Genomic DNA, 114,072 nt, shown 5'->3' with positions numbered 1-114,072 from the left:
GCCATGCTGGCCAGCATCAATGCCGAGCTGGTTGGTGCGTAACAGGCTCACTCAGTGATACACGGTGCAGGCCGAGCAACAGGCCTGCACCGGCCCCGATAAGATGAGAGCCGATGTGTACCCTGGCATTGATCAGGGTGGATATCGGGCTCTCTCCTGCGTTGTAGAAGTCCATCACCAGCTTGAGCCCCATCCCCGCTAGCAGCAGCCAGCCCGACGTGCGGCGTCCGTGGCGGATATCCTGCATTGCCCCCCAGACAAACAGGCCATGCAGCGAGCCGGATAGCCCCATGTACCACTGGGTCTGCGGGCACCACCACCAGATCCCCAAGCCCACTGCCAACCAGAGCAGCAACATCAGCAGCGGCAGGCGAGCCCCACCCAGATAGTCGCGAAACAGGCTATAGAGGATGGCGAGCCCACCCAGATTGAGCAGCAGGTGCCACAGATTGGTATGAGCCAGATTGCCTGTTATGATCCGCCACCCTTCGCCCCCGGCGATCAAGGGCCGATCGAAGGAGAGCTGAAGGTTGGGAACGGTAAAGAAGAGTAGCAAGCTGGTGAGAGAGAGCGTGATAACCCAGAGCAATCCAGATTTGTCTGACAACATGAAACAGTCCAACGACAAGAACAGTCGATACTGTACACGTTGCACCCGAGCCCTCAAAGCCTGCCTGTGCGATTATATTGTGCCTGTTGACAATCACACGCCCCTCTACATCTTGCAGCACCCCAACGAGGTGGCACATCCCAAGGGGACTGCGGCGCTGCTGGCGGCCTCTTTGCAACAGTGCGAGATCCATGTGGGGGAGGACTTTTCCCGCGATGAGTGGCTCAATGGGTTGCTTGCAGATCCTTCCCGTCGCTGCTATCTACTCTGGCCGGATGAGGATGCCATTTCGCTGACCGATCTTCGCCAACAGCGGGAGAGTGAATCCTCTGGCAAAACGTCCATCGCCTTTATCTTGCTCGACGGCACCTGGCGCAAAGCCTATCGCATGTTGCAGAGCAACCCGGCACTGGCCCGCTTGCCCCGCATCGGCGTTGGTGCCATTGCCGGTCAATATGCCATTCGCAAGAAACCCTTTCCCGATGCCCTCTCTACTATAGAGGCGGGCTATCACCTCTTGTCCCGGTGGGAGGGGAGGCCGGAGCACTATGCGCCCTTGCTGACCCTGTTTAACCGGTTGAATACCCAGTGGCAGGACTTTGCCGAAGGCCGCCGCGCGTGACATTTGAAGGAGTTATCAAGATGAAAAAAGCAGTCGTGGTTTTCAGTGGCGGTCAGGACAGCACCACTTGTCTGGTACAGGCATTGGCTCAGTATGATGAAGTGCACGCCATCACCTTCGACTATGGCCAGCGCCATCGGGAAGAGATCGACACCGCGCGTCGTCTGGGCAGTGCTCTGGGGATCGCCGCCCACAAGGTGATGGATGTGACGCTGCTCAATGAGCTGGCGGTCTCTGCCCTGACCCGTGACGACATCCCGGTCAGCTGCGAGCTGCAGGATAATGGCCTGCCCAACACCTTCGTGCCGGGTCGCAATATCCTGTTCCTGACCCTGGCTTCCATCTATGCCTATCAGGTGGGCGCCGAAGCGGTGATCACCGGTGTCTGCGAGACCGACTTCTCCGGCTATCCCGATTGCCGTGACGAGTTCGTCAAGGCCCTCAATCAGGCGGTGTCGCTCGGGCTGGATCGCGGCATCCGTTTTGAAACTCCCCTGATGTGGCTCGACAAGGCCGAGACCTGGGCACTGGCGGATCACTATGGTCACCTCGACACGGTGCGCCAGCAGACCCTGACCTGCTACAACGGCATTGCCGGTGACGGTTGCGGCACGTGTCCTGCGTGTGAACTGCGCAGTCGCGGCCTAAACAACTATCTGGCCGACAAGGCGGGCATCATGGCCAGACTGTTTGAGAAAACCGGGCTGGGCGAGAAAAGCGCAGAGTGAGCCTGCGTCTTGCCGTGGCTTGGGGTATAATCCGCGACTTTTGCAACAAGCCGTGATCGAGATGCACTACCCAATCAACGAGATTTTCCAGACCATCCAGGGGGAGGGCATCTTTACCGGCCTGCCCGCCATCTTTGTTCGCCTGCAGGGTTGCCCGGTGGGCTGCCCCTGGTGCGATACCCGTCATACCTGGGTTGTTGATCCGGCTCGTGAAGTGGGTAAGACGGCGGTACTGGATCGTTCCAACGAATCCGATTGCTGGAGCCAACTCAGCACCGCGCAGATTATCAAGAGCTTTACCGATCTGGGTTATCAGGCGCGCCATGTGGTGATCACCGGTGGCGAGCCCTGCCTCTACGATCTGCACGAACTCTCGTCAGCCCTGCTGGCGGCGGGTTATCAGGTGCAAATTGAAACCAGTGGCACCAGCGAGATCAAGACCCATGAGCAGACCTGGGTAACAGTCTCCCCCAAGATCGGTATGAAAGGGGGGCTGCCTGTGCTGGTCTCGGCGCTGGAGCGGGCCAACGAGATCAAGCATCCGGTGGCCACCGAGCACCATATTGAAGAGCTGGATGCGCTACTCGCTACCGCTACCCTGCGCCCGGACGTGGTCATTGCCTTGCAGCCGATCAGCCAGAAACCACGGGCCACCCAATTGGCGATGGATACCTGTATCGCGCGTAACTGGCGACTCTCAATCCAGACTCATAAATATCTGGATATTGATTAATATGGATTGGCTATCCGACGAACAGGTGCTGCTGACTCTGACCAACAAGATGCCTTACGGTAAATATCAGGGGCGGCGTATCATCGATATTCCCGAGCCCTATCTGGTGTGGATGGCGCGCAGCGGTTTTCCGGCGGGTAAATTGGGCCAGACGCTGGCGTTGGCTTACGAAATCAAACTCAATGGACTCGAATCCATGATTATTCCCATTATTAACAGGATGTCGGTATGAGAATATATACGAGGCAGGGCGACAAGGGCATGACCCGGCTGGCCGATGGTATCCCATTGCCAAAGGATCATTTGCGGGTCGAGACCTACGGTTATATCGATGAGCTCAACTCCCATATTGGCTTGCTGATTTGTGACGTGCCGTCGCAAGAGCTCTGCTTATTGGCTGATTTACAGCTGTTGCAACAGGAGTTGTTTGATCTGGGGGGGGAGTTGGCATTCTCCAGCGACGCCCAGAATGAATCAATTTGGCAAGTTAATGCCGCCTGGACCACTCGCCTTGAACAGCAGATAGATCGTTATAGTGAGCCATTGCCGCCGCTGCGCCAATTTATATTGCCCGGTGGTTCCCGTGTCGCGGCGCAAGCACATGTGGTGCGTACTCTGGTGCGTCATTGCGAGCGCTTGCTGCTGACATTGAGCCGGGAAGAGCGGGTCAATCCCGAGGTGCTGCCCTATCTGAACCGGATGAGTGACTGGTTCTTTACCGTTGCCCGCTATCTCATCTGCGTGGCAGGGGATCGTGAAGTGCTGTGGGTCAAGGCAGCAGAGCGCCCGCAATCGGCTATCTGATATGTCACATTTAAGCGGCAATAAAAAACCTCGCCTTGGCGAGGTTTTTTATTAGCAACGAGATTGAGATCAGATAGCAAAGTCTTCCAGTGATTTGCCTGTTGCCACTGCGCTGGCAATAGCCGAAGGCATACGGCCCTGGCCGGTCCAGGTTTTCTCTACGCCATTATCCTGATAGCGATATTTGGCAGGACGTGGCGCCCGCTTGGCTTTTTCTGATTTGCCGGGGTTGGTAGCGACAGCGCTTACCAATTCTGCCGGGTCAATACCGGCGGCTTTCAGCATTTCGCTATATTCGTTAATTTTCCGCAGATGCTCTTCACGGGCCTGACGCTCGGCAGCTTCATCCTGCTGACGCTCAGCAACGATCGCGGAGAGTTTTTCCAGTGCCTCTTCCAGTTGTTCCAGAGAAAGTTCGCGGCAGGTCGCACGCAGACTGCGGATATTAAGCAGTACCTTTAAAAATTCATTCATAGGAGTTACCACGTCGAGTCAGAGAAAAATATTATGTTCCAGCTGATTCTTGCTTGGCGATTTAAATAAGTCAAGCCGGGTTAAATATAATATCCGTGGGGAACATCAATACAGATATTTAATATGGCCTGCAATAGGCTTGGAGATTGGATGCCAATGAAACCGCAGTAGGTGAAAATAGCGTCAAAGCTGGCGTTGTTGCATCATTTGACTACCATTTTTCGACCTTGATATGTTTATCGTGACTATTTAATCAAAAAACTTGCTATAAGCTGCCATCTCGATAAAATGTGCGGCGAATACCTTTAAGTAGAGGCGCGCTGCCTATGAGTATTTGTGCGGAGGGTGATGCCTGTGATGCACAAGGAAAGGAGTCAGCGCCGAAGTGGCCAGGCCATCATACCGGGCTGCTGGTTCTGCATCTAATAGGTGCAGGACTGCCATAGTCATCCACTATGGAGCGCTACCTGAAGGGGCTGAGGAGTATGACCTCCCCATAGGTTTTGTTTCTTTAGATCCTCTCGGTAGATCTCCACCTGTAATCTTTAGGTGCAAAGAGATCATGGACATTAGTCATTTCGCCGACTCCGGTTGGTCCGTTCTTCCCCCCCTGTTGGCTGTCGCGCTGGCGATCATGACCCGCCGCGTGCTGCTGTCCCTTGGTGTGGGCATCGTCACCGGCAGTTTGCTGCTCAATCAGTTTTCACCCCTCGAATCCCTGCATTACATGTTGAATACCGTGCTCAAGATCTTCTGGGTCGATGGCGCGCTCAATCGTGACAATGTCAACATGATCCTGTTTATGCTGCTGCTGGGTGGCCTCATCAGCCTGATGAGCGTCTCCGGGGCGACCCGTGCCTTTGCCGAGTGGGCCGAGCGTCGAGCCAAGACCCGCAAGGGCGCCAAAGCCCTGACTGGCATGATGGTGTTTGCCTTCTTTATCGATGACTTCTTCCACAGCCTGTCGGTGGGGGCCATCTGCCGTCCGGTGACCGACCGCTTCCAGATCTCCCGTGCCAAATTGGCCTATCTGCTGGACTCCACCGCGGCGCCGGTCTGCGTGCTGATGCCCATCTCCTCCTGGGGGGCTTATATCATCGCCCTGGTTGGCGGCATCATGGCGGCCCACGGTCTGACCGAGCAGAGCCCCATCGCTGCGTTTGTCGAGATGATCCCGATGAACCTCTACGCCGTCTTCACCCTGATCATGGTGCTGGTGGTGATTGCATTCCAACTCGACATCGGCCCGATGCGTCAACACGAAGCGTGGGCGCTGGAAGGCAAGCTGTGGGATGAGTCCAAGGGCCGCCCCATCGGTCTGGATATGGAGAGCCCGGAGGATAGCAACGGCGGCATGATCGACATGGTACTGCCGATCCTGACCCTGACCGCTGCCACCATCTATTTCATGATTGATTCCGGTGCTGCGGTGCTGAGCGAGAAAGGGCTGCCCTTCAGCGTGCTCGGCTCGTTCGAAAATACCAACGTCGGCTCTTCGCTGGTCTACGGTGCACTGTGCAGTCTGGTGGTCTCCATCGGTCTGGCCATGCGCCTGAAGCTGGGTGCCAAAAACTGGATCAAGGCCGCGCCGCAAGGTGTCATGGCCATGCTGCCGGCCATCAACATCCTGCTGTTTGCCTGGACCATCGGTGCCGTGGTGCGCGACGTGGAGACCGGTAAGTACCTGGCTTCGCTGGCTAACGGCAACCTGCCGATCGAAGTGCTACCTGCCGTGGTCTTTATCCTCTCCTGTGCCATGGCGTTTGCCACCGGCACCAGCTGGGGTACCTTCGGCATCATGCTGCCGCTGGCCGGTGACATGGCCGCCGCCAGCGACATCAGCCTGATGCTGCCGATGCTGGCTGCGGTACTGGCTGGCTCGGTGTTCGGGGATCACAGCTCACCTATCTCCAGCACCAGCATCCTCTCTGCTACCGGTGCCGGTTGCCATCACATCGATCACGTGATGACCCAGCTGCCCTATGCACTGGCCATCGCCTTCGGCGCGGCCATCGGTTACCTGGCGATGGGCTTGATGCACTCCAGCCTGGCCGGTTTCAGTGTCAGTGCCCTCTGGTTCGTGCTCTTTACCGGCTATCACCTGAAAAAGGCCAAAGCGCGGCCAGTGTTGGCCACCGCGTAACATTTATAGAGCAAGGGGCCCGCGGGCCCCTTGGTTTTGTCAGGGGCTTTGGTTAGCATGCGCCCCATAAATTCAGTTTCGGAACAGTATCATGGCTTCACTGCACTACAAATTTGCCACCATGAATTCAGGCAAATCCACCCAGCTCATTCAGGCGCACTTCAACTATCTGGAGCGGGGCATGCATCCTCTGGCGATGACGCCAGCCATCGATGACCGTTTCGGGGTCGGGGTGATCAGTGCCCGAGTAGGCCTTGAACTGAAGGTGGACGTGTTCAGCGACAGCTGTGATCTGTTTGAAATGGTGAAAGCGCGCCATGCGAAGAAACCTATCGATGTTTTCATCGTGGACGAGGCCCAGTTCCTGACCCGTGAGCAGGTCTACCAGTTAGCCCGCATCGTCGATGAGCAGGATATTCCGGTGATGGCCTATGGCCTCAAGACCGATTTTCGCGGCGAGCTGTTCCCGGGCTCCTACCATCTGCTCTGTCTGGCCGACAAGTTTGAAGAGCTGAAGAGCATCTGCTGGTGTGGCAACAAGGCTCACATGAACTCCCGGGTCAATGAAGCGGGGCAGGTGATGCGTGATGGCGAACAGGTGGAGATCGGTGGCAACGATCGCTATGTGTCGCTCTGTCGCAAACACTATCTCGAAGGTCGGGCCTACAAGTAATTCGGCTGCGATATTTGAATCGTCGAGCAGGGCGCCAATCTGGCGCCCTTTTTATTTTCCCCAACTTGTATCGCTGTGGTTCAGTCGATCTCGATATCCACCGGCGCAATGATGGGGTCGGCCACCGGCAGGCGTTGAAACAGCTGGCGAAAATGGTGCTGTACCCGGCCGATATCGATCAGTGACATGCCGGAGGCAAAACCAAACCAGACATAGAGGCCGGTGAGATCGCGAAACATCGGCGGCAAATAGCGGGGAGCGGAAATCAGTCCCTCCAGATAGTGCTGATAGAGCACCGGAATGTCATCCAGTGTCACCTTGCCGACAAACAGCATCGGCAGGATCTCGGGTACCCCTTCCAGCACGGCGCTGCGGATAAAGTTGACCGTCTCCACATAGCCACGCACGTAGGAGAGATCCTTGGTAAAGCAGGCGCCGCCGTCCACCATGCCGCCACGAAAGACCCGCTGGGTGATCTTGTAGGCGTCGTGCTCGCTGGTGCCCTGCTGCACGAAGTGCTGAAACACCTCGATAAAATCGGCGCCGCGCTCGGCCATGTCGATGGCCATCACCCGATCGGAGATGCGCTTGGCCCGATCCGGAAAGGAGCTGAAAGTGAGGGTCTCTATCAGGACAGCCAGCCCCTCCTGACAGGCGGTGATCCGCGGTGAACCGGCGCTCAGCCAGGTGGCATAGGGCTGCTTGCGACCGTTGAGGGTGGTGCCGACATGGACCCACCCCTCGTGTACCTCCAGCACCTGCAAGTCCAGCTCGGAGAAACGGGCGTGGGAGTTGAGCTTGATGTAGTCGCCACCGGCAGCGGCATCGGAGACAATCCCATCGCTCAGCTTCACCTGCACAGTGCCGTCACTGAAGTAGCTCGACAGCTTGCCCTGCAGTTTGGCGACCGCGGCCTCTCCTTCGAACTCCTTGGGGTAGGGGCGCACCAGATGGCGGGCGCCGGGCAGGGAGAAGATATCGCACAGGCGGGCGCCCAGCTCCTTGAGAGTCTTGCGATCCCCGCGCAGGTGATCGCTGGCAGAGCCATAAAGCAGCTGGCTGTAACGCTGAAAATCGGGTTGGCCGCGCTGGCGCAGCATCTCGATCACCACCATGTACTGATCGACCGTCTCTTGCAGGATCCGGCCAAGATCGTCCTGTGGCCCCAGTTTTCTGCGGATCCGGTCCCGCAGCTCCTTGAGCTCCAGATACTTGTTGCGCGGATCGAAGCCGAGGGGGAGGGCATCATAGAAGTGCCTGTCGATAGCGGGCAGCTCCCTGCCACCGCTTGCCAGAAAGCGATCCTGCAGATGGCGTGGCCATTTGATGGCATCCAGAATGCGGATGGGTTTTTGCAGGGTGAGCAGCTCATCCGAGAGTGATTTCAGATGAAGGCGATACTTTTCTTGGATAGTCATGGGGCCCCCTGTGGGGCAAGCGTCATCGTGGATTTGGCTGAGTATATGCATAGCGCTTGCCAAAAAGAAGCGAGCCGCAGGGTTATCGGGTTGGCATGCTTTTTGTTGATAGCAAATTGGTTTAGACTGCGCCCCTTGATCCCAATCTTGTCGTGGAAATGATGAATATCCCCAGCTCCGAAATGATAATGCGTTGGTTGCAACAAGCTCGTATCGAGCACTATGTCTGCGACCAGTGTCACGGTATCCACATTGTCTCTTTGCAGTCGGTCGATGGTATTCAGGAGAGCCGGATCTTCGTGGAAGAGGAAGGCCTGCTGTTCTCCTCCGAGCTGGAAGTGCGCCCCTCCGCAATGCTGCCGCTGGTTGCCGAACTGGGCCGACTCAATATGCAGTACCCCTCCCTCAAGGTGTTCCTCGATATCATCGATGACAACCTGCCGCGGCTGGTGGTCGGGCACACCGTCTTTACCAAGGCCGGACTCAGCGTCGAGCAGTTCCTGCTGTTCGTGCAAAGCACCATCGCTGCCACCCACGAACTGGTTGCCGAATGCGAACGTTCCGGCTTCCTCAACCTGCCGGAAATCCAGGTCGCACCGGAATCTGTGCATTAAGTGTTCGAACGGTTCGCCAGGTGAAAAAAGCCGTTGACGCGGGCGGGGCTTTCCCCTAAATTACGCCCCGTTCCAGCGCAACAGCGCAGTGAACGCCGTGTTGGCTGAACACGTTAAACCACAGACCAAAATTTGGTGAGGTGTCCGAGTGGCTGAAGGAGCACGCCTGGAAAGTGTGTATACGGCAACGTATCGAGGGTTCGAATCCCTCCCTCACCGCCAAATTGCAAAGCCCTGATGGAAACATCAGGGCTTTTTGCTTTCTGGCGCAATCCCCGCGTGGTTGCTGGCATAGGAATGCGAATCTTCGTTCTTGATAGCGCATCTGGCTGAACTGTTTGGGCAATCGCAGTGAAATGCCTCGGTGACCTTGACGCCACGGCCAGCCCATTGGTCGCTCCTTTTAAAGTTTCCGCCCGATTCAGTACAAGGGCCTCTCGTAAGAGAGGCCCTTTTCATTGCTCGCTGATTTGCCCTGCTCGGTACTTAAAAGGCATTCCGTGGTGATACGGGTTAATGTTCCACAGTCAGCGGATCCGGGAGCAGGTTCAGATGCTTGGTGATGGCCTGATAGAGCTGGGGGTAGTTATCGTCAAAATGATGTCCTCCCGGCAGGGTGATGCTGGTGACGTTGGGTTGGTTGAGACGGGGGCAGAGGCGGTCGCCGTCATCGTCATCGGCGCCTTGCAGGCAGAGCATCGGCAGATCGCGGATGGTCTTCACCTGCGGCTCGGTCGGGTAGCTACGTGTCTTGTGGGTCAGCATGTCGCTGACGTGGATCTCGAAATCCGAGCTGGTGGAGGGGGAGAGCATCACGGCCCCGACCAGCCCCTGACGATAGTGCTCCGGCAACCGGTTGATGACGAAGGGGACAATCTCGGCACCAAACGAGAAGCCGACCAGCAGCCAGCGGGGACGCTGCCAACGAGTCTGGTAATCATCGAGGATCCGCTCCAGATCGGCGGTCACCTGCTCCGGGGTTTTCTTCTTCCAGTAGTAGGTGAGGGAGCTCCAGCCCACGACCGGCATGCCGTGCAGCTGAAACTGGGCGCTCAACCCCTTGTCGAGGGCCGCCCATCCGCCATCGCCGCTGAGAAACACCACCATGGGGGCGTCGGATGGCTGCTTGACCGGCAGCTCAATCAGGCTCAGGTCATCCTTGACCGGGGCGGCGTGCGCCGCAAAAGACGAAACGGGCAGTACGAGACTGAGTAACAGCAAAATCAAGGCTCTCATTGGCCATGCTCCTATTTCTTGATCAGCCCCAGCGGGCCGCGGCTAATCAGGGTGATCAGGTGAGTCAGGGTTCTGGGCAGTACCAGCTTGCTGCTGCAGAGCAGGTAGCGGGGTTCCCAGCGGGGCGAAAATTTCTCCTTGTAGCGTCTGAGCCCTTGGAAGTTGTAAAAGCGGCTGCCACGGACGAACAGGGTATTGCCAAGGCGGGCCCAGTAGCTGTTGAGCGGGTGATCGTTGAAGCCGGACATGGGGGCCATCCCCAGATTGAAGCTGGCGTACCCCTGCGCTTTGCCCCACAGCAGCAGTTCGACAAAGAGAAAATCCATGATGGGGGCAGTACCGGTATCCAGGCTGTAGCGCATCAGATCGATGGAGAGCATCTCCTTGTTATCGCTCACCCAGAGGTTGGCAAAGCCGACGATCTGCCCCTCGTGCCACACCAGCGCAGCCGGGCTCAAGGTCAGGTAGTCAGGCTCGAAACGGCCGACCGAGAAGCCCTTCTCCTTGCCCATCTTGCTCTGCAGCCAGGTATCTGAGACGGTCTGCAATCTGGGCAGCAGGGGGGCCACGGCGCTCGCCTCGACCACCTCGAAGGTCAACCCTTCCCGCTTGCCCTTGGCGTGGCTCTGACGCAGGTTGCGCAGCCGGCTGCCCGCCAGATCGAAGGTAGCCAGATCGACTATCGCCTCTTCACCAAGCTTGAAGGGGATCAGCCCCAACTCCAGATAGAGCGGCAGATAACGGGCCGAGACCTGATAAAAGACCGGATTGGCGTCGTGTTCGTCGCACCGCTCGCGAAATTGCCAGAGCAGCTCTTCGATCTGCTCGGGGCGACCGACCGGATCCCCCATCACAATCCAGCTGTTGCCCTCAATGCCATACATCAGGAAGGCGTCGCCGGCGGGGTGGAACAGCAGGGACTTGTCCTGCAGCTGGGCCAGATAACCGTGGATCCCCCCTTCACGCACCACCAGTTCGTGGGCGTGAGCAAGCGCCTCCTTGTCCGGCTTTTCACCGACTACCCGCAGCGGTGCAAGCAGCTGGGCAACCCCGGCAACGGCCAGTACGGCCACCACGCTCCCCATGGCGCGCAGGCCGCGGGCAGCCCCGCCGTGGGGCGAGAAGTGGAACCAGAGGGCGTGGTCATACTCCACCTGACGGTAGGAGAAGAGCAGCAGCCACAGCGCCCCCAGCAGCACGGCGCCGACCGAGATGAGCCAGCCCGGGGTGTACTGGGGATAGAGCAGCGACCCCTTGCGATAGAAGAGGGAGCGGCAGGGGGTCATGATGAGGAGGAAGCTGCCGAGCAGCAGGGCTGACTCCCAGTCCCCCCCTTTGAGCAGGGAGAAGGCGATGCCCAGTGCCAGCAGCAGCTGGGTGATGCGAAACGCGGCGTCATGACGGCGATAGAGGCTGCGCGCCAGCAGGATCAGGAGAATACCGCTCACGCTGCCGAGCACGTGGGAGAGCTCGAGCAAGTGGAGCGGCAGCACCTGCAGCCACACCTCGATGTGGCTGCGCATGGTCGGGATCATGCCCGAGCAGAGCAGCAGACTACCGGCGGCGAAGGTGCCGACGCTGATAAGGGCGGGCAGAAACTCCTGAATGGCGCTCATGATCCCCTGCAACCGCTGCCAGCGAGCCTTCTGCTGCAACATCTCCTGACTGGTAAAGAGCAGCAGGGCGCAGAGGAAAGGCAGCACGTAATAGATGCAGCGGTAGAGCAGCAGCGAGGCGAGCAGCTTGTCGGCCGGCAGGTAGTGGGCCAGCAGCAGACTCATGCTCGCTTCGAACACCCCGATCCCACCCGGCACGTGGGCCAGTACCCCGAGGAAGCTGGCCAGCACGAAGGCACTGAGCAGCACAGGGTAGGGGACGCTATCTGCAGGCAACAGCACAAACAGCACTGCGGCGGCGGCCATCCAGTCGGCCAGCGCGACCAACAGTTGCAACAGACGTATCCGAAAGCCCGGCAGGGTCAGGGTGTGTTTCCGCCAGGAGAGACGGTGTGTAGGCCAGCAGAGGTAGCTGGCCACCAACAGCAGAGCCATGACGCCCGCCAGCCTGAGCAGGGTATCTGCCCACTGCGGCCAGTCAGGCAGCAGCTGTGACACATCGCAGGTCAGTAGGGCGCCACCTCCCCACGCCAGCAGGCCGAGGAAGAAGGCGATGGAGCAGAACAGCACCACCCGTGCTACCTCACCGGTCGCCAGACCGAGAGCTGAGTAGAGCCGATAGCGTACCGAGGTGCCGGTCAGTAGGGCAAATCCCAGGGTGTTGGAGAAGGTGTAGGCGATAAAGGAGGTGATGCAGACCTGTTGCCAGGGAAGGCGCTTGCCCAGCGCATGGAGCGCCAGCATGTCATAGCTGCAGAGACAACCATAACTGAGCAGGGTCAGCAACAGGGCGCCCGCCAGTCGCGGCAGGGGTTGGGACCAGATGGCCACACGAATATCGTGCCAGTGCCATGTCTGGGTCAGGTGATACAGCACGGTCAGTGCGGTGCCGAGCAGCAGCAAGCTGCACACGGGGCCGAGCCATTTAAGCAGATGACGCCACATGCCATGTTCCTGTGGTCATTGACCGTTCCCGCAAAGGGGGAGCCGGGTCGTGGATCCGGTTTGGACGAGGGAGGCGCTCGTCAGGAAAATTTCGGGAAGAGATGGAAAGGGAGGCGTCAGCCTCCCTTGGTGCTATCAAGTGACCAGTTGGATCACTTGGTTTTCGGCGCGACTTTGACGGCAGGGGTCTTGGCGTGGGTGGCTTTATGGTGTTTTTTCACCACTTTGGTCTGGGTCGCCTGCGGTGTGGCTGTCTTGGTCGGGGTGGCCGCCATGGTGAAACCGGAGGTGAGGGCGAAGACGGCTGCCAGGGTCAGGGGAATGATCTTTTTCATGTTCAATTTCCTTATTCGGGTTGATGTTATGGAGCGTTCTCCATGACAGTCATCCTATGACGGTTGCAGCGGCCCTTCAGTGAGCGGTTGGTGACGGTTTGTATCCAAATGTACAGGCAGGGTGAGGCAGACGCGGGCGCCGTGGTCACTGGCCAGCAACGCCACATCCCCCCCGTGATGACGGGCAATGCTGCGCACGATGGCCAGTCCCAACCCGGTGCCGCCGGTGCGACGATCCCGGCTCTGATCAAGGCGCACGAACGGTTCGAAGATCTGGGGCGCCAGCGCCGGATCGATCCCCGGCCCATCGTCGCTCACCTCCAGCAGATAGTTCTCCTGTAGCCGCGAGATGGAGAGGGTGACCTCGCTCTCGGCGTAGCGCAGAGCATTGCCGATCAGGTTCTCCACCGCGCGCGTCAGCAGACGCTGATCGCCGCACCAGGACATGTGACGTGGCGGCAGATCGAGGGTGAGCCTCTTCTCGGGGGCCAGCGCTTGCCAGTCGCCAAGATGCGCTTGTGCCCAGTGGCTGAGTTCAAGCTCGTCGCGCTGCAACGGCAGCTCGGGTCTATCCAGCTTAGCGTAGGTGAGCATCTCTTCGATCAGGGCGTCCAGCGCTCCCAGATCTCGCTCCAGCGCCTGCTGCTCCTGCTCGGCAGGGGCAGGATCGAGCATGGCAAGCCGATAGCGCAACCGGACCAGCGGGGTGCGCAACTCGTGGGCGATGGCATCGGTCAGTTGCTTGCGGCTGGCAATCATGGCCTGCAATTGGGTCGCCATTTGATCGAAGGTGCGTCCCACCCGGGCCAGACTGCTGCCCGGTGGCAGATTGGTTCGGCAGGAGAGATCCCCATCGCCTACGCGACGTGCGGTTTGCTCCAACTGTTGCAAGCCGCGCCAGTGGGGACGCAACCACAGAAGGATGGGCAGGCCAAGGGATAGGCCGATCACCAGCAGCAGCCCCACATCGACCCAGTGCAGCTCGTGCAGGTAGGAGAGGTAGGGTACAGGGCCGACAATCAGCACCCGGTCGGTATCGGGGATGCGCTGCAGGAAGGTGTCATCCTCCTCGACGATGACAATATTGCCAGCGGCCAGAAAGGCTTGATCCTCGCTGGTCAGGGGCTGGCGCACCAGCTCGCCGATCTTGAGGGGGAGGGTAAACTGACTGCTCTGCTCGGCCAGTCGATCGGGCCAGCGCTCTGGCGGGGTTCTTGCCAACTCGCCGGTCAACAGGCCAAGAGAGCCCTGCATCATGCGTTCGAGATAGCGATCACCCGCCCGTTCGGCGGTGACCTGATAGACCACGCCAACCAGCAGGATGGCCAGGGTGAAGCAGCCGATCAGCAACAGATAGAATTGGATAAAGAGACGGCGCATGGCGGTGCTCCCGAAAGAGGGTTATTCCCAGGCGTGGGGGACGAAGAGGTAGCCTTTCTGGCGCACCGTCTTGATCCGGGTCGGGTTGTCGGGGTTATCACCCAGTTTGCGGCGCAGGCGGGAGATGGCCACATCCATGCTGCGATCCTGACCGTCGTACTCCCGGCCGCGCAAGCTGCGAAAGAGGGCTTCCCGACTCAAGATTTGGCCCGCGTGGCAGGCGAGCTCCCACAGCAGATCAAAGTCGGCGGTCGAGAGAGCAATGCTCTCGCCATCGAGTCGCACATCTCGCCCCGGGCCATCCACCCGCAGCCGACCAAATTGCAGTTGCTGGGGAACGCTGCTGGTGGCTGCCGGTTGGGTTGATGCTTGCTGGTGCTGGCGAAATTGCACCCTCAGTCTGGCCAGTAGCACCGGTGGTGGTGTCGTTTTGAGGATGTAGTCGTTGGCGCCCAGCTCCAGACTAAGGATCTGGTTCATGTCGCTATCCAGCGAGGTGAGCATTACGATGGGGCCGTCGAAGCGCGGCCGCAGATCCCGACAGAGGGACATGCCATCCTGCCCCGGCAACATGATATCGAGCAGCACCAGATCGGGCTGTTCGGCCTCGACCCGGGCCAGCGCCATATCCCCTCTGGGCTCGAGGATCACGTCCATATCGTGGCGACCGAGCCAACTGCTGATGAGCTGGCCAATCTCGGGATCATCTTCGACAAAAAGAATGCGTTGCATAGAAAAGCTCCAACGGAAAGCAGGAGAAAAGAAGAGCGATCAGCATATCAATGGCGCTTGGGAAATACAGAAAAAGAACCGGGCAGGCTGATGTGTGGGGGAGTGTGGCTGTGTGTATCGATGGGGAGGCGCGAATCGTGACAAATGGGCGGAGCCGCGTTTATCGATCTGGAGGATGATGGCCTTGCAGACAAGGCAAGGCGCTGTCGGGCGTAAAAACAAAAAAACCGGCCAATGCCGGTTTTTCGCGGAGCAGACCAGAAGTCACTGCACCAAGTCGATGGACATCACCTTGCGGCGATTATCGACAGAATAATGGGGTGGCTGATGGGGCTCGAACCCACGACAACCGGAATCACAATCCGGGACTCTACCAACTGAGCTACAGCCACCACTGAAATCTTCATCAACGCTCACCAATCCAGAAGGATTGGGGAACATCAATGGCGCGCCCTGCAGGATTCGAACCTGCGACCCACGGCTTAGAAGGCCGTTGCTCTATCCAACTGAGCTAAGGGCGCTTTGTATCAACACGTCTTAAGGACGAGTCGATGAACATGGTCGGTGATAAAGGATTCGAACCTTTGACCCTCTGGTCCCAAACCAGATGCGCTACCGGACTGCGCTAATCACCGAAAATCCCTGACCAGCATATCGACATGAGTCGTACTGGGCAACGGGCGGGCATCATAGCCAAGCGTAAGGGGCAGCGTCAACGACTTTTTCCCCCAGTAAATTCAAGTGCCTACTTATTACCCGCTACAGGTATGGCGTGCGTCTGCCGCTAACATCCCGGCTAAAAAAATGCGACAATGCGCGGCAGTTGAACACATGGTGAGTGGAGAACGATGTCTGCCAAAATCATAGATGGAAAACAGGTTGCGCAAACGATTCGCAGCCAGGTCGCGGCGCAAGTCCAACAGCGGTTGGCGGCAGGGAAACGGGCTCCAGGGCTGGCAGTCATTCTGGTGGGGGCGGATCCCGCCTCTCAGGTCTATGTCGGCAGCAAACGCCGGGCATGTGAGGAGGTGGGGTTTCTCTCCCGCTCCTATGATCTGAGTGCAACCGCCAGTCAGGAAGAGCTGCTGGCGCTGATCGACCAGTTGAATGCGGATAGCCACGTAGATGGCATTCTGGTTCAGTTGCCGTTGCCGGATCACTTTGATACCACTCAGGTGCTGGAGCGGATCCAGCCTGACAAGGATGTAGATGGATTCCACCCGTATAACGTCGGCCGTCTGGCCCAACGTATTCCGGCGCTGCGCCCCTGCACTCCGAAAGGGATCATGACGCTGATCGAGACCACCGGCGTGAAGACGCACGGTCTGCATGCTGTCGTGGTGGGAGCGTCCAACATAGTGGGGCGTCCCATGACCCTCGAATTGTTGCTGGCGGGCTGCACAACTACGACCTGTCACCGCTTTACCCGGGATCTGGAAGAGCAGGTTCGCCGTGCCGATCTGCTGGTTGTCGCAGTCGGCAAGCCCAACTTCATCCCAGGGGAGTGGATCAAACCGGGGGCACTGGTGATCGATGTGGGCATCAACCGTCTGGCTGATGGCTCGCTGGTCGGGGATGTAGAGTTTGAGACGGCGCGCAGCCATGCCTCCTTCATTACCCCGGTACCCGGTGGCGTGGGCCCGATGACGGTCGCCAGCCTGATGGAAAATACCCTGATCGCCTGCAGTGAATATCACGACTGATCATGGCTGGTGATAACCCTGTGATCCTGTGAGGAGGCAGGATTCGCCAGAAATCTGACAATAAAAAACCGGTTGCTCAGAGAGGAACCGGTTTTTTATTTATCCAACGGGTGTTATTTACATATTTTGTGCTTCGTTTGGCACAATCACAGAGGCGTGATTTCCTTTTGGCCCCTGTTGCAGTTCAAAATTGACAGCCTGACCCGCTTTCAGGGTCTTGTAGCCCTCCATTTGAATCGTGGAGTAGTGAGCGAATATATCCTCACCGCCCCCTTCCGGACAGATAAACCCAAATCCTTTTGCGTTGTTAAACCACTTAACTGTGCCGGTTGCCATACTTCTACATCCTTTTATTGATTACCCAGAAGTCGTTGAGTAACCTGCGCCAGCCCTTTATAACTAGGGACATGGGCCCATAGCAGACGGGCACAGATTAGCAAGTAACCAATCTAGTCTAACTTTTGAGCGAGTCAAGAAGTTGTTAACAGCTGATGTGATCTGGTTAACAAGTCTATTGACAACCTTGTGTTAGACGGTAGTAATCTAGAGGTACCAAAGCGCGATTATGAGCAAGCAGAAAGAACTCTTTGCTAATGAAGAGATTGCAGAAGCAGAGAAAACAAAGCTGCAGCCGCCACCCATGTATAAAGTTGTGTTGAACAACGATGACTACACCCCGATGGAGTTCGTGGTGGAGGTGCTGCAAAAGTTCTTTGGTATGGATTTGGACAAGGCGACTCAGGTCATGCTGAGTGTGCATTATAGTGGTAAGGGTGTCTGCGGCATGTTTACCGCAGAGATCGCCGAAACCAAGGTTGTCCAGGTCAACACCTATGCACGTAACAACGAACATCCACTGCTCTGTACTATGGAAAAGGCTTGAATCTGATGACTTGATGGCGAGTGTGACACCACATTGTAGCTGTACTAGGGGAGGTGCCTATGTTGAATAAAGATCTAGAAAAGACGCTGAACGAGGCTTTCAAACTGGCCCGTGACGAGCGCCACGAATTCATGACCGTCGAGCACCTGTTGTTAGCCCTTCTGGATAACAGTTCAGCCCATGAGGCGCTGAGCTCCTGTGGTGCCGATGTCGAGCAGATGCGCAAGGAGATCCGCGCATTTATCACCCAAACTACTCCGCTCATACCGCGCGACGATGAAGATCGTGAAACCCAGCCGACACTGGGCTTCCAGCGCGTGTTGCAGCGTGCCGTCTTCCATGTGCAATCCTCCGGCAATACCGAAGTCAGCGGCGCCAACGTGCTGGTCGCTATCTTCAGTGAGCAGGAGTCACAAGCTGCCTATTTCCTGAAAAAAGCCGAGATCAGCCGTCTCGACGTCGTCAATTTCCTCTCCCACGGTGTGCGCAAGGACAGCAAGCCGGATCTCGGCAGCAATAACAATCCCGAGTCTGATGATGATGTATCGGCCGCACAGATCGAGAGCTTTGCCACCAACCTGAACCAGCTGGTGCTGGAAGGGCGCATCGATCCGCTGATTGGCCGTGATCAGGAGCTCAACCGTACCATTCAGGTGCTCTGCCGTCGTCGCAAGAACAACCCGCTGCTGGTGGGTGAAGCGGGTGTGGGGAAAACCGCCATTGCTGAAGGGTTGGCCTATCGCATCGTCAAGGGGGATGTCCCCGAGGTGATTGCGGGCAGTACCATCTATTCGCTGGATATGGGTTCTCTGCTGGCGGGCACCAAATACCGTGGTGATTTCGAGAAGCGCCTCAAGGTACTGCTCAAGCAGATTGAGCGTCAGGAAGGGGCTATTCTCTTTATCGACGAGATCCATACCATCATTGGTGCCGGTGCGGCATCCGGTGGTCAGCTGGATGCGGCCAACCTGATCAAGCCGCTGCTCTCCAATGGTTTGCTCCGCTGTGTGGGATCCACCACTTATCAGGAGTACGCCCAGATCTTCGAGAAAGACCGTGCGCTGGCCCGTCGCTTCCAGAAGATCGATATTGTCGAGCCGACTATCGATGACACCACTCGCATCCTGATGGGGCTCAAGAGTCGCTACGAAGCCCACCACGGTGTACGCTATACCGCCAAGGCGATCCGTGCAGCTGCCGAGCTCTCCGCCAAGTACATCAATGATCGTCACCTACCCGACAAGGCGATCGATGTGATCGACGAGGCGGGTGCCGGTCAACGGTTACTGCCGGCGAGCAAGCGCAAGAAAGTGATCAATGTGCAGGAAATTGAGTCCATCGTAGCCAAGATCGCCCGCATTCCGGAAAAATCAGTCTCCTCTTCAGATAAAGAAGTACTGAAGAACTTGGAACGCAATCTGAAGATGGTGGTCTTTGGTCAGGATAAAGCCATCGAGGTGCTGACCGATGCGATTCGCCTCTCTCGTTCAGGTTTGGGTAACGAGCGTCGCCCGGTTGGTTGCTTCCTCTTTGCCGGTCCTACCGGTGTTGGTAAAACAGAGGTGACCCAGCAGTTGGGCAAGGCATTGGGTGTCGAGATGCTGCGCTTTGATATGTCCGAGTACATGGAGCGTCACACCGTCTCACGTCTGATTGGTGCGCCTCCCGGCTATGTTGGTTTTGAGCAGGGTGGTCTGCTGACTGATGCGGTGATCAAGCATCCTCATTCCGTTGTGTTGCTTGACGAAATTGAGAAAGCTCACCCGGACGTATTCAATCTGCTGTTGCAGGTGATGGACAACGGCACCCTGACCGACAACAACGGGCGCAAGGCGGATTTCCGCAACGTGATTTTGGTCATGACTACCAACGCCGGTGTGCAGGAGACCCAACGCAAATCGATTGGCTTCCAGCAACAGGATTTGAGCCACGATGCCATGGCGGTGATCAACAAGACCTTCAGTCCGGAGTTCCGTAACCGGCTTGATCACACCATCTGGTTCAACCATCTCGATATGACGGTGATCCATCAGGTGGTCGACAAGTTCATTGTCGAATTGCAGGTTCAACTGGATGCGAAGGGAGTTTCTCTCGAGGTGTCCGAGCGTGCCCGCCACTGGTTGGCAGAGAAGGGATATGACAGAGCCATGGGCGCCAGACCGATGGGGCGGGTAATCCAGGAGCACCTCAAGAAACCCCTGGCCAACGAGATCCTGTTCGGTTCACTGGTTGACGGGGGAATTGTGAAGGTTGAGTTGGTAAATGACAGCCTCAGCTTTGATTTTCAGGTCAATGTTGAAGCTGTTTCCCACTAAGCGTCAGTGATCAGAAAACGACAAAAAACCCCAACCGAAAGGTTGGGGTTTTTTGCTGAATTCCTGGCTTAGCGAGAGCGGAAAACAATACGTCCCTTGGAGAGATCGTAGGGAGTCAGTGCTACCGTTACTTTGTCTCCAGTCAGGATACGAATGTAGTTTTTGCGCATCTTGCCTGAAATATGAGCGATAACCACGTGACCATTCTCCAGTTCCACACGGAACATGGTATTGGGCAGGGTTTCGAGAATAGTGCCCTGCATCTCAATACTGTCTTCTTTAGCCATTGAATCCTCTTGATAAGCCACAACAAAAAACCGCTGGATCATGCCGGATTTAAGGCTATGTGTAAAGTTTACTCGGGCTTGGTGTCGATATTTTTCCATTCCCCCTGAATTAACAGCTCATGAGGGAGGTAATTGCGTTTGTAATTCATCTTGCGACACGCCTCTACCAGATAGCCAAGATAGAGCCAGCTTCGCCCTGTTCGCTTGGCCAGATCGAGCTGGCAGAGGATGGCAAAGGTGCCCAGGGAGCGATCGGCATAATCCGGATCGAAGAAGGTGTACATAGCGCTCAAGGAGTGGGGTAGCAGGTCTGTGGTGGCCACGCCGATAAGACGGCCCTCCTTGCGCATTTCCAAATAGAGTGGCGGCATCCAGTCACAATGGAGAAACCCGCGATACTGGCTGCGGTTGGGGGGATACATGCTGCCATCGTGATGGCGTTCGCGGATATAGCGTTCGTAGAGCAGGTAATACTCGGGTTTGTCATCATAGCTCAGGACGATCTCGATATCCCTGTTGAGCTGGCGGATCCGCTTCTGGCCGCGGCTGGGACGAAAGCGTTCGCTGTGAATACGAAGGGACTGGCAGGCATGGCACGCCGGGCAGTGGGGGCGATAGATGTCGTTGCCACTGCGGCGAAAACCGGCAGTCAACAATCTCTCGTAGCCGTTGGCGTTGAGCAGATTGTGATCCATCAGCACCAGCAGCTGCTCCTGTTCATGGTCCAGATAACTGCAGGGATGCTTGGGAGTCAGCCCTACTTTTAGGATCACTTCTTCAGTCATAGGCTGATCTCCCCCTCTTGCCAGCAGGAAGCCAATAGTGGTTGATGGCCAAGGCGTGCCAGTTCGGCCAGAAAACGGGCCCTTGGCCACTCCTCGATACCCAGGGTCGCCAGAAACGGGTTTTGCATCTGGCAATCGATGAGAGCGCCGCGATGGCGGGCGAAGTGGCGACAGAGTGCCACCATGGCAAGTTTGGCGCCGTTATCAATCCGGCTGAACATGGATTCACCGCAAAACAGTCGGCCGATAGAGAGGCCATACAGTCCCGCTTGCAGCTCTCCCTCTTGCCAGATCTCGATAGAGTGGGCATGACCCAGCCGGTGCAACTGCTGGTAGGCCTCGATCATGGGTTGGCTGATCCAGGTGCCATCGGCAGTGCGACGAGGGGCGGCGCAGGCGGTAATGACTTCATTAAAGGCGCGATTGACGGAAATATCGAATGGGGTACGGCGGATAATCTTCTGCAGTGTCCGTCCCACATGGAGTTGGTCTGGGCGGATCACTCCGCGGGGATCCGGTGACCACCACAGGGTCGGTTGGTGGGGTTCATTCCACGGGAAGATCCCCTTGTGGTAAGCTGCCAGCAATCTGGCAGGGGAGAGATCCCCGCCGATCGCCAGCAAGCCGTTGGGCTCTTCCAGCGCATGGCTGGGGTCGGGAAACCAGCAAAGCTCATCATCCAGTTGGGTAAGATAGCGAGACATAAGGCAACGAGGTTCATAGATGAAGGCCATTATCCTGATAGTATCCAGCTTGCTCTGCTTTGTCACGGCGCCCGCCGGGGCGGAGGTCTACCAGCGCAATACCGCGCGGCCGGTCAATCAGGTGGTGTTTGGTCAGGTCGAAACGGTGCGCAATATTACCCAGCGCCAGATCCTGGAGTCCGAGCACTCTGGCTGGAAGACGCTGGGTGGTGCCGTGTTGGGCGGTCTGCTGGGCAACCAGTTTGGTGGCGGTCATGGTCGTGAAATCGCCACCGCCGTCGGGGCGCTGGCGGGAGCTGCGGCTGCGCAGCAATACCAGTCCGGGGGAACCGTGGTGGAAAACAAGCTGGTGGAGCTGCTGATCCGCAACGAGCAAAATGCCCTTATCAACGTGATCCAGGATTATGATCCCGCCATGGTCTTTGCCAATGGAGACAAGGTGCGCATTCTCTACTTCGATGATGGGGTGCGGGTCGACAAGACTTACTGACTTTCGATAGTCATGGTGATGGGGAGACTGTGGCAGGAAAGGAACCCGCAGACTCTCCTGTCGGAAAGTCTGTCGGGCGGTAATACACGGGACTGATGCCCTGAGGATTCAGATAGTTATCTCTTGAGAGACTATCTTGTCGCGACCGGTGTTCTTTGCCTGATAGAGCAGCCGATCCGCTACGCTCAGCGCCTCGTCCATGGATATCCGCCCGACGCTGATCACGCCGTAACTGGCGCGAACAAAGAGCGGGGTTTCCGGTGACAGGGGTTGCTGGCGCAGCTGCTGACGCAGCCCTTCAAGACGCTTGATCAACACAGGGACGGTACAGTGAGGCACCATCATGGCAAACTCCTCTCCGCCAAACCGGGCGATCATGGCATCGGGGAAGAACTGGGTCAGTAGCCGGGTCAGATGGCAGAGCAGTTGATCGCCGATGGCATGGCCCCAGTGATCGTTGACCTGCTTGAAGTGATCCACATCGAGCACACAGAGTGCAAGAGGTGTCTGCTGGCGCTGATGCTCTTCAAACCATTTTTGCCCTTCGTTGAACCAGTAACGTCGGTTGTAGAGACCGGTCAGGTAATCACGATTGGCTGACTCCTGAATGCTGTTGAACTGCTCGAGGGCCTCCAGATTGTGGCTGACCCGACACTGCAGCTCTTCCGGCTCGAACGGCTGGTTGAGAAAGTCGTTGGCGCCTTGCTTGAGGTAGCGAGCAGAGAGACCGCGTTTGTCCGAGACCGAGATCCCGATAATCGCGAGCTGCTGCTTGCTGTATCGCTCTCTCAGCATCCGCACCAGACTGATGCCATCGATATCCGGCATATAGTAGTCGACCAGTGCCAGCCGGATGTCCGGGTGTTGCTCCAGCATCGCCATCGCTTCACGGGCATGACTGGCCTCATGCACCTGCAACAACTGCTTGCGCAACTGGGCCATGGTGCGGTGACGGGAGGTGCGTGAGTCGTCGACCACCAGCACTTCGATGGACTGGTTGAGATAGAGGCGGTGCACCAGACTAACGGCATATTGCAGCGAGTGGCGCGAATCCTTCATCACATAGTCCAGCACGCCGGTTTCCAGCCAGGCGGCACGTTTATCCTCGCTGATGTCGGCAGTGAGGATCACCACCGGCAAACCTCGAGCCAGCAGCTCGTTGACCGCTTCGCCACGGGGCGCATCCGGCAAGGTCAAGTCCACCAGCGCGACCACATACTCCTCTCCCCGACAGTGACGGGCGCCTTCTAGGGTATCGAAGGCGTCAATCTCGAGGCCAGTTTGCTGGGCAATGGCCTGAGTCAGCATACGGCGGATGGTCAGGCTATCTTCGACAATCAATATCTTCTGTTTCATTAGACTCCTTTAAATAAAAAAGGCATACCGACTGGTATGCCTTATATCACATCTGCGCTTGTTTATTGCGCGTCGAGGTAGCGTTCGGCATCGAGGGCTGCCATGCAGCCGGTACCGGCAGAGGTGATCGCCTGACGGTAGTTGTGGTCGGCCACATCGCCGGCAGCGAAGACACCTTCAATGCTGGTCTGGGTGGCAAAACCGTCGAGGCCGCCGCGTACCTTCAGATAGCCGTTTTGCATCTCCAGCTGGCCATCGAAGATCTGGGTATTGGGCTGATGGCCGATGGCGATGAAGACCCCCATCAGCGGCAGCTCGCTGGTGCTGTTGTCCTGAGTGTTGCGCAGGCGCACACCGGTGACCCCCATCTGATCCCCCAGCACTTCGTCCAGAGTATGGTGGGTGTGCAGCACGATATTGCCGCTCGCGACCTTGTCGTGCAGACGCTTGATCAGGATCTTCTCGGCACGGAACTCGTCGCGGCGGTGGATCAGGTGCACCTTCTTGGCGATGTTGGCCAGATACAAGGCTTCTTCAACAGCGGTGTTGCCGCCGCCAATCACGGCCACTTCCTGATTGCGGTAGAAGAAACCGTCACAGGTGGCACAGGCAGAGACGCCGCGCCCCTTGAAGGCTTCTTCGGAGGGCAAACCCAGATACTTGGCGGAGGCGCCGGTCGCGATGATCAGGGCATCGCAGGTGTACTCGCCGTTGTCCCCTTTGAGGCGGAACGGGCGCTGAGTCAGTTCGACACTGTTGATATGATCAAACAGGATGCGGGTATCGAACTTCTCTGCATGCTCTTTCATGCGCTCCATCAGGGCAGGGCCGGTCAGGCCTTCCGGATCACCTGGCCAGTTTTCCACTTCGGTGGTGGTGGTCAGCTGACCCCCTTGCTGCATGCCGGTGATGAGCAGGGGATTGAGGTTGGCGCGGGCGGCGTAGACGGCCGCGGTGTAACCGGCCGGGCCTGACCCTAAGATCAGCAATTTGCTGTGAGTGACTTGGCTCATGATGTCATTTCCGGGATGTGATGAGTTTGCGCGATTGTAGGTAATTCGTGATCCGGGGTCAAAGGCTGGTGAGTCGATTGCACTAATCGTGTTCACAAGGGGTGACATGCAAAATAAAGGAATAAAAAAACCGCCCATCGCGGGCGGATTTTCACTCATCTCCAACTGGCGCAGGCCAGCGCAGATCAGTTCAGCAGGGTCAGGGGATCCGTGTAGGCAAGACCATGTGCCACGGCCACTTCCTTGCAGGTGAGCTTGCCCTCCATCACGTTGAGCCCGTGCAACAGGTTGGGGTCGCTCAGCAGTGCCTGACGATACCCCTGCTGGGCCAGCTTAATAATAAAGGGGAGGGTGGCATTGTTGAGCGCCACGGTTGAGGTGCGGGCCACCGCCCCCGGCATGTTGGCGACACAGTAGTGCACCACCTCATCGACAATATAGGTCGGATCCTGGTGGGTGGTGGCGTGGGAGGTTTCCACACAGCCGCCCTGATCGATGGCCACATCGACGATAGCAGAACCCGGCTTCATGCGCGCAATGTGGTCACGGCGGACAAGTTTTGGCGCAGTGGCACCCGGCACCAGCACGCCGCCGATGACCAGATCGGCCGCCAGCAGATGACGCTCCAGCGTCTCGCTGTTGGAGTAAACCACCTTGGCCGCTCCCTGGAACTCGTTATCGAGACGACGCAGGGTATCGACGTTGTTGTCGAGGATGGTCACATCTGCGCGCAGGCCAATGGCCATGCGGGCTGCATTGGAGCCGACCACGCCGCCGCCGATGATCACCACCTTGGCCGGTTCGACACCGGGTACGCCGCCGAGCAGCACACCGCTACCACCGCGCGATTTTTCCAGCGCCTGGGCACCCGCCTGAATAGACATGCGTCCGGCCACTTCTGACATGGGGGCCAGCAGGGGCAGGCCGCCACGGCCGTCGGTGACGGTTTCATAGGCGATACAGATGGCACCGCTTTTCAGCAGGGCTTCGGTCTGGGGCAAGTCTGGCGCCAGATGCAGATAGGTGAACAGGGTCTGACCCGGACGCAGCATGGCACATTCGACAGGCTGAGGTTCCTTGACCTTGACGATCATCTCGGCTTTGGCGAAAACCTCTGCTGCAGAGGCCAAAATTTCGGCTCCAACAGCGATATAATCTGCATCGCTGAAGCCAATGCCGTTTCCGGCACCGCTTTGGACGAAAACAGTATGGTTTCGTGCTGTCAGTTCACGTACACTGGCCGGAACCATGCCTACGCGGTATTCATGGTTTTTTATCTCTTTAGGTACACCGATAATCATGCTATCCCTCGTCTATAGATTGGTGTTTCATGTTGCCAAAATGTTAACCAACATTTGCGCCTAGTATATTCAGGTATTGACAGGATTTGTGACCATAATTATAAAATGACTGGTGATTCTTACCAAAAAATAGCCAAAGGATGGAATAAAATGATGGAAGCTAAGAGTCGGCTAAAGGATTTGGACAGGATTGACCGCAACATTCTGAATGAACTGCAAAAGGATGGCAGGATTTCGAATGTTGAGTTGTCCAAGCGAGTTGGCCTGAGTCCTACACCGTGTCTGGAACGGGTTCGTCGCCTCGAGCGACAAGGTTATATCGAAGGATATGCCGCTATTCTGAACCCTCATTATCTGGACGCATCTCTGCTGGTGTTTGTAGAGATAACCCTCAATCGCGGGGCGCCTGATGTGTTTGAACAGTTCAACAAGGCTGTTCAGGTACTCGAAGAGATCCAGGAGTGTCATCTGGTTTCCGGTGACTTCGACTATCTGCTCAAGACCCGAGTCAGCGACATGTCGGCTTACCGCCGTCTGTTGGGGGAAACCCTGCTGCGTCTGCCCGGTGTCAATGACACCCGCACCTATGTGGTGATGGAAGAGGTCAAGCAGAGCAGTCGTCTGGTGATCAGCACCCGATAAAGCAGGTTATGCCGTGGTATCTTTTCCATATGAGACACCATGACAGTCAGAAACGAGCGGCCGGTCCGCTCGTTTCTTCTTGTAAAGATAATTGCAAATATGGCCCCGTCCCATCAGGCTCTGGCTGACAATCGATGGGCTTTTCGGGGATACTAGGCCCCCTTATTTCCTGCATTACATGTTTTCAGAAAGGAGCCGGAGTTTGGCCGATAAAAAGCTGTTTACTCCTTTATCAGGTACACAACGGATCTTCGAAGCCGTCTTGATCGCCATCACCCTGATGGCTGCTTATCTTCTGCTTGCCCTGTTGTCCTATCATCCCGCTGATCCCGGCTGGTCCCAGACCTCCTGGCAAGGGGAGGTGAAGAACCTCGCCGGTAGTGCCGGTGCCTGGCTCGCCGATATCACCATGTTTACCTTTGGTGCCTTCTCCTATCTGGTGCCGCCGCTGGTGGTGCTGCTGGGCTGGAGTCTGTTCTGGCGGCCGAGCCGTCTGCTCGATGTGGATTACCTCACCCTGGGGGTGCGGATTATCGGCTTTATCCTGACCGTGCTCGGCATGTCGGCCATTGCCAGCATGAACTTCAACGACATGCAGAACTTCTCCGCCGGTGGTCTGGTGGGGGATGTGATCGCTTCTGCCGTGGTGCCGCTGTTTGGCGGCGTCGGGGCCAACCTGATGCTGCTCTGCTTCGTGGCAACCGGCATCACCCTGTTTACCGGCTGGTCCTGGCTCACCATCGTCGAGCAGATCGGCGCGGCCTGTACCGGTTCGGTCAGCGCTGTTTACCACTTCCCGACCACCCTCGGCCGCTGGCTGACCGGTGGCTGGCGTCAACCCCGCAACGAGTGGCCGGATCCCTTGCTGGAAGGCGGGGTAGGGGCCATCGCGTTTGATGATGAGGAAGATGAGCCGCACACCAGCTGGACTCGCAAGCCCAAGGCCAAGAACCAGAAGGCTGCCGCCGAAGAGTGGCTGCCGGAACTCGACGACGATACCTTCGAGTTCGATCCCCAATTTGATGATGAAGAGGACGAGCCGGCTCCGGCTGCCAAGCCTAAACGTGCGGTGGCGGCTGCCAATGGTCGCCGCCAGCCGGTACTGGCTGTGGCCGATGACGATGATGAGGACGATCTGGATCTGCCGTGGGCCGAAGGGAACGACGAGGTTGCCGCGCCGGTAGCCGTCGCACCAACCAAGCCCAAGCGTCGTCCGCAGTCAACAATGCCGCCGTTGCCGAGTATCGAGCTGCTCGACCGTCCACCCGCCAAGACCCAGATGATGAGCAAGGATGAGCTGGATCGCATGGGGCGTCTGGTGGAGGCCAAGCTTGCCGACTACAACGTGCAGGCCAAGGTGGTGGGTGTCTATCCGGGCCCGGTCATTACCCGTTTCGAGCTGGATCTGGCGCCGGGCATGAAGGCGAGCAAGATCACCAACCTCTCGCGCGATCTGGCCCGTTCCCTCTCTGCCAGCAGCGTGCGGGTGGTTGAGGTGATCCCGGGTAAGACCTATGTCGGTATCGAGCTGCCCAACCGGGTGCGTCAGACCGTTTACCTGCGCGAAACCCTCGACTGCGATGCCTTCCGCGATAGCCGCAACCCGCTCACCATGGGCCTGGGTCAGGACATCGCAGGGGAGCCGGTGGTGGTGAACCTGGCCAAGATGCCGCACCTCCTGGTGGCCGGTACCACAGGTTCCGGTAAGTCGGTGGGGGTCAACACCATGATCATCTCGATGCTCTACAAGTCATCCCCCGATGATCTGCGCTTTATCATGATCGACCCCAAGATGCTGGAACTCTCGGTCTACGAAGGGATCCCGCATCTGCTGACCGAGGTGGTGACCGACATGAAGGACGCCGCCAACGCCCTGCGCTGGTGTGTGGGCGAGATGGAACGCCGTTACAAGCTGATGTCGGCAGTCGGGGTGCGCAACCTCAAGGGCTACAACGACAAGGTGCTGGCCGCCATCGAGGAGGGGGAACCCCTGCTGGATCCGTTGTGGCGCCCGGGTGACTCCATGGATCAGATGCCGCCGGAGCTGGAGAAACTGCCCCACATCGTCGTGGTGGTGGACGAGTTTGCCGACATGATGATGATCGTCGGCAAGAAGGTGGAAGAGCTGATCGCCCGGATCGCCCAGAAGGCGAGGGCCGCCGGTATTCACCTTATTCTGGCGACCCAGCGTCCGTCGGTGGATGTCATTACCGGTCTTATCAAGGCCAACATCCCGACCCGTATTTCGTTCCAGGTGTCGAGCAAGATCGACTCGCGCACCATCATCGATCAGGGGGGCGCCGAATCTCTGCTCGGTATGGGCGACATGCTCTACATGCCGGCCGGCACCTCCAACCCGACCCGGGTACACGGTGCGTTTGTCGATGACCATGAAGTGCACAAGGTGGTGGCAGACTGGAAACTGCGCGGCGAGCCGAACTACATCGAGGAGATCCTCTCCGGTGAGTCGGGTGGCGAAGGTGGCAGCGGCGAATATGGCGGTGGTGGCGATGAAGAGCTGGACCCCCTGTTCGACGAAGCGGTCGCTTTTGTGGTGGAGTCCCGCCGTGGCTCGACCTCCAGCGTCCAGCGCAAGTTCAAGATTGGTTACAACCGGGCAGCCCGTCTCATCGAGCAGATGGAGAATCAGGGCATCGTCAGCTCACCGGGTGGCAATGGTCAGCGCGACGTGCTGGCACCGCCGCCGGTGCGGGACTAAGCCTCACCGTTTCATACTATCCCTGGCCATGCCCTCCGCGGGCGTGGCCTTTTATCGAGAGCGTCTTTATGAAGAGCGTGATGAAAAAACAACTGTTGATGGGTACCGTGCTGCTGATGGCCAGCAGCCAGGTGTGGGCCGATGCGGCCAGCGATCTCAAACAGAAGCTGGCGGGTGTCAGCCTCTTCTCCGCCAAATTTGCCCAGACCGTCTATGACAGCAAGGGCAAGGAGCTGCAAAAGGCCAGCGGCGATCTGCTGGTGCAGCGGCCAAACCGTTTCAACTGGCACACCACCTCGCCGGACGAGAGCCTGATCGTGGCCGATGGTCAGGATGTCTGGGTCTATGATCCCTTCGTCGAGCAGGTGACCGCCCTCAAGCTGAAAGATGCGGTGCTCAACACCCCCTTTATTCTGATCGCTGGCAATGACGACAAGTTCTGGAAGAATTATGACGTGACCCAGCAGGGGGATGTCTACACCGTCACCAGCCGTAACAAGGATGAGCTGATTGCATCCTTCCGTGTCACCTTCGACAGACAAGACAACATCAGTCGTTTCGATGTGAAAGAGGCGCAAGGGCAGTGGAGTGAATTCACCCTGAGCAGCTTCAACCGCAAGCCGGTGCTCAAGGGCAACGAATTTGTTTTCAAGATCCCGAAGGGGGTCGAGCTGGACGATCAGCGCTAATGAGCAAGCTGTCGTTGGATTGCTCGCCACTGCGCCAGTCAAAGGCGAGTGGCGTGACGTTGGGTGGTCAATACAGATGAGCAACTTGTCGCTGGATTTCTCATCGGACTTTCGTCCGCTGGCGGCCCGGATGCGGCCGCAAAACCTCGACCAGTATATCGGTCAGCAACATATCCTGGGGGCTGACAAGCCCCTGCGCAAAGCGATCCTGGCGGGTCACTGTCACTCGATGATCCTGTGGGGGCCGCCCGGTACCGGCAAGACCACGCTGGCGGAGTTGATGGCTCACTACTGCCAGGCGGAAGTGGAGCGACTCTCTGCGGTCACCTCCGGTATCAAGGAGATCCGCGCCGCCATCGACAAGGCGAAGGAGAACAGCTGGCGCGGGGTGCGTACCATCCTCTTCGTAGATGAAGTGCACCGCTTCAACAAGAGCCAGCAGGATGTGTTCCTGCCTCACATCGAAGATGGCACCATCACCTTTATCGGTGCCACCACCGAAAACCCCTCGTTCGAACTCAACAACGCACTGCTCTCCCGGGCCCGGGTCTATCTGCTCAAGCGACTGGAGGAGAGCGATATTCTCGCCATGCTCGATCAGGCGATGACCGATCCCCGTGGTCTCAATGATCCGGCACTCACCTTCGCCCCCGGCGTCAAAGAAGCGCTGGCCAAGGCGGTGGATGGGGACGGCCGCAAGTCCCTCAACTATCTGGAGCTGTTGGCCGACATGGCCGAAACCGACAGCACAGGGGCGCGGGTGATCGACAGTGCCCTGCTCGCTGCCGTGGTGGGGGAGCACGTGGCCCGCTTCGACAAGGGGGGCGATCACTTCTACGACCTCATCTCGGCGGTGCACAAATCCATTCGCGGCTCGGCGCCGGATGCGGCGCTCTACTGGTATGCCCGTATGGTGAGCGCCGGTTGCGATCCCCTCTATATCGCCCGCCGCTTGCTGGCGATTGCCTCGGAAGATGTGGGCAATGCGGATCCCCGTGCCATGCAGGTCGCCCTGTCGGCCTGGGATTGTTTCCATCGGATCGGGCCGGCGGAAGGGGAGCGGGCTATCGCCCAAGCGATCGTCTATCTCGCCTGCGCCCCGAAAAGCAATGCGGTCTATACCGCCTGGAAGGCGGCGCTTCATGATGCCAAAAATCTCCCTGACTTCGAGGTGCCGGTACACCTGCGCAATGCGCCGACCAAATTGATGAGCGATCTGGGCTATGGCGCCGAGTATCGCTACGCCCATGACGAGCCGGGCGCCTATGCTGCGGGCGAGCAGTATTTCCCGCCCGAGCTGGCGGGCAAGCAGTACTACCAGCCCACCGATCGCGGCCTTGAAAAGCAGATTGGCCAGAAGCTCGATTACCTCCATGAACTGGACAGGCAAAGTCCGCAGCAACGGGGCAAATAGCCCCTTTGTTACCTCGCATGGCTGAAAATTGGTCAGGCGTTTGAATATGCAGGACGGTTTGCGTGCCAAAGTCGGTAAAAACGACACAAATAGTCCCTGTTCGGGCGGGGGGGCGGTCTGCTACACTGCCCGTCTGACCCCGCTTGTCTTGGCCTTGCGCCATCTTCTTGATCTCGAAGGCCTGATAGTTAAGGCCCGATTCTGAAGACGATTGGGGTGCGCCAACCGATGTTAACTTCCGGATCTGTTTCCCAGCCCGTCATGACGACTCAGGCCCAGATCCCATTTTAAAAAAGTAGGTAAACCATGCTGGATCCCAAATATCTGCGCAGCGATATCGAAGAGGCTGCCGCTCGTCTGGCGACACGTGGCTACGTTCTGGACGTAGCGGCTGTCAACGCTCTGGAAGAGAAACGCAAGGATCTGCAGTCCCGTACCCAGGAGCTGCAGGCCGAGCGCAACGCCCGCTCCAAATCCATCGGTGAAGCTGCCCGTCGTGGTGAAGATGTTGCCCCGCTCAAGGCCGAAGTGACCAAGATCAACGACGAGCTGGAAACCAGCAAGGTCGAGCTGGATGCCCTGCTGGCCCAGCTGAAAGCCATTGCCGACGCCATCCCCAACCTGCCAAGCGAGACCACGCCGGTGGGCCGTGACGAGAACGACAACGTGGAAGTGCGCCGCTGGGGTACCCCGCGCGAGTTCAGCTTCCCGGTACGCGATCACATCGATCTGGGCGAAGCGGCCAAGGGCGTTGATTTCAAGAACGGCGTCAAACTCTCCGGTACCCGTTTCGTGGTGATGAAGGGTCAGATTGCCCGTCTGCACCGTGCCCTGGCTCAGTTCATGCTGGATCTGCACACCCAGCAGCACGGTTACACCGAGTGCTACGTGCCCTATCTGGTGAACCCGGACAGCCTCTATGGCACCGGTCAGTTGCCGAAATTTGCTCAGGACCTGTTCAACACCGGTATCGAAGGTGAAGGAGAAGAAGAAGGCAAGCTGCGCAAGTTCTCTCTGATCCCGACCTCCGAAGTGCCGCTCACCAACATGGCCCGTGACGAGATCTTTGACGCCCAAGAGCTGCCAATCAAGATGACCGCCCACAGCCCCTGCTTCCGCTCTGAAGCCGGTTCCTACGGTCGTGATACCCGTGGCCTCATTCGTATGCACCAGTTCGACAAAGTCGAAATGGTTCAGCTGGTTCACCCGGAGAAATCCTGGGATGCGCTGGAGGAGATGGTGGGTCACGCCGAGAAGGTGCTGCAACTTCTGGAGCTGCCGTATCGCGTGATGGCGCTCTCTACCGGTGACATGGGCTTCTGCGCTTCCAAGACCTACGATCTGGAAGTGTGGCTGCCGGCCCAGAATACTTACCGCGAGATCTCCTCTGTCTCCAACTGCACCGACTTCCAGGCGCGCCGCATGCAGGCTCGCGTGCGTATCGACGGCAAGCCGCAGCTGCTGCACACCCTGAACGGCTCCGGTCTGGCGGTGGGTCGTACCCTGGTTGCCGTGATGGAGAACTACCAGCAGGAAGATGGCCGCATCGCCATCCCGGCTGCGCTGCAATCCTACATGGGTGGCCTGACCCACATCGGGTAAGCTCACACCGCAGACCACAACGCCATGGCATTGCCATGGCGTTGTGCATTCTGGCGCCGATCAACCGTTTTAGTGCTGAAAAAATGCGGCTTTTCAGCGTCGCTTTGAACAGTTAACACATTTTTATCAAGCAATGCGCAATCGTTTTTGTTAGACTGCGCCGCAATTTCGCAGGACATCTTTTTTTATGGTCTGGATTGATTACGCCATCATCGGCATCGTCGGTTTCTCTGCTCTCATCAGTCTGGTGCGCGGCTTCGTCAAGGAGGCCATGTCTCTTGTCACCTGGTTCGTCGCCTTCTTTATTGCCAGCCATTTCTATCCCGATCTCGCCGTCTATTTCACCTCCTTCTCCGACGCGCTGGTTCGCAACGGTCTGGCCATCGCGGCGCTGTTTGTGGCGACCCTGATCCTCGGCAGCGTGGTCAACTATGTGGTGGGCCTGTTGGTGGACAAGACGGGTCTATCCGGTACCGATCGGGTGCTGGGGGTCTGCTTCGGTGCAATTCGCGGGGTGCTGATCGTCAGTGCCCTGCTTTTTTTCATGGATACCTTCACCAGCCTCTCCCAGAGCGACTGGTGGGTGGCGTCCAAGCTGGTGCCGGAGTTCAAGCCGGTGATCCAGTGGTTTTTCGGGTTCATGTTGAACTCATCCAGTTTTCTTAAACAGGTATAGTGACTTCGAGGTAGCAAAGACATGTGTGGTATTGTCGGTATAGTTGGCACCACCCCCGTCAATCAGGCCCTCTACGACGCCTTGACGGTGTTGCAGCACAGGGGACAGGATGCCGCCGGGATTGTGACCATTGATAGTGGAAACTTCCGGCAACGCAAGGCCAATGGCTTGGTGAAGGACGTGTTTGAAGTGCGCCACATGCAGCGTCTGCAAGGGAACATCGGCATAGGTCATGTCAGATACCCCACCGCAGGCAGCTCAAGTGCCGCTGAAGCCCAACCTTTTTATGTGAACTCGCCCTACGGCATGGTGCTGGCCCATAACGGCAACCTCACCAACGCCAAGGAGCTCAAGGAGCAGCAGTTCAAGGTCGCCCGCCGCCACATCAACACCACCTCCGACTCGGAAGTGTTGCTGAACGTGCTGGCCCACGAGCTGGATCGCTGTGACAAGATGGCCCTGCGCCCCGAAGATATCTTCGCCGCGGTGCGCAGAACCCATCAGCAGATCCGCGGTGCTTATGCGGTGGTCTCGCTGGTGATTGGCCATGGTCTCATCGGTTTTCGTGATCCCAACGGCATTCGCCCACTGATCCTCGGTCGTCGTCAGGACGAGCAGGGCCAGGTGGAGTACATGCTCGCCTCCGAGAGCGTGGCACTCGACGCCATCGGTTTCGAGACGGTGCGGGATATTGCGCCGGGTGAAGCCATCTACATCACCGAGCAGGGTCAACTCTTCTCCGAGCAGTGTGCGGAGAACCCGCAGATGAGCTCCTGCATCTTCGAATACGTCTACTTCGCTCGTCCCGATTCGTGCATCGACAAGGTCTCGGTCTACGCCGCCCGCCTCAACATGGGTCGCAAGCTGGGTCAGAAGATTGCCCGCGAGTGGGAAGATCTCGATGTCGATGTGGTTATCCCCATCCCCGAGACCTCCTGTGACGTGGCGCTGGAGATCGCTCATACCCTCGACCTGCCATACCGTCAGGGCTTCGTGAAGAACCGCTACATCGGCCGTACCTTCATCATGCCGGGCCAGACCCAGCGCAAGAAGTCGGTGCGCCGCAAACTCAACGCCATCAGCTCCGAATTCAAGGGCAAGAAGGTGTTGCTGGTGGACGATTCCATCGTGCGTGGTACCACGTCCGAGCAGATCATCCAGATGGCCCGTGAAGCGGGGGCAGCCAAGGTCTACTTCGCCTCGGCGGCGCCGGAAATTCGCTTCCCCAACGTCTATGGCATCGACATGCCCACCGCCAACGAGCTGATTGCCCACGGCCGTGAAGTGGAAGAGGTGTGCAAGCTGATTGGCGCTGACGGTCTGATTTTCCAGGATTTGGAAGATCTGGAAGCCGCCGTACGGGAGATCAACCCGGATCTGCGTCACTTCGAGACCTCGGTCTTCAATGGCCACTACGTCACCTCCGACGTGGACCAGTCCTATCTGGATCACCTCAATGCCCTGCGCAACGATGACACCAAAGCGGTGCGTGAATGGCAGGAAGGCACCAGCAATCTGGAAATTTTTAACGAAGGCAGTTAAACGTTTGCGGTTTTGCCGGATGGGATAGCGAGATGGGGGCCAGTGGCCCCCATTGTCGTTTTTGCCTCGCACCAGCAGAAGGGGTAGGGGGTATCTGTTTGAAAAACATCCGTTTATCTTGCCGGATATGGGCATGGCCAGCGGGATCCGCTAGCATAGGCGGCAACATATATGATCGATACGCTTTTAAGAGACGAGAGTTCAGATGGATGATCTGCTAGCCCCAGTGCGCCAGTTTTTGCAGTGCGAGACCCCGGATGAGTGGGTGGAGATGGCGCGGGATCCGGCCCGTTTACCGACCCTGCTCATCGATCACGCCAACTGCGAGACCAAGGCCGCACTCACTGCCCACAGTCTGGTGCGCCGCTACTGCCTGCCTAAGGGCAAGCGCCATCTGCTGCCCAAGCTGGAGTTCTATCGCGAGCTGGATGCCATTCCGGAGAAGGCCGAGATCCTGGGCAAACGCAGCATGGGGGAGTCTGATCGCACCGTCTTTGCCGAGCTGGAGCGCAATCCACTGCTGTTTCCCATGGTACGGCTCATTCAGGAGGAGCTGCATCACTTCGAGCAGGTGCTGGAGATCATGCAGGCCCGCGGCATCGAATACGGGCCGGTGACGGCCTCCCGCTATGCCCGCCAGTTGATGCAGCATGTGCGCACCCATGAGCCTGCCACCATAGTCGACAAGATGATCATCGGCGCCTATATCGAGGCCCGCTCCTGCGAGCGCTTTGCCAAGCTGGCGCCCCATCTGGACGAAGAGCTGAGCCGCTTCTATGTCTCTTTGCTGCGCTCCGAAGCGCGCCACTATCAGGATTACCTGAGCCTGGCCGAACAGTACGCAGGGGAGGATATCAGCGAACGGGTGGCCTTCTTTGGCAAGCTGGAAGCCGAGCTAATCTGCTCGCCGGATCCGCAGTTCCGGTTCCATAGCGGCCTGCCTGTCACATCTGACAGTTGTTGACGCACAGGGGGCAAACTACTATTGCCCTGTTCCTACTACGAGCGACAAGTAGTTACTTTTGAGCGCAATTCCCGGCCCTGAGCCGGGATCTTTTTTTCTGTCGTACCTCCTTCCTGCTTTTGGCGCTCTATGCTGAATCCCTGGCTCTTTTTGCGTCTTCCCCTTGCGATGAAATCCTGTTCGATCAGCCGGTTATTGTGGTGATAAAGTGCTCATTCAAGTGGCTCACCCTTGTAGAAACGGGCGAAACCGTGTACTTTTTTGCCTTCGCAAGATTTGAATAACCAATCAATAGGAGCGTGTATGCGCATTGTTCTGTTGGGGGCTCCGGGCGCCGGCAAAGGTACCCAGGCTCAGTTCATCATGGAAAAACACGGTATTCCCCAGATCTCCACCGGCGACATGCTGCGTGCGGCGATCAAAGCGGGCACCGAGCTCGGTCTGAAAGCCAAAGCTGTGATGGACGCAGGTCAGCTGGTCTCTGACGACATCATCATCGGTCTGGTCAAAGAGCGCATCGCTCAGCCGGACTGCGCCAAAGGCTTCCTGTTGGACGGTTTCCCGCGCACCATTCCCCAGGCGCAAGCCATGAAGGACGCCGGTGTCGTGGTTGATTTCGTGCTGGAGTTCGATGTGCCGGACGAAGAGATCGTCAAGCGCATGAGCGGCCGTCGCGTTCACTCCGGCTCCGGCCGTACCTACCACGTGGTGTTCAACCCGCCGAAAGTGGAAGGCAAGGATGACGTGACCGGTGAAGATCTGGTGATCCGCGCCGACGACGAAGAGACCACAGTACGCAAGCGTCTGGATGTATATCATCAGCAGACCGCGCCGTTGATCGGTTTCTACGGCAAAGAGGCGGAAGCGGGCCACACCCGTTACGTCAAGATCGACGGCACTCAGCCGGTTGATCTGGTCAGCAAGCAGCTTGCCACCATTTTGGGCTGATCTTTGCTGCCGGCACAGTTTCCCGTGCCATCAGATAAATAAAGAGAAGGGCCCTGTCGGGCCCTTTTTGCATAATGACAGATAGACAGGAAGCCAACGTGACCACGAAAACCGGAATATTGCTGGTCAATCTGGGTACCCCAGCCGCACCGACCACCGCTGCCGTCAAAGCGTTCCTCAGCCAGTTCCTGCACGATCCCCGTGTGGTGGACCTGCCCCGTTACCTCTGGTGTCCGCTGCTCCACTTCATCATCTTGCCGACGCGCTCGCCCAAAGTGGCCAAGCTCTATCAGCAGGTCTGGACCGAGCAGGGCTCGCCGCTGATGGTGATAAGCAAGCAGCAGCGCGCTGCGCTGGAGCAGGAGCTCAAGCGGGAGGGCGTCGATGTGCCGGTGGAGCTGGCGATGACCTATGGTTCCCCGTCAGTGAATGATGGCTGGCAGGCGCTCAAGGCCAAAGGGGTCAACCGGGTGATCCTGTTGCCGCTCTATCCGCAATATTCGGTCAGTACCACCGCCTCGGTCTTTGATGCCTGGGGCAAGGCGATGAAGAGAGAGCGCAATCTGCCGGTGGTACGGCTCATTCGTGATTATCACGCCCATCCCGAATACATTCAGGCGCTGGCCATGAGCGTTCGCCGTCACTGGGAGCAGCACGGTCAGGGTGATCACCTGCTGATGTCGTTCCACGGTATTCCCGAGCGCTACGAGAACGAAGGGGACCCCTATGGTCACCAGTGTCGCCATACCGCCAGCTTGCTGGCCGAGGCGCTCGGGCTGGAGGCAGGACAGTGGACAGCCAGCTTCCAGTCCCGCTTTGGCAAGGAGGAGTGGCTCAAGCCCTACACCGACGTGACCATCGCTGGCATGCCGGCAGCGGGCATCAAGCGGCTCGATGTGATTTGTCCTGCCTTTGCGGCCGACTGCCTCGAAACCCTCGAGGAAATTCAGGTACAGAATCGGGAGATCTTCATGGAGGCCGGTGGCGAGCGGTTTGAATATATTCCGGCCCTCAACAGCGATCAGGCCCACATCAGGATGATGGTCTCGCTCATCTGCCGCGAATTGGCATGAGTGACCGGCAGTCAGTCAAACAAGGAGTTGAGTCATGGTACATATCACGCTGATATACGCAGGCCTGCTTGGGCTGCTGTTTCTGGGGCTCTCCTTCTGGGTGGTCAAACGCCGCGCCCAGTTCGGGGTGATGATAGGGCAGGGGGAGGCCCCCGAGCTGCTGGCGGCGATCCGGGCCCACGGTAATTTTGCCGAGTATGTGCCGCTGACCCTGCTGCTGATGGCGCTGTGCGAGCTCTCCGGTGCCGGTGCGCTCTGGCTGCATGCCGGTGGCGCCATGCTACTGGTTGGCCGCATCCTGCATGCCATCGGCATCCAGATCCCCAAAGCCCCCAATGTGCCCCGTTTTCTGGGCACCTTGCTGTTCTGGCTCGCCCTCGGCCTCTTCTCGGTGCTGGCTCTGTTGCAGGGCATGGCGGCCGCCTGAAAACAGGCGCTTTGTATGCTATTGAACCACCTCGGGCGGGGTGGTTTTTTTATGGTGAAAAGGCAAACGTTTTTCCTTGCGGGCCTTGTCTATACTGACTCCATTATTTAAACAGGGCGACTTTTCGGGGCGGCGGATTGTGTTAAAATCCCGCCCCTCTTTCCCCCAGAGCACAGAACATTGCCATGAAATTTCCCGGTCAGCGCAAGTCCAAACACTACTTCCCTGTCGACAGACGCGATCCCCTGGTTCCGCAAAATCCCCTGTTAACCGAGCTGGGCAAAGCCTACGTGGTCGGGATTGATCAGACCCTGGTTGATATCGAAGCCCATGTGGATGAAGACTTTCTGACCCGTTATGGTCTGAGCAAGGGGCACTCCGTCGTTATCAATGACGATGTAGCCGAACGGATTTATGACGAGCTCAAGGCCAACAACATGGTGGTGAGCGAGTTTGCCGGTGGCACCATTGGCAACACGGTACACAACTACTCGGTGCTGGCCGATTCCCACTCCATCCTGCTGGGTGTGATGAGTCAGGACATTCGCATCGGCTGCTACGCCTACCGTTATCTGTGCAACACCTCTTCCCGCGTCAATCTGGACTACCTGCAGCCGGTTGATGGCCCCATCGGCCGTTGCTTCACTTTCATTACCGAGTGCGGCGAGCGCAGCTTCGGCATCAACGCCGGCAAGATGAATCAGCTGGATGTGCAGCACATTCCGGAGGATGTGATCAAAGGGGCGTCAGCCCTGGTGATCACCGCCTATCTGGTGCGTGGTGACGATGGTGATCCGATGAAAGAGGCGGCCATGACCGCGGTGCGTTATGCCCGCGAGGCCGGTATTCCCGTGGTGCTGACCCTGGGCACCCGTTTCGTCATCGACGAAAACCCCCAGTGGTGGCGCGACTTCATTGCCGAGAACGTGACTGTGCTGGCGATGAACGAAGACGAAGGTGAAGCCCTGACCGGTATCGCTGATCCGCTCGGTGCTGCCGACAAGGCACTCGACTGGGCCGACATGGTGCTCTGTACTGCTGGCCCCATCGGCCTTTACATGGCGAGCTACACCGATGAGGACTACAAGCGCGAGACCACTCATACCCTGCTGCCCGGCGTTATCCCCGAGTTCAACATGTATGAGTTCAGCCGCCCGATGGCCCGTGCCAAGTGCCGTAAACCGGCCCGCATCTACTCCCACATCTCCCCGTATATGGGTGGCCCGGAGAAGATCAAGAACACCAACGGGGCAGGGGATGGCGCCCTTTCCGCCGTGCTGCACGACATGGTAGCCAACTCCTATCACCGGATGAATGTGCCCAACTCCGCCAAGCACATCTCCGAGTTCCTGACCTACTCCTCACTGGCCCAGGTGTGCAAATACGCCAACCGCGTCAGCTACGAGGTGTTGGCCCAGAGCAGTCCCCGTCTCTCCCGCGGTTTGCCGGAGAAAGAGGACAGCCTGGAAGAGGTTTACTGGGAGCGTTGATCTCCTGAATCTGCAAGGCGCCTCCACTGGGAGGCGTTTTTGCAGGCAAATGGGAGTTATCCCGGCTTTTTTCCCGGAATAACCCCAATATGCTTGAGTCCATGTCACTTTTACGACACCATTTGGCCATCGTATTGTCGCCCGACAATGCCGCAGCACCCGAAAGAAAGAGAGAATCCCATGAGCATGCTTAACGACAACCTTGACGCCAATTTCCAACTGTTTATCGAACAAGTCCGCGAGTCGGGTCAGGTGTGGGGTCTGCGCTATGGGGAAGACTGGGTCGTCTGCCGCTCCGCCGAATTTGAAGATGCCGACGTGATGCCGCTCTGGTCTGCCGAAGAGGACGCCCGTCTGCACTGTGTTGACGAGTGGGCCGATTACGAGCCGGAAGTGATCGATCTGGAAGAGTTTCTCGATATCTGGATCAACGATCTGGATGAAGACGATGTACTGGTCGGCCCGAACTGGAACGCCGATCTGGAAGGCCAGGAGCTCGAACCCATCGAGCTGGCCAAGGCTCTGGTTGAACTGGACGCCTGAAAGCGCCTCCATTGATGGCCTGAACGCACAGGCCATCGGGACAAAGACCGGCATCCGTGAGGGTGTCGGTTTTTTTATGGTCGAATGGTCCGATTGATGAGTTAAAAGCCGATTTGCCTTTGCACCTGTCAGGGGGATGGTCCATCATCAACCTTTTGCCAAGGGAGGAGCACCATGTTTGTATTTGACGTAACGGGAGCTGCGGGTGAGAAGGCCAGCATTCGGGTGCAGGCGCTGGATTGGGCGCAAGCCGGACCAGTGACCTTCCAGTGCGATGATGATCAGCTGGCGGTCGTACTCCTGAGTGGTTGTCGTTGCGATGCGGTGGGCTTTTTCAACCTGTTGGCGGGGTGTAAACCGCTCTATATCGAGCAGTGGCTCAGCTATCTGCAAGAGAGCGGTCGCATTGGCAAGTGGAGTCACCAGACCGAGAGTCCCGCCGATGGGGACTATCTGGCCAGAGCAGGTCTGGAGCACGATGAACTCAATACCCTGCTTGGCCAGGTCTATCAGGTGGCGGGGTTCAATCGCCTGCAAATCAACCGTTACCTCAAGAACCGCCACAACCCCACCACGCTGGCGACCCGTTACGATCAAAAAGAGCTGGAGCGCTATCGCCAGCTCAATGACATCATTCTGACCCTTTTGAAGCTGAAGCATCCTCAGTAAAGAGCCCCAGCTGGCTGATATCCGGTCGCAACGGTTGCGGCCGGGCGATCAGATAGCCCTGCAAGCCATCCACGTACATCCCCTGCAGCAGCTGTTTCTGGCCAAGCTGTTCCACCCCCTCTGCAATCACCTGACATCCCATCCGATGTGATACATCGACGATCATCCGCACAAACTGCTGGTTGGTCTGATCCTGCTCCAGCCCGGTGATCAGGGCAGGATCGAGCTTGATGTAGTCGGGCTTGAGCTCGCGAAACAGGGTAAAGGAGCCGATCCCCTTGCCGAAATTGGCGATGGCCGATCGACTGCCGTTGCGACGCAGCAGTTCAAACACCCGCTTGGCGCCTGTCAGGTTGCGCTCCAGATGCTCTTCATCCAGTTCGAACACCAGATTGGCGCTGGTATTGGGATCTTTGAGTAGTTGGCGGTCAAGCCAGATCAGGAAGGCGCTGTTTTGCAGCAAGTTGGGAGAGAGATTGATCCCCCAGCGACTCTGGTTGGCACCAAAGGCCCGGTACTGGCGCATGATGTGGGTAATGACCAGCTGCTCCAGCCGCATCACCATATCCAGGCGCTGTGCCATGGCAAACAGGGTGTCGGTGGGCAGGGCGGTGCCGTCATTGCCGCTGAAGCGGGTGTAGATCTCGTTGTAGGCCAGCATGCTACGGTGCAGGGGCTGGATCGGCTGGTAGGTAAAGCTGAGGCGCTCCTGCGCCAGCACTTCGGTCAGCACGTCGCGCCAGTGGTGTTGCCCCTGTAGCTCGGAGGCGCTGTCATCCTGCTGGATGGCCCAGCCGTTGATGGTTTCAGTCTGGGCGCGAGCCAGCGCCAGATCCGCTCTGGCCAGCACAGCTTCGATTTTCTGGCCGCTGCTGAGCTTGGTCAGCCCCGAGTAACCGGTGCTCTCCAGCTCGTGCTGATCCTGATAGTGATCGAAGGCCACCTTCAAATCCTGCCCCAGCAGATGGGGGGGAATATTGGCCACCGGTTGCACCAGCACGGCAAAATCGGCCCCCGAGATGCGGTAGACCTGATTGCCCGGGAAGCGGCTTACCACCCGCTTGATGAGAGCTGCCATGTCCTTGATGTAGGCATCACCAGACTGGAAGCCGCGCTGGGCGTTGATCTTGCCAAGCTCGGTGGCACGGATCAGCACCAAGGTCGCGGTCTGGGTGTCCTGATCCCGCTGTAGCAACTCGGTCATGTCGCGGCGAAACGCGTGGCGGTTGAGTAGCTGGGTCAGCTCGTCTGTGGTGGCCAGGTTGCTGAGCTCGGTCAGCTGGCGATGGGCGCTCTGCTCGGCGCTTTCGAACTGTTCCAGCAGCTGTTGCAGCACCTCCTGGGAGGCGGGCTCATCGAGTTGTGAGGGATCCCTCCCCCTGATCGCCTTGACCCAGGTGAGCTCCTGATGCTGGAGCATGCCATCCATGGTGCGGATGGCCAGCATCAACAGCAGGATCATGCCAAGCAGTGTGGTGGCCAGAATAATGGCCAATGTGAGCGGTGTGCTCTGAAGGGCCAACCAAACTGCTTGCAGGAGCAGCAGGGGTATGGTCACTATGGTGGCGATCAGAAAGAGGGTACGTCCGAGCTTGTGAACCATCTTGTCATCCTTGAAGTGGCTGCTTTGTGGGGGAATTTTAACCAAGCTGGCGGAGCAAAGCATGCTATTCCTCGCAACTCGGTGAAAAGGGTCAATTGAGATCGGTTAAATGTGAGTGAAACCACTTTCACAGGTGCCGAAACAGGCGAAGATGAGTTGAAAATAGATCAAACAAGGCAGAGGTAAATCATGTTGTTAGAGCCCGAAAATAGTGCCAAAGCACGACAATTATTGAACCAGAGTATGGCACTGGTGCTGGCGGGTGGACGTGGTAGTCGCCTGAAGCAGTTGACTGACAACCGCGCCAAGCCTGCCGTCCATTTCGGTGGCAAATTCCGGATCATTGATTTTGTGCTCTCCAACTGTATCAACTCGGGGATCCGCCGCGTTGGTGTAGTCACCCAATACAAATCTCACAGCCTGCTGCGTCACCTGCAATCGGGCTGGTCCTTCCTGCGTTACCAGATGAACGAATTCATCGACCTGCTCCCTGCCCAGCAACGGGTGGACGAGGTGCACTGGTATCGCGGTACCGCCGATGCCATCTATCAGAACGTCGATATCATCCGTGACTACGGCCCCAAATACCTGGTGGTGCTGGCGGGGGATCACATCTACAAGATGGATTACGCCGCCATGCTGCTCGACCATGTGCGCCTTGGCGCCAAGGTGACGGTCGCTTGTATCGAGGTGCCGCGGGCCGAGGCATCGGCCTTCGGGATCATGGATATCGACGAGCAGCGCAAGATCCGCGCCTTCGTCGAAAAACCGGCCAATCCGCCCGCCATGCCGGGTTGTGAAGATCGCTCGCTGGCCTCCATGGGGATCTATATCTTCGAGGCGGAGTACCTCTACCAACTGCTGGAGGAGGACATTCTCAATCAGGACTCCAAACACGACTTCGGGATGGATGTGATCCCCCGCATCGTGGAGGAGGGGATGGCATTTGCTCACCCCTTCAACATGTCCTGTGTCGGGGCACGCGAGGGGCAAAAGCCCTACTGGCGTGACGTGGGTACGCTGGACTCCTTCTGGGAAGCGAACATGGATCTCGCCTCCGTGCTGCCCGAGCTCGATATCTACGATCAGAACTGGCCCATCTGGACCAGCCAGACCCTGACGCCACCGGCCAAGTTTGTGCAGGACCGCAACGGTCAGCATGGCATGACCATCAACTCCATGTTCTCGGGCGGTACCATCGTCAGCGGGTCATTTGTGCTCAACTCGGTGCTCTTTACCAATGTGCGGGTGCACTCCTTCTGCACCCTAGATCAGGCCATCATCTTCCCCGGGGTAGAGATTGGTGCCGGTTGCCGTCTGCGCCGGGTGGTGGTGGACAAGGGATGTGTGCTGCCCGATGGGCTGGTGGTGGGCGAGAATGCCGATGAGGATAGCCGCCGCTTCTACCGCTCCGAGCAGGGGATTGTGTTGGTGACCAAGGAGATGCTGGACAAGCTGGTTTGAGGAAGGCCCTTGAAACTGTGTCAGACGCTGTAATGCAAAGGGAGCCAATTTGGCTCCCTTTTTCATGCTGGTGAATGGCGAGGATTACTCGCTAACCACTGCTTTAGCGGCCATCACCATGGCGGTGCCGTGCTTGCCACCGGCGGCGGTCACTTGCGGTACGCCATCTTCATCGGTGTCGCTGCCGGCACCTTCGATGATGTTCTCGCCGGAGTCACCGATCCACTCGGCCATCTGCATGCCACCGTTGACGGTGCCACGGAACCAGCTGACGTACTGACCGGTCAGCTTGGCCAGCTCCAGCTCGGGCGCCTTCTCGGCCCCTTCGTTGCGCAGGTTCAGCATGGCAGAGCGCAGGGCGCCGGAGATGGCAGCCTGGGTCCAGGGGGTGTATTCACCCTGTTTACCCGCCAGCCAGGTGCCCGCTTTGGCATTGAAGTAGGCCTTGTCGGCAGCGATAAACAGCTCGCGGGCGGCAGTGCGGTACTTGGCATCGGAGGTAGCGAGGAACGCGGCGGTCAGGCCGCGGATGGCGGCAAACTGCGCGTCGATGGAGTGGCCGGCATCGAGCTTGCCACCCAGGGTGATGCCGTCATGCACCAGCCCATTTTTGCCCTTGAGATTGGCAAGGATGAAATCGGCCTGTTTGCGGATCAAGTCGAGCGCCTCTTGACCCTGCTTGGTCTTGAGGTTCAGCTCGCCATTGTCACCGGCGGCGTAACCGACCGGCAGCGCGTCCTGAGCGCGCTGGAAGATCTGCAGGGCGACCAGTGCGTAAGCGGCGTCAAAGGTGGTGACGTGCTTGCCCTGTTTGCCTACCTGCCAGCTGTCGACCAGGGTGCCAGCCTTGGTATCAAAGTGCAGGGCTGCCAGGTTCTTGAAGGTGAGGTTGGAGAGATTTATCGCCAGCGAGAAGGCATCGCTGCCCGCGACCGCTTTGCCCAGGTCATTGGTCTTGTTGGCAGCCGGTGCGGCGGCAAACGGCGCACCGTCAAACACGGCGTGGAAGGCCGGGTTCTGGTTGGTGTTGGCGCTGCGCTGATCGCTGAAGGCATAGAACTCGGAGAGCGGCCACAGCATCATCCAGGCATCGCGCAGCTGGGCGGAGCTATCCATCACCTCCAGCTTGCCGATGGCACCGGCATCGTTGCTGCTGGTTTCGGTCACTTTCACCTGATGGGGGAAGTAAATCACGCCCTTGGCCGGATCGTACTGCGGGGTAATCTTGGCACCCAGTTGCTTGCCATCGAAGCCAAGCTGGTTCTGCATGATGGCCAGCTTGTCGATGGATTGCTCGGTCAGCATCATGCCGTTGAAGCCATCGGCGGCAGAGACGCCCAGCTTGTGCTTGCCATCCTGATCCATGGTGGCGGAGGCGGCTTCTACCTCTTCATCGGTCTCGGCCACGTGCATGCCGCCGAGGAAGTCTTGCGACCACATCACCTCTTTGAGCAGGATGCCGCCCACCGCTGCGGGCACCAGCAGGTTGTCGCTGCCGCTCCAGCGCAGGGTGCTGTAGTCGCGGAAGTAGGCTGGCACCTGGGTCTTGACGGTTTTCTCGGTCCCTTTGGCGGTCTTGATGGTGATCTGGTCGCCATTGACCGGGGTGGCGTTGACGGCCTGGGCAAACTCCGGATTGGCGGAGGCGTAGGGCAGGGAGAGGGGATACATGCCCTGCGGCACTTCATCAGCCGGGAAGCCAACGGCATCGGCCATGGCCAATACCCGTTGCCCCAGAGAGGCCATGGTGCCGCCTCGGGCAAGGTTTTGCGGCCCGTTCACCAGATGCGGGCCCATGCCGGATTGGTAGTTGAGGGCGTACATCGCCTCTTCGGAGTATTCGTAGGATTCGATGCCGGCAGCGAAGTCGAACGGGGTCGGCTCATCGGCACGGTTGGCATCCAGCACATCCAGATCCAGCCCCAGCGCTTCGGCAAGCGGCTCACCGGAGAGCTCGAATTCGGTATAGGCCAGCATGTTGGCGGCGGTATTGAATGTCTTGTCTTCGACTTTGACGGCTGCGTGTGCGGCGCCGCTGATCAGTGCGCAGGCGATCGCCTGAACCAGTACGGTTTTTCTCATGTCCCTTCTCACCATTGGTTTTATTATTGACGCTTCTCATAACGAATCTAAATGAGAATGGTCTGCATTATGCTGTGTTGACGGGGACTTGAGAAGTAAAAAACCGTCCCATTCGGCTGCACGTTAAACCGGGTGTGTGCTGTCGAAGAGGGCGGTTATCTGTTTATTGCGATGAAAGTGCCAGTGCGGCGGCGATCAGAGCAGCTTGAACGGGATGACCAGACGGCCAGGCTCTACCTTGAGGGCTTCGACCTCATCCTTGATCCTAGCTTCGTTCTTGCGGCTGCTGTCGAGGCGGTAGACCGGTGTCTGCGACAGGAACAGGGAGAGCGACTGATTGAAGGTGGGCAGCAGCGGGGTGAGGGCAGCCCCAATATCGGCCGGCTCGGTCTTGACCGAGACCAGTTCAAGGTCGCGCAGATAGATGGCGCCCTGATCGGCCACATAGTCCGGGCGTGCGCTCAGGGCAAAGCGGATCTTCATCTGCTGGCTGCCAAGGGGGCTGCTCACTTGCAGGTCGCCAGCGGCGTCCAGCTCGATGCGATCTGCTTGTTTGCGGCCTATACGGCTCTGCATCTCATCCAGACGGATCTTGCTCGACATGATGCCGGGGATCCCCAGCTGTTTTTCAAAAGAGACCTGATCTTTGAGGTACTGGTTGATTTCGGCCTCGCTGACATTGTACTGGGTCAGGGAGCAGGCCCCCAGCAGCAGGGCGAGAGGGAGTAACAACAGCTGTTTCAACATGATGGATTCCGCTTGGGCAACTATGATGGCGCTATCTTACGCGATAACGGGCGTGGAATGAGAGCCTCATACCGTGGGAAATCACGGAGTTGCTGCATTCCCGATTGTTTTTTGGCAACCGCCGGGTTCATCATCGACGAGTGAGCGGAATAGGGCTGGGCTGTTGGCTGCGGGCGTAGGTTTACGCCTTAAGCAGAGAGAAGAGAACAGAGAGCGAGAAGAGCACAGAGAACGAGGAGAGCGTAATGGTTCGGATGGGCAAGGTTGGCTGCAGGGCGCTGCTGTGGCTTGGCTGCATGATGGGCCTCTGGAGCCCGTCGCTGTGGGCCGAGGTGAAAGTGATCCCGGTCTTCGAGGCGCAGGCGGCGGTGCAGACCCTCAAGGAGATCTATCCCCAGCTTGGGGTGAGTGCCATGGGGAATCAGCTGGTGCTGAGCGGGACGCCAGCCCAGCTGCAGGAGGCCGAAGCCATGCTGGCGCAGATCAACCAGCCACCGCAAAGCCTGCTTATCGAGTGGCGGGTCGATGGTGCCGCCAGCGGTCAGCAACTGGGGGGCTCAATCAGTCGCGACGAGGCCAAGCGGCAGTGGCTGGTCGATGGCAACGCCCAGCAGTACCAGCGCAGCCAAAACGACAGCTGGCAGGTGCGCGGGCTGTCGGGCCGTCCCGTGCTGCTGCAGATGGGCTCCTATCAGCCGGTCACCTTCTATCAGTGGAACGGGGGCGCCGTGGTGGGGATGATGCCGCTGGTGAACGGCCTCTATGCCACGGCCACCTTGATTGGCGATCGGGTGCAGATTGCGCTGAGCAGCGAACAGGCGCGGCTGGATCAGGGCACCATCAATCGTGGCCAGAGTGCCACCGAGGTGAGCGGGGCCCCAGGCCAGTGGCTGACGGTGGGGGAGCTCTCGACCAGCTCGGCGGATCAGGGGAGTAGCCTCGGCACCCAGCTACAGGGGGGGCGAGGCAGCCAGAGCGAGCGCCAGACCCTGCAGATCCGGGTCACTCGTCAATAGGTGTCAGCCCCGTTAATGGGGCTGATCTGCGGCATATTCCCGTAGCTGGCGACTGCGCAGCAGATACCAGAGTGACCAGAGGCTGGCGACCAGCACCAGTGCGGTGGGCCAGCTGAATGACCACTTCTGCAGATTGAGGCTGTGCAACTGCATCAGCAGACCGCTGACGGCAGAGCAGAGCAGCAGCAGCGGGCTGTGGCGCCGGAGTCTGGCGCGAATACTCTGGGTCTGCTGATAGGTGCCCCCGCAGGCGAGCAACGCCAGCATGGCGGGGACGTCGGTCAGCAGGCTGATGTAGAGGGTGATCTTGTCCGGATAAAAGAGGGTAAGGATCTCGCTGCCGCTCTCGCGGGTCACTCCCGCCATCAGAAAGAGCCAGACCGAGCGGGTCAGCAACAGGGCGATGGGCCAGAACCAGAGAGGCGGGCGCAACTGGCCGTGATCGTCATATCGGTGTTCGGGGTAGAGGGTCATGGTTGCCCGTTATCCACTTGAATTGGGTGATGGAGGGGATATGGGGCGACGAAGCGCCCTTTGCAAGGCGTTGGGGATGGCGCAAATTAATCGGGGGGCCATGCCCCCCAATCTGTTTCTTCAGATATCGCAGCGCGCGTCGGCGGCGTTACAGCCAGCCTTTGCGCTTGAAGAAGAGGCCGGTGCCGAGCGATGACATCACCATCAGCACCAGTGACATGGGATAACCATACTCCCAGGCGAGCTCCGGCATGCGGCCGAAGTTCATGCCGTAGATACTGGCGATCAGGGTCGGCGGCAGGAAGATCACGGCGGCTACCGAGAAGATCTTGATCACCTTGTTTTGCTCCAGATTGGTCACCCCCATGGAGGCCTCCAGCTGGAAGTTGATCTTGTCGAACAGGAACTGGGTGTGGGGCAAGAGAGACTCCACGTCATGCAGCATCTCGTCGATCCACTTGTTCTGCTCAAGGCTCATGCGCTGGCGCAGGCTGCGTTTGAGGAAACGCAGGGCGCGGCGGGTATCGTGCAGAGAGAGACGGATCTGGCCGTTGGCCTCTTCCTGTGCCATCAACTCTTTCAGCATGGGGTTGATCTGATCCGGCTCGAAGATCTGATCGGCGGTGTTTTCCAAGGTCTTGTAACCATCTTCGATAAGGTCGGAGAGGTACTCCACCTTGAGGTTTTGCACCTCCAGCAGGATGTCGAGGGCATCCTCCACCTCCAGCCGATCCTGGCGCATGTAGTGACGCAGCAGGCGCACCAGTCCGATGTCATCTTCACGAATGCTGATCAGCAGGTTGTTGCGCAGGGTAAAGGAGACGTGGACACCCTTGGTGTCACGACCGATCCGCTGGGGAAACAGGGAGTGAATGTGCAGACCATCGGTATCCCAGTAAAAACGGGCGGATGCTTCGATGTCGTCGAGCTCTTCCTTGTCGGGGACCTCTTCCAGGAACAGGCCCGTCAACCATTCTCGCTCTGCCGTGTCCGGCTTGTAGGCATCCAGCCAGACCGTGTTGTCAGGTACTATGTCGTCAGGCCCGAGCGTGACTATGTCCAGCACCTTGTTGTTGAGAATGTAGGCGGTGATCATCTGTCCCCCCTTAAAAAGTCATGGGTAATCAGGGATGGTTGCACAGGTCATGCGGCCTTAGATCGCTGCAGAAGGCGATCCCGTGGATAAGCAGATCGGGCCGATGGAAAACCTGAATGCGGCGAACTATACAGGGGCGGGCCGCGCTTGTCAGGGGCTATTCATCAGGGATTCAGCCTGTTTGTTCAAAAAAGCAGCGAGGTCGGATCACCTGAGCGGCTATGCGGGGTAGAACCCAGCCTTTGGCTGGGGGAGGGCTAGCTGGGGCTGCTTGTTGCCGCTGCCCCGCTTCATCACATATTCGGATAATTGGGCCCGGAGCCTCCCTGTGGCGGCGTCCAGATAATGTTTTGACTGGGGTCCTTGATATCGCAGGTTTTGCAGTGGATGCAGTTGGCGGCGTTGATCTGCAGTTTGGCCGCGCCTTCCATTTCCAGCACTTCAAACACCCCTGCCGGGCAGTAGCGTTGGGCGGGTTCGGCCCAGGTGGGCAGATTGACCTCGACCGGAATGCGCTCATCCTGCAGCTTGAGGTGACAAGGCTGATCCTCGTCGTGACTGGTGTTGGCCAGATACACAGACGAGAGTTTGTCAAAGCTCAGCTTGCCATCGGGTTTGGGATAATGGATGGGCTCGCAGCGGCTGGCCACGCGCAGCTGACGGTAGTCGTGAGCCTTATCGAGCAGCTTGAAGGGCGAGTTTGCGCCAAACAGCCGTTGCTCCAGCAAGTTGAAGGCACCGCCCAACCAGGGACCATAGCGGTGAAGCGCCGCGCCGAAGTTGCGCGCCGCCTTGAGTTCGCGGGCCAGCCAGCTCTGGTGCAGCTCGTCACCATACTGGGCCAGATCCCGGCCCCCTTCATCGCCCCCCCGCAGCGCCATCGCGACGTTTTTTGCCGCCAGCATGCCGGACTTCATGGCGGTGTGGATCCCCTTGATGCGGGAAAAGTCGAGGGTGCCCGCATCACAACCGATCAGCAGGCCGCCCGGGAAGTGCATGCGGGGCAGGGCGTGCCAGCCCCCCTTGGTGATGGCGCGGGCGCCATAGCTGATGCGCTCCCCATCTTGCAACACGCCAGCGATAAGCGGGTGATGCTTGAGGCGCTGGAATTCGTTGAACGGGCTGAGCCAGGGATTCTGGTAGTTGAGATCGACGATCAGCCCAACCGCGACCTGATCCCCCTCCATGTGATAGAGGTAGAAACCGCCGTGACTATTGCCGCCCCCCTGCTTGCCGAGGGGCCAGCCACTGCCGTGCAGCACCTGTCCCGCTTTGCCTTGACCTACTGGCAGTTGCCACAGCTCCTTGAAGCCGATGGCATAGTGCTGGGGCTGGGCAGGGCTTGCCAGGTTGAACTCGGCGATCAGCTGTTTGCCGAGATGGCCTCGGGCCCCCTCGGCAAAGAGGGTGTAGCGGCCGAGCAGCGCCATGCCGGGCACATGATCTGCTTTCGGATTGCCTGCCCGATCCAGCCCCAGATCGCCGGTAATTACCCCCTTGACCCGGCCCGCTTCCATGATAAGTTCGCTGGCGGTAAATCCCGGGTATATTTCGACTCCCAGTTTTTCCGCCTGTTGGCCGAGCCAGCGGCAGAGATTGCCCAGACTGACCACATGGCAACCCTCATTGTGCATCCGGGGTGGCACCGCCCAGGCGGGGAGTTGCAGGGAACGTTGCTCGCTTTGCAGCAGATGAACCTGATCGTCGCTGACCGGCACGCCGAGTGGCGCTTGCTGCCAGCAATCCGGCAGCAGCTCTTGCAAGGCGACGGGATCAAACAGGGCGCCGGAGAGCAGATGGGCGCCAATTTCCGCCCCCTTCTCCAGCAGGCAGACAGAGAGAGTGGCATCCTGCTGTTTCAGGGCGATGGCTGCACTGAGCCCCGCCGGACCGCCGCCGATGATGACGACATCAAATTCCATTGCTTCCCGTTCCATCTTGCCTCTGCGCTCTGGTTGGCCTAGGGTAATGCTGGTAGTTTACGTAAACGTAAAGCAGTTGTAAGCAAAACTGAGCAAGAAAAAGCAAAAAATCAGGGAAGAGCGTACTGCAACAAACGCAGAGGCACACTAATGAATTCAATCCAAAGAGACGAGGCATGACCCCATGAAGCTGCTGGTCGCAATCAAACGGGTAGTCGACTACAACGTCAAGATCCGGGTGAAGGGAGACGGCTCCGACGTGGAGCTGGCCAATGTGAAGATGGGGATCAACCCCTTTTGTGAAATTGCGGTGGAGGAGGGGGTCAGGCTGCGGGAAGCCGGGGTTGCCAGCGAGCTGGTGGTGGTGACCTTTGGCCCTGACGCTGCCGTCGAGCAACTGCGCCATGGGCTGGCGCTGGGGGCGGATCGGGCGCTGCATTATGTCACCGATGAGACGCTCGCCCCGCTGACTGTCGCCCGCGCCTTGCACAAGGTGTGTGAGCAGGAACAGCCAGATCTGGTGCTGCTCGGCAAGCAATCCATCGATTCAGACAACAATCAGGTGGCCCAGATGCTGGCTGCCCTCAATGATTGGCCGCTGGCGACCTGCGCGTCAGCCCTCAAGGTGGAAGCGGGAGAACTGCTGGTGACCCGCGAAATCGACGGTGGCCTCGAGACCCTGGGCATGCCGTTGCCTGCGGTAGTGAGCGCCGATCTGCGTTTGAATGAACCGCGCTTTGCCTCGCTGCCCAACATCATGAAGGCCAAGCGCAAGCCGCTTGATAGCGCCCCGTTCTCGACACTCGCCGTTGAGGTGGCCAACCAGACCCGCCTGCTCGGGGTGATGGCGCCGCCAGCCCGCAGCGCCGGGATCAAGGTGGGCTCGGTGGACGAGCTGGTGGACAAACTCAAACACGAAGCGAAGGTGCTGCCATGAGCGTGCTGATCATTGCCGAACATCATCAGGGCCATCTGGCCGACAACGTGGCACAACTGGTGACCGCCGCCGGATCCATAGGCGGCCAGGTTGACCTGCTGTTGCTCGGGCAGGGGCTGACCGAGGCGAGTGAACAGGCGGCAGCTCTCGGCGGCGTCGACAAGGTGTTGCTTGCCGAACATCCCCGCTTGGCCGACGGGCTGCTGGATGGGGTCGACAAGCTGCTGGCCACCTGGTGTCAGGGTTACAGCCACTGCCTGATGGCGGCGAGTGCCATGGGCAAGGCGTTGCTGCCACAGGTGGCGGCCCGGCTCGGGGTGGAGATGCTCTCCGAGGTGACGGCGATCGAGAGCAGCGACACCTTCCTGCGCCCCATCTATGCGGGCAATGCCATTGCCAGAGTGGCAAGCTCGGCGCCCGTCAAGGTGATGACGGTGCGGGCCACCGCGTTTGCCAAGGCGGCGACGGGCGGGCAGGCTCTCATCGAGCACTTGGCCGTGCCCGAATTCGCTGGTCGTACCCGGTTGGTCGAGCGCCGCGCGGTGCGCTCCAGCAGGCCCGAACTGACCTCCGCCCGGGTGGTGGTCTCCGGTGGCCGTGCTCTGGGCTCCAAGGCGCAGTTTGCCCTGATTGAGGCGCTGGCCGACAAGCTGGGCGGTGCTGTGGGGGCATCGCGAGCTGCCGTTGATGCAGGATATGTCGCCAACGATCTGCAAGTGGGGCAGACCGGCAAGGTGGTGGCGCCGGAGCTCTATATCGCGGTCGGCATTTCGGGGGCCATCCAGCATCTGGCGGGGATGAAGGAGTCAAAGGTGATCGTGGCCATCAACAAGGACAGCGACGCCCCCATCTTTCAGGTAGCGGACTACGGGCTGGTGGGGGATCTCTTCACTCTGCTGCCGGAGCTCACCGCCAAACTGTAAATTTGTCAGAAATGGCTGAGCTGTGGTCGTTTATGCGCTCTGCCCGTCATTTCTGTGCATGTTCCCTGCAAGCCCTGACCCGTTCAGGGCTTTTTCTACTGCAAGGGGGACGCAGAGTGACGGTAAAAGGTTGAGCCAGCTCCCAAAAAGCCTTTGATCCGCTGGCTGCTCTTGTGTAAAACCTGACAAGTCATCGATTACTCTCATCCACTCACGGAAAGCGTCATGAGCAAACAGATTTACAACTTCTGCGCCGGCCCCGCCATGCTGCCGGTTGAAGTAATGGAGCGCGCCCAGCGCGAATTTTGTAATTTTCAGGGGCTGGGAGCCTCGGTCATGGAGCTTTCCCATCGCGGCAAGCCCTACATGGCGGTTGCCGAGAAGGCTGAAGCGGATCTGCGCGAGCTGCTGGCGGTGCCGGACAACTACAAGGTGCTCTTCATGCACGGCGGCGGCCGCGGTCAGTTCTCCGCCGTACCCATGAACCTGCTGGGCGGGGCCAACAAGAAAGCGGACTTCCTGCTGACTGGCGTCTGGTCCCAGAGCGCTGTGGATGAAGCCAAAAAGTATGGCGATATCCAGACCTTCCAGGGGGTTGCCAAGAACGAGCAGGGGATCTCCCACCTGCTGCCGACCCCGGCGTTTCGCGCCGATGCGGCCTATGTTCACTACTGCCCGAACGAAACCATTGACGGCATCGAGATGTTCGACATCCCGGCCACTGGCGAGGTGCCGCTGGTGGCGGATCTCTCCTCCACCATTCTCTCCCGTCCTCTCGACGTGAGCCGCTTTGGCATCATCTATGCCGGTGCCCAGAAGAATATCGGGCCGTCCGGGCTTGCCATCGCCATCGTGCGCGATGATCTGCTGGATCAGGCCCGCGCTGATGTACCGTCGATTTTCGACTACCAGCTCACTGCCAAGAACGACTCCATGTTCAACACCCCGCCCACCTACGCCTGGTATCTGGCCGGTCTGGTGTTCGAGTGGCTGAAAGAACAGGGTGGCCTCGAGGCGATGGAAGCGCGCAACAAGGAGAAGGCCGACTTCCTGTATGACTATCTCGATCAGTCGAGCTTCTATGGCAATCAGGTGGATGTCAGCTGCCGTTCGCGGATGAACATCCCGTTCCAGCTGAAAAATGCCGAGCTGGACAAGCAGTTCCTGGCCGAATCGGAAGCGGCTGGTCTGCTGGCCCTCAAAGGACACCGCATCGTCGGTGGCATGCGCGCCAGCATCTACAACGCCATGCCGCTGGAGGGAGTGAAGGCCCTGGTCAGCTTTATGGATGGCTTTGCCAAGCGCAACGGCTGAGAACAGAGCCCCTATGTGTTTGCTGGTGGCCTCTCGTGACAACCCGTGAGCCGCTTCCAGCTATTGCAGTGATTCAAGACGCCGGGGATACCCCGGCGTCTTTTTTTCAACAGAACCAGCGCGCTGGCGTTTGCCGTGCGATTTCCCCTGAAAGTGCCCTTGCCGAGCGGGACGCAGGCTGTTAACGTCCGGACAGGCGTTTATTTTTGAGATAGCACAGGAAGTCTATGAATTCGTTGCGTTTGGAACCCATTTCTCGTGTAGCCGGTGAGGTCAATCTGCCCGGCTCCAAGAGTGTCTCTAACCGTGCGCTGCTGCTGGCGGCGCTGGCTCGTGGCACCACCCGTCTGACCAACCTGCTCGACAGCGATGACATTCGTCATATGCTGGCTGCGCTGACCCAGCTCGGGGTCAAGTACAAGCTCTCCGCCGACAAGACCGAGTGTACGGTGCAGGGCCTGGGCCGCAGCTTTGCGGTAAAAGAGCCGGTCAATCTGTTCCTCGGCAACGCCGGTACTGCGATGCGACCGCTCTGCGCCGCGCTATGCCTCGGCTCCGGTGAATATACCCTGGGTGGCGAGCCGCGCATGGAAGAGCGTCCCATCGGCCATCTGGTGGATGCCCTGCGTGAAGCGGGTGCCCATATCCAGTACCTGAAACACGATGGTTATCCGCCGCTGGTGGTGGATGCCAAGGGGCTGTGGGGCGGCGATGTGCACGTCGATGGCTCCGTTTCCAGCCAGTTCCTGACCGCATTTTTGATGGCGGCGCCAATGGCGGCCGGTGATACCCGGATCCACATCAAGGGAGAGCTGGTCTCCAAGCCCTACATCGACATCACTCTGCACATCATGAAGCAGTTCGGGGTGGTCATCGAGCACGACAACTACAAGCTGTTCTACATCAAGGGCAACCAGACCTACATCAGCCCGGGTGATTTTCTGGTGGAAGGAGATGCCTCCAGCGCCTCTTACTTCCTCGCGGCGGGCGCCATCAAGGGCAAGGTGCGGGTCACCGGTATCGGCAAGCACAGCATTCAGGGTGATATCCACTTCGCTGATGTGCTGGAGAAGATGGGCGCGCGCATCACCTGGGGCGATGGCTTCATCGAGGCGGAGCAGGCGCCGCTGCACGGAGTGGATATGGACATGAACCATATTCCCGATGCGGCCATGACCATCGCCGTTGCCGCGCTGTTTGCCGAGGGGCCGACCTCCATTCGCAATATCTACAACTGGCGGGTGAAAGAGACCGATCGTCTGCACGCCATGGCGACCGAGCTGCGCAAGCTGGGCGTTGAAGTGGAGGAGGGGCATGACTTTATCACCGTGACCCCGCCGACCCAGCTCAAGCATGCCGAGATCGATACCTACAACGATCACCGTATCGCCATGTGCTTCTCGCTGGTGGCGCTGTCGGATACCCCGGTCACCATCAATGATCCCAAGTGCACCTCGAAGACCTTCCCGGATTACTTCGACAAGCTGGCCAGTATCAGCCAGCGTGGCTGATCACTGACAAACCCGTCATCACCGACGCTTCGGGCCCGCGCTGAGCGGGCCTTTTTGCCTTCCTCACCAGCATCGTCATTTCGCTTAGCATCATTTCAATAACTTGCAAGATTGCCATATAAAATAGTTTTGTGATTGCTGTAATTTCCTATTTACACATGCGCTGTCGCGGGCTATGTTGAGATTTCCTAATCGCAGTCATCTAGCAGGAAGCCTTGTCATGCAGCATCAAACCGACGACGTTCGTATCAGTGAAATCAAAGAGTTATTACCCCCGGTTGCGGTGCTTGAGAAGTTTCCGGCTACCGAGGTTGCCTCGTCCACCGTTTTTGAATCCCGTCAGGCCATTCACAATATTCTGGCCGGCGAAGATGATCGTCTGCTGGTGGTGATTGGTCCTTGCTCCATCCATGATCCGGTTGCCGCGCTGGAGTACGGCAAGCGCCTCAAGGCGTTGCGCGACGAGCTGAAAGGTCAGCTGGAGATCGTGATGCGGGTCTATTTCGAAAAACCGCGCACCACAGTGGGCTGGAAGGGGCTGATCAACGATCCGTACCTCGACAACAGCTGCAAGATCAACGACGGTCTGCGCATTGGTCGCAAGCTGTTGCTGGATCTCAACGACATGGGGCTGCCGACTGCCTCCGAGTTCCTCGACATGATCACCCCGCAATACGTGGCGGATCTGATGAGCTGGGGCGCGATCGGTGCCCGTACCACCGAATCCCAGGTACACCGCGAGCTGGCCTCCGGTCTCTCCTGTCCGGTGGGCTTCAAGAACGGCACTGACGGCACCATCAAGGTTGCCATCGATGCCATTGGTGCTGCCAGTGCGCCGCACCACTTCCTGTCGGTCACCAAATACGGTCACTCCGCCATCGTGGCGACCCGCGGCAACCCGGATTGTCACATCATTCTGCGTGGTGGTCGTGAGCCGAACTACAGCGCCGCCCATGTCAGCGAAGTTGTGAAGGGGCTGGAGAAGGCCGGTCTGCCACAGAAGGTGATGATCGACTTTAGTCACGCCAACAGCAGCAAACAGTTCAAGAACCAGATGGTGGTGGCTGAAGATGTAGCCGGCCAACTGCGTGCCGGCAGCAAGGCGGTGTTTGGTGTGATGGTGGAGAGCCATCTGGTGGAAGGCCGTCAGGATCTGGTGGAAGGGTGTGAACTCACAGTCGGCCAGAGCATCACAGATGCCTGCATCGGTTGGGCTGATACCGAAGTGTTGCTGCGCAACCTGGCTGATGCCGTCGCAACCCGTAACGCCCGCTAAAGTCATCCCGGCGGCGCTGTTAATCGTCAACGCGCCGCTGGAGCAGCAAGCGACCGTTTGGCCAAATCGAATCAAAACAAAAGCGCGACCCTCGGGTCGCGCTTTTTCGTTGGTGAAGTGGATTACCAACGGTAGGTTTTCAGCAGAGCCTCCAGTTTCTGGCACTGCTCCACCAGCTGAATGCTGGCGAGGTTGGCGGCGTGCGCCTGACCCAGGGTATCGTTGGAGGTGTTGCGAATATCGCTCACCGAGCTGTCTACCTCATGGCAGACCCTGTCCTGCTCTTCGGCCGACTGAGCCATCTGGGCGTTGAGGTCATTGATGCGGGCGATGCGCTCGATGATGTTCTGCATGGCTGCCAGGGTCGCTTCGGTCTTGCTGATGCTCTCATCGGCTTTGCTTTTTGCATCCCCGATCACCGTAACTGCGCTCTGGGCTTCATTTTGCAGGGCGGCGATCATCTGGGAGATCTCTTCGCTGGCGGCGCGGCTGCGGTTGGAGAGGGCCCGCACTTCATCGGCCACCACCGCAAAGCCACGGCCTTGTTCGCCTGCCCGGGCCGCTTCAATCGCAGCGTTGAGGGCCAGCAGGTTGGTCTGATCGGCAATTCCCTTGATCACCTCGAGTACGCCGTCAACCGCCAAGCAGCGGCTGTCGAGTTGCTGGATCACCTGATCCACCCGATCGATCTCTGCCGACATCTCGCCCATATCGGTTATGGAGTGTTGGGCGAGGCGACTGGTGTCAGCGGCATCCTGATTGGTGAGGGCGGAGAGCTCGGCGCTGTGGCGGGCATGTTCGCGCACTTCGTGAGAGCTGGCGGCCAGCTCGCTGACGGCGGCGGCGACCTGGGTGGTCATCCCCTCTTGCTGGCGGGCCGAGTTTTCGGTCTGGGTCGCCACCTGACGGATCTGGTTTGACTCCTGATAGAGCTGGTGGGTTGCCCCTTCCACCTCCTGCAGGCTGTGGCGGAAGCCCTGCACCATATCATTGACGGCGCGTGTCATCTGGCCCAGTTCATCCCGGCTGTGATTGACCAGGGGGAGGGCGAGATCGCGCTCTTTGGCCATCCGGATCATGGTGAGCTGCAGCTGGCGCAGGGGGTGTTTCACGTAGCGTTGCAATACCCACCAGAGCAAGCCGAAGCCGAGACTGAAGACGGCGGCCAGGCTGCCGCTCAGGATCAGGTTGTTGTGGCGGATCTCGCCGAAGGTGTGGCTGAGGTCATAACTGATCCGGACTGCCCCCATCACGGTCCCCTCATTGACCTGGTGACAGGTGAGGCACTGGGTGCCGCGATACTCCTTGTAGGCTTTGAACGGTTTGATCAGGGTGAGCCGGTTGCCCTGCTGCTCCAGAATGGCTTCGCCCTGATTGATGGCTCGCTCATCGAGGGGATCCTGCACTTTCTGATCCGGATTACCCGGACCAAACAGGTTGCTGACGGCGGGGGCGCGCACCAGACGGGCCTCAACGATGCCCGCTTCACTCTTGAGTTTGGTCTGCACTATCTGCCGGTTGGCCATGCCACCTGTCATCATCAGCACGTTCACCTGATCCATATAGGTGTTGGCCATGCTCTCAACTTTCTCCTCTGCCAGCCGGATGGCGAGATCCCGTTGCAGCCAGGCGGAGAGTTCGAAGCAGAGGCCAAAGGTGGTGCTGATGACCAGCGCAAGAGGGAGGAATATTTTCCAGTTCAAGGAGAGGTTATGCATTTTGGGCAAGTTCCATGCGCTTGGTGTTGTTATGTGATCCCGTATCATCTTGATCGTAGACGAAGAAACGGCGGGAGATGGTTCTCTATCGGCACACGATAACCACTCTTGAGTAAATAATCTGTTAAGCAGATCGGTAATGCAGGTTGCCAAAATGTCTTTCGGGAGGGGCGCTGCTCCTCAGGTTGATCCAGAACAAATTGCCAGTAACGATAATCGTTATCATTGTCATTATTTGCTGATAATAGTGACCATCATGAATCTGACCCCTTCCATGACCGGCATTGCCACGCCGGATCCCCTCAAGTTTGCTTTTAGCGCCAAGACCTCGGCTCACGCCAGTCGGGGAGGGATGCACCCCTTCCTGCTGGATGAGGCTGGCTGGCAGAGCTGGTGGCAGCGAGAGAGTGAAGCTGAGGAGCGCGCCCTCTACATCCATATTCCGTTTTGCCGAAAGCGCTGCAGTTTCTGCAATTTTTTCGAAAATGGCGCCAATCCGGCGCGGATAAACCGCTATGTCAACGCCCTCTGCGCCTCTCTTGCGCAGGCGGCTGACACCCCGCTGGCGCAGAGCATGCCGTTTTCAGCCGTCTATGTAGGGGGCGGTACACCGACCGACATGAGCGCCGACGAGCTGGCCATGCTGGCCGCCGTGATCCGCCGTTTTCCTCTGGCGGCCGATGCCGAGGTGACGCTGGAGGGACGGCTCAACGGCTTTGATGATGAGAAATGGCAGGTGGCGCTGGCGGGGGGCTTCAACCGCTTCTCCTTTGGGGTGCAGAGCTTTGATACCCGGGTGCGTCAGCAGGCGGCCCGTTTCGATGACAGGGAGACGCTGCTGACCCGTCTGGGTGAGCTGACCCGGGATGATGCGGCAGTGATCGTGGCGGATCTCATCTTTGGTCTGCCCGGTCAGGATGATGCCGTGTGGCAGCAGGATATCCGCGATGTGATGGCGAGCGGTGTACACGGGGTCGATCTCTACCAGATCATCGCCATGCAGGGCACCAATCTGGAGCGAGCGCAGGAGAAGGGCACCCTGGATTGGCTCGCCGATGGCCAGCAGCGTGCCGCCATGTATGCCTATGGCGGAGCGCAACTGGAAGCCCACGGCTGGGAGCGCCTCTCTTGCAGTCACTGGCGGCGCAGTCCGGCCGAGCAGAGTCGTTATAACCAGATGGCCAAGCGCGGTGCCGAGATCCTCCCCTTTGGCGCCGGTGCAGGAGGCAACATTCTTGGCCATGGCTTGATGTATGGACGGGATCTGGCCCCCTGGCACGACGCGCTGGCCAGTGGCAAGCGGGCGCCCGGGATGGTGATGGGGCGCAATCCCAATGCAAGGATGGACGGTCTGCTGCGTGGCGCCCTCGACAGCGGTGTGCTGGCGCTGGATCGTCTGCCAGCGCCTTTGCTGACCCATCTGATGCCGCTTTTTTCCGCTTGGCAGCAGCACGGGCTGGCCGAGATCGAGAATGCACGGTTGCAACTCACCCTCGCCGGACGCTTCTGGAACGTCAATATGCAGGCTGGCTTGTTCGAGTTCTTGCAGCTCAATCCGCTCGATGGTTCTGCGCCGCCCAGCCATGGTACGGCCGCAGTGCGCCATTCGCTGGTTTGAGCCCGAGTGGAGCATTTGCACGACTCCGTGTGATCCATAACGAAAGAGGGAGCCTTAGTGGCTCCCTCTTTGGGTTTGACAGCAAGAGCTGAGAGCGAGCTTACTCGTCGCTGCTCTCCTGATAGCTGTCGCGCATTGCTTTGGGCAGACGGCGCATCGGCGCAAAGCCGATATCCTCGCCCACTACTTCCCGCTTGCGGGACTTGTTTTGAGGAGACTGGGCCGGTTTTTTGCTTGCCTCTCCCTTGGTTTTGCCCTTGCCCGCGGCTGGTTTGCCCTTGGCATTGCTGCTCTTGGCGTTGGCATGACCGCGAGCTCGGGGCGGGTTCTGCACCGGCTTGCTGCCCGGCAGAGTCTGGCGACTCGGCTTGCCGCTTGGCTCATACCCTTCCAGGATCTCCACGGTCAGGGATTGGCCGATCAGGGCTTCGATCGCCTTGAGCTGACCCAGCTCGTCCTGGCTGACCAGCGAGATGGCCTCGCCGCCACGACCGGCGCGGCCGGTACGGCCGATACGGTGGATGTAATCCTCCGCCATCTGGGGCAGTTCAAAGTTGATCACGTAGGGCAGTTGATCGATGTCCAGACCGCGGGCGGCGATATCGGTCGCTACCAGCACCCGCACCTCGCCACTGCGAAAATCGGCCAGCGCCCGGTTGCGGGCACCCTGGCTCTTGTCACCATGGATCGCCACGGTATTGAGACCATCTTTTTGCATCTGCTGGGCGAGGCGGTCGGCGATCTGCTTGGTGCGAACAAACACCAGTACCCGCTGCCAGTTGCCACGGCCAATCATGTGGGAGAGCAGCTCGCGGCGGCGTTCCCGATCCACCTGAATGATGCGCTGGGTCACCTGCTCGGCGGCAGTATTGCTGGGGTCCACCTCGATGAGTGTAGGGTCGTTCAGCAGATCGTCCGCCAGCGCCTTGATGTCGTTTGAGAAGGTGGCAGAGAAGAGCAGGGTTTGCCGCTCTGCAGGCAGCGCCTTCATGATGCGGCGGATGTCGACGATAAAGCCCATGTCGAGCATGCGATCCGCTTCATCCAGCACCAGCACTTCCAGCTGGCTCAGGGTCAGGGCGCCCTGGGTCAGCAGATCCAGCAGACGGCCCGGGGTGGCGACCAGAATGTCCACACCCAGCTTGATGGCGTCCAGATTGGGCTTGATGCTGACACCGCCATAGGCGATCAGAGTCTTGAATGGCAGGTGGTGGGCATACTTGATAATGCTCTCGCCCACCTGTGCAGCCAGTTCGCGGGTCGGGGTCAGTACCAGTGCGCGCACCTGACGACGGCCACGGCCGTGGTTGGCCAGCAGACGCTGCAACATCGGCAGGGTGAAACCGGCCGTTTTGCCTGTGCCTGTCTGAGCGCCGCCGAGCACATCCTGACCGGCCAGAATGGCCGGAATCGCTTGCTGCTGGATGGGGGTTGGCTGTTCGTAACCCAGCTCCTTGACGGCCCGCAGAATATGCGGAGACAGACCCAGTTCGTTGAATGACATGTTCGAGAGAAACTCCTGAGATGAGCCTTTGGCTCAACGGGCAGCCAGCGTATTGGGGCCAGCCACAATATGGAAAAGATAGTGGGGCCGTAATATAGCAAAAGAGCGGCCGCTGCGCAGTAGCTGTCGCACCGGCCGCCATACAATCGCTCAATGCAGTGGCACAAAACGGCTCGGGAGGGTCAGAGCATCTCGCGGATCTGCTCGGCCAGACTCTCCGGTTTGGCCTGGGGGGCGAAACGCTCTACCACATTGCCATCACGGTCGATCAGGAACTTGGTGAAGTTCCATTTGACGTTTTCCAGCCCAAGAAAGCCCGGTTTCTGTTGCTTGAGCCACTGGTAGAAGGGGTGGGCATGCTCACCGTTGACATCGCACTTGGCCATGATGGGGAAGGTGACCGGATAGTCGAGGGAGCAGAAGCGAGCGATCTCGTCCGCATCCCCCGGCTCCTGATTGCCAAACTGGTTGCAGGGGAAGCCCAAAATCACCAGCCCCTTGGGGCCGAGCTCCCGATAGAGCATTTCCAGCCCTTCATATTGGGGAGTAAAGCCGCAGCGACTGGCCACATTGACCACCAGCACCACCTTGCCCGCCAGTTGAGTCAGCGGGTAGGGGGTACCATCCAGTCGTTGCAAAGTGAGATCGGGCAGAGGCATAAGCAGATCCTTTCGTGGTTATCCGTGGGGTGTCAGGTCGGTTGTGGCGATGAGCGCCGGCCTGACGACATGATGGTGATGTGGCTACGGTATCGGTTGGCTCTTTTAACGGCAAGGTGAGAGCAAGGATCCGTCCCCTTGATTGCAAGGGCCATCACAGTTTCGACAGCCAATACGCTCCTTGGCAGCGCGGGATCACAACTGTCGACAAAAATGCGGGGAGGCGGGCAGCAACTCGCGTATTGATGGTGGGACTTCTCAAGAGAAGCAAACCGGTTTGTGACTTTGCCGGTAAGTCGCTACAAAGCGCCCTCTTTCCACTCATTGTGAGCCAATCTTGGACTATCAAGCTGCCATGGATGCCATTTACACCCGGGGATGGGTGATAGTGGATGATTTTTTGACCGCCGCCGAGGTGGATGCCCTCAAAGCCTGTTTGCCAAGCGAATGGCAACCGGCCGGGATCGGCCGTGACGCCCTGCACCAGGGCAATCCTGATATTCGCCGTGACCAGATCCACTGGCTGGAGCCCTCCCTCGGTGCGCCGGTGGCTGACTACCTCGCCCGGATGGAGTCTCTGCGTCTTGCCGCCAACCGGATGTTGATGTTGGGGCTGTTCGACTACGAGGCTCACTTCGCCCGCTATCGCAGCGGAGATTTTTACGCCACCCATAGGGATGCCTTTGCCGGTCGCTCCAACCGCCGTCTTACCACCGTGTTTTACCTCAACAACGACTGGTTGCCCGAAGCGGGTGGAGTGCTGCGCATGTATGACGACAAGGAGCAGTTTCTGATGGATGTCAGCCCCAAGGGGGGGCGGCTGGTCATGTTTCTCTCCGAGGAGTTTCCCCACGAGGTACTGCCTGCCAATCAGGAGCGCTACAGTATTGCCGGCTGGTTTCGGGTCAATGGCAACGGCATGGGAAGGGTCGATCCCCCGCGCTGAGGGGCAATGTGTCCCGATTTTGACACAGGGGAGACTTTTCACTGCAAGAAGTGGGGTCATGGGTCTCCCATCAGCTGACAAGGGTTGATCTCCCTTGCTACACTGGCGCGCACTTATGTTCGTATCTGGCTTCGTCCGGTTTTTATGGTGGTTGGCTTATCAAATGGTCATGACGAGGCCGCTTTTCCCAAGGGATCACATCTAATGAAGAACATGCATGTCTTGCTGCTGTGCGGCGGCGGTGGCTCAGAGCACGAGGTTTCTCTGCGCAGCGCCAATTTCCTCGAGCAACAACTGGGCCTTCTGCCCGGTGTCGAAGTGACCCGCGTCGAGATGTTCGCCGATCGCTGGCTCAGTGCCGATGGCCGCGAGTGCAAGCTGGGGCTCGACAAGCTGCTTTCGTTTGACAGCGTGGCCCGTCCGGTGGATTACGTGGTGCCCTGCATCCACGGCTACCCGGGTGAGACCGGCGATCTGCAATCTTTCCTCGAACTGGCCGGATTGCCTTATCTTGGTTGCGATGCCGAGGCGAGCAAGATCTGCTTCAACAAGATCAGCACCAAGCTGTGGCTCTCCGCCATCGGCATTCCTAACACCCCGTACCTGTTCCTGACCGAGCAAAATGAGACGGCGCTGGACGAAGCGAAGGCCGCGCTGGCCAAGTGGGGCAAGGTCTTTATCAAGGCCGCTTCCCAGGGCTCTTCCGTTGGCTGCTACTCCGCCAGCAACGAAGCGGATCTGGTGAAGGGCATTGCCGATGCTTTCGGTTACTCCGAGCAGGTACTGATTGAGAAAGCGGTCAAGCCGCGCGAGCTGGAAGTGGCGGTTTACCAGTATGGTGACGAGCTGGTGGCGACGTATCCGGGCGAGATCTGCGTGCCGCAGGACAAGTTCTACACCTATGAAGAGAAGTACAGCAGCGCCAGCCATACCGAGACTGCACTGCGTGCCGAGGGGTTGACCCAGGCGCAGGCCGATGCGATCCACGAGTATGCCCTCAAGGCGTTCCGTCAGCTGAAACTGACTCACCTCTCCCGCATCGACTTCTTCCTGACCGAGGAGGGGGAGATCCTGCTGAATGAAATCAACACCTTCCCGGGCATGACCTCCATCTCCATGTTCCCGAAACTGCTGGAGCATCACGGCCACCGCTTCTCTGACTACCTTGAGCAGATCCTGCGCAAGCCCAGCTAAGTGTGCTCTCCCGTTTACGGGAGTGAAGGATGACCCAATAAACATCCCCGCCAACCGGTGGGGATTTTTTTATACAGGTATGACAGGGGCACAAGCTGCCAGTGAGGCGCAGCTCAAGAGCGCGGGTTACGGCTTAACTCCCTCGACCCGCACCTGCAGGCTCCCTTGCGCCAGGGTGGTGATGAGCTGGTCGCCACTGTTGACCTGATCGGCGCGGCTAATGACTTCGCCACGCGCAGTGCGGGTGATGGAGTAGCCGCGCCCCAGAGTAGCGAGCGGGCTCACCCCGTCGAGACGGGCGGTGAGCATGGCGAGGCGGTGACTAGCAAGGTCTTGCCGCTTGGCAATCAGGGCATAGAGCCGCTCCTCGGCCAGCTGGTGGCGGCGCTTGCCAGCTGCCAAGAGGCGCTCCGGACTCTTGCCCTGCAGGCGCAGCTCAAGGTTGGTGAGGCGCCGCTCACCCTGATGCAGCCGCTGGCGTAATAGCTGTTGCAAACGGGTGGAGAGTTCGTCGAGGCGCTGGGACTGTTGCTCCAGCCGCCGTTTCGGATCCTGATGGTCGAGCCGCTTTTGCAGCAGGATGAAATCGTGGCGGGCGGTGGTCTGCTGGCGGCTCATCGCCTGCAGAAGTCGCTGCTTGAGATGAACCAGACGCTGGGCACGGGCGCTCTGATCCGGCGCCACCAGCTCGGCGGCGGCCGACGGGGTAGGAGCGCGCAAGTCGGCGGCAAAGTCGCTGATGGTGACATCCACCTCGTGACCCACTGCGCTCACCACAGGTATGGCGGAGTGGGCAATGGCGCGCGCCACCGCCTCTTCGTTGAAGCACCAGAGATCTTCGAGGGAGCCGCCGCCACGGCCGACGATCAGCACATCCACCTCGGCGCGCTGGTTCGCTTTGGCGATCGCCGCGACGATCTGGCTGATGGCGGCGCTCCCCTGTACCTGAGTCGGGTAGATAAAGACCGGCAGATCCGGCGCACGCCGTTTAAGCACCGTCAGCATATCGTGCAAAGCCGCGCCAGTGGCGGAGGTGATAAGGCCCACCGCCCGCGGTTCGCGCGGTAGCGGCCGCTTGCGGCTTTCGTCAAACAGCCCCTCGGCGCCGAGCCGGCGCTTGAGCTCTTCAAAACGCAGCGCCAGCACGCCATCGCCCGCCGGCTGCATCGACTCGATGATCAGCTGGTAGTCGCCGCGCGGCTCATAGAGGGAAACTCGCGCCTGCACCAGTACCTGCATGCCATCCTGCGGGCGGAAGGCCACCCGCCGGTTGTTGCCCTTGAACATGGCGCAGCGCACCTGCGCCGACATGTCCTTGAGGGAGAAGTACCAGTGGCCGGAGCTTGGCATCGCCAGATTGGAGAGCTCGCCGGTCAGCCACACCAGCCCCAGATCCTGCTCCAGGATCATGCGCACGGCGCTGTTGAGGCGGGTGACGGTAAAGACCTGCTGCTCGCGGCCGCTCGCCGCACTGGATGGGGTAAATCGGTTCAAAGGCGTACCTGTGGTCTGCTCCGGCGGGGCCGGGATAAAACGGTGGCCGCTATCTTAACCCGAAACAGGGGGAGGGCGTTAAGCAGGAGGCGCCAGCAGCAGAAAAGCAAGATTGGAAACGCTGCCGTTTATCCGGGCAGGCAGTATGGCTCCCGATAAAAGCCTTCGCGCTTGCCCGCATCTGGCCAAGTTGCGGCTTGCCTAGATGCCGTTGATATCTCAGGTGCTGCTGATATTCACGGCACCACCATCTTGACCAGCGTTCACTCGCCCCCTGTTTGGAGTAGCTTATGAATCCCTCAGCCCACTTAAGTTTGATGACCCGTTTGCTGCACTGGTCGGTTGCCTTGCTGATGATTGGCCTGACCCTTGTGGGCTATCTGATGGTTAAATTTGAAATATGGGATCTCTATGCGCTGCATAAATCTCTGGGGGGGATTGCACTGATCTTGATCCTGCCCCGCGCCATTCTCCGCCTTGTTAAAGGGTGGCCTGAGCCTGTGCGTCAATATCCTGTTTACGAGGCATTGGCAGCCAGGGCGATCCACTGGGGGTTGCTGATTTCAACGCTGCTTATTCCGGTGTCCGGTCTCTGTTATTCCGCAGCGGCTGGCCGAGGTGTCGCGATATTTGGCTGGTCTATTATCCCGATGAATCCAGATATTCATGATCCTGCCAACGTGATTCCATTCAGTGAATCCGTTCGGGATATTGCCCACACAATCCATATTTATTTGCCATATGTCATGCTGGCATTTTTGTTGGTGCACATTGTCGGGGCGTTGAAACATCATCTGCTGGATAAAGATAATACCTTGCTGCGGATGGTGGGGCGAAAATAATAAAGAGAGGCAACCTTTTTTGTGCCGGGAAATATATATTGGCAGCGGGCGGAATTTATTATTCAGACCGAGCAAAGGACATTGAGAAGAGAATGATACCGGTGCGAGTGGTCGCCGCGAGGGCAAGAGACAATACAAGGACACAAAACAAGGGGAGGGTGGTCAGAGGCCGCTTGCCCCCTGAGCCCCTGTCGATCATCCCGTTGCATGGGGGTTGCGCTGCGTCGGCACCTACCGGTTTTGCATAAATCACCGGTTAGCCAACTCTTTTGCCCCGAAATGGCGCTTTTCGTACTGATAATCTTGGTTTTTTGGCGTTTTGGCCGCCTAAAAGAGGGCTATGCCATAAAAAATTCAAAAAACTTCTTTACCAGTGACCAATGGGTGAGTAAACTTCGTCGGCAATATTTTACACCCCCACTTCCTCAACGGTGAGATATTGCCATGCTCAGGATTGCCAAAGAAGCGTTAACCTTCGACGATGTACTGTTGGTTCCCGCCCACTCCGAAGTTCTTCCCAATACTGCCGATCTGCGTACCAAGCTGACCTCCGCCATCAGCTTGAACATCCCGATGATCTCCGCTGCCATGGACACAGTGACCGAAGCCCGTCTGGCTATCGCACTGGCCCAGGAAGGCGGTATCGGCTTTATCCACAAGAACATGTCCATCGAGCAGCAGGCTGCCGAAGTGCGCAAGGTCAAGAAGTACGAGAGCGGCGTGGTCACCGACCCCGTTACCGTGCGCCCTGACATGACCATCGCCCAAATCAAGGAGCTGAGCCACAAGAACGGCTTCGCCGGTTACCCCGTGGTGACTGACGGCAATCAGCTGGTCGGTATCATCACCGGCCGTGACGTGCGCTTCGTGATTGACCTCTCCCAGACCGTTGAACAGGTCATGACCCAGAAAGATCGTCTGGTCACCGTGCGTGAAGGGGCCCCTCGCGAAGAGGTGGTTGCCCTTATGCAAAAGCACCGTATCGAAAAAGTGCTGGTGGTGAACGGCGACTTCAAACTCAAGGGCATGATCACCGTTAAAGATTTCCAGAAAGCCGAGCGCAAGCCCCACGCCTGTAAAGATGACAAAGGTCGTCTGCGGGTCGGTGCTGCGGTTGGTGCCGGTGCCGGCAACGAAGAGCGCGTCGCCGCGTTGGTGGAAGCCGGTGTTGACGTGCTGCTGATCGACTCCTCCCACGGCCACTCCCAGGGCGTGCTGGATCGCATCAAGGCTACTCGCGATGCCTATCCGGATCTGCAGATTATCGGTGGCAACGTGGCGACCGCCGCGGGCGCCAAGGCGCTGGCTGCTGCCGGTGTCAACGCCGTCAAGGTCGGTATCGGCCCGGGCTCCATCTGTACTACCCGTATCGTGACCGGCGTGGGCGTGCCCCAGATCACCGCCATCTCCGACGCCGTTGACGCGCTGGAAGGCACCGGTATTCCGGTGATTGCCGATGGCGGCATCCGCTTCTCCGGCGACATCGCCAAGGCCATTGCCGCGGGCGCCAGCTGCGTCATGGTCGGCTCCATGTTCGCCGGTACTGAAGAAGCGCCGGGCGAGATCGAGCTCTATCAGGGTCGCTCCTTCAAATCCTACCGTGGTATGGGTTCTCTGGGCGCTATGTCCAAAGGCTCCAGCGATCGCTACTTCCAGACCGACAATGCCGCCGACAAGCTGGTACCGGAAGGTATCGAAGGTCGCGTGCCGTACAAGGGTCGCCTCAAAGAGATCATCCACCAGCAGATGGGCGGCCTGCGCTCCTCCATGGGCCTGACCGGCAGCGCCACCATCGACGACATGCGCACCAAAGCTGAATTTGTGCGCATCTCCGGCGCCGGGATGAAAGAGTCCCACGTCCACGATGTGACCATTACCAAAGAAGCCCCCAACTATCGGATGGGCTGATAAAACGGGGCCCTGCGCCCCGTTTTTCCACCCTTTTTATCCCGTGCCCTTTGTGACAACATCAGCCTGATGCAGGAATAAAATGACTAAAGACATTCACCAGCACCGTATCCTTATCCTCGACTTCGGTTCCCAGTACACCCAGCTGATCGCCCGCCGCGTGCGCGAAATCGGCGTTTACTGCGAACTGTGGGCCTGGGATGTAACCGAAGAGCAGATCCGCGAATTCAATCCGAGCGGCATCATCCTCTCCGGCGGCCCCGAGTCCGTCACCGAAGCGGGCAGCCCCCGTGCCCCCGAGTATGTGTTCAACGCCGGTGTCCCTGTGTTCGGCATCTGCTATGGCATGCAGACCATGGCCGAGCAGCTGGGTGGCAAGGTGCAATCCTCTACCGAGCGTGAATTCGGTTACGCCAAGGTGGAAGTGCTGGGCGAAGCTGGCAAGAGCAGCGCCCTCTTGCGCAACATCGAAGATGCCATCGCCGACAACGGCAATGCCCTGCTGGATGTCTGGATGAGCCACGGTGACAAGGTCACCACCATTCCGGCCGACTTCACCACCATCGCCCAGACCCCGACCTGCCCCCACGCGGCCATGGCGTGTGAGGCCAAGCGCTTCTACGGCGTGCAGTTCCACCCGGAAGTAACCCACACCCGTCAGGGTGCCCGCATGCTGGAGCACTTCGTCAAAGATATCTGCGGCTGCGAATGCCTCTGGACCCCGGCCACCATCATCGACGACGCCGTCGCCCGCATCCGCGAGCAGGTGGGTGACGATGAAGTGATCCTTGGCCTCTCCGGCGGTGTCGACTCCTCCGTGGTTGCCATGCTGGTGCACCGCGCCATCGGCGATCGCCTGACCTGCGTCTTCGTCGACAACGGTCTGCTGCGTCTGAACGAAGGCGAGCAGGTGATGGAGATGTTTGGTGATCACTTTGGTCTGAACATCATCAAGGTTGAAGCCGAAGAGCGCTTCCTCTCTGCCCTGGCCGGTGTTGACGAGCCGGAAGCCAAGCGCAAGATCATCGGCCGCGTCTTCGTCGAAGTGTTTGATGATGAAGCGAAAAAGCTGAAAAACGCCAAGTGGCTGGCGCAAGGCACCATCTATCCGGACGTTATCGAATCCGCTGCCAGCAAGACCGGCAAGGCCCACGTCATCAAGTCTCACCACAACGTCGGCGGCCTGCCGGAAGAGATGAAGATGGGTCTGGTCGAGCCGCTGCGCGAACTGTTCAAAGACGAAGTGCGCCGCGTTGGCCTCGAGCTGGGTCTGCCCTACGACATGCTCTACCGTCACCCGTTCCCGGGCCCGGGTCTGGGCGTGCGCGTCCTTGGCGAAGTGAAGAAAGAGTACTGCGATATCTTGCGCCGCGCCGATGCGGTCTTTATCGAAGAGCTGCGCAAAGCCGACCTCTACAACCAGGTCAGCCAGGCGTTCGCCGTCTTCCTGCCGGTGCGCTCCGTTGGCGTGATGGGCGATGGTCGCAAATATGACTGGGTCATTGCGCTTCGCGCCGTCGAGACCATCGACTTTATGACTGCCCACTGGGCTCACCTGCCGTACGACTTCCTCGGTCACGTATCGAACCGCATCATCAATGAGATCAACGGTATCTCCCGCGTGGTGTACGACGTCTCCGGCAAGCCGCCCGCAACCATCGAATGGGAATAAGCGGCTCGCGCCGTTCTGCCCTTCGAGCATAAAAATGCAAAAAGACGCCCTTGAGGCGTCTTTTCTTTTCTCAATCGTTTGCGCCACACATCTTCTTTTTCGAGCAGCTTTTTTGCCACCTTGCCCCTGTCATATGTGACAGGGGCATTTTTGCCATCCCGCACTAGGCTCTCTCATGCCAATTGAGCCCGCTGTCAACAGCGGCTCGTGGCTGGGGGGAGGGCTGATCCAGTTGCAGATAGCTGCGTAAATTTGCCCATCGTCATCGCGCCAACCGGCAGTGATGACACCCCGGTGGAGACCGGAAACCACTTGAATCAACGGGGCGCAGCCCGAACGGCCAAACGAGTCGGGATCATAGAGCACGGAGAGTTTGATATGTCAGAACAAGCAGTGTTGGTGGGTGGATGGACCGCATATCACAAGCTGACCGCCGAGGATCAGGCGGTATTTGATCAGGCGCTGAAAGGATTTGTCGGGGTGCAGTACGTACCCTTTGAAGTCTCCACTCAAGTGGTGGCTGGCACCAACTACCGCTTCAAGTGCAAGAGCACTGTGCCGCTTGCCAAACCGATCCATGGCGAAGCCGTGGTGCAGATCTTCAAATCACTGGACGGGGATGCCCATATCACCTCCATTACCCCAATCTGATTGGGTGGTAGGGCAAGGTGGGGAGGGGGAAATCCCCTAACCGGTTTGCTCCAAATCCTGAAAATATGAAAGACGCCTTGGGGCGTCTTTTCTTTTTCCAATTGTTCGTGTGTTAAAGTGTCTTTCCTAAAACTGCAAGTCACATAGAAAGGAGAAGTCGATGGCGAGTAAACCTTCAGCGATGAAGATGCCCGAGTTATTGGTTTTCGCGAGGATGCTCTTTATTGGCTTTGTTGGAGCTGAAGTTGCACGTCTCTTTTTCCTCTTGGGAACTAGCTTCGCACTGCACATTGTTGACGTTTCTCTATACCTAAAGGCAATTGGTATAATAACTAGCTTATGTATTTGCCTGCTTTATGCAGTCAAGCGAAATGCTCACTTGGCAGTTATGCGTATAGTTCGTAGTTATCGTATTGATTTACTTGCAGGTGTAGTTATTGGCGCTTGGTTAAGCAAATTAGCCTCACCTTGGCTTGCAAAGCTACATGCAGCGTTTAAATCCGCTGATCCACAATGGGCTCCTGCTATTCTCATTTTTTTCTGTGTCATGTTTCTATCACCAATTTTGCAAAGTAGAACACGCTCTAAAAAACAGACTTCACAGCTCTATTTCATAGCAGATGAAGAAATTGATGATAAAAGGGACGATCTTCTGACAAACGAACTTCAGGCTAAGTCGTTTGCTGAGACTGTGCTTGCATCTGACTCTCATCCAGGGTTGATCTTTGGGGTTGATGGTCCATGGGGGGTAGGTAAAACAAGTTTTATTAATCTGGTTGAGCGTTATTGGGAAGATGCTGCTGACAAAGTTCTTGTTTGTCGGTTCGAACCGATACGTTATGCATCCGAACCTGATCTTGCTGACCGCCTAATTCGTGATTTATCTGCGGTGATTCAAGAAAAGGTATTTGCGCCAGAATTTAGGCCCGCAGCTTCGAGATATTCCCGCCTCATCAAAGGAAAAGCAGACGTTTCATTCTTGGGGTTCAAGCTTTCGCTAGAGCCTTCTCAGGAAACGATCGATGAACTTCTCGATGGTATTGATGAGGTTTTGCGCCGCATCCATCGGCGTGTAATTATCGTAATTGATGATCTAGACCGTCTGGACGCGAAAACAATAAACAGTGTTTTATTTGCAACTAGGAAGACTTTCAAGCTGTCTCAGGCAACATATGTTCTTTGCTATGACACCGAAGTGCTTACTGGGAATAATGAAGAAGGTGAAAGAGCTCGCGAGTTTTTAGAAAAATTTGTAACAGTAAAGTTAAGCCTATTCGTAGATAGCTCTAGTCTCAGTAATTTTTTGCGGCGAAATTGGCAAGATAGTAATGAACAGCTTAGCCTCGTTCCTTCTGATACCATGTTCAAGCTCGGTACCATTCTTAATGAGCTTGCAGATATTTTTGATGGTGTTCTCGCTTCTGACTATATGCCTTTGATTGGCAATTTACGAAAGTTAAAACGATTCGTCAATGCAATGATCTTAATGCAAATTGAGAAAACAGACTTGGGGAGAACAGATTTTAATAACAAAGATCTTATCAATCTTATATTGTTACACCTTAATTACCCTGGTTTATTTAGACGTATTTATGTAGAAGAGACTGAAGGTAGAAGTGGCTCATTTTCAGTTCAAAAAGATCCCAAAAATAAAGGCTTTATAAATTCAAGTGCTTTTTCAGAATTGAAAGCGAACTTGCCAAAGCCTGCTCGATTTTTATTATCGCAGTTATTTGATGTGAGTAATGTTGACATTGGATTTAGCAGTGATATTGATGAAGCTGAACGCCGAACCAGAGCATGCTTTAATAGTAGTGGCTTTAGAAATTTAGAGGCATATCTAAAGCTCATTGTTCGGTTTGCAACACCTGAACCACAACAGACATTTATTCTTTACCAAAAAGCAGTTGCACGGATTAAAAATGGTTCGTTGATTACGTCAATACTAACACTGCCGGATTTTGAGTTGACCAATGGAGAATATTCTCATGATCAATTTTGGCGTGTTTTAGTCAACCAGTCTCATGAACTCACAAATACGCAGGCAGCAGATGCGATAAATACGCTTATTGCGTACATACCACGTTACTCAATGTTCAATAATAATGATCAGGGGTTACGTCAGCGTTCAATTTACTCTTTATTACGATTGCTGGATGTTGTCGGTTGGGGCAGTGGGTCTGGACGGCGGCTATCAAATAGTTCTGAAAATGTCATAGAGATTGCGTGGCGATTATTTGGAGAAAATAGCTATCAAGGTAATGGCATACTGCGGAAGCTTGTAAGTTCTGAACGTGGTGCTCTTGGTTGGTATGACCTTATGATATTTAGGCTAGAGTGCTCATCTGATCGTGGTGGCCAATTATATAATTTGCAAAAAGCACTTATTGTTCATCAAGATAATAATGCACCTACATCAGGGCTTGTAAGAGATCTTGCTTTGATGGAAATGAGAAAATTATCACAGGAGGTCTTCTTTCTCTTCAAGCAGACTTATATCGATCAACAGAAAAACTTCTTTTCAGAAGTCAATGATGTGCCAGTGGATGTTTATCTTGGTTCGGCTTACTATAAATTTATAGAAGAGGCATTACAAGACCCGACATTAGCAGAAGAGAACTCAATCGCTCGAAGAGTTGCTGTCACACGTAATATAGTAAAAATATTCGTTATATATCAACTTAGTAACAAAAATACTCCTGATGGTTCAGGCGTAGGTTGTGGTTATTATGATGAGAGCGGGAGTGGAGATAATGGTGGAATCGCTCGGTTAGTGAACAATTACGTATTTGATATATGTTTCAACCCTGATAACGATGAAAGAAATATATTTTTATTCCTTGATCACTGTTTGTCACACCTAAGCAGTACATTTTTCTTGGGTAGGGGTGACGATGGATATATTGCAACCAGAGAAACAATTCCAGGGGGGTTGGATCCAATAGCGATGGGAAATTATTGGATTAAAAATCGCGAACTTATCCGAGGACTTAAGCTAAATACTAGCGATAGATGTGTTTTTACATCAAATTATACAGCCTTCTATCGTGATGATCTTGATGGAGTATTCGCTGTGCTTGATGAACTGGCGGCTGAATGTTCTATGTCATGATTGATTACTCGTTACAGTACCGTAGGGTGCAATGAAATTGCACCTCTACTTTTTTTCCTCATTCCTTGCACAAAAGCCGCTCTGCAAATGGTGCAATGCGCTGCGCTTATTGCACCCTACTTATTTCGTTCATCCGCTGGGGTGTCGCTGAGCACCATACCTCGCCAAAGCGGCAAAAGGGGCGATTTGCGCCCCGATTCTTCTGATCTCCCTGCTTTATATCGCCGCACGTTTGTCCGGCACAGCCTTATTGTCTGCTGACTCACTACCAACACGGCTGTTTCGTCCCCCCCCCATCAGGCCGAGCAGAAAAAGGCCACCTTCACTCATACCTCGCCGCTTCCCAGGCGTGGATCGCCTGTTTGCGGGTCTCGCCCCAGTGATAGCCGCCGAGTTTGCCGTTTTGCTGGATGACCCGGTGGCAGGGGATCATCAAGGCGACGGGGTTGGCGCCCACCGCCAGCCCCACGGCGCGGGCGGCTTTGGGGTTGCCGACGGCGCTCGCCACCTGGGCGTAGCTCACCACCTTGGCGGGCAGGATCTGCAGCAGCGCCCGCCAGACGCAGATCTGAAAGTTGGTGCCGCTCACGTGCAAGGAGATGGGGCGATCAGGCGCCTTGCTGCCATCGAACATGGTGTTGATGACCCCTTGGGTGCGTGATGGCGCTTCTTGCAGCGTTGCCGCAGGCCAGTGCTGGGCGAGGGCGGCCAGCGGCGCCTCTGGGGCCTTTTCATCGAGAAACGAGAAGTTGCACACCCCCCGCGGGGTCAGGGCGACGAATGCCTGACCAAAGGGGGTGTCGTGCACCCCGTGATCGATAACCAGCCCGGCCCCGCGCTGCTTGTATTCGCCCGGCGTCACCGCTTCGAGCTGCACGAAGTGATCGTAGAGCCGCGAGCCGCTGCTAAGGCCCAGGGTATCGGCCACCTCGAGCAGCGGGCGTGACTCCTGCAGCAGTGCCTTGGCCCGCTCCAGGGTCAGCACCTGCAGATAGCGTTTGGGCGTCACTCCGGCCCAGCGGCTGAACAGCCGCTGGAAGTGAAAGGGGCTTAAGTGAACATGCGCCGCTATCTCGTCCAGGGTGGGCTGGCGCTCCACCTGACTTGCGATAAAACGGATGGCATCGGCGATGCGGGCGTAATCAGACATAAGGCGCTCTCACGATAAGGTTTCGGTCGCAGGATCTTGGGGGCGACAAGGTCATGTGCGACAAATTGATACCCCACCATCGGCCAGCAGTGCAATGCCGGTGGTAAAGCTGGATGCATCGGACGCGAGATAGAGGGCCGAGCGGGCGATCTCCTCCGGTTGGGCCAGTCGTTTAAGGGCATGCATATTCTGCACAAAGGCGAGGCTCTCTGGCGTATTGGCAAAAGCCCGCCCCATGGGAGTGTCGGTGCCCCCCGGCAGCAGGGCGTTTACCCGAATCCCTTGTGCCCCATATTCGGCAGCCAGCACCCGGGTCAGGCCAATGAGGCCTGCCTTGCTCGCCGCATAGGCCGCCATACCGGGCAGCCCCAGGATATGGCCGACGAAGGTAGAGGTAAAAATAAGCGAGCCGCCGCCACGCGCCAGCATGGCGGGGATCTGGTACTTGGCCCCCACAAAGGCGCTGGTGAGGTTGGTATCCAGCGTTTCCTGCCACTGCGCCAGTTCAAGCTCCTCTACGCTGCCCGGCGTGCCTGTGGTACCTGCGTTGTTGAAGGCGATATCGAGCCCGCCGAAACGTGTTAACGCGAGCTCCACCAGATCGCGGGCGTAACTCTCGCTTTTCACATCTCCCGCCAGACTTGCCGCCTGGCCCCCCTCATGGCGGATCTCCTCCACCAGCAGATCCAGCTCGGGCTTGCGGCGGGCGCCGACGACGACACTTGCTCCCTCCCGGGCAAACAGGATGGCGCTGGCGCGACCGATGCCGGAGCTGGCGCCGGTGATGATGGCGACCTTGTTGGACAGTAATGACATGGCTGTTCCCTCGCAGGTGTGTTGTGCGCCAAATCAGTGGGGCACAGGGTTGGCTGTGGGTTGGAACTCCAATAGGTTCCAACCGACTTGGGTTTGGCCCCCACTATGGCAACCACTCCTCGCTGGAACGACCCGAATCTTGCTCTCTTTGTTCCCGAGTCGTTTTGCTAAACATCGATACAGGCCTTTGCGGCAACAAAAGGGGAGAACTGCGCCCCGAATTCTTTATAATGCCCCCCTTTAAAATCGCCGGACCCAAGTTCGGCGCGCGCTGATGGCTGGCTACGTCATCAGGCAGATCATCAGGATTGAGAAACGGTTATGCATACTCTGGAACAGTTGCGCGCAGGTGAACTGTGCGGTGCCCGCCATCTGAAGCTCTCTGAAAACCTGACGGAGTTCCCCACCGAGATTTTGAGCCTGAAAGAGACGCTGGAGGTGCTGGATCTCACCGGCAACCAGCTAAGCGCGCTCCCTGACGAGCTGGCCGGGTTTGGCAAACTGCGCATCATCTTCTGCTCCGAGAACCGCTTTACCGCGCTGTCCGGCGCTCACCATGGTGGGTTTTAAGGCCAACCAGATTGCTACCGTCTCGGCCAAGGCGCTGCCCGCCGGTTTGCGCTGGCTGATCCTGACCGACAACGCAATTGAAAGGCTGCCCGATGAGCTGGGCCAGTGCGACGCCCTGCAAAAGCTGATGCTGGCGGGCAACCGCCTGCGCGAGCTGCCGGCAAGCCTTGCCAACTGTCGCAATCTGGAGCTCCTGCGCATCGCCGCCAACCGCATCGAACGCTTCCCCGAGTGGCTGCTGGCGCTGCCTCGCCTTTCCTGGCTCGCCTACTCCGGCAACCCCTTTAGCGAAGGGGCGGAGGCGCGCGCCATCGATGATGCCCATGTCGCTCCCCTTGCCTGGGAGACGCTGGCGCTGGGCGAGCTGCTGGGGCAGGGGGCATCCGGCGTTATCCATCGCGCCACCCTTGTGGCTAATCCTGCTGATGAAGTGACTCAGGCGAGCGATAGAGGCGATGGCAGTCAGGTGGCGGTCAAGCTGTTCAAGGGGGAGGTGACCAGTGACGGGTTGCCCCGCTGCGAGATGGCAGCGTCGCTGGCGGCGGGCACTCATCCAAACCTTATCAAGGTGATGGGCAAGGTGGCGGATCACCCCTCCGGTATTCCGGCGCTGGTGATGGAGCTGATCGACCCGGCCTTTGCCAATCTGGCCGGGCCGCCGAGCCTGGATTCCTGCACCCGGGATGTCTATCCCGAGGGGCTGTATCTGAGTGTGCCGGATGCGCTGGCGATGGCCCAAGGCATCGCCTCGGTGGTGGGCCATCTGCACCGCGCGGGCATCATGCACGGGGATCTCTATGGTCACAATATCCTGTTTGCCCGTGGTTCTGACGCGCCGGCTCGCGCCCTGCTGGGGGATTTTGGTGCGGCTTCCTTATATGACCGCTGCGACCGCGAGCGGGCCGTAGGCCTTGAGCGGTTGGAAGTGCGCGCCTTTGGTTGCCTGCTGGAAGAGCTGCTGGCCCATTGCGATACGCAAGACTCAACGCTCGATGGGTTGCATCAACTCAAAGCGGCCTGCCTCTCGGAACTCCCCACCGATCGTCCCGATTTTGCTTATATCGAGCGTCAGCTGGCGGCTGCTCGCGCCACGCTGTCGTGATTTTTCTGGCGTTGGCAGGCACGTTTTGGCCTGCCAACGTCATTCCTTTTATTCATTCATCGCCATACACCCATGACGTTTTTGCATGGGTTGGTATACCTCTGCCCGTCATAAGCACAGCCAATAGCGCCCATTGCGACAGCGAGGCGCACAGAAAGGTGACGTCACGCCATTCGCCCGATAACACGCAGAGGCTGCGCGGCAAAAAGGGGAGAACAGAGGGTTGCGCGGTGCCGGTTAAGTTGTGATATTGAGGCATCTTTAGTACAGAAGGGTAATAACGATGGAAGCTGCGTTTTGGCATCAGCGTTGGGAAGAGAACCGGATTGGCTTTCATCAGGCGGACTTCAACCACTGGCTGCAATCCTGGTGGTCAGCCCAGCAAGCGGACGAGCCGGTGCTGGTTCCCCTGTGCGGCAAGTCCCGCGACATGCTCTGGCTGAGCGCTCAGGGTCATCCGGTCGACGGTTTCGAGCTATCGAGCCTTGCCGTCAGCCAGTTCTTCAGTGAAAACCAGCTCGCCGCGACTGTGAGCGAAGTGGGCCCTTATCAGTGCCATCAGGTGGACAGCCTGCGCATTTTTCAGGGGGATTTTTTCGCCGCCCCCGAGTTGGGTCGCCGTTATCGGCTGGTCTATGACCGCGCGGCGCTGATCGCCCTGCCGACCGCGATGCGCCGCCAGTATGCAGCCCTGATCAGTTCGCTGGTCGAGACCGGTGGCCAGATCCTGCTGGTGACTCTTGAATACCAGCCGGAGCAGCAGAGTCAGCCCCCCTTCTCGGTGGGTGAGATGGAGGTGCGAGCCCTGTTCGAGCGCGATTTTCGCATCGAGGTGCTGGGGCGCGCCGCCGAGGTGGATCACCCGCGGGTGCTGTCGGGTCAGCTCTCCTACTTCGATGAGGTGGCCTACCGGCTGGTTCGCCGTGGCTAACGGGCAGCTAACGGGCAGCTAGCGGGCGGGCAAAGGGTGATCTGCGCCGACAAATCGTCGGGCTGTGCGCTCTTCGCTACCTCCTTTGACGTAGATCAACGTGACTGACGGGGGGAGTGCCTAATATGAGGCTGTTTCTCAATCACTGTTGGCATTGCAAAGCGAGTATCGGGTCTTTCCCGCTTGCTGATCAGCAACTCAGTGTCTGATTTTCACGCTCATGTTCACTTTTGGCGGCTTTGGTCGCAATTGTTATGGTTTTTCCAGCCGACCCTGATGGGTCGGCTTTTTATTGCCTGCGATATGCCGTGGGAATGGAAAAACGGGGGATGTCGAGGCCTGATCAGGCCTCGAAAGTGGCGGCATTGAGCCGAAATGCCCGTGGATCATCGATAAACTGGCCGGTGATCCGCTCGTCATGTTCGTGCCCCTGACCATAGCTGCAGAGGATCAGCCGATCGGAGGTGCGCGAGCGCAGCTGGGTGATAAAGCGCACCAGATCGGCGCGGCTCAACTTGCCCACCTCGTCGCAGACTCTTTCGCGCTGATCAAACCCCAGATCCTTGTTGCCGATGCTGACCCACAACCGCTGGCCGCGACTGCGCAGATTGGCATCCCGCTCGCTCAGCTGGGCTTGCAGCCCTGCCTTGCTCTCCTGCCACTGCTGCTCGGTAAATTCGAGCATGGCGAGCGGGAAGAGGTCGATAAACTCCTCCACCGCATCGAGCAGGATCTGCGGCCCCGCCACCGGCGACTGGATATAGAAGATCAGGCCCGGGTGGCGATTGAGGGGCAGGTTGCCGGCACCCACCACATACCCCAGTTGCTGACGGGTACGCAGCTCGTGGAAGAAGGTGGAGGACATGATGTGGTTCGCCAGAGTGAAGCAGGCGAGATCCCGCGCACGGGTGGTGCGGGACTGGTAGTAGACCAGCAGTGCCGAGTCTTCGTGATCGCAACCCTGCTCGCGAATAAGGGTGCCTCTGTCCTGAATGGAGATGAGCGGGCGGCGGGTCTCGCCGCTCGGCTTGCTGCTGGTGCCATTGATGTCGCTCAGGTGACGCTCCATCAGGGCGGCCAGCTCCAGCGCTTCGGCGGCAGTCCAGTCGCCGTGTACCAGTGCCTCGACATGCACCTCGCCAAACAGCTGGGCCACGAAGCCGGGCATCTCTTCCAGCTCTACCGTGCGCAGGTGGCGCAGCAACTGCTCGAACGGCGGGTTGTTCGGTTGCAGCAAACTGGTGAGCTGGTTAAAGAGCTGGGAGATGGGGCGCGCCTTGGACTGGTTATCCCAGTTGCGGATGAGCTGCTCCTTGATCTCGGCGAAGCGGCCCGGATCCGGATACCCCAGGGTGCGGTTGCCGAGGATCATGTCGAGCAAGAGTGGCTGCTTGTCGGCAAAGCCGCTCAGGTTGATGGTAAAGCCCCCCTGATGGGCATAGATCTGATAGCCCAGCCCCGCCAGCTCCGCCGGATAGGTGAGGGCGTTGAGGTGGTCGGCCAACAGCTCCACGGCGAGGCGTGCCATGGCGATATTGCGCGGATTTTTGACCGCATGTTCGCTGTCGATGGAGATATAGAGATTGCCCTTGGGCACGCTGAACAGGTGCTCATGGAGGTGCCATAGGCGAAAACCGGGGCGATCGATAAGGCAGGCGGGCATGTCGGCGGCAAGCTCTGGTGTGCGCGGATCGAGCCTACTGCTGATAAAGGGGTTGGGCTTGGGCAGCGCCAGCGCCGGATCCGGCTCGCTTTGCTGCCAGCGAATTTTCTCGGCCTCGGTAATGGTCGCCACGCTGTAGGGGGTCTGATACCAGCGGGCCAGCCGATCGGTCGCCACTTCCGGCGCAGTGATGGTGATGCGCAGGTTGTGCGGGGTGAGTTTGGCGAGGAAGCGGCGGATCAGCGGCTCGTCATATTCGCGCATCATGTAGTCGCCGTAGAGCAGATCCTCAGGTTTGTAGCTAAAGAGGTTGAGCACCAGCCCCGACACCGTATCGAGGGGGCGGCCGCGCTCCTGAAAGCGAAACGCCGATTCGAGCACGGTCCGTTTTTCGTCATAGCGCCAGCTCTGCAGTCCTTCGCGGCCAATCAGTTTCAGATAGCCAAACAGGGCGGCGAGGATGTCGTCCACATGCTCAAGGCCCAGAGGGGTGAGGCCAAAGTTGACGCCAAAATCCTTGAAGTTGGCGCCGCTGATGCCACCACCTGCCGAGAGCTGGTTGACCCAGCCTTTCGCCTTGAGCAGGGAGAGCAGGCTGCCATCCCCCTCATAACCAATCAGATGGCTCAGGAAGGTGAGGGGCTTTTTGTCGTAGAACTCGTCCACATTGGGCAGGGGGAAGCTCAGCGACAGCTTGCGGGTCTCCTTGACCGGATTGATGTGGATGCGCACGCCGAGATCGTCGAGCCGGTAGAGCGGCATGGTGAGGGTCGGGGTTCCCAAATTGCGATTCAAAATGGGAGCAAAGTAGCGACAGCACCACTGCAACTGGGTATCGATGGATTCCGGCGAGATCATCACCAGCGCCATGCGATCCGCGCTGTAGTGGCTTTCGTAAAAACGGATAAGGTCGGAGCGCAGATCCCGTCCCGGCAGATCGGCCAGGGTATCGAGGTTGCCCACCGAGAACTTGGAGAAGGGGTGCGCCGGGTTGACCGTCTCTTTATGCACCTGATAGCTGCGGCGCATGTCGTCCTGCAGCTTGAGGCGATACTCGGAGTCGACCGCGTTGCGCTCCTTGTCCACCCACTCCGGATCAAACGTGGGGCAGATGAAGAACTGGGAGAAGCGATCCAGCCCCGCTTCGAAGAAGCCGTTGTCGATCTCGAAGAAGAAGTTGGTGAACTCGGTGCCGGTCCAGGCGTTGTTGCTGCCGCCATGACGGCTCATAAATTGCTGGTACTCACCAGGTTTGGGGTAGGTGCAGGTGCCGAGAAACAGCATGTGCTCCAGGAAATGGGCCATTCCCTGCCGGTCGGCGGGATCGTCAAAATGGCCGGTATTGACCGCCAGCGAGGCGGCGGATTTGTCGGTGTCGGGATCACAAATCAACAAGACCCTGAGCCGGTTGGCCAGCTCCAGAAAATGGTATTGCCGATGGTCATTGGGACTGGCATATGGGCTCATTGGCGTGTGACTCACGTTGGATTTATTTGAATTTAAACATGATTATCGACCCCGCTATCCCGTCAGGCAAACCCTTTTCTGAGAGGTAGCGCAATTGTTTCCACACCCGTGGCGGGGTAAGATCCCCCGGCTATCAAAACAGGCCCGTTGGGCGAGGTTGTAATGAAGATCTATATCATGCGTCATGGCCAGGCTGGCATGAATGCGAAAACAGATGAACAGCGTCCATTGACCGAGCAGGGTATTGAAGAGTCTATCCAGATGGCCCGCTGGCTGGCGCCTCAGCTGATTGGCCCGTTGGATCGGGTGATCCACAGCAACTATCTGCGGGCACGCCAGACCTGGCAAGCCATATGCAGTGAATTACCTGACGCAGCAGCCGTTGAAGAGAGTGGCGACATTACCCCTTACGGTGATCCTGCTTTCGTGGCCAGCTACCTTACCACTTTGGCTGAACAACATGACCAGATCCTGATGGTCAGCCATCTGCCGCTGGTGGGTTATCTGGTGCAAAGCCTCTGCCCGGCCGCAGGAGCACCCATGTTCGCCACCTCGGGGATCGCCTGTATCGAGTGGCACGATGGCAAAGGAGCCTTGCTCTGGCTCGAAGGGCCGCATACAATAGGCTAAAAGTTAATAAAAAGTTATAGATTGAATTTTTTGGGAAGAGATGGGCGAGTTTTCCGGATTTTTATAAATATTTTACGGAATTAATTCGCAGAAGCTGCTGTCATACGGATACAACTGCAAGAGGTTGCAAACGATGAGAGTGTTCAAGAAGTACCTGCCACTGATGGTGGCAAAGCATGTCAAAACCTTCTTTAAAGGTCGGATTTACATCCATGGTCGGGGGCGGTTTGATTTCCAATCCGGTTTGTTGCTGATGCCGAATCCGGCGGATATTCCCCACCGCCAGACAGTCACCGAGGTCAACGAGCTGATCTCCAGACTGCACATGGATGCCGCGTGATGCGCTTCTGAACCTGTTTCTGCACTGATATGCCCGCACTTTTGCGGGCATATTTGTTTCTGGCGACTGGCGTTCACCGCGTGGCTGTTCAGGCCCACACCTTTGTTTATCTCCCATCGCCCCCTATACTGGCCCGCTGTTGTCTCTTCGGTCTGGATCTTCTCATGCCCCTTGCCTTTCTGTTTCCCTTTTCCTGCATTGCCATCTGGGCTGGCAATGGCATCGTCAGCAAACTGGCGGTTGGTGTTTTGTCTCCCGCAGCCTTGGCCTGGTCGCGCTGGGTGGTGGCTGCGCTGGTATTAAGTCCGTGTCTGGCCCGTCGGGTATGGCGTGCGCGTGCCCGTCTGCGCGCTGGCCTTTGGCAGATCGCCATGTTGGCCTCGCTGGGCATGGTGCTCAACCAGACTTTTGGGTACTACGCGGCGCAAACGCTGGGGGCTACCGAGATGGGGTTGATGATGGGACTGACGCCGCTGCTGACCGTGCTGTTCAGTATCTGGCTGCTGCGCGAGCGGCCCACCTGGGGCGCTGTGCTGGGGGCGCTGCTTTCCCTCCTTGGCTTGTCTATCTTGCTGGGGCAGGGGGATCCGACCCGGCTGTTTACCCAAGGCATTCATATCGGCTCTGTCTATATGCTGATTTCGGCGGGAACTTACGCCCTTTACAGTGTGCTGCTCAAGAAGTGGGATCTGGGGCTCGACAACTGGTCGTTGCTCTACGGTCAGGTGATCTGCAGTGTGGTGATCCTGACGCCCTTCTTTTTGCTGGTGGATGGCCAGTGGCCGGATGGCCGGGCCCTGTGGCTGATCCTCTATGCCGGTATCCCCACTTCGGCGCTCTCGCCCTGGCTCTGGATGCAGGGTATTGCCCTGCTCGGTGCCAACCGTACCGCCATCTTTATGAACCTGCTGCCGGTGATGACGGCTGGCCTTGCCATCACCCTGCTGGGTGAGCGGTTGACCAGCTATCACCTGATCGGGGGTGGACTGACCCTGCTGGGTGTCTTGCTGGCACAGTTGCTGGTGCGTCCGGTGGCGATGGGTCGCCGCCGGGTGGTGTTGGCACCCTGCCCCGAAGAGTAATCTTGCGTGAAGGTGTAGAGGGGCCAAGTGGCCCGTTTGGCCGCCAATGAAAAGCGCCTGCAGCAATGCAGGCGCTTTTTTATGGTTACATCTTCCTAGCCGGTTACTGGGCAACCAGATAGAGCTCCTTGCTGTAGACCACATCCTGCGGGTTAAGGTGGGGGTAGCCTTTCACGAAAGGCTTGAGCAACCTGGATTTGACCGAGAAATAGATGGGGGCGATGGGGGCATCCGCATCAATGAGTGCCTCTGCCTGTTGATACAAGGCATTGCGTTCAGCGGGATCCAGCGAGTCGTGGGCCTTGGCCAGCAGGGCGTCGTACTCCTTGTTGAACCACTTGCCGCTGTTGGCGCTGCTGCTGGAGGTCATGATGTCGAGGAAGGTGGAGGCGTCGTTATAATCCCCGTTCCAGCCATAGCGGCTAACCCCGAAATCCCCCTCGTTGAGTGCCGAGACCATGGTCTTCCACTCCATGTTGTTGAGGGTGGCAGTGACCCCCAGGTTGTGTTTCCACATGGAGGAGACGGCCAGCGCAATCTTTTTGTGGCTCTCGTTGGTGTTGTAGAGAATGTCCACTGTGAGTGGCTTGTCCGGGCCATATCCCGCTTCGGCCAACAGGGCTTTGGCTTGCTTGATCCGCTCCTCTTTGCTCTGCAGCTGGCTGGCCGGTTTTTTCAATTCAAAACCGTCCACAATGGGGGGCGTGAAGCTATATGCGGCAATTTGTCCCTGTCCCAGGATCTTGTCGGTGATGGTCTCCCGGTCGATGGCCAGCGAGAGCGCCTTGCGTACTTTCGGATCATCGAACGGTTTGCGTTGGGTATTGAAGACATAGTAATAGCTGGCCAGTGTGGGGACGCTGACCAGTTCTTCCGGGCTCTTGCTCTTGAGCTGTTTGTACTGCTCCAGCGGATAAGTGGTGTAGTGCAGTTCACCGGTGCGATAGCGGTTGTAGGCGGCGGTTTCCGAGACGATCTCCAGATAGATTACCTTGTTCAGGACGGTGTGCTGGTTGTTCCAGTAGTGGGTGTTGCGCTCGGCGCTCAGCCGCTCGTTGGGGGTCCACTCCTTGAGTACAAAGGCACCGTTGGAGACGATATTGCCCGGTTTGACCCAATCCTTGCCGAATTTTTCAATGGTGGCCTTGTGGGCCGGGAACGTGGTGTAGTGGGCCAGCGTCTTCAGGAAGAAGGGAACCGGATTTTTCAGGGTGACCTGCAGGGTGTGGTCATCGAGCGCCTTGATCCCGAGCTCTGATGGGCTCTTCTTGCCCTGGGTCACCTCGCTTGCATTGACCACTCCGGTCAACTCGATAAACCAGGCGTAGTTGGAGGCCGTCTTGGGATCGGCCGCCCGTTGCCAGCCGTAGACATAATCGGCGGCGGTGACCGGTTCACCGTTTGACCACTTTGCCTCGGGTCTCAGCTTGAAGGTGTAGACGGTACCTGTCTTGTCGACCTCGTAGCTGACGGCGCCTGCTGGTTTGATCTTGCCGGTATTATCCAGCTCATAGAGCCCTTCAAACAGATCGTTGACGATGGCACTACCGGCGGTCTCTTCTACCAGCTGGGGGTCGATGGTGGTGGGTTCGGTGCCGATATTGGTCACGTAGATTTGTTGGGCATCCGGCAGCAGCTTGGTACCGGCAGGCACCTGGGCAGCCCAGGCGGGAAGGGCAAACAGTCCGGCTACCATGCCGGCAATGAGAGTCTTGTTCATTGATAATCCTTGAGTTTTATTTGCTTCCAAAGCGAAATCAGTGTGCTGGATTGGCGATCGGATCTCAAGAGGCAATGGCTAAGGGAGCAGCAGGCCCATCAGACTCCATTTTTAATGGCTCAAGGCCAGTCAGCTCATGGCTTGTCGCAGGTTATTGCCACGAATTAAGGGTCCGAAAGTTATCGATTGAAACCCAATAAAAAGTGTCTTTTACTATAACGTGAGGCGAAATAGCCTATTTAATAGGCCGCTTAATTCGCTGCAAAAACAAAAAACAGACGTTACATTAGGTTACAAATCAAGGCCGCCGGTGATCGGCATTTTTTTTGCTGACGCCTGCAAACGTTTTCAATGCCAACGGATGCGATCTAAAGGAACAAAAATGCGAAACATGATCACCATGGGTGAGTTCATCGTCAAAAAGCAGGCGGATTATCCTACCGCGACCGGCGAGCTAACCTCGTTGCTCAGCTCGATCCGCCTTGCTGCCAAGGTGGTGAACCGGGAGATCAACAAGGCGGGACTGGCGGATATCATCGGTTCCATGGGCGCTGAAAACGTACAGGGCGAGGTGCAGCAGAAGCTGGATGTTTATGCCAACGAACGCTTCAAGGCGGCGCTGGAAGCGCGCGGCGAGGTGTGCGGCATGGCCTCGGAAGAGGAAGAGGACTTCGTGGCCTTTGACTCGCCACTCTCCAAAAACTCCAAGTATGTGGTGCTGATCGACCCGCTCGATGGCTCTTCCAATATCGACGTCAACGTCTCGGTCGGAACCATCTTCTCCATCTACCGCCGTTTGAGCCCGCAAGGTTCGCCGGTGACCCTGGAGGACTTCCTGCAGCCGGGCAACCGTCAGGTCGCCGCCGGTTATGTGGTTTACGGCTCCTCCACCATGCTGGTCTACACCACTGGCTTTGGCGTCAACGGCTTTACCTACGACCCCTCCATTGGCTGCTTCTGCCTCTCCCACGAGAACATCCGCATTCCGGAAGAGGGCAAGATCTACTCCATCAACGAGGGTAACTACATCAAGTTCCCGGACGGGGTGAAGAAGTACCTCAAATATTGCCAGGAGCGCGACGAGGCGACCCACAGACCTTATACCTCCCGTTATATCGGCTCCCTGGTTTCCGATTTCCATCGCAACCTGCTCAAGGGCGGCATCTACATCTATCCGTCCGGCACCAACTCGCCGAACGGCAAGCTGCGCCTGCTCTATGAGTGCAACCCGATGGCGTTTCTGGTGGAGCAGGCTGGTGGCAAGGCCTCCGACGGTTTTGGCCGCATCATGGATATCCAGCCCACCGCGCTGCACCAGCGTACCCCTTACTTTGTTGGCTCGACCAAGATGGTGGAGCGCGCCGAGGCCTTTATGCGCGAGTTCTCCGCCCATGAGGATCCTGCCAACCAGGGCTGAACGTACGCAGTAGTCAGATAGCAAATAAAAAACGGGAGCCGATATGGCTCCCGTTTTAGTTGGCGTTATCTCTCTGGCTCGCCGCCAGCACTGCAAATGCTTACAGGCTGTTGTTGGCAAGATCTGCCAGCAAGCCATCCACCAGTTTCAGGCGCATGGCGCGCTCCTGGGTTGGCATCTGGAAACGCAGCCGGGTCGGCCCGTCCATCTTGTAGACTCGTGGCTGGCTGGAGAGCAGCTTGACCAGATAGGCCGGATTGACCTTGGTCTCCTGGGTGAAGTCGAGATAGCCGCCGCGCTCGCTCATCTCCACCCGGCGAATGCCAAGGGCAGTGGCACGCTGACGGAAGGCAGCCAGCTCCAGCAGGGTTTTGGTTGCCTCCGGCAAGAGGCCGAAGCGGTCGATCAGCTCCACTTTCAGCTCGCGCAGCTCCTGCTCATCCGCCGCACTGGCGATCCGCTTGTACATGGAGAGGCGCATGTTGACGTCCGGAATATAGTCATCCGGCAGCAGCGCAGGCAGGCGCAGCTCTACCTCGGTGTGCTGGCTCATCAGCTGCTCGAGCGACGGCTCCTTGCCATTTTTCAGCGCCTCGACCGCCTGCTCCAGCATCTCCATATAGAGGGTGAAGCCGACCGATTCAATCTGGCCGCTCTGATCGTCGCCGAGCAGTTCGCCCGCGCCACGGATCTCCAGATCGTGGGTCGCCAGCGCAAAACCGGCGCCGAGATCTTCAAGCGAGGCGATCGCCTCCAGCCGCTTGGCCGCATCCTTGGTCATCAGCTTGGGATGGGGGGTGAGCAGGTAGGCATAGGCCTGATGATGAGAGCGGCCAACCCGGCCACGCAGCTGGTGCAGCTGGGCCAGACCGAGATGATCCGCCCGATCCATGATGATGGTGTTGGCGCTCGGTACGTCGATACCGGTCTCGATAATGGTGGTGCAGACCAGCAGGTTGAAGCGCTGGTGGTAGAAGTCGGACATGATCCGCTCAAGGTCGCGCTCGCGCATCTGGCCGTGGGCGATGCCGATGCGGGCCTCTGGCACCAGCTCCGCCAGGTCGGCTGCGCACTTCTCGATGCTCTCGACATCGTTGTGCAGATAGTAAACCTGACCGCCACGCTTCAATTCCCGCAGTACCGCCTCGCGTACCACTGCCGGTTCGTGCTGGCGGACAAAGGTCTTGATGGCGAGCCGCTTGGCGGGCGGAGTGGCGATGATGGAGAGATCCCGCATGCCGGACATCGCCATGTTGAGGGTGCGCGGAATGGGGGTGGCGGTGAGGGTGAGGATATCCACATCGGCCCGCAGTGCCTTGATCTTCTCCTTCTGGCGCACCCCGAATCTGTGCTCCTCATCGACGATGAGCAGCCCCAGATCCTTGAAGGTGAGTTCGGAGCCGAGCAGCTTGTGGGTGCCGATGATGATGTCCACTTTGCCCTCCGCCAGCTCTTTCATCACAGCGCTCTGCTCCTTGGCGGAGCGGAAGCGGCTCAGTACCTCGACCCGCACCGGCCAGTTGGCAAAGCGGTTGCGGAAGTTGTCGTAGTGCTGTTGCGCCAGCAGGGTGGTGGGCACCAGCACGGCAACCTGCTTGCCGCCGTGCACCGCCACAAATGCCGCCCGCATCGCCACTTCGGTCTTGCCGAAACCCACGTCGCCGCACACCAGTCGGTCCATGCTCTTGGCCTGACACATGTCCCCCAGCACCGCATTGATGGCGTTGAGCTGATCGTCGGTCTCCTCGAACGGGAAGCTGGCGGCAAACTGGCGATAGGCCTCTTTGTCGTGCTTGAAGGCAAAACCGGCGCGAGCGGCGCGATGAGCGTAGACATCCAGCAACTCGGCTGCCACGTCGCGCACCTTCTCCGCCGCCTTGCGCCGCGCCTTGCTCCAGGCTTCACCGCCGAGCTTGTGGCTGGGCGGGTTATCAGAGCCTGTATAGCGGCTGATAAGGTGCAAACTGGTGACCGGCACGAACAGCTTGTCGCCGCCGGCATATTCAAGGGTCAAAAACTCGGTGGGCAGGCCACCGGCATCGATGGTCTCCAGCCCCAGATAGCGGCCGACCCCGTGATCCAGATGGACCACCGGCTGACCCTGGGTCAGCTCGCCCAGGTTTCTGATCACCGCATCGGAGCTCAGGTTCTTGCTCTTCTCTCGCGCCCGCTTGCTGCGCACCTTGCCGCCCAGCAGCTCGGTTTCGGTGATCAGCGCTAATGGATCCTGACCTGCCTCCTGCCACAGGAAGCCACGTTCAAGCGGTGCCACCAGCAGGCCGTGGCGATCCGGGCTCGCCATAAAGGCGCCGAGAGAGGGGAACTCCTTGGGCTGCAGTGAGATACGCGCCAGCAGATCGCCGAGTACCTCCCGCCGTCCTTCGGACTCCACTGCAAACAGGGTGCGCCCGGCAAAACCGTGCAGGAACTGGTTAAGCGCCAGCAGGGGTTGCTCATTGCTGTGATCGAGTTGCAGGTCCGGCAGCGCCTCGATGGGCAGATCGTGCTGACCGGCATCGCCCGCGGTGGCGGCCTCTTGCAGCCGCACCGCGCCATATTGGCCCAGAGAGGCAAAGAGCTGCTCCACCGGCAGATAGAGCTGGGCCGGGGGTAGCAGGGGGCGAGTGTTGTCCCAGCGTCTGTCTTCATAGCGCTGGCCGATATCGTTCCAGAAACGCTGGGCGGCGGGGTAGATGTCCCCCACGGTGAGCAGCAGGGTCTCTTCCGGCAGGTAGTCAAACAGGCTGGCGGTCTGGTTGAAGAAGAGCGGCAGATAATACTCGATGCCGGCGGGCCAGCGCCCCTTGCTCACCTCCTGATAGACGGAACCCTCGGCCCGCGACAGCTCGAACTGCTCGCGGAACTGGCCGCGAAACAGCTCGATGGCCGCCTCGTCGGTGGGGTATTCCCGGGCGGGCAGCAGGCTGACCGTCTTGACTGGTTCGCTGGAGCGCTGGGTTTCGGGATCGAATGGGCGGATGGAGTCCACTTCATCGTCGAAGAAGTCGATGCGATAGGGGCTGCTACTGCCCATGGGGAAGAGATCGAGCAGGGAGCCGCGAGCGGCAAACTCGCCATGCTCAAGCACCTGATCCACCGCCACGTAACCCGCCTCGGCCAAGCGGCCGCGCAGCTGTTGCAGGTTGAGGTGCTGACCGGCCTTCACTATCAGGCTGTATTTGTCGAGATAGACCCGGGGGGCGCAGCGCAACATCAGGGTGGAGATGGGGACAATCAATACCCCCTTGCTCATTTGCGGCAGCTTGTAGAGAGTCTCTAGCCGCTGGGAAATGATGTCCTGATGAGGGGAGAAGGTGTCGTAGGGCAGGGTCTCCCAATCGGGGAACAGCAATACGGGAGCGGACTGATCGGCCAGTTGCTTGCCTGCCAGCAAATACTGTAGTTCCTGCTCCAGGCGCAGGGCGCTCGGGGTATCGGCAGTGATCAGCAGTACCGGCCCCTTGGCTTCACTGGTGAGACGGGCTGCAATCAGCGAGAGGCTGCTGCCGACCAGCTGGCCGAGCGTGATCTTTTGGCCCGCTTTGGCGGGCAAGGCGGGGAGTGTCATTGGCATGATTCGATTCTTTTAACGTTGACGTTATCTATCGCGACGTTCGCTCTGGTTAGCGCTGACGTTCTTGGGCGCGCAGCTTGAGCTGCTTCGATTGCACGTGGAGGCTGGCACGAACCAGCAGTTCACGGTCATCTTCGCGGATCCGCACATAGTCGAGCTGCACATGGGTGCCATGTTCACCGCCGTCGAGCTGTTTGACCTGACCATAGCAGTAGATCGCTGCCGCCTCTTCCCGCAGGAAGATCTTGAGGCGCACGATCTGGTGCAGGTGCGGCGCAGCCCCGTGATCATGATAGGGGTGGAGGTAGGTGAGCTGGCCAGCCCCGAAGCGCAGGGTGTGAAAGCGCTGCTCCGGATGGTCCTGCAGGGAGAGCACATAGCCCATGATCATGTCGATCTTGCGGGACTGCTGATTAACGATCTCGATTAGATCGTGCATCGACTCGTTCTGGTTGCGCAGCAGGCGGGTGGTCACCAGATCGATGGCGGTAATGGCCGAAGAGATCCGAAAGGGCTCCGGCAGCTCAGCGTCAAGCTCCTCCAGCGAGGGGAGGTGGAAGTCGGCCGGCATGGGGATCACATTGACCGGCGTGGCATGAGTGACGCTGAAGAACTGTTCCTGCATGGAGGCTATCCCTTGTTGTCATGGACGGTTTCCCTTTATTATCCGGTATCTTATTTTGTTGGCAACGTACATATCCTTGAAGACCGGACTTTTTCAGCCCCTTTCGCTGGCCATCGGCCTGCGTTATGCAGGCTCGAAGCGCAGCAATCGCTTCGTCTCATTTATCTCCCTGTTCTCTACCTTTGGCATCGCCATCGGGGTCGCCGCCCTGATGGTGGTCATTTCGGTGATGAACGGTTTCGAAGGGCAGCTCAAAGGGCGCATCCTCGGGGTGATCCCCCATGTGGTGGTGACCAATCAGGCTGGCCGCATTGATGCCGACCCGCAAGGGTTGCCTGATCTGGCCAAATTACCCCATGTGGTTGCCTTGGCCCCCATGCTCGACAGCGAAGGGATGCTGCAAAGCCCCGGTCAGCTGACCGGGGTGAGCGTGCAGGGGATCGACCCTGCAAAGTGGCCCAAGGATGACATCCTCCACAGCCAGATGCTGGGGGGGCGACTCGATACCCTGCAGGCCGGCCACTACCGCATCGTGCTGGGGCAGGGGGTGGCTCGTCGCCTCAATGTCTCCATCGGCGATCAGGTTCGTCTGATCCTGACCGAAGGGACCCGCTTCACCCCGTTTGGCCGGGTACCGGCCCAGCGCCTCTTTACCGTCTCCGGTATCTTCGGGGTCGGCGCCGATGTGGATAACCAGATTGCGCTGATCGCGCTGGGGGATGCCCAGCGGCTGCTACGCCTGCCGACAGAAACCGTCGGTGGCATTCGCCTCTGGCTCGATGATCCCTTTGCCGCTGACGAGGTGATCAAGACGCCGTTGCCGGATGGGCTGCTGTGGCAGGATTGGCGCCGCGAGCGGGGCGAGCTGTTCCAAGCGGTCGCCATGGAAAAACGGATGATGGGGCTGATGCTGGTGCTGATCATCGCCGTCGCTACTTTCAACATCCTCTCCGCGCTGGTGATGGTGGTGACGGACAAGGAGGGTGAAGTGGCCATCCTGCGCACCATGGGCATGAGTGAATCGGGGATCGTCAAAATCTTCATGGTACTTGGCGCCTCCAGCGGGGTGATTGGCGCCCTGTTTGGCGGACTGGCGGGCCTGGCGCTCTCCCTGGGTCTCAACCCTCTGCTCAATGCGGTGGGGCTCAACCTCTATATGGCGGCGGGCGGCAGTGGCCTGCCGGTGATTGTCGAGCCGGCTCAGGTCATCACCATTTTGCTGGGCGCCGTGCTGCTGAGTTTCAGTGCCACCCTTTATCCGGCGGCACGCGCCGCACGGGTGAAACCGGCCGAGGCGCTGCGTTATGAGTAATGCCGTGAATAATGCATCTTCTGTTGTGACTGGTGCCCCCGTAGTTGCGGGTGCCAGCGTTGTTACCGAGGCAAGTGGAGCCCCTGTTATGAATGAAGCCGTATCCCGTGAACCTCTGCTGCGCTGCCAGGCGCTCAATCATGTCTATAAAGAGGGAGAGCTGGAGACTCAGGTGCTCAAGGGGATCGATCTCTGCGTCGCACCCGGCGAAATGCTGGCGGTGGTGGGGAGCTCCGGCTCCGGCAAGACCACTCTGCTGCATCTGATGGGGGCCCTCGACAACCCATCCAGCGGTGCCGTGCTGTTCAAGGGGGAGGATATCCACCATTGGGATAGCCGCACCCAGGCTCGATTTCGCAACCGCGAGCTGGGCTTTGTCTATCAGTTCCACCACCTGCTCTCCGAGTTCAGTGCGCTGGAAAATGCGGCGATGCCGCTGCTGATCGCCGGTGAGTCGGTGGCGGTTGCCACCGAAAAGGCGACCAAAATGTTGGGGCGGGTGGGGCTCTCCCATCGCTTGAACCACCGTCCCTCCGAGCTCTCCGGTGGTGAACGCCAACGGGTGGCGATCGCCCGGGCGCTGGTCAACGAACCGAGTCTGGTGCTGGCGGACGAGCCGACCGGTAACCTGGATCACGCCAGTGCCACCGCGGTGTATGAACTGCTGTGTGAACTGAACCGTGAACTGGGCACCGCCTTTGTGGTGGTGACTCACGACTTGAGCCTGGCGGCCAAGCTCCATCGCCGGGTGACCCTGGTGAGTGGCGTGATGGCGGAGGTTGCCTGATGTTCAAACCGCTGCCCCTCTTTCTGGGCCTGCGTTACAGCCGCTCCCGCCGTCGCAACGGGTTTATCGCCTTTATCTCAGCCTCTTCCCTGATCGGTATCGCCCTCGGGGTGATGGCGCTGATCCTGGGCCTCTCCGCCATGAACGGTTTCGAGCGGGAGCTCAAAGACAGGGTGCTCTCCGTGGTGCCACAAGGTGAGCTGGACGCCGTCGAGCGGCCGCTGCCGTATTGGCCCCGTCTTCGTGACTACCTGCTGGCCCAACCGGGCGTCGAGGCCGCTGCGCCGGTCATTCGCCTTAATGGCCTGCTGGAGCATGGCTCTGCCCTCAAGGGGGTGCAACTGCGCGCCGTGCTGCCCGATCTGGAAGCCAATCTGTCGGATGCAGGCAAATACATGACGGGCCGCGGTCTGCGTGAGCTGCAACCGGGTGAACGTGGGGTGATCTTGGGCAAGACCATCGCTGACAAGCTGGGCGTCAAGGTGGGGGACTCGGTCGCCCTGCTGCTGCCGCAAGGGGGTGATCAGGCGGGGATCAAGAATCCTCGGCGCGAAGCCCTGACCGTGGTGGGGCTGCTGGAGATCGGTGGTCAGCTCGACGGTCTGCTCGGCTTTATGCATCTGGCCGATGCGCAAGCGATCACCGGCATGGGCAGCGGCGTGGAGGGCTTCAGCCTGCGGGTGAGCGATGTGCTCAAGGCGCAATCCATCACCGTAGCCGCCGCGCAGCAGTTCCCTCATCACGTCTATATCCGCAGCTGGATGAACAGCCAGGGCTACCTCTATCAGGACATCCAGATGGTGCGTACCGTCATGTATGTGGTGATGTTGATGGTGGTGGCCGTCGCCTGCTTCAACATCGTCTCCACTCTGGTGATGGCGGTGAACGAGAAGCGCAGCGAGATCGCCATCCTGAAAACCATGGGGGCGAGCCCCGGCCAGATCCGCCTCACCTTCGTCATTCAGGGGATGGTCAACGGCGTAGCCGGTGCCCTGCTCGGTGCCCTGCTGGGCGGGCTGCTCTCCAGCAAGCTGACCCAGATCCTGAGCGTTGTCGAAAAGCTCATCGGCCATCGCTTCCTCAATCCGGATATCTACTTTATCGACTTCTTGCCGACCGAGTTGCATATGCAGGATCTGCTTATCGTGACGGGCGCCGCCATCCTGATGAGTCTGGTGGCGACCCTCTATCCCGCCTGGCGGGCGAGCGGTCTGGTGCCGTCTCGCGAGCTGGGTCACTGATGCGTTGCATCTAATGCGCCATAAATAACGAAGGGCCCGCCGGTGCAAACCGGCGGGCCCTGCTGTTTTCAGGTCGTGTAGACTGGCTTAGTGCGCGTTCAGCTCATCGAGCGGCAGGGAGAAGCTGGCTACGAAGGTGTCGATAAAGTAGCGCATCTCATCGCTCATCCGCGCTGCCAGCATGGCCTCGAGGCGCTTGCGAGCCGGTTCGAACTCCCGGTTGCCCGCGTTGATCTCCTCCAGACACTTGGTATAGGCGCAGAGGGTGTCGGCATCCTTGACCAGCCTGGCCAGCTCGTCATCCTGGGCTGCCGAATCGAGCAGGGGGCGAAAGTCCTCCACCAGTTCCGGCGGCAGCATGCCAAGCAGACGCTGTTCGGCGGCCAGCTCTATCTTCTTGTACTCGCGGGCGATCTCGGGATTGAAGTATTTGACCGGGGTGGGCAGATCGCCGGTCAGCACCTCGCTGCTATCGTGGTAGAGGGCCATCACGGCGGCGCGGTCGGCATTCACGCTGCCGCCAAACAGCCGATTTTTGATGATGCCGAGGGCATGGGCCACCATGGCCACCTGCAGGCTGTGCTCGGCGATGTTTTCCGGCTGGATGTTGCGCATCAGGGGCCAGCGGTAGATGAGTTTCATGCGGGCGAGATTGGCGAAAAAGTGGCTGGGTAACATGATGGCCTCAACAAAAGAGAATAGAAAAGGGCAGACCCTAGTCTGCCCTTTTTTTCGTTGCAGGGCAGCGTCTGCCCGCGCATTTCCCGTGTTTAGCGGATATAGCGGCCCGATTCCGCCTCCTGGTTGGTCACTATCATCTGGCCGATGGGCGCCAGACTGATGAGTGCCAGCTTGAGGTGCTGGATACCGAACGGGATACCGATAATGGTCACGAAGCAGGCCAGTGCGGAAGCGATGTGGCCGATGGCCAGCCAGACACCGATCAGCACGAACCAGAGAATATTGCCAATCAGCCCCAGCGTGCCGGTGCCGATATCACTCTGGCCGGTCATGGTCTTGCGATTGACCGCCTGCTTGCCAAACGGGAAGAAGGTAAAGGTGCCGATCACGAAGCAGGCACGTCCCCAGGGGATGCCGACCAGCGAGATAAAGCAGACAAGACCGGCCAGCCACCAGGCCAGGCCCATAAAGATACCTCCCAGTACAAACCAGAGCAGATTGAACAAGAAGCGGAAAAAGGCCATGTGAGTGACTCCAGATCATCAATTTGGTTGCCACCATAACGAGGGAGGGGTAGGGACGCAATGGTTGATTGGTCCAATCGCCATTTGGCTGGTCAAATTGAGTCGCCGCCCGCAACGGTGGGCTGTTTTTCGGCGAAAGATGGGTAATAAAGTGGCGTTCGGATGAAAAAAGGTGAGCAAACGCAAAATTATTGCCATCGAATAGTTGAAGTCGGGCACCTCTCTCCCCATATAAAGGGCAGTTTTACACGAATTGTGCTTGCACGCCGCTCAATGTGGGGGATGTGTGGCTCGACTCGACCAAAGTGCGCCGCTATAATGCCGCGTCATATTTTCTCATCACAAAGACATATCGTTGTCTTTATAAACAGGAAGACTCCGGGCTTTGCCCAGGGGCAATAAAGGGTCAGCACACAGTGCTGAGTTGAACGAGGTAGAAGAATGCAAGTTTCTGTAGAGACAACCCAGGGTCTGGAACGCCGTCTTACCATCACTGTACCGGCCGCTACCGTAGACGCCGCTGTGCGTAAAGAATTGAATGGCCTGGCCAAAACTCGTCGCATCGACGGTTTCCGTCCTGGCAAGGCTCCGGTTGCCATCATCAAGAAGATGTTCGGCGCCATGGCTCACGCCCGCGTTGCTGATGAAATGATGCAGAGCAACTTCATCAAAGCCATCATCGAAAACAAACTGAGCCCGGCCGGTGCCCCGACCATGGATCCGAAAGAGATCAAAGAAGGTCAGGATTTCGAATTCACCGCCACTTTCGAAGTGTATCCGGAGTTCGAAGTTGCAGGTCTCGAGACCATCAAGGTCGAGAAGCCGGTTGCGACCGTGAAGGACGAAGATCTGGCCAACATGATCGACACCCTGCGCAAGCAGCACGCTACCTGGGCTGATGCCGATGTTGCCGCTGCCAATGGCATGCGTGTGACCATGGACTTCGTCGGTTCCATCGACGGTGAAGAGTTCGACGGCGGCAAAGCTGAAGGCTTCAACCTGGTGCTGGGCGCTGGCCGCATGATCCCGGGCTTCGAAGACGCCATCCTGGGCAAGAAAGCGGGCGACGAGTTCACCATCGAAGTGACCTTCCCGGCTGACTACCACGCTGAAAACCTGAAAGGCAAAGAAGCCAAGTTCGCTTCCAAGCTGATCAAGGTTGAAGAGCAGATCCTGCCTGAGCTGACCGAAGAGTTCGTGAAGCGTTTCGGTATCGAAAGCGGTTCTGTTGAAGAGCTGAAAGCCGAAGTGCGCAAGAACATGGAGCGCGAACTGGCTCAAGCCCTGAAAAACAGCGTGAAAGAGCAGGTTCTGAACGGTCTGGTTGAAGCAAACCAAATCGACCTGCCGAAAGCAGCTGTTGCTCAAGAGATCGACGCACTGCGTCAGCAGGCTCTGCAGCGCTTCGGTGGCTTCCAGGGCGGCAACGCTCCCGAGCTGCCGGCTGAACTGTTCCAGGCTCAAGCCGAGCGTCGTGTACGCGTAGGCCTGCTGCTGGGTGACGTGATCCGCACCAACGAGATCAAGGCTGACGATGCCCGTGTAAACAGCATCATCGAGTCCATGGCGACTGCCTACGAAGATCCGAAGGAAGTGATCGAGTACTACCAGAAGAACGAACAGATGCTGAACGGCGTTCGTAACCTGGCAGTAGAAGATCAAGCCATCGACCTGATCCTGTCCAAAGCGCAAGTGACCGAAAAAGAAGTTGCCTTTGACGAAGTGATCAACAAGTCTGGCGCCGCTGCCTAAGAACATTTGACTTAAGGTCAAGACTGTTAAGTATAATGGCTCGTGTGATCTCCACTCGGGCCATTTTATTTTAGGGACAATGCCTTATGTACAAGAACTATAACGATATGACCGATTCTCCCAGCAATGCGCTGGTCCCCATCGTGGTCGAACAGACTGCCAAGGGTGAACGTTCCTACGATATTTACTCCCGTCTGCTGAAAGAGCGGGTGATCTTCCTGACTGGTCAGGTTGAAGATCACATGGCTAATCTGGTGGTTGCCCAGCTGCTGTTCCTCGAGTCCGAGAATCCGGACAAGGACATCTATATCTACATCAACTCGCCGGGTGGTTCGGTGACTGCGGGCATGTCCATCTACGACACCATGCAGTTCATCAAGCCGGATGTCAGCACCGTCTGCATGGGGCAGGCCTGCTCCATGGGTGCCTTCCTGCTGGCCGGTGGCGCCAAGGGCAAGCGTTTCTGCCTGCCTAATGCCCGTGTGATGATCCACCAGCCGCTGGGTGGCTTCCAGGGTCAGGCATCTGATATCCAGATCCACGCCCAGGAGATCCTGAAGATTAAAAATACCCTGAACGAGCGCCTGGCGTTCCACACCGGTCAGGACATGGCTACCATCGAGCGTGACACCGATCGTGACAACTTCATGTCCGCCGAGCAGGCCGTTGCCTATGGTCTGGTAGACGGTGTCCTGAGCCAGCGTAGCTGAGCAGGGTGTCCCGGTCTGTTGTAAACTCAACAGGCCGATCCATCCTCTATTGATAAAACGAGGTTGCTGAATGACAGAGAAACGCAAGGGTGAGGGTGATAAGCTGCTCTACTGCTCTTTTTGCGGCAAAAGCCAGCATGAAGTGCGCAAGCTGATCGCTGGCCCTTCCGTCTACATATGTGATGAGTGCGTCGAGCTGTGCAACGACATCATCCGCGAAGAGATCCGCGAGATCTCTCCCAAGCGCGATGGTAACGAGCTGCCGACCCCTCATCAGATCCGCGCTCATCTCGATGACTATGTGATCGGGCAGGAGTATGCCAAGAAGGTGTTGGCCGTTGCCGTCTACAACCACTACAAGCGTCTGCGCAACAGCGGCGAAAACAGTGGTGTGGAGCTCGGCAAGTCCAACATCCTGCTGATTGGCCCGACCGGTAGCGGTAAAACCCTGCTGGCCGAGACGCTTGCTCGTCTGCTGGATGTGCCGTTCACCATGGCCGATGCGACCACCCTGACCGAAGCCGGTTATGTGGGCGAGGACGTGGAGAACATCATCCAGAAGCTGCTGCAAAAGTGCGACTACGACGTGGAGAAGGCCCAGCGTGGCATCGTCTACATCGACGAGATAGACAAGATCTCCCGCAAGTCGGACAACCCCTCCATCACCCGAGATGTCTCCGGGGAAGGGGTACAGCAGGCACTGCTCAAGCTGATCGAAGGGACCATCGCTTCCGTGCCGCCGCAAGGTGGTCGCAAGCATCCGCAGCAGGAGTTCTTGCAGGTTGATACCTCCAAGATCCTCTTCATCTGTGGCGGTGCTTTTGCCGGTCTGGACAAGGTGATCGAGCAGCGTTCCGTGAAGGGAACCGGTATCGGTTTTGGCGCCGAGGTGAAATCCAAGGATGCCAAGGCCACCCTGAGCGAAACCTTCGCCAAGGTGGAGCCGGAAGATCTGATCAAATATGGTCTGATCCCCGAGTTCATCGGCCGTCTGCCGGTGGTCGCGACCCTGACCGAGCTGGACGAGTCTGCCCTTATCCAGATCCTGAAAGAGCCGAAAAACGCGCTGACCAAACAGTACGCGGCGTTGTTCGATCTGGAAGGGGTCGAGCTGGAGTTCCGTGACGACGCACTCAACGCCATTGCCCGCAAGGCGATGGAGCGTAAAACCGGTGCTCGTGGTCTGCGTTCCATCGTGGAAGCCGTTCTGCTGGATACCATGTATGACCTGCCTTCTCTGGAAGGGGTCAGCAAGGTGGTGATCGACGAGACCGTGATCAAAGGGGACTCTGCGCCCTTGATGATCTACGAGAATCCCGAAACCCAAGCTGCTGCATCAGAGTAAATGTCTGATTTTTAATCAAATGGAAGGGGCTTTTTGCCCCTTTCATGCTTTTTACGGTTTCGGCGATTGAATCTCATCTCAGCGCCCCCATATACTCAGCCAAGCGCTTTGCCAACGGTATAACAAGCCGAGAGGACATATATGAACCTAGAGCGTTCAGAACGCATCGAGATTCCCGTCCTGCCTCTTCGTGACGTGGTGGTTTATCCCCACATGGTCATTCCACTCTTTGTGGGGCGGGAAAAATCCATTCGCTGTCTGGAAGCGGCCATGGAGCAGGACAAGAAAGTTCTGCTGGTGGCCCAGAAGGATGCGTCAACCGATGAGCCAACGGTGGAGGAGATCTTCACCGTCGGGACAGTGGCCAATATTCTGCAGATGCTCAAGCTGCCGGACGGCACCGTCAAGGTGCTGGTAGAGGGGGGACAGCGTGCCCGCCTGGAGCGGATGATCGACGACAAGGATTTCTTTGTCTGCGAGGCCCAGTACATTCCCTCCCAAGCCATTGAGGAGAAGGATCAGGAAGTGCTGGTTCGCTCCGCCATCGGCCAGTTTGAAGGCTATATCAAGCTCAACAAGAAGATCCCGCCCGAGGTACTGACCTCGATCTCGGCGATCGACGATGCTGCGCGTCTGGCTGACACCATGGCGGCCCACATGCCGCTCAAGCTGGAAGACAAGCAGAAGGTGCTGGAGATCGTCTCGGTTTCCGAGCGCATCGAATTCCTGATGGCGATGATGGAGTCGGAAATTGACCTGCTGCAGGTCGAGAAGCGCATCCGTACTCGCGTCAAGAAGCAGATGGAAAAGAGCCAGCGCGAGTATTACCTCAACGAGCAGATGAAGGCCATCCAGAAAGAGCTGGGTGAGCTGGAAGATAGCCCGGATGAGTTTGAAGCCCTCAATCGCAAGATTGAAGAGGCTGGCATGCCGGAAGATGCCCGTGAAAAGGCCCAGGCCGAGCTTGCCAAGTTGAAGATGATGTCTCCCATGTCCGCCGAGGCTACCGTGGTGCGCAGCTATGTGGACTGGATGGTACAGGTGCCGTGGAAGGCGCGATCCAAGGTCAAGAAAGACCTTGGCAAGGCGCAAGAGGTGCTGGATGCCGATCACTATGGCCTCGAGAAGGTCAAGGATCGCATCCTCGAATATCTGGCAGTACAGGCACGGGTGAACAAACTCAAGGGCCCCATCCTCTGTCTGGTTGGGCCTCCAGGTGTGGGCAAGACCTCGCTGGGCCAATCCATCGCCAAGGCGACAGGCCGCAAATATGTGCGGATGGCTCTGGGTGGGGTGCGTGACGAAGCGGAGATCCGCGGTCACCGCCGTACCTATATCGGTTCCATGCCCGGCAAACTCATCCAGAAGATGGCGAAAGTCGGCGTGAAGAACCCGCTGTTCCTGCTCGACGAGATCGACAAGATGAGCTCGGACATGCGTGGCGATCCCGCATCCGCCTTGCTGGAAGTGCTGGATCCGGAACAGAACAACAGCTTCAACGATCACTATCTGGAAGTGGATTATGACCTGTCGGACGTCATGTTCGTGGCCACCTCCAACTCCATGAACATCCCGGGTCCCTTGCTGGACCGGATGGAAGTGATCCGCCTCTCCGGTTACACCGAAGATGAGAAGCTCAACATTGCCAAGCAGCATCTGGTTGCCAAGCAGATCCAGCGCAACGGCCTGAAAGAGTCCGAGATCACCATCGAAGATTCTGCCCTGGTCGGAGTGATCCGCTACTACACCCGTGAGGCGGGGGTGCGGAGTCTGGAGCGCGAGATCTCCAAGATTTGTCGCAAGGCGGTCAAGCGCATCCTGCTGGACAAGAGCATCAAGCATGTTCAGGTCAATCAGGAGAACCTCAAGGAGTTCCTCGGGGTGCAGCGTTTCGATTACGGCAAGGCCACTGACCAGAACCAGGTGGGACAGGTGTGTGGTCTGGCGTGGACCGAAGTGGGGGGCGATCTGCTCACCATCGAGACCACCAACATGCCGGGCAAGGGCAAGCTCACTTATACCGGTTCTCTCGGTGACGTGATGCAGGAGTCCATCCAGGCGGCCATGACGGTCGTACGGGCCCGTGCCGAGAAGCTGCGCATCAACGCCGACTTCTACGAGAAGCGTGATATCCACGTGCACGTACCGGAAGGGGCAACCCCGAAAGATGGTCCGAGCGCCGGTATCGCCATGTGTACCGCCCTGGTCTCCAGCTTGACCGGTAATCCGGTTCGTGCTGATGTGGCGATGACAGGGGAGATCACCTTGCGCGGCGAAGTGCTGCCCATCGGTGGTCTCAAGGAGAAGTTGCTGGCAGCCCACCGTGGCGGCATCAAGCGAGTGCTTATTCCGAAAGAGAACGAGCGTGACCTTGAGGAGATCCCGGCAAACGTCAAACAAGACCTTGAAATTTATCCGGTTCGCTGGATTGACGAGGTGCTGGAATTGGCGTTGCAGGACAATCCACAGGGGTTTGAGCGCGTTTCTGTCGTGTAAATGTTGATGCGCCGCAAATTTGGCGCATTCGGCGGGTGGTTAAGGCTTGCATGCGCCCGATAACGGAAGTAGCCTTGACCACCGATCGGGTACTCGTGATGAGTCGCAATGCGTTGTGTGGCGCGGGTTTGCGCCAGATTGTCACTTGCAACTGATCAGGAGGCTTGCTATAAAACCTCCACTTGTTGTGGCCAGGGAAATCAGCGCCGCAGCGGTGTTTGATAAAAGGGGAATATAAGAGTGAATAAATCTCAACTGATTGACAAGATTGCAGACGGTGCCGATATCTCCAAAGCTGCCGCTGGCCGTGCGTTGGATGCCTTCATTGATGCTGTTGGTGAAGCGCTGAAAGAGGGTGACCAGGTTGCTCTGGTTGGTTTCGGTACTTTCGCTGTACGCGAGCGTGCTGCCCGTTCAGGCCGTAACCCGCAGACTGGCGCGACCATCGAAATCGCTGCTGGTAAAGTTCCTGCCTTCAAAGCCGGTAAGGCCCTGAAAGACGCTGTTAACTAAGTCGGTCGCTGATATCCGTCGGCTACCGTCCTTGGTCGCAGACCAGACAAGTTAGAGAGTCTTCTCTCATACTGATTGACCAAGGCGCATCGCAATCGGTGCGCCTTTTCATTATTTACGCCCATCGAGTTCGGGAGCATAAGTACAAACATGATGTTGGATAAACTACGCGAAGGGGCGCAGGGCAAGGTAGCCAAGGTTATCTTGGGCCTGATCATCCTCTCCTTTGCCTTGGCTGGTGTAGGTAGTTACCTGAACGGCCCGGCCCGTACCGCCCCCGCCACCGTCAATGGCACCGAGATCAGTGCTGCGGCACTGGAAAATGCCTACCGTAACGAGCGCGCCCGCATGGAATCCCAGATGGGAGAGGCATTCAGCCAGCTGGCCGCGAACCCCGATTACATGAAACAGTTCCGTCGCGGTGTGCTGGATCGCCTGATCGATCAGGCGCTGCTGGACAGCAAGGCCCGTGAACTGGGTCTGCGTATCAGTGACGAACAGATCAAGCAAGCCATCGTAGCCATGCCGGAGTTTGCCGAGAACGGCAAGTTCAACAATGACCGCTATCTGCAGCTGATCCGTCGTGCCGGCATGACTCCTGAAATGTTCCGTGACTCCCTGCGTCAGGACATGGTGCGTCAACAGCTGATGGGCGCCCTGCTGGGCACCGAATTCTCCCTCAAGGGTGAAGCAGAGCAGCTCGACAAGCTCTACAACCAGACTCGCGATCTGCGCCTGGTGCGTCTGGCTGCCGCCAACTATGTGGATGATGTTCAGGTCTCCGACAACGAACTGGAGCAGTACTACAAGACCAATGGCGCCCGTTTCATGAACGACGAGCAGGTCAAGGTTGACTATCTGCTGCTGGACGCCGCCAACCTCGCCAAGGATATCAAGGTCACCGAACAGGATGCCCAGGATTACTACGATCAGCACCAGGATCTGTTCCAGCGTGCCGAACGTCGCCACGTGGCTCACATCCTGATCCCGTTTGGCAAGGACGAGAAAGCGGCCGAGCAGAAAGCTGAAGCCGTGCTGGCCAAAGCCAAAGCGGGTGAGGATTTCGCTGCGCTGGCCAAGGCTGACTCTTCCGATACCTTCTCTGCCAAAAAAGGCGGCGAGCTGGACTGGTTCGAGAAAGGGGTGATGGATCCGGCCTTCGAGAAAGCCGCGTTCGCCCTGAACAAGGCTGGCGATCTCTCCGGCGTGGTGAAGAGCCCGTTCGGTTTCCACATCATCAAGCTGCTGGGGGTTGAAGCAGCCCAGACCAAGCCGTTTGCCGATGTGAAAGAAGAGACCATCACTCGTCTGCAAGCTGACAAGGCCAAGGAGAAATTCTTCGCCGAGCAGCAGAAGATGGCTGACAACAGCTTCGAAAACCCTGACTCACTGGATCTGACCGCTGATGCCATGGGGATGAAGGTTCAATCTTCCGATTTCTTCACCCAGGCGACTGCTCCGGCTCCGCTGAACGATCCCAAGGTGCTCTCCGTAGCGTTCTCCGAACAGCTGCGCGATGACAACACCAACTCCGACGTGATCGAGCTGGCTGACGGCAAGGCGCTGGTGCTGCACATCACTGGTCACAAGCCCAAAGCGGTCAAGCCGCTGGCCGAGGTGAAAGAGCAGGTGATTGCAGCCATCAAGCATGACAAGGCCAGTGAAGTGGCCCGTGGCAAGGCCCAGGGCCTGCTGGACAAGCTGAAAGTCGGTGAGAGCATCACAGCCGATCTGACTGCACTCGGTCTGAAAGTGGAGACCCACAAAGGGGTTGCCCGCTTCGATCGCGAGCTGGATCAGAACCTGATTGCCCAGGCGTTCACGCTGCCCCATCCGATCGACGGCAAGCCGAGCGTGGCTCTGGTTGCCGAGACCAATGGTGACCGCGTTGTGGTTGCGCTGGACAAGGTCAACGTCCCTGCCGCAGCATCCGGCATGGCCGCCATGCTGCAAGCTCAGCTGGGTCAGGGCAAAGCCCAGGTGGATTACAAGTCTCTGATCGACGAGTTGCGCAAAGCAGCCAAGATCGAGTACTTCACCAGTGTGGAAGCGACCGTCGAGTAATCGGCACTGCGCAATCCATTGAAAACGGCTCCTTGATGGAGCCGTTTTTTTATCTGTGGGCAAGAGGGGGAGACTCAAGCTCTGTGCTCTGTGCTCTGTGCTCTGTTCTGTGGCGTGTAGTCACACCGCGGTTATACGCCATCTCAGTCGTCTAAAAACGGGATATAAAAAAACCGGCACCTGAGTGCCGGTTTTGCATTGCGCACTTGCGCAGGAGTTGGGTTATACCACGCCCTGGGTGCGCAGGTAATCCTCGTAGGTGCCGCCGAAGTCGCGGATACCATCTTCGCTCAGCTCCAGGATGCGGGTCGCCAGAGAGGAGACGAATTCGCGGTCGTGGGAGACGAAGATCAGGGTGCCTTTGTACATCTCGAGGGCCAGGTTCAAGGATTCGATAGATTCCATGTCCAGGTGGTTGGTCGGCTCATCCATGATCAGGATGTTGGGGCGCTGCATCATCAGCTTGCCGAATAGCATGCGGCCCTGTTCACCACCGGAGAGCACCTTGACCGGCTTCTTGATGTCGTCCTGGGAGAAGAGCAGACGACCCAATACGGAGCGCACAGCCTGCTCGTCTTCGTTATCCTGTTTCCACTGGGCCATCCAGTCGAACACGTTGAGGTCAGTGTCGAAATCTTCGGCGTGATCCTGGGCGTAGTAACCGATCTGGGCGTTCTCGGACCACTTGATGGTGCCGGTATCCGGTGCCAGATCCCCGACCAGCGTCTTGATCAGGGTCGATTTACCGATACCGTTGGTACCCAGAATGGCGACCTTCTCACCCACTTCCAGCATCATGTTGAGGCCCTTGAACAGGGGACCGTCGCCATAACCCTTGGATACACCTTCCACTTCCAGGATGTTGCGATAGAGCTTTTTGTCCTGCTCGAAGCGGATGAAGGGGTTCTGGCGGCTGGAGACCTTGACGTCCTCAATCTTGATCTTGTCGATCTGCTTGAGACGAGAGGTCGCCTGACGGGACTTGGAGGCGTTGGCGCTGAAACGGGAGACGAAGGATTGCAGATCGGCGATCTGGGCCTTCTTCTTGGCGTTGTCGGCCAGCAGACGCTCGCGCGCTTGGGTGGCGGCCAGCATGTAGTCGTCGTAGTTGCCCGGGTAAACGCGCAGCTCGCCGTAGTCCAGATCCGCCATGTGGGTACAGACAGAGTTCAGGAAGTGACGGTCGTGAGAGATGATGATCATGGTGCTTTCACGTTCGTTGAGCACCTGCTCCAGCCAGCGAATGGTGTTGATATCCAGGTTGTTGGTCGGTTCGTCCAGCAGCAGGATGTCAGGGTTGGAGAACAGCGCCTGTGCCAGCAGCACCCGCAGTTTCCAGCCTGGGGCCACTTCGCTCATCGGGCCGTTGTGCTGCTCGAGCGGAATGCCGACACCCAGCAGCAGCTCGCCTGCGCGCGCTTCGGCGGTGTAGCCGTCATACTCGGCAACCAGACCTTCCAGCTCGGCGGCCTTCATGTAGTCGTCGTCGGTGGCTTCGAGGTTGGCGTAGATGGCATCGCGCTCGGCGATGGCCGCCCACAGCTCGGTGTGACCCATCATGACCACGTCCAGTACGCGCATATCTTCGTAGGCGAACTGATCCTGACGCAGCTTACCGATGCGCTCGTTGACGTCCAGGCTCACATTACCGCCAGTGGGCTCCAGATCACCGCCGAGGATCTTCATGAAGGTGGACTTGCCACAGCCGTTGGCGCCGATAAGGCCATAGCGGTTGCCGCCGCCAAACTTGACGTTGATGTTCTCAAACAGCGGCTTGGCGCCGAACTGCATGGTGATGTTGTTGCTACTTAACAAGGTATGTGTCCCGATTGGTCTGTCAAATGGCGCGCATTATGGCACAGATCCCCCGAAAGTTTTAGCGAGAAGTGTGATCTTGATCGGGGCAAGCGGGGCGTGCAGCCGATTGATGGGCAATAAAAAAAGCCGGCATGAAGCCGGCTTGGAAGGATGAACTTGATCTGTTAGTGGGAGGTGGCGCCAGAGGCACCCAGCCCGGTTTGGGAGCGAACGAACTGCGGCAAGAACTTGGCGTGTTCGTCGGCGGCGTTCTGGGAGCTGTCGGTGATGGAGAAGAACCAGATCCCGACGAAGGCCAACCCCATGGAGAAGAGGGCAGGGTATTCGTAGGGGAAGATGGCCTGGGCATGGCCCAGCACTTTCACCCACACGGTCGGGCCCAGGATCATCAGGGTTACGGCGCTCACCAGTCCCAGCCAGCCACCGTAGACTGCGCCACGGGTGGTCAGGCGTGACCAGAACATGGAGAGGAACAGTACCGGGAAGTTGCAGCTGGCGGCGATGGAGAAGGCCAGACCCACCATGAAGGCGATGTTCTGCTTCTCGAACAGGATCCCCAGACCAATGGCAACCACGCCCAGCACCAGAGTCGTCATCTTGGAGACACGCAGTTCATCGGTCTCGTTAGCCTTGCCCTTCTTCAACACGCTGGCATAGAGGTCATGGGAGACCGCAGAGGCTCCCGCCAGGGTCAATCCGGCAACTACCGCCAGAATGGTGGCAAATGCCACGGCGGAGATGAAGCCGAGGAACAGGCTGCCACCAACCGCATTGGCCAGGTGGACGGCTGCCATGTTGGTGCCGCCCAGCAGGGCGCCGGTGGCGTCCTTGAAGGCCGGGTTGGTGCTGACCAGCAAGATGGCGCCAAAGCCAATGATGAAGGTGAGGATGTAGAAGTAACCGATAAAGCCGGTGGCGTAGAACACCGATTTACGCGCCTCTTTGGCGTCACTCACGGTGAAGAAACGCATCAGGATATGGGGGAGACCGGCGGTACCGAACATCAATGCCAGCCCGAGCGAGATGGCGGAGATGGGGTCAGCAACCAGGCCACCCGGACTCATGATGGCGATCCCTTTCTCGTGCACCTTGACCGCTTCGCTAAACAGGGCACCGATATCGAAGTTGACCGATTTCATGACCATGATGGCCATGAAGCTGGCACCGGAGAGTAGCATCACTGCCTTGATGATCTGCACCCAGGTAGTGGCCAGCATGCCGCCAAACAGCACGTAGAGCACCATCAGGATACCGACCAGCACCACGGCCACATGGTATTGCAGGCCAAACAGCAGCTCGATCAGTTTGCCGGCACCGACCATCTGGGCGATCAGGTAGAGGGCGACCACCACCAGCGAACCACAGGCGGAGAGGGTACGCACCTCAGTTTGCTTGAGACGGTAGGAGGCGACATCGGCGAAGGTGTATTTGCCGAGGTTGCGCAGCCGTTCGGCGATCAGGAACAGGATGATGGGCCAGCCCACCAGAAAGCCGATGGAGTAAATCAGACCATCGTAGCCGGAGGTGTAGACCAGCGCGGAGATCCCGAGGAAGGAGGCGGCGGACATATAGTCACCGGCGATGGCCAGACCGTTCTGGAAGCCGGTGATACGGCCACCGGCGGCATAGTAGTCAGAAGCCGAGCGGTTGCGCTTGGAGGCCCAGTAGGTGATGAACAGGGTGGCGGCTACAAAGACCACGAACATCACGATGGCCGACACATTGAGGGGTTGGCGTTGTACCTCGCCGGTCAGCGCATCCGCTGCCAGCAGGGGGGAGGAGGCCAGTGAGGCCAACAGCAGCCACTTGCCTTTCATGCTTTTTGCGCTCATGACTGCACTCCCTTGAGGATCTTCTGATTCAGCTCGTCAAACTCGCCGTTGGCCCGAAACACATAGATGCCGGTCAATACGAAAGAGGAGAGGATCAGTCCCACCCCGACCGGAATGCCACGGGTGACGGTGGTGCTGTCGCTGAGCGGGGTGCCGAGCCAACCGGGGGCAAAGGCGATGAGCAGAATAAACGCCAGGTAGAGTCCCAGCATCAGAGCCGAGAGGGCCCAGGCAAAACGCTGGCGCTTGGCGACCAGCTCCTGGAAGTTGGGATCTTGCTGGATCCTCAGATAGCTTTGCTGTTCCATTGCAGTTCTCCATGACATGAGTGTCAGCGGTGGATGGGGTAACCCCGACGAGCAGGGGATCTGCTCATGTAAGTAAAATGTGAATTAAATGTTATTTGTCGACAATTAGACTTTGGGATAAGCCAGTGGCGAGCCGCAGGTCAGGCGCAGATAGATGAGCGCAGCCGTGGTGGCATCGGCAAGGGCATCGTGGGCAGGCAGGGATGGCAGTTCAAGGTGGCTGCAGATGGCACTCAAATGGAGGTCAATAGCCGCATCGGGATAGCGGCGATAGAGGTGGTCGTGATAGAGCTGGCTCACCTCGATCCCTCGCTGAGGCAGGGTCAATCCCCACAATTTCTGGCAGGCAAGATTGAGAATGCGCAGGTCGTAAGCGATGTGATAGCCCACCAGTTCACGGGGGCCGATAAAGTGAAGCAGCAGGCGCAGCGCGGCTTCCAGCTCCATTCCCTGTTGCAGATCCTGATGGCGCAGACCGTGGATCACCACCGATTGGCTGGTCAGGCTGGCCGGTGGCTGCACCTTGATGGCGAGGGCCTCGCCGGTCAGCAGCCGGTTACCCTGAATGCGCACCGCCCCGATGGAGACGATCTCGGCCTGCTCGGGATCGAGACTGGTGGTCTCGAAATCGAGGGCGATCCGTTCATCTTCCGGTGGGGTGGCAAAGAGCGGCGCGAACTCGCCCGTTCGGAACGCGCGGCCATACCAGTAGCGTCGAACGCGGCTCAACATGGCTATTGTCTCAGACGAAAGTGCAAGGTGAGCCATTGCTGGAACTTCTTCACCTGATGCAGCGCCTGGCGCAACAGATCCCGCTCGCTGTGGCTGAGCTCGCTTGTCTGCACCCGACTACCGCTCCCCTTGAGCTGGCTGCGTAGCCTCAGCCGGATAAAGAGCCGGAACGCCTCCGCCAGATTGCTGCCATAGTCGGCGCTGAGCCGCTCGGCGGCCACCAGCGCATCGATACGCCCAAGGGTTGAAGTCTCCAGAATGCCTGCCTCAAGGGCCAGCATCCGGATGCCGTGTACCAGCGGGAACAGGCCGCCCCGCTTCAGATCCAGCCCTTCCGGTGGCTGCTCCAGCCGGCCAAACAGGGTGAGGGGGGCATGAAAGGCCACTGCCGGTCGCACCATCTCCGCCAGCAGATCCCGTCTGTCCGCCAACTGCTCGCGCAGCGCTCTGGCAACCGGCAGATGCAGTTGGCGATCCCCCGCGATGGGGTGAGCATCGGCCAGGGTGGCGAGCCAGAGCAGCTCATCCTCTTTTGCCGTGGTGCAGGCGCTGGCAATGGCGCTTTGCCACTCGCTGCCTGTTTTTACCCAGGCCGGATTGTTCACCATCACCTGCCCGGGGCAGAGGGGGTAGCCGAGGCGCTCCAGCAGGGCGCTGAATTCGGCCAGATCGGCTGTCTGGGTGGGCCATGTCAGCCCCTCTGGCAGGATCAGGGCGTTGTCCTGATCGGTTTTGAGGATCTGCTCGCCACGCCCCTCCGAGCCCAGCATCAGCAGGCAAACCTTATCCTGCACCTCGGGGTTGATCACCAGCGCAAAGGCTTTGGCGATCAGCTGCTCGTTGATGGTGGCGATCAGCTTCATCAAAAAGGCGGTGTGGATCCCCTGGGCAAACAGCGAGCGGGTCAATTGCTGCTGTTCACGGGCGACCGCCTCCAGCGCCAGCAGGCTGTCGGCGCGGGCGATACGCAACGTCAACACGTGGGAGTGTGTCGAGAAGAGCCCCAGCACCTGGGTCAGTTGCAAGATGCCCGCCACCTCGTTGCCACGCCACACCACCAGTCGCTTGATACGATGGCGGGTCATCAGCAGCAGGGCATCAAACAGATAGCTCTCCAGCGGCAGACCAATCAGCGGGGTAGGGGTCAGCACAGAGAGGGGGGCTGTTAGTGGCAATCCCTTGAGGGTCAGGGCGTGGAGCAAGGTCTTGCGGGTTGCCAGCGTGAGGGAGCCATCGTGGGCGGGGTAGAGCAGGCAATCGGTCCCCTTGCTCACCATGGCTTCGGTCGCCGCCAGCAGTGACAGCTTGCTGTCGACGATAAGCGGTGCCTGCAGGTGGCCGGGTTCGATGCGGGTCAGGATAAATTCCGCCAGATTCTTCTGACCCAGCTGTTCGCGCTGCTCCTGCTGGCGCTGACGCTCGGCCAGATTGGCGGTGAAGTAGCTGGCAAACTGCGGATCCTGTTCACAGAGCGCCAGAAAGGTGTGGCGAGGGATGAGTTGGCAGAGGCTATCTTCCAGCGCGGTGAAGCTGTGGCGGCAGCGGCCATCAAACTGGGCGCGCACATCGAACAGATCATCGACCCCGTAATCACCAAACTGGTGGTGAGGTGCCGACTCTTCCACCGCCCCCTTGATGATGAGATAGAGGCCGGGAGGCTCATCCCCCTCTTTTAGCAGCAGATCCCCGGCCCGAAAATAGCAGAGCGAGAGGTGACGGGAGAGCCGCTCGCGCGCCTCCTCATCCAGTCGGTCGAACGGTGGTCTGGCAAAATTGAACAGGGTTGACATGACAGCGTCCTCTGCTGGCTTGCGGCACTCATGCTGCTCCCAGTGTGACAAAGGGAGGGGGAGGCGACCAGCCGACTTTAGTCTCAACTGTACCGCCTGTTCACACTCTGGTAACGTGGTGGTATGACCAGTGAGTCAGTTTAAGGGATCAAGGAGAGGACAAGGGAGATGGAAAAACCAAGGGTCAAGTGCGAGATCCACGACGGGATTGCCGAAGTGATGCTGACGCGGGGGGACAAACTCAATGCGCTGGACCGCGCCATGTTCAGTGCCATCGACGAGACGCTGACGCAGCTCGCCCGGCACAAGGGGCTGCGGGCGGTGATCCTGCATGGCGAGGGGCGGGCCTTCTGCGCCGGGCTGGATGTGAAATCCATGCTGAGACAGCCGGTGGCGGCGCTCGATATTCTCAAGCGTGAAGCGGACGAAGCGACCAATCTGGCCCAGCGGGTCGCCTATGGCTGGCATCAACTGCCGGTGCCGGTGATTGCGGTGACCCAAGGAGTCTGTTTTGGCGGTGGCTTGCAGATTGCGCTCGGAGCCGATTTTCGCTTCAGCACCCCCGATTGCCGCTTCTCGGTGATGGAGATCAAGTGGGGCATCATCCCCGATATGAGTGGCAGCGTCACCATGCGCAACCTGATGGGAGTGGATACCGCCATGGAGCTGGCCATGAGCGGGCGCGAGCTCGATGCCGTCGAGGCCAAATCCCTCGGGCTGGTGAGCCGGGTCTGCGCCGATCCGCTGGTGGAGGCGCGGGAGTTTGCCCGCACCCTCATCACCAAGTCGCCGGATGCACTGGCGGGGATCAAGCAGCTCTACAGCCAGGCCTGGGCCCGCAGTGACGAGGCGATGCTCAAAGAGGAGACCCGGCTGCAAAAGCAGATCCTGGGGCGACCCAATCAGTGGCGAGCCACCCTTAACAGCCTGTTTCGCTGGCGGCTGCCCTTCGGGCCGCGCCGCAATCCGCTCTGACTGCGAGCTGCACGAGCGATCTACGGTATGCCCGACTACTTGGGTGGCTTGCAGTCGGCGCTGCTTAACCAGGATGCCACCCTGTTTCGGCGCAAATACTTCCTCAACGGCGCGCACATGGGCTTCATCTTCTACGCCACCGACCCGAACATGGATGACGACACCGAGGAGGAGATGAAGGAGATGATTGTGATCAGCAAGGGGGTGGGGAACTTCCGCTCCATGTTTGTGAACATCCCGGACGGCAAGCCCGATGGCATCAAGCTGATACCTGTGGGGGATATCGCCACCAAGGATGAATTCGCGGCCATCAAGGGGATCACCGCTCAGGATGTATTGACCAGCCACCGCTTTCCGGCGGCGCTGGCCGGTATCATCCCGACCAATGGCGGGGGAGGGCTCGGGGATCCCGAGAAGTACGATGCCACCTATGCCCGCAACGAGGTGTTGCCGCTGTGCGAGCTGATTCAGGATGCCATCAACAGTGCGGGACTCCCTCGCCCCCTTTGGGTCGATTTTCGGGAGAATATCGGTTCGACTGTATAAACAAACAGTGTTTGCTGTGGCAAGATAGGCTGTTGATTTGGATAGAAAAGGGGGCGTAATGCGGGTTTATTGCAAAGTGTGTGGCCAGCGGGGCCGCATTACCAAGACCAACCGACTGAGCGATGATGTCTCGGATCTCTACTGCCAGTGCACCGATGCAGAATGTGGCCACAGTTGGGTGGCCACCTTGTCGTTCGCCCATACCCTCAGCCCCTCGGCCAAGACCACCAACCAGCTGGTGCTGAGTTTGATGGGCTCACTGACGCCAGAGGGACGGCAGCTGGTACTGAAAGGACTGGGGGCGCGATAAGAGTGCCTCTGATTTTTTTCACTACGAATGACCACTGGTACAGCCCCAGTTCAGATAGCCACAGCCGTTTACCATTGTCCCCTCAGCGTTACTGATCACTATCAAAAAACCAATAAAAATCAGCTCCATACATAATTTTTCACTCACAAATGTAGTTATCATTTGATACCTTAGGAAGGTGCGAACAAGTCCCTGATATGAGATCATGCATGTCATCTGGAGCCATGGAACAGGGTTCATCATGAGTCATCAACTTACCTTCGCCGAC

Annotated in this window: 97 protein-coding genes, 4 tRNA genes, 2 pseudogenes and 1 riboswitch (1 of these 104 only partly in view); of the genes and pseudogenes, 61 read left to right on the top strand and 42 right to left on the bottom strand. The window is 58.3% G+C overall.

Translation table 11 applies throughout. The features are described from left to right. On the top strand, positions 1–42 hold the final stretch of the coding sequence (gene pyrF / locus AB5Y73_RS03050) for an orotidine-5'-phosphate decarboxylase (protein WP_021231398.1). It extends 660 nt beyond the left edge of the window; only the last 42 of its 702 coding nucleotides appear in the window; its start codon lies off the left edge, out of view; its stop codon occupies positions 40–42. Here the strand turns inward: pyrF and rrtA are convergent. Continuing rightward, the gene (gene rrtA, locus AB5Y73_RS03045; RefSeq protein WP_162838995.1) at positions 17–610 is read right to left on the bottom strand and encodes a rhombosortase; all 594 of its coding nucleotides are present in this window, start codon (positions 608–610) and stop codon (positions 17–19) included. The two genes, pyrF and rrtA, sit on opposite strands and share 26 nt — an antisense overlap. Here rrtA and AB5Y73_RS03040 point away from each other — a divergent pair. The 5 genes from AB5Y73_RS03040 to AB5Y73_RS03020 all read left to right on the top strand — a co-directional run bounded on the left by AB5Y73_RS03040 (position 609) and on the right by AB5Y73_RS03020 (position 3,497). After that, positions 609–1,232: a tRNA-uridine aminocarboxypropyltransferase gene (locus AB5Y73_RS03040; RefSeq protein ID WP_150389267.1), complete on the top strand. Its 624-nt coding sequence runs from the start codon at positions 609–611 to the stop codon at positions 1,230–1,232. The genes rrtA and AB5Y73_RS03040 overlap by 2 nt on opposite strands. Before the next feature lie 20 nt (positions 1,233–1,252). After that, on the top strand, positions 1,253–1,960 hold the full coding sequence (gene queC, locus AB5Y73_RS03035; protein WP_042013218.1) for a 7-cyano-7-deazaguanine synthase QueC: 708 nt from the start codon (positions 1,253–1,255) through the stop codon (positions 1,958–1,960). Between the two features lie 61 nt (positions 1,961–2,021). After that, complete coding sequence (gene queE, locus AB5Y73_RS03030; protein ID WP_162895364.1) at positions 2,022–2,693, top strand: 7-carboxy-7-deazaguanine synthase QueE; 672 nt, start codon at positions 2,022–2,024, stop codon at positions 2,691–2,693. A 1-nt stretch (position 2,694) separates the two neighbouring features. Beyond that, on the top strand, positions 2,695–2,925 hold the full coding sequence (locus AB5Y73_RS03025) for a DUF3820 family protein (RefSeq protein ID WP_005337126.1): 231 nt from the start codon (positions 2,695–2,697) through the stop codon (positions 2,923–2,925). Continuing rightward, a complete protein-coding gene (locus AB5Y73_RS03020; RefSeq protein ID WP_118853975.1) occupies positions 2,922–3,497 on the top strand; it encodes a cob(I)yrinic acid a,c-diamide adenosyltransferase in 576 nt (191 codons plus the stop codon). Before AB5Y73_RS03025 ends, AB5Y73_RS03020 begins: the two co-directional genes overlap by 4 nt. A 69-nt stretch (positions 3,498–3,566) precedes the next feature. On the opposite strand, the gene AB5Y73_RS03015 is transcribed toward AB5Y73_RS03020, so the two are convergent. Continuing rightward, positions 3,567–3,971: an H-NS family nucleoid-associated regulatory protein gene (locus AB5Y73_RS03015; RefSeq protein ID WP_118853974.1), complete on the bottom strand. Its 405-nt coding sequence runs from the start codon at positions 3,969–3,971 to the stop codon at positions 3,567–3,569. A gap of 302 nt (positions 3,972–4,273) precedes the next feature. After that, positions 4,274–4,445, top strand: a riboswitch (Lysine riboswitch). Between the two features lie 88 nt (positions 4,446–4,533). On the opposite strand from AB5Y73_RS03015, the gene AB5Y73_RS03010 reads away from it, so the two are divergent. Together AB5Y73_RS03010 and AB5Y73_RS03005 are read left to right on the top strand one after the other, a co-directional pair. Further along, positions 4,534–6,114 (top strand): Na+/H+ antiporter NhaC family protein, encoded by a 1,581-nt coding sequence (locus AB5Y73_RS03010; protein ID WP_118853973.1) that lies wholly within the window; start codon positions 4,534–4,536, stop codon positions 6,112–6,114. Positions 6,115–6,205: 91 nt separating this feature from the next. Next, positions 6,206–6,787, top strand: a complete 582-nt coding sequence (locus tag AB5Y73_RS03005) for a thymidine kinase (protein ID WP_118853972.1) — start codon at positions 6,206–6,208, stop codon at positions 6,785–6,787. A gap of 80 nt (positions 6,788–6,867) precedes the next feature. Here AB5Y73_RS03005 and AB5Y73_RS03000 read toward each other — a convergent pair whose 3' ends face one another. Then, positions 6,868–8,205 (bottom strand): flavohemoglobin expression-modulating QEGLA motif protein, encoded by a 1,338-nt coding sequence (locus tag AB5Y73_RS03000; protein ID WP_118853971.1) that lies wholly within the window; start codon positions 8,203–8,205, stop codon positions 6,868–6,870. A 158-nt stretch (positions 8,206–8,363) separates the two neighbouring features. On the opposite strand from AB5Y73_RS03000, the gene AB5Y73_RS02995 reads away from it, so the two are divergent. Together AB5Y73_RS02995 and AB5Y73_RS02990 are read left to right on the top strand one after the other, a co-directional pair. Then, the gene (locus tag AB5Y73_RS02995) at positions 8,364–8,819 is read left to right on the top strand and encodes a YbjN domain-containing protein (RefSeq protein ID WP_005337119.1); all 456 of its coding nucleotides are present in this window, start codon (positions 8,364–8,366) and stop codon (positions 8,817–8,819) included. 134 nt (positions 8,820–8,953) lie between these two features. Then, positions 8,954–9,041 (top strand) — tRNA-Ser (locus AB5Y73_RS02990). Positions 9,042–9,332: 291 nt separating this feature from the next. On the opposite strand, the gene AB5Y73_RS02985 is transcribed toward AB5Y73_RS02990, so the two are convergent. From AB5Y73_RS02985 to AB5Y73_RS02950, 8 genes are all read right to left on the bottom strand, one after another. Beyond that, complete coding sequence (locus tag AB5Y73_RS02985) at positions 9,333–10,055, bottom strand: AcvB/VirJ family lysyl-phosphatidylglycerol hydrolase (RefSeq protein ID WP_118853940.1); 723 nt, start codon at positions 10,053–10,055, stop codon at positions 9,333–9,335. Positions 10,056–10,066: 11 nt separating this feature from the next. Continuing rightward, positions 10,067–12,616 (bottom strand): bifunctional lysylphosphatidylglycerol flippase/synthetase MprF, encoded by a 2,550-nt coding sequence (gene mprF, locus AB5Y73_RS02980; RefSeq protein ID WP_118853939.1) that lies wholly within the window; start codon positions 12,614–12,616, stop codon positions 10,067–10,069. A gap of 152 nt (positions 12,617–12,768) precedes the next feature. After that, positions 12,769–12,951, bottom strand: a complete 183-nt coding sequence (locus AB5Y73_RS02975) for a hypothetical protein (protein WP_005337116.1) — start codon at positions 12,949–12,951, stop codon at positions 12,769–12,771. A gap of 54 nt (positions 12,952–13,005) precedes the next feature. Continuing rightward, a complete protein-coding gene (gene rstB, locus AB5Y73_RS02970; RefSeq protein ID WP_118853938.1) occupies positions 13,006–14,331 on the bottom strand; it encodes a two-component system sensor histidine kinase RstB in 1,326 nt (441 codons plus the stop codon). A gap of 21 nt (positions 14,332–14,352) precedes the next feature. Continuing rightward, a complete protein-coding gene (gene rstA, locus AB5Y73_RS02965) occupies positions 14,353–15,063 on the bottom strand; it encodes a two-component system response regulator RstA (protein ID WP_021230547.1) in 711 nt (236 codons plus the stop codon). Positions 15,064–15,379: 316 nt separating this feature from the next. After that, positions 15,380–15,455, bottom strand: a tRNA-His gene (locus tag AB5Y73_RS02960). A gap of 52 nt (positions 15,456–15,507) precedes the next feature. Then, a tRNA-Arg gene (locus AB5Y73_RS02955) sits at positions 15,508–15,584 on the bottom strand. A 37-nt stretch (positions 15,585–15,621) separates the two neighbouring features. After that, positions 15,622–15,698 (bottom strand) — tRNA-Pro (locus AB5Y73_RS02950). Positions 15,699–15,911: 213 nt separating this feature from the next. On the opposite strand from AB5Y73_RS02950, the gene folD reads away from it, so the two are divergent. Then, positions 15,912–16,766, top strand: a complete 855-nt coding sequence (gene folD / locus AB5Y73_RS02945) for a bifunctional methylenetetrahydrofolate dehydrogenase/methenyltetrahydrofolate cyclohydrolase FolD (RefSeq protein WP_005337113.1) — start codon at positions 15,912–15,914, stop codon at positions 16,764–16,766. Positions 16,767–16,883: 117 nt separating this feature from the next. Here folD and cspD read toward each other — a convergent pair whose 3' ends face one another. After that, the gene (cspD, locus tag AB5Y73_RS02940; RefSeq protein ID WP_005300025.1) at positions 16,884–17,102 is read right to left on the bottom strand and encodes a cold shock-like protein CspD; all 219 of its coding nucleotides are present in this window, start codon (positions 17,100–17,102) and stop codon (positions 16,884–16,886) included. A gap of 229 nt (positions 17,103–17,331) precedes the next feature. On the opposite strand from cspD, the gene clpS reads away from it, so the two are divergent. Continuing rightward, positions 17,332–17,649 carry an ATP-dependent Clp protease adapter ClpS gene (gene clpS / locus AB5Y73_RS02935; RefSeq protein ID WP_005337111.1) on the top strand — a complete coding sequence of 106 codons (318 nt, stop codon included), beginning with the start codon at positions 17,332–17,334 and terminating at the stop codon, positions 17,647–17,649. A 59-nt stretch (positions 17,650–17,708) separates the two neighbouring features. Further along, entirely contained in the window at positions 17,709–19,964 is a 2,256-nt protein-coding gene (gene clpA / locus AB5Y73_RS02930) for an ATP-dependent Clp protease ATP-binding subunit ClpA (protein ID WP_005337110.1), read from the top strand. A 68-nt stretch (positions 19,965–20,032) separates the two neighbouring features. Here the strand turns inward: clpA and infA are convergent, their stop codons facing one another. The 3 genes from infA to aat all read right to left on the bottom strand — a co-directional run bounded on the left by infA (position 20,033) and on the right by aat (position 21,740). Next, positions 20,033–20,251, bottom strand: coding sequence for a translation initiation factor IF-1 (gene infA / locus AB5Y73_RS02925; RefSeq protein WP_005300033.1), 219 nt, complete (start codon positions 20,249–20,251; stop codon positions 20,033–20,035). A 68-nt stretch (positions 20,252–20,319) separates the two neighbouring features. Beyond that, positions 20,320–21,036 carry an arginyltransferase gene (locus tag AB5Y73_RS02920; RefSeq protein WP_005337108.1) on the bottom strand — a complete coding sequence of 239 codons (717 nt, stop codon included), beginning with the start codon at positions 21,034–21,036 and terminating at the stop codon, positions 20,320–20,322. Further along, positions 21,033–21,740 carry a leucyl/phenylalanyl-tRNA--protein transferase gene (gene aat / locus AB5Y73_RS02915; protein WP_019445527.1) on the bottom strand — a complete coding sequence of 236 codons (708 nt, stop codon included), beginning with the start codon at positions 21,738–21,740 and terminating at the stop codon, positions 21,033–21,035. Before aat ends, AB5Y73_RS02920 begins: the two co-directional genes overlap by 4 nt. Positions 21,741–21,759: 19 nt before the next feature. Here aat and AB5Y73_RS02910 point away from each other — a divergent pair, with 19 nt between their 5' ends. Then, positions 21,760–22,230, top strand: a complete 471-nt coding sequence (locus AB5Y73_RS02910) for a glycine zipper 2TM domain-containing protein (RefSeq protein ID WP_005337104.1) — start codon at positions 21,760–21,762, stop codon at positions 22,228–22,230. Between the two features lie 108 nt (positions 22,231–22,338). Here the strand turns inward: AB5Y73_RS02910 and AB5Y73_RS02905 are convergent, their stop codons facing one another. The 3 genes from AB5Y73_RS02905 to ald all read right to left on the bottom strand — a co-directional run bounded on the left by AB5Y73_RS02905 (position 22,339) and on the right by ald (position 25,900). Beyond that, on the bottom strand, positions 22,339–23,586 hold the full coding sequence (locus tag AB5Y73_RS02905) for a diguanylate cyclase (RefSeq protein WP_019445529.1): 1,248 nt from the start codon (positions 23,584–23,586) through the stop codon (positions 22,339–22,341). A gap of 62 nt (positions 23,587–23,648) precedes the next feature. Beyond that, positions 23,649–24,599 (bottom strand): thioredoxin-disulfide reductase, encoded by a 951-nt coding sequence (gene trxB, locus AB5Y73_RS02900; RefSeq protein ID WP_118853937.1) that lies wholly within the window; start codon positions 24,597–24,599, stop codon positions 23,649–23,651. 185 nt (positions 24,600–24,784) lie between these two features. Next, entirely contained in the window at positions 24,785–25,900 is a 1,116-nt protein-coding gene (ald, locus tag AB5Y73_RS02895) for an alanine dehydrogenase (protein WP_005337098.1), read from the bottom strand. A 150-nt stretch (positions 25,901–26,050) separates the two neighbouring features. On the opposite strand from ald, the gene lrp reads away from it, so the two are divergent. The 5 genes from lrp (at position 26,051) to serS (ending at position 32,966) form a co-directional block, all read left to right on the top strand. Beyond that, complete coding sequence (gene lrp, locus AB5Y73_RS02890) at positions 26,051–26,542, top strand: leucine-responsive transcriptional regulator Lrp (protein WP_005300047.1); 492 nt, start codon at positions 26,051–26,053, stop codon at positions 26,540–26,542. Positions 26,543–26,744: 202 nt separating this feature from the next. Then, positions 26,745–29,261: a DNA translocase FtsK gene (locus AB5Y73_RS02885; protein ID WP_118853936.1), complete on the top strand. Its 2,517-nt coding sequence runs from the start codon at positions 26,745–26,747 to the stop codon at positions 29,259–29,261. Positions 29,262–29,341: 80 nt separating this feature from the next. Beyond that, entirely contained in the window at positions 29,342–29,950 is a 609-nt protein-coding gene (lolA, locus tag AB5Y73_RS02880; RefSeq protein ID WP_041202312.1) for an outer membrane lipoprotein chaperone LolA, read from the top strand. 76 nt (positions 29,951–30,026) lie between these two features. Beyond that, positions 30,027–31,364: a replication-associated recombination protein A gene (locus tag AB5Y73_RS02875; protein WP_021230553.1), complete on the top strand. Its 1,338-nt coding sequence runs from the start codon at positions 30,027–30,029 to the stop codon at positions 31,362–31,364. Positions 31,365–31,670: 306 nt separating this feature from the next. Next, positions 31,671–32,966 carry a serine--tRNA ligase gene (gene serS / locus AB5Y73_RS02870; RefSeq protein WP_005351225.1) on the top strand — a complete coding sequence of 432 codons (1,296 nt, stop codon included), beginning with the start codon at positions 31,671–31,673 and terminating at the stop codon, positions 32,964–32,966. 2 nt (positions 32,967–32,968) lie between these two features. On the opposite strand, the gene AB5Y73_RS02865 is transcribed toward serS, so the two are convergent. Then, positions 32,969–33,145 carry a hypothetical protein gene (locus AB5Y73_RS02865; protein WP_155396129.1) on the bottom strand — a complete coding sequence of 59 codons (177 nt, stop codon included), beginning with the start codon at positions 33,143–33,145 and terminating at the stop codon, positions 32,969–32,971. A gap of 8 nt (positions 33,146–33,153) precedes the next feature. Between AB5Y73_RS02865 and AB5Y73_RS02860 the strand changes: the two genes are divergently transcribed. From AB5Y73_RS02860 to AB5Y73_RS02820, 9 genes are all read left to right on the top strand, one after another. Continuing rightward, positions 33,154–33,642, top strand: a complete 489-nt coding sequence (locus tag AB5Y73_RS02860; RefSeq protein WP_005337086.1) for a CvpA family protein — start codon at positions 33,154–33,156, stop codon at positions 33,640–33,642. A gap of 21 nt (positions 33,643–33,663) precedes the next feature. Further along, entirely contained in the window at positions 33,664–35,184 is a 1,521-nt protein-coding gene (gene purF, locus AB5Y73_RS02855; RefSeq protein ID WP_005351229.1) for an amidophosphoribosyltransferase, read from the top strand. A 205-nt stretch (positions 35,185–35,389) separates the two neighbouring features. Next, positions 35,390–36,148: a tRNA-(ms[2]io[6]A)-hydroxylase gene (gene miaE, locus AB5Y73_RS02850; RefSeq protein WP_005346385.1), complete on the top strand. Its 759-nt coding sequence runs from the start codon at positions 35,390–35,392 to the stop codon at positions 36,146–36,148. Positions 36,149–36,451: 303 nt separating this feature from the next. Beyond that, positions 36,452–37,096, top strand: coding sequence for an adenylate kinase (adk, locus tag AB5Y73_RS02845; protein WP_005337083.1), 645 nt, complete (start codon positions 36,452–36,454; stop codon positions 37,094–37,096). A gap of 98 nt (positions 37,097–37,194) precedes the next feature. Continuing rightward, positions 37,195–38,169, top strand: coding sequence for a ferrochelatase (hemH, locus tag AB5Y73_RS02840; protein ID WP_042080404.1), 975 nt, complete (start codon positions 37,195–37,197; stop codon positions 38,167–38,169). 34 nt (positions 38,170–38,203) lie between these two features. Beyond that, a complete protein-coding gene (locus AB5Y73_RS02835; RefSeq protein WP_005359993.1) occupies positions 38,204–38,596 on the top strand; it encodes an MAPEG family protein in 393 nt (130 codons plus the stop codon). 185 nt (positions 38,597–38,781) lie between these two features. Then, positions 38,782–40,086, top strand: coding sequence for an inosine/guanosine kinase (locus AB5Y73_RS02830; protein WP_005337079.1), 1,305 nt, complete (start codon positions 38,782–38,784; stop codon positions 40,084–40,086). 180 nt (positions 40,087–40,266) lie between these two features. After that, the gene (locus AB5Y73_RS02825) at positions 40,267–40,629 is read left to right on the top strand and encodes a DUF2750 domain-containing protein (RefSeq protein ID WP_005337077.1); all 363 of its coding nucleotides are present in this window, start codon (positions 40,267–40,269) and stop codon (positions 40,627–40,629) included. A 174-nt stretch (positions 40,630–40,803) separates the two neighbouring features. Then, positions 40,804–41,298, top strand: a complete 495-nt coding sequence (locus tag AB5Y73_RS02820; RefSeq protein ID WP_042055706.1) for a hypothetical protein — start codon at positions 40,804–40,806, stop codon at positions 41,296–41,298. On the opposite strand, the gene AB5Y73_RS02815 is transcribed toward AB5Y73_RS02820, so the two are convergent. Next, a complete protein-coding gene (locus tag AB5Y73_RS02815) occupies positions 41,261–42,901 on the bottom strand; it encodes an EAL domain-containing protein (protein ID WP_064338135.1) in 1,641 nt (546 codons plus the stop codon). The genes AB5Y73_RS02820 and AB5Y73_RS02815 overlap by 38 nt on opposite strands. A gap of 189 nt (positions 42,902–43,090) precedes the next feature. Here AB5Y73_RS02815 and glgC point away from each other — a divergent pair, with 189 nt between their 5' ends. Further along, entirely contained in the window at positions 43,091–44,365 is a 1,275-nt protein-coding gene (glgC, locus tag AB5Y73_RS02810; protein ID WP_108613211.1) for a glucose-1-phosphate adenylyltransferase, read from the top strand. An 84-nt stretch (positions 44,366–44,449) separates the two neighbouring features. Here the strand turns inward: glgC and AB5Y73_RS02805 are convergent, their stop codons facing one another. Then, complete coding sequence (locus tag AB5Y73_RS02805; RefSeq protein WP_181497371.1) at positions 44,450–46,447, bottom strand: hypothetical protein; 1,998 nt, start codon at positions 46,445–46,447, stop codon at positions 44,450–44,452. 195 nt (positions 46,448–46,642) lie between these two features. Continuing rightward, on the bottom strand, positions 46,643–47,194 hold the full coding sequence (locus AB5Y73_RS02800; protein WP_181497370.1) for a lipoprotein: 552 nt from the start codon (positions 47,192–47,194) through the stop codon (positions 46,643–46,645). A gap of 245 nt (positions 47,195–47,439) precedes the next feature. Here AB5Y73_RS02800 and AB5Y73_RS02795 point away from each other — a divergent pair, with 245 nt between their 5' ends. After that, on the top strand, positions 47,440–48,210 hold the full coding sequence (locus AB5Y73_RS02795; protein ID WP_279499215.1) for a hypothetical protein: 771 nt from the start codon (positions 47,440–47,442) through the stop codon (positions 48,208–48,210). A gap of 12 nt (positions 48,211–48,222) precedes the next feature. Here the strand turns inward: AB5Y73_RS02795 and AB5Y73_RS02790 are convergent, their stop codons facing one another. The 3 genes from AB5Y73_RS02790 to AB5Y73_RS02780 form a co-directional block, all read right to left on the bottom strand. Next, a complete protein-coding gene (locus AB5Y73_RS02790) occupies positions 48,223–48,684 on the bottom strand; it encodes a DUF2919 domain-containing protein (RefSeq protein WP_042657897.1) in 462 nt (153 codons plus the stop codon). Between the two features lie 148 nt (positions 48,685–48,832). Beyond that, positions 48,833–49,780, bottom strand: a complete 948-nt coding sequence (gene corA / locus AB5Y73_RS02785; RefSeq protein WP_005337059.1) for a magnesium/cobalt transporter CorA — start codon at positions 49,778–49,780, stop codon at positions 48,833–48,835. A 293-nt stretch (positions 49,781–50,073) separates the two neighbouring features. Continuing rightward, entirely contained in the window at positions 50,074–51,717 is a 1,644-nt protein-coding gene (locus tag AB5Y73_RS02780; RefSeq protein ID WP_279499214.1) for an electron transfer flavoprotein-ubiquinone oxidoreductase, read from the bottom strand. Positions 51,718–51,886: 169 nt separating this feature from the next. Here AB5Y73_RS02780 and AB5Y73_RS02775 point away from each other — a divergent pair, with 169 nt between their 5' ends. The 5 genes from AB5Y73_RS02775 to aroG all read left to right on the top strand — a co-directional run bounded on the left by AB5Y73_RS02775 (position 51,887) and on the right by aroG (position 57,663). Next, positions 51,887–52,639 carry an electron transfer flavoprotein subunit beta/FixA family protein gene (locus tag AB5Y73_RS02775; protein ID WP_279499213.1) on the top strand — a complete coding sequence of 251 codons (753 nt, stop codon included), beginning with the start codon at positions 51,887–51,889 and terminating at the stop codon, positions 52,637–52,639. Beyond that, positions 52,636–53,562: an electron transfer flavoprotein subunit alpha/FixB family protein gene (locus tag AB5Y73_RS02770; protein WP_279499212.1), complete on the top strand. Its 927-nt coding sequence runs from the start codon at positions 52,636–52,638 to the stop codon at positions 53,560–53,562. Before AB5Y73_RS02775 ends, AB5Y73_RS02770 begins: the two co-directional genes overlap by 4 nt. A gap of 225 nt (positions 53,563–53,787) precedes the next feature. After that, entirely contained in the window at positions 53,788–54,876 is a 1,089-nt protein-coding gene (gene serC / locus AB5Y73_RS02765) for a 3-phosphoserine/phosphohydroxythreonine transaminase (protein WP_058057450.1), read from the top strand. A gap of 227 nt (positions 54,877–55,103) precedes the next feature. Next, positions 55,104–56,387, top strand: coding sequence for a 3-phosphoshikimate 1-carboxyvinyltransferase (aroA, locus tag AB5Y73_RS02760; RefSeq protein WP_118853929.1), 1,284 nt, complete (start codon positions 55,104–55,106; stop codon positions 56,385–56,387). Positions 56,388–56,607: 220 nt separating this feature from the next. Then, positions 56,608–57,663 carry a 3-deoxy-7-phosphoheptulonate synthase AroG gene (gene aroG / locus AB5Y73_RS02755; protein WP_005351268.1) on the top strand — a complete coding sequence of 352 codons (1,056 nt, stop codon included), beginning with the start codon at positions 56,608–56,610 and terminating at the stop codon, positions 57,661–57,663. 122 nt (positions 57,664–57,785) lie between these two features. On the opposite strand, the gene AB5Y73_RS02750 is transcribed toward aroG, so the two are convergent. After that, a complete protein-coding gene (locus AB5Y73_RS02750) occupies positions 57,786–59,381 on the bottom strand; it encodes a methyl-accepting chemotaxis protein (RefSeq protein WP_279499211.1) in 1,596 nt (531 codons plus the stop codon). Between the two features lie 256 nt (positions 59,382–59,637). On the opposite strand from AB5Y73_RS02750, the gene hutW reads away from it, so the two are divergent. Further along, complete coding sequence (gene hutW, locus AB5Y73_RS02745) at positions 59,638–60,999, top strand: heme anaerobic degradation radical SAM methyltransferase ChuW/HutW (protein WP_181497366.1); 1,362 nt, start codon at positions 59,638–59,640, stop codon at positions 60,997–60,999. Between the two features lie 100 nt (positions 61,000–61,099). Here hutW and AB5Y73_RS02740 read toward each other — a convergent pair whose 3' ends face one another. Together AB5Y73_RS02740 and AB5Y73_RS02735 are read right to left on the bottom strand one after the other, a co-directional pair. Further along, positions 61,100–62,503 (bottom strand): DEAD/DEAH box helicase, encoded by a 1,404-nt coding sequence (locus AB5Y73_RS02740; RefSeq protein WP_113739378.1) that lies wholly within the window; start codon positions 62,501–62,503, stop codon positions 61,100–61,102. Positions 62,504–62,685: 182 nt separating this feature from the next. Next, entirely contained in the window at positions 62,686–63,162 is a 477-nt protein-coding gene (locus AB5Y73_RS02735) for a glutathione peroxidase (protein ID WP_107683114.1), read from the bottom strand. Between the two features lie 337 nt (positions 63,163–63,499). Between AB5Y73_RS02735 and AB5Y73_RS02730 the strand changes: the two genes are divergently transcribed. Both AB5Y73_RS02730 and AB5Y73_RS02725 read left to right on the top strand, forming a co-directional pair. Beyond that, the gene (locus AB5Y73_RS02730) at positions 63,500–64,108 is read left to right on the top strand and encodes a 2OG-Fe(II) oxygenase (protein ID WP_005344994.1); all 609 of its coding nucleotides are present in this window, start codon (positions 63,500–63,502) and stop codon (positions 64,106–64,108) included. 204 nt (positions 64,109–64,312) lie between these two features. Continuing rightward, positions 64,313–65,302, top strand: a complete 990-nt coding sequence (locus tag AB5Y73_RS02725; RefSeq protein ID WP_107683113.1) for a D-alanine--D-alanine ligase — start codon at positions 64,313–64,315, stop codon at positions 65,300–65,302. A gap of 126 nt (positions 65,303–65,428) precedes the next feature. On the opposite strand, the gene xseA is transcribed toward AB5Y73_RS02725, so the two are convergent. Beyond that, positions 65,429–66,796 carry an exodeoxyribonuclease VII large subunit gene (xseA, locus tag AB5Y73_RS02720; RefSeq protein WP_118853926.1) on the bottom strand — a complete coding sequence of 456 codons (1,368 nt, stop codon included), beginning with the start codon at positions 66,794–66,796 and terminating at the stop codon, positions 65,429–65,431. A 290-nt stretch (positions 66,797–67,086) separates the two neighbouring features. Between xseA and AB5Y73_RS02715 the strand changes: the two genes are divergently transcribed. The 5 genes from AB5Y73_RS02715 to AB5Y73_RS02695 all read left to right on the top strand — a co-directional run bounded on the left by AB5Y73_RS02715 (position 67,087) and on the right by AB5Y73_RS02695 (position 74,981). Beyond that, positions 67,087–67,638: a cytochrome b gene (locus tag AB5Y73_RS02715; protein ID WP_118853925.1), complete on the top strand. Its 552-nt coding sequence runs from the start codon at positions 67,087–67,089 to the stop codon at positions 67,636–67,638. A 444-nt stretch (positions 67,639–68,082) separates the two neighbouring features. After that, positions 68,083–69,546, top strand: coding sequence for an IMP dehydrogenase (gene guaB / locus AB5Y73_RS02710; RefSeq protein ID WP_181497365.1), 1,464 nt, complete (start codon positions 68,083–68,085; stop codon positions 69,544–69,546). Positions 69,547–69,628: 82 nt separating this feature from the next. Beyond that, entirely contained in the window at positions 69,629–71,218 is a 1,590-nt protein-coding gene (gene guaA, locus AB5Y73_RS02705; RefSeq protein WP_019445882.1) for a glutamine-hydrolyzing GMP synthase, read from the top strand. A 378-nt stretch (positions 71,219–71,596) separates the two neighbouring features. After that, entirely contained in the window at positions 71,597–71,869 is a 273-nt protein-coding gene (locus AB5Y73_RS02700) for a hypothetical protein (RefSeq protein WP_005337011.1), read from the top strand. Between the two features lie 160 nt (positions 71,870–72,029). After that, on the top strand, positions 72,030–74,981 hold the full coding sequence (locus AB5Y73_RS02695) for a KAP family NTPase (protein ID WP_204524134.1): 2,952 nt from the start codon (positions 72,030–72,032) through the stop codon (positions 74,979–74,981). Between the two features lie 322 nt (positions 74,982–75,303). On the opposite strand, the gene AB5Y73_RS02690 is transcribed toward AB5Y73_RS02695, so the two are convergent. Both AB5Y73_RS02690 and AB5Y73_RS02685 read right to left on the bottom strand, forming a co-directional pair. After that, entirely contained in the window at positions 75,304–76,131 is an 828-nt protein-coding gene (locus AB5Y73_RS02690; RefSeq protein WP_181497364.1) for a bifunctional transcriptional activator/DNA repair enzyme AdaA, read from the bottom strand. 51 nt (positions 76,132–76,182) lie between these two features. After that, positions 76,183–76,947, bottom strand: coding sequence for an SDR family oxidoreductase (locus AB5Y73_RS02685; RefSeq protein WP_181497363.1), 765 nt, complete (start codon positions 76,945–76,947; stop codon positions 76,183–76,185). A 321-nt stretch (positions 76,948–77,268) separates the two neighbouring features. Between AB5Y73_RS02685 and AB5Y73_RS02680 the strand changes: the two are divergent. Both AB5Y73_RS02680 and AB5Y73_RS02675 read left to right on the top strand, forming a co-directional pair. Then, a pseudogene (locus tag AB5Y73_RS02680) lies at positions 77,269–78,619 on the top strand (leucine-rich repeat-containing protein kinase family protein). A 283-nt stretch (positions 78,620–78,902) separates the two neighbouring features. Next, a complete protein-coding gene (locus AB5Y73_RS02675) occupies positions 78,903–79,550 on the top strand; it encodes a thiopurine S-methyltransferase (protein WP_106843800.1) in 648 nt (215 codons plus the stop codon). A gap of 343 nt (positions 79,551–79,893) precedes the next feature. Here AB5Y73_RS02675 and AB5Y73_RS02670 read toward each other — a convergent pair whose 3' ends face one another. Further along, positions 79,894–82,680, bottom strand: a complete 2,787-nt coding sequence (locus tag AB5Y73_RS02670; RefSeq protein WP_043825550.1) for an insulinase family protein — start codon at positions 82,678–82,680, stop codon at positions 79,894–79,896. A gap of 162 nt (positions 82,681–82,842) precedes the next feature. Between AB5Y73_RS02670 and sixA the strand changes: the two genes are divergently transcribed. The 3 genes from sixA to AB5Y73_RS02655 all read left to right on the top strand — a co-directional run bounded on the left by sixA (position 82,843) and on the right by AB5Y73_RS02655 (position 84,732). Further along, positions 82,843–83,310 carry a phosphohistidine phosphatase SixA gene (gene sixA, locus AB5Y73_RS02665; RefSeq protein ID WP_021230584.1) on the top strand — a complete coding sequence of 156 codons (468 nt, stop codon included), beginning with the start codon at positions 82,843–82,845 and terminating at the stop codon, positions 83,308–83,310. A gap of 133 nt (positions 83,311–83,443) precedes the next feature. After that, positions 83,444–83,650, top strand: coding sequence for a DUF1107 domain-containing protein (locus AB5Y73_RS02660; protein WP_005336998.1), 207 nt, complete (start codon positions 83,444–83,446; stop codon positions 83,648–83,650). Positions 83,651–83,814: 164 nt separating this feature from the next. Beyond that, entirely contained in the window at positions 83,815–84,732 is a 918-nt protein-coding gene (locus tag AB5Y73_RS02655) for a DMT family transporter (RefSeq protein ID WP_181497362.1), read from the top strand. 103 nt (positions 84,733–84,835) lie between these two features. Here the strand turns inward: AB5Y73_RS02655 and AB5Y73_RS02650 are convergent, their stop codons facing one another. Beyond that, the gene (locus tag AB5Y73_RS02650) at positions 84,836–86,452 is read right to left on the bottom strand and encodes a peptide ABC transporter substrate-binding protein (protein ID WP_181497361.1); all 1,617 of its coding nucleotides are present in this window, start codon (positions 86,450–86,452) and stop codon (positions 84,836–84,838) included. Between the two features lie 382 nt (positions 86,453–86,834). On the opposite strand from AB5Y73_RS02650, the gene fbp reads away from it, so the two are divergent. Further along, positions 86,835–87,869, top strand: a complete 1,035-nt coding sequence (gene fbp / locus AB5Y73_RS02645) for a class 1 fructose-bisphosphatase (protein ID WP_005336993.1) — start codon at positions 86,835–86,837, stop codon at positions 87,867–87,869. Positions 87,870–87,969: 100 nt separating this feature from the next. On the opposite strand, the gene mfd is transcribed toward fbp, so the two are convergent. Together mfd and AB5Y73_RS02635 are read right to left on the bottom strand one after the other, a co-directional pair. Continuing rightward, positions 87,970–91,437 (bottom strand): transcription-repair coupling factor, encoded by a 3,468-nt coding sequence (gene mfd, locus AB5Y73_RS02640; RefSeq protein WP_279499653.1) that lies wholly within the window; start codon positions 91,435–91,437, stop codon positions 87,970–87,972. 55 nt (positions 91,438–91,492) lie between these two features. Beyond that, positions 91,493–92,068, bottom strand: a complete 576-nt coding sequence (locus AB5Y73_RS02635) for a PilZ domain-containing protein (protein WP_279499208.1) — start codon at positions 92,066–92,068, stop codon at positions 91,493–91,495. Positions 92,069–92,144: 76 nt separating this feature from the next. Here AB5Y73_RS02635 and AB5Y73_RS02630 point away from each other — a divergent pair, with 76 nt between their 5' ends. The 3 genes from AB5Y73_RS02630 to lolE all read left to right on the top strand — a co-directional run bounded on the left by AB5Y73_RS02630 (position 92,145) and on the right by lolE (position 95,408). Next, the gene (locus AB5Y73_RS02630; protein ID WP_139405404.1) at positions 92,145–93,380 is read left to right on the top strand and encodes a lipoprotein-releasing ABC transporter permease subunit; all 1,236 of its coding nucleotides are present in this window, start codon (positions 92,145–92,147) and stop codon (positions 93,378–93,380) included. A gap of 88 nt (positions 93,381–93,468) precedes the next feature. Next, complete coding sequence (lolD, locus tag AB5Y73_RS02625; protein WP_005336988.1) at positions 93,469–94,167, top strand: lipoprotein-releasing ABC transporter ATP-binding protein LolD; 699 nt, start codon at positions 93,469–93,471, stop codon at positions 94,165–94,167. After that, the gene (gene lolE, locus AB5Y73_RS02620) at positions 94,167–95,408 is read left to right on the top strand and encodes a lipoprotein-releasing ABC transporter permease subunit LolE (protein ID WP_279499207.1); all 1,242 of its coding nucleotides are present in this window, start codon (positions 94,167–94,169) and stop codon (positions 95,406–95,408) included. The genes lolD and lolE overlap by 1 nt, the downstream gene beginning before the upstream one ends. An 87-nt stretch (positions 95,409–95,495) precedes the next feature. Here the strand turns inward: lolE and yfbR are convergent, their stop codons facing one another. Both yfbR and AB5Y73_RS02610 read right to left on the bottom strand, forming a co-directional pair. Continuing rightward, positions 95,496–96,086 carry a 5'-deoxynucleotidase gene (gene yfbR / locus AB5Y73_RS02615; RefSeq protein WP_047436789.1) on the bottom strand — a complete coding sequence of 197 codons (591 nt, stop codon included), beginning with the start codon at positions 96,084–96,086 and terminating at the stop codon, positions 95,496–95,498. Between the two features lie 92 nt (positions 96,087–96,178). Further along, positions 96,179–96,613 (bottom strand): YccF domain-containing protein, encoded by a 435-nt coding sequence (locus tag AB5Y73_RS02610; RefSeq protein WP_158110079.1) that lies wholly within the window; start codon positions 96,611–96,613, stop codon positions 96,179–96,181. A gap of 441 nt (positions 96,614–97,054) precedes the next feature. On the opposite strand from AB5Y73_RS02610, the gene tig reads away from it, so the two are divergent. The 6 genes from tig to ppiD all read left to right on the top strand — a co-directional run bounded on the left by tig (position 97,055) and on the right by ppiD (position 105,493). Continuing rightward, positions 97,055–98,365: a trigger factor gene (gene tig / locus AB5Y73_RS02605; protein ID WP_005345092.1), complete on the top strand. Its 1,311-nt coding sequence runs from the start codon at positions 97,055–97,057 to the stop codon at positions 98,363–98,365. A gap of 86 nt (positions 98,366–98,451) precedes the next feature. Beyond that, positions 98,452–99,075: an ATP-dependent Clp endopeptidase proteolytic subunit ClpP gene (gene clpP, locus AB5Y73_RS02600; protein WP_005336979.1), complete on the top strand. Its 624-nt coding sequence runs from the start codon at positions 98,452–98,454 to the stop codon at positions 99,073–99,075. A 70-nt stretch (positions 99,076–99,145) separates the two neighbouring features. After that, a complete protein-coding gene (gene clpX / locus AB5Y73_RS02595) occupies positions 99,146–100,420 on the top strand; it encodes an ATP-dependent protease ATP-binding subunit ClpX (RefSeq protein WP_005336977.1) in 1,275 nt (424 codons plus the stop codon). Positions 100,421–100,561: 141 nt separating this feature from the next. Beyond that, positions 100,562–102,916, top strand: coding sequence for an endopeptidase La (gene lon / locus AB5Y73_RS02590; protein WP_005336976.1), 2,355 nt, complete (start codon positions 100,562–100,564; stop codon positions 102,914–102,916). A 240-nt stretch (positions 102,917–103,156) separates the two neighbouring features. Continuing rightward, a complete protein-coding gene (gene hupB / locus AB5Y73_RS02585; protein ID WP_005315375.1) occupies positions 103,157–103,429 on the top strand; it encodes a nucleoid-associated protein HU-beta in 273 nt (90 codons plus the stop codon). A gap of 150 nt (positions 103,430–103,579) precedes the next feature. Beyond that, positions 103,580–105,493: a peptidylprolyl isomerase gene (gene ppiD / locus AB5Y73_RS02580; protein ID WP_162895360.1), complete on the top strand. Its 1,914-nt coding sequence runs from the start codon at positions 103,580–103,582 to the stop codon at positions 105,491–105,493. A 222-nt stretch (positions 105,494–105,715) separates the two neighbouring features. Here ppiD and AB5Y73_RS02575 read toward each other — a convergent pair whose 3' ends face one another. The 5 genes from AB5Y73_RS02575 to AB5Y73_RS02555 all read right to left on the bottom strand — a co-directional run bounded on the left by AB5Y73_RS02575 (position 105,716) and on the right by AB5Y73_RS02555 (position 111,973). Further along, the gene (locus tag AB5Y73_RS02575; RefSeq protein ID WP_107683098.1) at positions 105,716–107,308 is read right to left on the bottom strand and encodes an ABC-F family ATPase; all 1,593 of its coding nucleotides are present in this window, start codon (positions 107,306–107,308) and stop codon (positions 105,716–105,718) included. Positions 107,309–107,475: 167 nt separating this feature from the next. Then, on the bottom strand, positions 107,476–109,128 hold the full coding sequence (locus tag AB5Y73_RS02570) for a cation acetate symporter (RefSeq protein WP_026035062.1): 1,653 nt from the start codon (positions 109,126–109,128) through the stop codon (positions 107,476–107,478). An 11-nt stretch (positions 109,129–109,139) separates the two neighbouring features. Next, complete coding sequence (locus tag AB5Y73_RS02565) at positions 109,140–109,451, bottom strand: DUF485 domain-containing protein (RefSeq protein WP_005336970.1); 312 nt, start codon at positions 109,449–109,451, stop codon at positions 109,140–109,142. Positions 109,452–109,556: 105 nt separating this feature from the next. Further along, on the bottom strand, positions 109,557–110,183 hold the full coding sequence (locus tag AB5Y73_RS02560; RefSeq protein ID WP_042079733.1) for a 3'-5' exonuclease: 627 nt from the start codon (positions 110,181–110,183) through the stop codon (positions 109,557–109,559). Between the two features lie 2 nt (positions 110,184–110,185). Then, positions 110,186–111,973, bottom strand: a complete 1,788-nt coding sequence (locus AB5Y73_RS02555) for a putative nucleotidyltransferase substrate binding domain-containing protein (RefSeq protein ID WP_181497358.1) — start codon at positions 111,971–111,973, stop codon at positions 110,186–110,188. Between the two features lie 168 nt (positions 111,974–112,141). Between AB5Y73_RS02555 and AB5Y73_RS02550 the strand changes: the two genes are divergently transcribed. The 3 genes and pseudogenes from AB5Y73_RS02550 to AB5Y73_RS02540 all read left to right on the top strand — a co-directional run bounded on the left by AB5Y73_RS02550 (position 112,142) and on the right by AB5Y73_RS02540 (position 113,804). Next, entirely contained in the window at positions 112,142–112,948 is an 807-nt protein-coding gene (locus AB5Y73_RS02550) for a crotonase/enoyl-CoA hydratase family protein (RefSeq protein ID WP_181497357.1), read from the top strand. Between the two features lie 18 nt (positions 112,949–112,966). Continuing rightward, positions 112,967–113,494: pseudogene (locus AB5Y73_RS02545) on the top strand (phage portal protein); the annotation flags it as partial. A 58-nt stretch (positions 113,495–113,552) separates the two neighbouring features. Then, a complete protein-coding gene (locus tag AB5Y73_RS02540; protein ID WP_181497356.1) occupies positions 113,553–113,804 on the top strand; it encodes an ogr/Delta-like zinc finger family protein in 252 nt (83 codons plus the stop codon). Positions 113,805–114,072 lie beyond the last annotated feature (268 nt).

This window comes from Aeromonas sp. s7(2024), assembly GCF_040907825.1.
Lineage (GTDB): Bacteria > Pseudomonadota > Gammaproteobacteria > Enterobacterales > Aeromonadaceae > Aeromonas > Aeromonas veronii.
Note: the sequence above shows the minus strand (reverse complement) of the source record. Positions and strands in the feature narration are given on the sequence as shown.

What these genes read in the sequence shown, in the direction of transcription:
- AB5Y73_RS02920 (WP_005337108.1), bottom strand. Translation starts at nt 21,036, where the DNA reads ATGACTGAAGAAGTGATCCTAAAAGTAGGGCTGACTCCCAAGCATCCC.
- lolA (WP_041202312.1), top strand. Translation starts at nt 29,342, where the DNA reads ATGAAAAAACAACTGTTGATGGGTACCGTGCTGCTGATGGCCAGCAGC.
- ppiD (WP_162895360.1), top strand. Translation starts at nt 103,580, where the DNA reads ATGATGTTGGATAAACTACGCGAAGGGGCGCAGGGCAAGGTAGCCAAG.
- trxB (WP_118853937.1), bottom strand. Translation starts at nt 24,599, where the DNA reads ATGAGCCAAGTCACTCACAGCAAATTGCTGATCTTAGGGTCAGGCCCG.
- AB5Y73_RS03040 (WP_150389267.1), top strand. Translation starts at nt 609, where the DNA reads ATGAAACAGTCCAACGACAAGAACAGTCGATACTGTACACGTTGCACC.
- rstA (WP_021230547.1), bottom strand. Translation starts at nt 15,063, where the DNA reads ATGCAACGCATTCTTTTTGTCGAAGATGATCCCGAGATTGGCCAGCTC.
- queC (WP_042013218.1), top strand. Translation starts at nt 1,253, where the DNA reads ATGAAAAAAGCAGTCGTGGTTTTCAGTGGCGGTCAGGACAGCACCACT.
- AB5Y73_RS02650 (WP_181497361.1), bottom strand. Translation starts at nt 86,452, where the DNA reads ATGAACAAGACTCTCATTGCCGGCATGGTAGCCGGACTGTTTGCCCTT.
- AB5Y73_RS02805 (WP_181497371.1), bottom strand. Translation starts at nt 46,447, where the DNA reads ATGAGAAAAACCGTACTGGTTCAGGCGATCGCCTGCGCACTGATCAGC.
- serS (WP_005351225.1), top strand. Translation starts at nt 31,671, where the DNA reads ATGCTGGATCCCAAATATCTGCGCAGCGATATCGAAGAGGCTGCCGCT.
- AB5Y73_RS02985 (WP_118853940.1), bottom strand. Translation starts at nt 10,055, where the DNA reads ATGAGAGCCTTGATTTTGCTGTTACTCAGTCTCGTACTGCCCGTTTCG.
- aroA (WP_118853929.1), top strand. Translation starts at nt 55,104, where the DNA reads ATGAATTCGTTGCGTTTGGAACCCATTTCTCGTGTAGCCGGTGAGGTC.
- AB5Y73_RS02725 (WP_107683113.1), top strand. Translation starts at nt 64,313, where the DNA reads ATGAAGAACATGCATGTCTTGCTGCTGTGCGGCGGCGGTGGCTCAGAG.
- AB5Y73_RS02740 (WP_113739378.1), bottom strand. Translation starts at nt 62,503, where the DNA reads ATGTCATTCAACGAACTGGGTCTGTCTCCGCATATTCTGCGGGCCGTC.
- mfd (WP_279499653.1), bottom strand. Translation starts at nt 91,437, where the DNA reads ATGACACTCCCCGCCTTGCCCGCCAAAGCGGGCCAAAAGATCACGCTC.
- AB5Y73_RS02875 (WP_021230553.1), top strand. Translation starts at nt 30,027, where the DNA reads ATGAGCAACTTGTCGCTGGATTTCTCATCGGACTTTCGTCCGCTGGCG.
- AB5Y73_RS02790 (WP_042657897.1), bottom strand. Translation starts at nt 48,684, where the DNA reads ATGACCCTCTACCCCGAACACCGATATGACGATCACGGCCAGTTGCGC.
- AB5Y73_RS03025 (WP_005337126.1), top strand. Translation starts at nt 2,695, where the DNA reads ATGGATTGGCTATCCGACGAACAGGTGCTGCTGACTCTGACCAACAAG.
- AB5Y73_RS03020 (WP_118853975.1), top strand. Translation starts at nt 2,922, where the DNA reads ATGAGAATATATACGAGGCAGGGCGACAAGGGCATGACCCGGCTGGCC.
- AB5Y73_RS02715 (WP_118853925.1), top strand. Translation starts at nt 67,087, where the DNA reads ATGAATCCCTCAGCCCACTTAAGTTTGATGACCCGTTTGCTGCACTGG.
- AB5Y73_RS02770 (WP_279499212.1), top strand. Translation starts at nt 52,636, where the DNA reads ATGAGCGTGCTGATCATTGCCGAACATCATCAGGGCCATCTGGCCGAC.
- AB5Y73_RS02995 (WP_005337119.1), top strand. Translation starts at nt 8,364, where the DNA reads ATGATGAATATCCCCAGCTCCGAAATGATAATGCGTTGGTTGCAACAA.
- fbp (WP_005336993.1), top strand. Translation starts at nt 86,835, where the DNA reads ATGCGAAACATGATCACCATGGGTGAGTTCATCGTCAAAAAGCAGGCG.
- tig (WP_005345092.1), top strand. Translation starts at nt 97,055, where the DNA reads ATGCAAGTTTCTGTAGAGACAACCCAGGGTCTGGAACGCCGTCTTACC.
- AB5Y73_RS02675 (WP_106843800.1), top strand. Translation starts at nt 78,903, where the DNA reads ATGGAAGCTGCGTTTTGGCATCAGCGTTGGGAAGAGAACCGGATTGGC.
- hutW (WP_181497366.1), top strand. Translation starts at nt 59,638, where the DNA reads ATGAATCTGACCCCTTCCATGACCGGCATTGCCACGCCGGATCCCCTC.
- clpS (WP_005337111.1), top strand. Translation starts at nt 17,332, where the DNA reads ATGAGCAAGCAGAAAGAACTCTTTGCTAATGAAGAGATTGCAGAAGCA.
- AB5Y73_RS02635 (WP_279499208.1), bottom strand. Translation starts at nt 92,068, where the DNA reads ATGCAGGAACAGTTCTTCAGCGTCACTCATGCCACGCCGGTCAATGTG.
- lolD (WP_005336988.1), top strand. Translation starts at nt 93,469, where the DNA reads ATGAATGAAGCCGTATCCCGTGAACCTCTGCTGCGCTGCCAGGCGCTC.
- rstB (WP_118853938.1), bottom strand. Translation starts at nt 14,331, where the DNA reads ATGCGCCGTCTCTTTATCCAATTCTATCTGTTGCTGATCGGCTGCTTC.
- guaB (WP_181497365.1), top strand. Translation starts at nt 68,083, where the DNA reads ATGCTCAGGATTGCCAAAGAAGCGTTAACCTTCGACGATGTACTGTTG.
- glgC (WP_108613211.1), top strand. Translation starts at nt 43,091, where the DNA reads ATGTTGTTAGAGCCCGAAAATAGTGCCAAAGCACGACAATTATTGAAC.
- lon (WP_005336976.1), top strand. Translation starts at nt 100,562, where the DNA reads ATGAACCTAGAGCGTTCAGAACGCATCGAGATTCCCGTCCTGCCTCTT.
- AB5Y73_RS02655 (WP_181497362.1), top strand. Translation starts at nt 83,815, where the DNA reads ATGCCCCTTGCCTTTCTGTTTCCCTTTTCCTGCATTGCCATCTGGGCT.
- miaE (WP_005346385.1), top strand. Translation starts at nt 35,390, where the DNA reads ATGGATGATCTGCTAGCCCCAGTGCGCCAGTTTTTGCAGTGCGAGACC.
- lrp (WP_005300047.1), top strand. Translation starts at nt 26,051, where the DNA reads ATGATGGAAGCTAAGAGTCGGCTAAAGGATTTGGACAGGATTGACCGC.
- sixA (WP_021230584.1), top strand. Translation starts at nt 82,843, where the DNA reads ATGAAGATCTATATCATGCGTCATGGCCAGGCTGGCATGAATGCGAAA.
- AB5Y73_RS02905 (WP_019445529.1), bottom strand. Translation starts at nt 23,586, where the DNA reads ATGAAACAGAAGATATTGATTGTCGAAGATAGCCTGACCATCCGCCGT.
- AB5Y73_RS02780 (WP_279499214.1), bottom strand. Translation starts at nt 51,717, where the DNA reads ATGGAACGGGAAGCAATGGAATTTGATGTCGTCATCATCGGCGGCGGT.
- corA (WP_005337059.1), bottom strand. Translation starts at nt 49,780, where the DNA reads ATGATCACCGCCTACATTCTCAACAACAAGGTGCTGGACATAGTCACG.
- AB5Y73_RS02775 (WP_279499213.1), top strand. Translation starts at nt 51,887, where the DNA reads ATGAAGCTGCTGGTCGCAATCAAACGGGTAGTCGACTACAACGTCAAG.
- rrtA (WP_162838995.1), bottom strand. Translation starts at nt 610, where the DNA reads ATGTTGTCAGACAAATCTGGATTGCTCTGGGTTATCACGCTCTCTCTC.
- AB5Y73_RS02660 (WP_005336998.1), top strand. Translation starts at nt 83,444, where the DNA reads ATGAGAGTGTTCAAGAAGTACCTGCCACTGATGGTGGCAAAGCATGTC.
- AB5Y73_RS02695 (WP_204524134.1), top strand. Translation starts at nt 72,030, where the DNA reads ATGGCGAGTAAACCTTCAGCGATGAAGATGCCCGAGTTATTGGTTTTC.
- purF (WP_005351229.1), top strand. Translation starts at nt 33,664, where the DNA reads ATGTGTGGTATTGTCGGTATAGTTGGCACCACCCCCGTCAATCAGGCC.
- serC (WP_058057450.1), top strand. Translation starts at nt 53,788, where the DNA reads ATGAGCAAACAGATTTACAACTTCTGCGCCGGCCCCGCCATGCTGCCG.
- AB5Y73_RS02910 (WP_005337104.1), top strand. Translation starts at nt 21,760, where the DNA reads ATGAAGGCCATTATCCTGATAGTATCCAGCTTGCTCTGCTTTGTCACG.
- AB5Y73_RS02795 (WP_279499215.1), top strand. Translation starts at nt 47,440, where the DNA reads ATGGTTCGGATGGGCAAGGTTGGCTGCAGGGCGCTGCTGTGGCTTGGC.
- mprF (WP_118853939.1), bottom strand. Translation starts at nt 12,616, where the DNA reads ATGTGGCGTCATCTGCTTAAATGGCTCGGCCCCGTGTGCAGCTTGCTG.
- AB5Y73_RS02685 (WP_181497363.1), bottom strand. Translation starts at nt 76,947, where the DNA reads ATGTCATTACTGTCCAACAAGGTCGCCATCATCACCGGCGCCAGCTCC.
- AB5Y73_RS02555 (WP_181497358.1), bottom strand. Translation starts at nt 111,973, where the DNA reads ATGTCAACCCTGTTCAATTTTGCCAGACCACCGTTCGACCGACTGGAT.
- AB5Y73_RS02860 (WP_005337086.1), top strand. Translation starts at nt 33,154, where the DNA reads ATGGTCTGGATTGATTACGCCATCATCGGCATCGTCGGTTTCTCTGCT.
- cspD (WP_005300025.1), bottom strand. Translation starts at nt 17,102, where the DNA reads ATGGCAACCGGCACAGTTAAGTGGTTTAACAACGCAAAAGGATTTGGG.
- AB5Y73_RS02865 (WP_155396129.1), bottom strand. Translation starts at nt 33,145, where the DNA reads ATGTCCTGCGAAATTGCGGCGCAGTCTAACAAAAACGATTGCGCATTG.
- AB5Y73_RS02835 (WP_005359993.1), top strand. Translation starts at nt 38,204, where the DNA reads ATGGTACATATCACGCTGATATACGCAGGCCTGCTTGGGCTGCTGTTT.
- AB5Y73_RS02540 (WP_181497356.1), top strand. Translation starts at nt 113,553, where the DNA reads ATGCGGGTTTATTGCAAAGTGTGTGGCCAGCGGGGCCGCATTACCAAG.
- AB5Y73_RS02825 (WP_005337077.1), top strand. Translation starts at nt 40,267, where the DNA reads ATGAGCATGCTTAACGACAACCTTGACGCCAATTTCCAACTGTTTATC.
- AB5Y73_RS03015 (WP_118853974.1), bottom strand. Translation starts at nt 3,971, where the DNA reads ATGAATGAATTTTTAAAGGTACTGCTTAATATCCGCAGTCTGCGTGCG.
- aroG (WP_005351268.1), top strand. Translation starts at nt 56,608, where the DNA reads ATGCAGCATCAAACCGACGACGTTCGTATCAGTGAAATCAAAGAGTTA.
- guaA (WP_019445882.1), top strand. Translation starts at nt 69,629, where the DNA reads ATGACTAAAGACATTCACCAGCACCGTATCCTTATCCTCGACTTCGGT.
- AB5Y73_RS02570 (WP_026035062.1), bottom strand. Translation starts at nt 109,128, where the DNA reads ATGAAAGGCAAGTGGCTGCTGTTGGCCTCACTGGCCTCCTCCCCCCTG.
- ald (WP_005337098.1), bottom strand. Translation starts at nt 25,900, where the DNA reads ATGATTATCGGTGTACCTAAAGAGATAAAAAACCATGAATACCGCGTA.
- AB5Y73_RS02820 (WP_042055706.1), top strand. Translation starts at nt 40,804, where the DNA reads ATGTTTGTATTTGACGTAACGGGAGCTGCGGGTGAGAAGGCCAGCATT.
- AB5Y73_RS02610 (WP_158110079.1), bottom strand. Translation starts at nt 96,613, where the DNA reads ATGGCCTTTTTCCGCTTCTTGTTCAATCTGCTCTGGTTTGTACTGGGA.
- AB5Y73_RS02975 (WP_005337116.1), bottom strand. Translation starts at nt 12,951, where the DNA reads ATGAAAAAGATCATTCCCCTGACCCTGGCAGCCGTCTTCGCCCTCACC.
- AB5Y73_RS02830 (WP_005337079.1), top strand. Translation starts at nt 38,782, where the DNA reads ATGAAATTTCCCGGTCAGCGCAAGTCCAAACACTACTTCCCTGTCGAC.
- AB5Y73_RS02560 (WP_042079733.1), bottom strand. Translation starts at nt 110,183, where the DNA reads ATGTTGAGCCGCGTTCGACGCTACTGGTATGGCCGCGCGTTCCGAACG.
- AB5Y73_RS02700 (WP_005337011.1), top strand. Translation starts at nt 71,597, where the DNA reads ATGTCAGAACAAGCAGTGTTGGTGGGTGGATGGACCGCATATCACAAG.
- AB5Y73_RS02670 (WP_043825550.1), bottom strand. Translation starts at nt 82,680, where the DNA reads ATGAGCCCATATGCCAGTCCCAATGACCATCGGCAATACCATTTTCTG.
- queE (WP_162895364.1), top strand. Translation starts at nt 2,022, where the DNA reads ATGCACTACCCAATCAACGAGATTTTCCAGACCATCCAGGGGGAGGGC.
- AB5Y73_RS03000 (WP_118853971.1), bottom strand. Translation starts at nt 8,205, where the DNA reads ATGACTATCCAAGAAAAGTATCGCCTTCATCTGAAATCACTCTCGGAT.
- clpP (WP_005336979.1), top strand. Translation starts at nt 98,452, where the DNA reads ATGTACAAGAACTATAACGATATGACCGATTCTCCCAGCAATGCGCTG.
- AB5Y73_RS02550 (WP_181497357.1), top strand. Translation starts at nt 112,142, where the DNA reads ATGGAAAAACCAAGGGTCAAGTGCGAGATCCACGACGGGATTGCCGAA.
- AB5Y73_RS03010 (WP_118853973.1), top strand. Translation starts at nt 4,534, where the DNA reads ATGGACATTAGTCATTTCGCCGACTCCGGTTGGTCCGTTCTTCCCCCC.
- clpX (WP_005336977.1), top strand. Translation starts at nt 99,146, where the DNA reads ATGACAGAGAAACGCAAGGGTGAGGGTGATAAGCTGCTCTACTGCTCT.
- aat (WP_019445527.1), bottom strand. Translation starts at nt 21,740, where the DNA reads ATGTCTCGCTATCTTACCCAACTGGATGATGAGCTTTGCTGGTTTCCC.
- AB5Y73_RS02565 (WP_005336970.1), bottom strand. Translation starts at nt 109,451, where the DNA reads ATGGAACAGCAAAGCTATCTGAGGATCCAGCAAGATCCCAACTTCCAG.
- AB5Y73_RS02690 (WP_181497364.1), bottom strand. Translation starts at nt 76,131, where the DNA reads ATGTCTGATTACGCCCGCATCGCCGATGCCATCCGTTTTATCGCAAGT.
- lolE (WP_279499207.1), top strand. Translation starts at nt 94,167, where the DNA reads ATGTTCAAACCGCTGCCCCTCTTTCTGGGCCTGCGTTACAGCCGCTCC.
- AB5Y73_RS02815 (WP_064338135.1), bottom strand. Translation starts at nt 42,901, where the DNA reads ATGGTTCACAAGCTCGGACGTACCCTCTTTCTGATCGCCACCATAGTG.
- AB5Y73_RS02735 (WP_107683114.1), bottom strand. Translation starts at nt 63,162, where the DNA reads ATGCCTCTGCCCGATCTCACTTTGCAACGACTGGATGGTACCCCCTAC.
- yfbR (WP_047436789.1), bottom strand. Translation starts at nt 96,086, where the DNA reads ATGTTACCCAGCCACTTTTTCGCCAATCTCGCCCGCATGAAACTCATC.
- folD (WP_005337113.1), top strand. Translation starts at nt 15,912, where the DNA reads ATGTCTGCCAAAATCATAGATGGAAAACAGGTTGCGCAAACGATTCGC.
- AB5Y73_RS02800 (WP_181497370.1), bottom strand. Translation starts at nt 47,194, where the DNA reads ATGTTGAAACAGCTGTTGTTACTCCCTCTCGCCCTGCTGCTGGGGGCC.
- adk (WP_005337083.1), top strand. Translation starts at nt 36,452, where the DNA reads ATGCGCATTGTTCTGTTGGGGGCTCCGGGCGCCGGCAAAGGTACCCAG.
- clpA (WP_005337110.1), top strand. Translation starts at nt 17,709, where the DNA reads ATGTTGAATAAAGATCTAGAAAAGACGCTGAACGAGGCTTTCAAACTG.
- infA (WP_005300033.1), bottom strand. Translation starts at nt 20,251, where the DNA reads ATGGCTAAAGAAGACAGTATTGAGATGCAGGGCACTATTCTCGAAACC.
- AB5Y73_RS03005 (WP_118853972.1), top strand. Translation starts at nt 6,206, where the DNA reads ATGGCTTCACTGCACTACAAATTTGCCACCATGAATTCAGGCAAATCC.
- AB5Y73_RS02750 (WP_279499211.1), bottom strand. Translation starts at nt 59,381, where the DNA reads ATGCATAACCTCTCCTTGAACTGGAAAATATTCCTCCCTCTTGCGCTG.